We start from the raw sequence: 114650 nt of genomic DNA, 5'->3' as shown, positions 1-114650 counted from the left end.
CTTTGCGGCCGGCCCTGCGCAGTACCATGCTGCAAGCGCAAGGCAGCGGCCAGGCGGTGACCTCGCGCAGTGTCGCGGTCAACCTCGACGAACAGCCCACTACCGTGCAAATCCTGATCCAGCCGCACCAGGATGACCCCAGTGGTACCGATTGCCTGCTGGTGGTGTTCCAGACAATCGAAGTCGATAGCAGCGCCAGCACCAACGCAGCCGCCGAGCAGACCGAAGGCATGGTGCTGAGCAACCTGGAGCGCGAACTGCACCGCACGCGGCTGCAACTGCAGGAAACCATCGAGCAATCGGAGTTTTCCAGCCAGGAGTTGACCGCCTCCAACGAGGAAATGCAGGCGATCAACGAGGAACTGCGCTCGGCCAGCGAGGAACTGGAAACCAGCAAGGAGGAGCTGCAGTCGATCAACGAAGAGCTGCTGACGGTCAACTACGAGCTCAAGACCAAGGTCGAGGAGACCGACAAGGTCAACGACTACCTGAGCAACCTGATCGCCTCGACCGACATCGCCACGGTCTTCGTCGACCGTAACCTGTGCATCCGCTGGTTCACCCCACGGGCCACCGACATTTTCAGCATGCTGCCGGTGGACACCGGGCGCTCGCTACTCGATATCACCCATCGTCTCGACTACCCCGGCCTGGCCGACGACGCCCGTGCGGTGGTCGAGCGCGAGACCACCATCGAACGCGAGGTCGTCGGCCACAACCAGCACTGGTACCTGGCCCGCTTGCTGCCCTACCGGGCCAGCGAGCGCAACGTCGATGGCACCGTGCTGACCTTCATCGACATCAGCCAGAGCCGCGCCGCGGAAGAACGCTTGCGCCAGGGCGAGGAACGCATGCGCCTGGTGGCCGAAAGCACCCATGACTTCGCCATCATCCTGCTTGACGAGCAAGGTCTGATCACCGACTGGAACACCGGCGCCGCGCTGATTTTCGGTTATGGCAAGGACGAGGTCCTCGGCCAGCACTATCAGCTGATCTTCACCGAACAGGATCAGGCCAGCGGTGTGCCGGAACACGAGCTGCGCAGCGCCCGCCTCCATGGCCGCGGCCAGGACGAGCGCTGGCACGTGCGCAAGGATGGCAGTCGCTTCTATTGCAGCGGCGAGGTCTCCCGCCTCAAGGGCAGCAGCCTGCGCGGCTACGTGAAGATCGCCCGCGACCTCACCGGCCACAAGCGCCTGCACGACGAGCAGAGCAAGCAACTGGCCGAGTCGCAGAGCAGCAGCCACATGAAGGACGAGTTCTTCGCCGTCATGTCCCACGAGCTCAAGCATCCGCTGAACCTGATCCAACTCAACGCCGAGATCCTGCGTCGCTCGCCGGCGGTGAAGTCTGCCAGCGCCGCCAGCAAGGCTGTCGGGATCATCTGTGACGCAGTATCCAGTCAGGCGCGGATCATCGACGACCTGCTCGACGTCGCCCGCATCCGCACCGGCAAGCTCAAGCTCAAGACCCAGTTGATCGACCTGTGCGCAGTGCTACAGGGCATCCATGCGGTCGTGCTCAACGAGCAGCATCCTTGCACCGTGCGCCTGGCGTTGCCGGCCGATGGCGCGCCGGTCTACGTCGAAGCCGATGGCACGCGGCTCGAACAGATCATCTGGAATCTGCTGAACAACGCCTTGAAATTCAGCCCCGCAGGCAGCGAGATTCGCGTGGCGCTCGCCAGGCGAGACACACGAGCCCATCTGGAAGTGATCGACCAGGGCGTGGGCCTGACCGCGGATAGCCTCGAGAGCGTTTTCGACCTGTTCACCCAGGCTGCCCCGCAGTCGTCCGGCAACCACCGCGACGGGCTGGGCATCGGCCTGTCGCTGGTGCGCCAGTTGGTCGAGGCCCATGGCGGGACGGTGGCGGCCTATTCTCCGGGGCTTGGTTGCGGTAGCACCTTCACGGTCTCCCTGCCATTGTCCGCCCCCGTGCACCAGGCCCCGCCAGATGCGCCCGAGCAGGCCAGCGACGGCCGTCTGGACGGTATCAAGGTGCTGCTGGTAGACGACTCGAAGGAAATCCTTGAGGTCATGCAGCAGTTGCTGGAAATGGAAGGTGCGAACGTCGAGGCCTACAGCGACCCGCAAGCAGCGCTCGAGGCCGCCGCCGACGGACGCTACGAGATCATCCTGTCCGATATCGGCATGCCGATAATGGACGGCCATGCCCTGATCAAGGCGCTACGGGGCCTGGAGCACCTGCGCTACACACCGGCCATTGCCCTGACCGGCTACGGCGCCAGCGCCGACCAGTACCGCTCACGCCAGTCGGGCTTCGACCGCCACCTGAACAAGCCGGTGGGCTATGACGAACTGGTCGAGGCCATAGAGACACTGTGCGGTTCGGTGCCCTATTGAACGGGCTCAGCACCGCTGAAGGTCACTCCCTGCACTGCTGTTGTTCACCCGCTAAATGTTTGTCCCGCGGTCCTTCAGACAACTGGTCTGGGAATCCGAGAATCCTTGCAATGCGACGACTCGCGCCCTGGTCACAACTGAACACAGGCCTTCCTGTGTTCGACCAGAGGTACACCCTCATGGCTGACAATAGCAACTGACCTACTTGCCCCAGGAGACCGACCATGAGCAACCCCCATCATCCAGATCCTTATGTCGATGAAATCCCACACGATCCCGGCGAGAAGATACCCGCGCCCGACCCGCAACAAGAGGCACCCGACTGGCCGGAAGGCCAGGTACCTCCAGAAGAGCAATCCGACGGCTGAAGGCCCGGCGCTTTCCAGGTAGCGCCACTCGTCAATCCTGCTGAACCCTCTCGATCCGCCACGGGTCGCTACTGATGAGTACATCAATCCAGGGGGCTGTGGTGAGCGAGATCCGCATTGGCATTTCCGGTTGGCGCTATGGCCCATGGCGCAAGGACTTCTACCCCAAGGGGCTGCGTCAGGACGACGAACTGGCGTTCGCCTCGCGGGCAGTCAACAGTATCGAGATCAATGGCTCGTTCTACGCGCTGCAGACCCCTGAACGCTACGAGCGCTGGCGTGACGATACGCCCGAAGATTTCGTGTTTTCGGTCAAGGCGCCGCGCTATATCACCCATGTGCGCAGGCTTCGCGAGATCGACGAAGCGCTGGCCAACTTCTTCGCCTCGGGCCCCTTGCTGTTGGGTGACAAGCTTGGGCCTTTTCTCTGGCAGTTTCCCCCAAACCTGAAATTCGACGTGCAGCGCTTCAGCGACTTTCTGGCCAAGCTTCCACATGACCGCTCGGCTGCCCGCCGCCTTGCCCGCGACGCCGCCGAGCGCCTGCAAGGCAGCGGTGGGACTGCCATCAAGGGCAACGCACGCCTGCGCCACGCCGTGGAAATTCGCCATCCCAGCTTCCTTTGCGACACCTTCATCAACCTGTTGCGCAAACACAAGGTCGCCTTGGTGGTCGCCGACAGCGCGGGCAAATGGCCCTATGTCGAGGAGGTCACGGCCGACTTCATGTACCTGCGCCTGCATGGCGATGTCGAGCTCTACAGCAGCGGCTATACCGCCACCGCGCTGCGCCGCTGGCGCATGCGCATCCAGGCCTGGGCTGCAGGCGGCCAGCCGGAGGATGCCCAGCGCGTCGTGCGCCGCGCGCCGGCCAAGCGCGCCTCCCGTGACGTGTACTGCTACTTCGACAACGACCAGAAAGTGCATGCCCCTTACGATGCCCGCCGCCTGCTGGGCAAGCTCGGCCTTGACGGCGAGCTGGTGACCGAGCCCGGCGTCGAACCGCAGGAGCTGCTATGAACGGAACCTTGCCTGCCCCCCGCTGCATCATCGACAAGGTGACCGCCGTGCACCGCCTGACGGTGCTGACCCTCAACGTGCACAAGGGTTTTACCCTGTTCAACCGCCGTTTCATCCTGCCGGAGTTGCGCGAGGCGGTACGCGCTACCGGCGCCGATCTGGTGTTCCTGCAGGAGGTGCACGGCAGCCATCAGCAGCATGCCGAGCGCCACCCGACCTGGCCGACAGCACCTCAATACGAATTCCTCGCCGACAGCATGTGGCCGCAGTTCGCCTACGGACGCAACGCGGTCTATCCCCATGGCGACCATGGCAATGCCCTGCTGTCCAAGTTTCCGATCCGAGTCCACGACAACCTTGACGTCACGATCCACGGCAACGAAGAGCGCGGCCTGCTGCATTGCCAGCTCGAAGTGCCAGGTCACGAGCAGGTGCACGCGATCTGCGTGCACCTGGGGCTGCGCGAGGAGCACCGCCAGCAGCAGGTCGACCTGCTGCTGGCCTTGCTCGACAGCCTGCCGTCGGACGAGCCGGTCATCGTCGCAGGCGATTTCAACGACTGGCGCCTGAAAGCGGATGTGCGGCTCTCGGGGCATCTGGTCGAAGCCTTCGGCAAGCCGGCGCGCAGCTTTCCCGCGCGCTTGCCGCTGCTGCGCCTGGACCGCATCTACCTGCGCAACGCACAAGCCAGCGACGCCCGGGTACTGTCCAGATACCCGTGGTCACACCTCTCCGACCATGCCCCGCTGGTGGCGCAGGTGACGCTATGAAGCTGCCCTGGAGCGAAGGCAATCACGTCCAGTTGCTGGTCAACGGCGAGCAGTACTATCCGCGCGTGCTCGAGGCCATGGCTCAGGCTCGCGAGGAAATACTCCTGGAGACCTTCATCATCTACGACGACAAGGTCGGCCAGGCCTTGCGCCAGGCCTTGATCGACGCCGCTCGGCGCGGGGTAAGGGTCGAAGTCGCCGTGGACGGTTACGGCACCGCCGACCTGCCCGACGAATTCATCGCCTCGATGACCGAGGCCGGGGTCCGTTTCCATTCGTTCGATCCGCAACCACGATTGGCCGGCATGCGCACCAACCTGTTCCGTCGCCTGCACCGCAAGATCCTGGTGATCGACGGACAACGCGCGTTCATCGGCGGTATCAACTACAGCGCCGACCACCTCGGAGACTTCGGCCCACAGGCCAAGCAGGACTACGCCGTGGAGGTCGTCGGCCCGGTAGTGGGCCAGGTGCATGCGTCCTCCTGCCGAATGCTCGCCCCCGTGCTGGATGCCGCCAGCCGAGTCCAGCCGAACAACATCGCCGCAGGCCCGGCCAGCGCCGTGCTGGTGGAGCGCGACAACCGGCGCCACCGCACCGATATCGAGGTCTGTTATCTGCAGGCCCTGCGCGAAGCCAGGCAACGTATCGTCGTGGCCAACGCCTACTTCTTCCCCGGCTACCGCCTGCTGCGCGAACTGCGCAACGCCGCTCGGCGCGGGGTCGAGGTGACCCTGATCCTTCAGGGGCAACCGGACATGCGCTGGGTCCGCGCACTCTCCCGGCTGCTCTACAACTACCTGTTGCGCGACGAGGTGCGCATCTACGAATACTGCCAGCGCCCGCTGCACGGCAAGGTAGCGTTGGTGGACGACGAGTGGACCACGGTGGGCTCGAGCAACCTCGACCCACTAAGCCTGTCGTTCAACCTCGAAGCCAACCTGCTGATCCGCGACCGGGCGTTCAACGCTGTGCTCTACCAACACTTGAGCGAACTGACCCGCGAACACTGCAAGGCCGTGACGCTCGAGCGCATGGTGCGCGGTTACTGGTGGCGTGCCCCCTTGATCTTCCTGTGCTTCCATATCACCCGCTATTTCCCGCGGATCGCCGGCTGGTTCCCGGCACACCGGCAACGCCTGCAGTCGCTGCAAAGCGAAAGCGAGGCTCCGGTCGACTACCAAGAGGGCAAGACTTGATGGCCACGCCACGCTGGAAGACCTGGGGCAAACGCCTGCTGACCGTGCTGTTCCTGGTATTGATCCCGGTGCTGCTGTTCACCCTGGCGCGCAACCTGGACTGGAACGAAGTCAGCCAGTCGCTGCGGGCCTACCGGCACTCGACGTTGATCCTGGGGTTGCTGCTGGCCCTGTGCAGCTACCTGGTGTTCGCCAGCTACGACCTGCTCGCCCGCGCCTATACCGGCCACCGCCTGCCGGCCCGCCAGGTGCTGCCGGTGGCATTCGTCTGCTATGCGTTCAACCTCAACTTCACCACCTGGGTCGGTGGCGTGGCCCTGCGCTATCGGCTGTACGGCAGGCTGGGCCTGGATACCCCGACCATCACCCGCATCCTCACCCTGGGCCTGTTGACCAACTGGATGGGCTACCTGCTGTTGGCCGGCACCGTATTCGCCTTGGGCCTGGTCAAGCTGCCGGAGAACTGGACGGTAGGGGCCGGTGGCCTGCGGCTGATCGGCGTGTTGATGGTCGTGGTCGCGTTGGCCTACCTGTTCGCCTGCGCCTTCGCCAAGCGGCGCACGTGGGACCTGCGCGGGCATGAAGTCACCCTGCCGAGCCTGCGCCTGGCGTTGTGCCAGGTGGCCTTGGGTGCAAGCAACTGGGCGTTGATGGCGGCGTTGATCCATCTGCTGCTGCCACCGGAGCTGTTCTATCCCTCGGTACTGGGTGTGTTGCTGATCAGTTGCGTGGCGGGCGTGGTCGCCCATATTCCCGCCGGGCTTGGCGTGCTGGAGGCCGTGTTCCTGGCCCTGCTCCATGGCCAGCTCGGCCAGGGCACGCTGGTGGCCGCGTTGCTGGGTTATCGAACCTTGTACTACCTGATCCCGCTGCTGTTGGCGGTGGTCACCTACCTGATCCTCGAGAAACGCGCCAAGGCCTTGCGCCGGCAGGTCGAGCCAGCCCTCGACAAGCGCTGATGGGCCGTGGGGCCCGGGAGGTACATCATGCGGATCGTTCCATGTATTGCACTGCTGGCCACCCTGGCCAGCGGCCAGGCAATGGCCGAAGGCTGCGACGTAGCCACGCGCTCATCCAGCGAGGCGGTCAAACCGGTGCAGCAGCACACCTGCTACAGCTACGCCAACATGCCGGCCGAAGCGATTGCCTGGTCGTGCAGCAACGAAAGCAAGGAGATGCTCAACAGCCAGAAACGCCGGGTCGAGCGTTGCGCCGACGGCAGCGTCGGCAGCTGCATCGCACCGCTGACCCAGGAAACCCTGGCCAACCCCGATGCCGCGGGGCGCAACGAGCCTTCCACCCGCCCCACCGTGCCCAAGGACGCGCGGATCATCACCTACTACTACGACACCCCCAGCCTGGGCCAGGCGCGTAGCGATTGCGAGCGCAGCAACGGTGTCTGGCAGACCCACTGACGTAGAGGAGAACGACCATGCCACGTGGAGACAAAGACAAGTACACCGATAAACAGAAACGCAAGGCCGAGCATATCGAAGAGAGCTACGAGGCCAAGGGCGTGTCCAAGGACGAAGCCGAAGCCCGCGCCTGGGCCACGGTCAACAAGCAGTCCGGAGGCGGTGAGCGCAACGGCGGTTCGGGGCAACGGAAAAGCCCGACGGCCAAGGCCAAGGCACGGGAGTCCTCGGCCCGGCGTGCTGTCGCGACGAAGCATGGCGTGCCCCGTTCCGGACAACAGCTGGAGGACATGACCAAGGCCGAGTTGATGGACCGTGCGCGTAAACAGCACATCGCCGGTCGCTCGACCATGCGCAAGGGAGAGTTGATCGAGGCTTTGCGCAAAGTGGCTTGAGCCGCACTGGCGTCCTTACAGGGCAATCTCAGTGCTGTTGCTGATCAAGAATCCAGCGTCATACCCCACTAGCGACAGCTGCGTCAGCCCAGGCACCACCCGTACCTCCGCGACTTCAGGAGGCCGAGCGCAGGACTTGCGGAGGGAGGTGACGGGCATGGATGCCCGTCAAGCGCTGGGGCCCAGGATGGGCCCTGCAGCGCGGTCCTCCCGGGAGCAAGGCCGGAGTGAGGGAACCCGGAGCGAAGCGCAGGGCCGGATGAATGGAGCGCAGCGTTTTTTGGTTACTTTTTGTCGCGTCTGACAAAAAGTGACTCGCCGTAAGGGCGAAAAGGTGACTAAGCGTCACCCTGGCAAATGAATACACTCACAGGTGTAAAAACCAACCCCTCTAGCATTTGACTTTCAGAGCGTGTGTTTTGAAAGTTATAAGCACATGCATTTACGAGGTCGCGATTGGCGGCGCCTGATCCATCGCGCGCTTAGAAGCAAGATCAAGAGCATCCAGCCTCATACCCCACGAGCGACAGCTACGCCAGCCCAGGCACCACCCGTACCTCCGCGACTTCAGGAGGCCGAGCGCAGGACTTGCGGAGGGAGGTGACGGGCATGGATGCCCGTCAAGCGCTGGGGCCCAGGATGGGCCCTGCAGCGCGGTCCTCCCGGGAGCAAGGCCGGAGTAAGGGAACCCGGAGCGAAGCGCAGGGCCGGATGAATGGAGCGCAGCGTTTTTTGGTTACTTTTTGTCGCGTCTGACAAAAAGTGACTCGCCGTAAGGGCGAAAAGGTGACTAAGCATCACCCTCGCAAACGGATATGCTCACACCTGTAAAAACCCACCCCGCTCGCAAAGCGATCCTATGGCGAAATAGGATCACTCGCCGGAAACGTTTCATCCAGCGCATTATCGACCGAGCTATCCTTCGGCTGAGTCAGCTCACCACAATTACAGTCCGCCATACGACAAGGCTCCCCATTGCGATGCCCCGTAGCACAGGCCTCGCAGCAATAAGCCTTGCCATCCTGGACCACGGTATTGGCATCCACGGTGCAAGAACAGTGGTTGCAGGAACATCGTTGCTCGTTCATCAGGGTTCTCTCCTGTCATCTTCAGAGCTCACCTCGTCGGTCCACGGCTCACCGTCCAACGGCGCCGAGCGAGCCAGCTCCGCCTCGTCCAGCCCGATGCCGCCTCCGATCTCATGAGCGTCCACATGCCGCAGGGTCTGGTCAGCAGGTTTGCTACCGCTGCCAGGCTCATCGGGGTCGCGAGCACCGGTTTCATCGAACAACGTGTCCGGGCTCAGGTCGTCCAGGGTGACGTTGTCCTCGTGCAGGCTGTCGCTCAAGGCCTCGCCACCGGTCATGCCGCTTTCGGCAACACGTCGGGGTGGATAGTCCTCGGCGATCTCGCGCGCCGGACGCTCGTCACCGACACGCCCTTGGCGTTCATCACGACGCTCACTGAAATCCAGCTCGTGGACGCTTCCCATGCGGTCCTCGGTGTCGTCGATCTCGACCTGCGGTCTTGGGTCATCAGGTATGGGCATGAGCGTTCTCCGTTTGTGGGCTTCACTCGGTCGACTCCGCGCACACACAAATGATTCAGAGTTTCTTGCCGCGCCCTACCCCGCGCTTTTTTTGAACTCCGCGCCGCCTCGCCGCCTCCCAATCTTGAGACCCGCGAACCCTCCCGGAGCCCGCCATGGCCAAGCCCCTGCAGGAGTACCATCGCAAGCGCGACTTCAACGCCACATCCGAACCGGTGGGCACACACGCCAGAACACGGTCGGGCCACGCGCTGCAGTACTGCATTCAGAAACACGACGCCAGCCACTTGCACTACGACTTCCGCCTGGAACTCGACGGCACCTTGAAAAGCTGGGCGATCCCCAAGGGACCCTCCCTTGACCCGAAGGTCCGGCGCCTGGCGGTGCATGTCGAGGACCACCCGCTGGACTATGCCAACTTCGAAGGGCACATCCCGGAGGGTCACTACGGCGCTGGCGATGTGATCGTCTGGGACCGGGGTATCTGGGAGCCCGAAGGCGATCCGCATCAAGCCTATGCCAAAGGCAAGCTGCGCTTTCGCCTGCAGGGCGAGAAGCTGTCGGGGGTCTGGAACCTGTTCCGCACCCAGCTGGCCGGCAAGAAGGAACAATGGATGCTGGTCAAGTCAAATGACGGGCAAGCGCGCAGCGAGGTCGACTACAGCATCGTCGAAGCCCTGCCCGACAGCGTCCTCAGCGAGCGCAGCCTGCCGCCAAAGCGTCCGGCCAAGACAACCTCCGCTACCCCGCGCAAGCACAAGGCCCGCGCCAAAGCCCTGCCCGACAAGCTCCAGCCGCAACTGGCCACCTTGGTCGACTCCCCGCCCAGCGGCGACTGGCGCTATGAAGTCAAGTTCGATGGCTACCGCATCCTGGCGCGCATCGACGGTGACGACGTACGTCTGTTCACCCGCAATGGCCACGACTGGAGTGCGAAGATGCCCCGTCAGGTCGAGGCGCTCAAGGCGCTTGGGCTCGACGCCGCGTGGCTGGATGGCGAAATGGTGGTGGTCGATGACAACGGTGTCGCCGATTTCCAGGCGTTGCAGAATGCCTTCGACACCGAGCACGACGAACGCATCACCTATTACCTGTTCGACCTGCCCTGGCTGGGGCGCGAAGACCTGCGCGAACTACCGCTGAAGGCGCGTCGGGACACCTTGGCCCGGCTGCTGGAAGATAATGCATCGCCGATGCTCAGGTACTCCGCAGACTTCGAGGAACCGGTCGACTCGCTGCTCGACAGCGCCTGCCGGCTGGAGCTGGAGGGCCTGATCGGCAAGCGCGCCGACAGCCCCTACGTGGGGCGACGCAGCAGCGACTGGATCAAGCTCAAGTGCAAGCAGCGCCAGGAATTCGTGATCGTCGGCTACACCGACCCCAAAGGCAGCCGCCAGGGTTTCGGCGCCCTGCTGCTGGCCCTGCATGACCACGATAGCGGTCAGCTGCGCTACGCCGGCAAAGTCGGCACCGGCTTCAGCGCCGCCACCCTGGACAGCATCCTCGCCCGCCTGAAGCCGCTGCGGGTCGCCAAAGCGCCGTTACCCAGCCCCCCCTCCGGCGCCGAAGCCCGCGGGGTGCACTGGCTCAAGCCGCACCTGCTGGCAGAAGTGGCCTATGCCCAGATGACCCGCGAAGGCATCGTGCGCCACGCGGTGTTCCGCGGCCTGCGCGACGACAAGCCCGCCACCGCCATCGATCTGGAGAAAGCGATGCCCGCCAAGCGCGCAGCACAGCCACAACCCGAGGGCCTGGACAACCTGCGCCTGACCCACCCAGACCGCGTGGTCGACGCAACCATCGGTGCAACCAAGCGACAGGTCGCCGAGTACTACGCGCAGGTCGCCGACTGGCTGCTGCCACAGCTCAAGGATCGGCCCGTCGCCCTGGTCCGGGCACCGGATGGCCTGGCTGGCGAGCTGTTCTTCCAGAAGAATGCCGGCCAGCTGCATATTCCCAAGGTGCTCAGCTACAGCAAGGCCCAGGCCGGCCAGGCGGCCATGGTGCTCAACCGCGCCGACAGCCTGCTCGGCGCGGTACAGATGAACACCCTCGAACTGCACACCTGGAACGCCACCAACAAGGACTTCGACAAGCCCGACCGCTTCGTGCTCGACCTGGACCCTGATCCCACGCTGCCCTGGAAAGCCATGCTCGAAGCCACCCAACTGACCCTGACCCTGCTCGATGAACTGGGCCTGAAGGTCTTTCTCAAGACCAGCGGCGGCAAGGGGATGCACCTGGTCGTGCCGCTGACCCGGCGTGCTGGCTGGGACGAGGTGAAGGACTTCAGCCATGCGTTGGTCGAGCACATGGCCAGGCTCTTCCCTGATCGCCTCAGCGCGGTTTCCGGCCCGAAGAACCGCGTCGGGCGGATCTTCATCGACTACCTGCGCAACGGCAAGGGCGCGACCACCGTGGCGGCCTATTCGCTGCGCGCTCGTGAAGGTCTGCCGGTTTCGGTGCCGATCTGGCGCGAAGAGCTGAGCCAGCTCAAAGGCGCCGATCAATGGAACATCGGCAACCTGCACGAGCGCCTTGCGCAGGTCGAGGACCCTTGGTCCGAGATGGCCAGCACCCGCCAGTCGATTACCGCGCGCATGCGCAAGCAACTGGGGATCGACTGATGGAGCGAATGCTGGATCTGCTGCAATGGCCCGCCATGCTGCTGACCATCGCGGCGGCATGGTGCATCGGCTCGCGCCGCCCGCGACGCAGACGCATCGGCTTCTGCTGCTTCATCGCCAGCAATGTGCTGTGGGTGGTCTGGGGCTGGCAGGTACAAGCCTGGGCACTGATCGTCCTGCAGTTCTGCCTATGCGTCATGAACCTGCGTGGCTGGAAGAAGAACACCCAAGGAGCGCCAAGCCCATGAGCATCGCCCATGACTTCGACCTGGAGCGCCTCGATCACCTGTTACGCCCTTTCAGCGCGCGAGCGCAGGCCATCGACCTCGACGCCCAGTTGCCAAAGCTGCTGCACCTGCTGCAGGCCGATCATCTCGACCGACTGCCACGGCCTGGCCAGGGGCGCACCCTGGAGCGCTGGAGGACCCTGGCGCGGGTCGCCGGTTGCGACCTGACCCTGGCCAAGCTCTACGAGGGCCACACGGACGCCTTGGCAATCCTCAGCGAATGCGCCGCCGAGCACCACGCCGGCGACGGGATCTGGGGCGTGTGGGCCGCCGAGCCACCGGGTGCCCGCACGCGCATCGTTGCCCGCGACGGCGATCAAGTCCGGCTGCAAGGCTGCAAAGCCTGGTGTTCGGGTGCGTTGCAGATTGATCGCGCGCTGGTGACCGCCTGGGAAGGCGAGCAACCACAGTTGGTGGCCATCGAGCTGTCCCATCCCAGCCAGCGCATTCAGGCCGAGCACTGGCAGGCGGTGGGCATGGCCACCACCGCCAGTGTCACCCTCGCATTCGATGATTCGCCGGGCCTGGCGATCGGCGCGCCCGGCCAATATCTGTCCCGCCCAGGATTCTGGCAAGGCGGCGCTGGCATCGCCGCCTGCTGGTATGGCGCGGCCGAAGCCCTCGCGGATTACCTGCGCGAACACTGCGCTAAACCTCGGCCCGACCCGCACGCCGACGCCCACCTGGGCGCGGTGGATGCCGCCTTGCTCGGGGCCCGCGCCGCCCTGCGCGAATGCGCCGCCTGGATCGACCGGCACCCTCAGGACGATGCCAGTTTCCAGGTGCGCCGCACCCGCGCTCATGTCGAGCACGCGGTCGAGCAGGTCATTCGGCATGTCGGCCGAGCGCTGGGCGCCACGCCGTTCTGCCGCAGCAGCCATTTCGCCCGGCTCAGCGCCGACCTGCCGGTATACCTGCGCCAAAGTCACGCGGAGCGCGACCTCGCCGAATTGGGCCAGCAACTGACCGGCATGCCGGCAGGGGCATGGCAACTTTGACCAGCATCTGCCTCAGCCGACCACCGGCTGCAACCTTTGGAACCGGTCTTGCCCTCAACGGAGTCACCATGAGCCTCGATGCGCAGTATTTCGCCGACCTGTATGCCGGCAACGATGACCCATGGGCCTTTCGTACCCGCTGGTACGAACGGCGCAAACGCGAGCTGACCCTGGCCAGCCTGCCCCGCCAGTGCTACGAACGCGTGTTCGAGCCGGCGTGTGCCAACGGCGAGCTCAGTGTGCTGCTGGCCGAGCGCTGCGCCGACCTGCTATGCCAGGACATCGACGCCACCGCCGTGGCGCTGGCCCGCCAGCGACTGGCGGGCGTAAGCCACGCCCGCGTCGAGCAAGGGCACCTGCCGGGCGACTGGCCCGGCGGACAGTTCGACTTGATCGTGCTCAGCGAAATTGGCTACTACCTCGATCCCACCGACTGGCTGCAGGTGATCGAACAATCGGTGGCCAGCCTGACCTACGACGGCGGCCTGCTGGTGTGCCACTGGCGCCATCCCATCGCCGGTTGCCCCCAGGATGGCCGTGAGGTCCACGCCCTGCTTGCCCGGCATCTGCCGCTGTACCCGCTGTTACGCCACGAGGAGGCGGATTTCCTGCTCGAATACTGGTCGTGCCAACCCAGCGTCGTGGACCTGGACGAGACCTGCCTATGATCGCCGTCATCATTCCCGCCCACAACGAAGCCCGCCGCCTCGGGCACTGCCTGCGCGCCGTCAAGCGGGCGGTGGCACGGGCCGAGGCGGCGGGCCTGGTGGTCGAGGTGCTGGTGGTGCTCGATCGCTGCATCGACGCCAGCGCACGCATCGCCCGCCGCCATGGCGTGCACACTCTGGAGCTGCAGGCCGGCAACGTCGGCATTGCCCGGCGCCTGGGCGCAGAGTGGATGATCGAGCGCGGTGCGCAGTGGCTGGCCTTTACCGACGCCGACAGTCGCGTGCCGGAGCACTGGCTGGTGTCGCAGTTGCAATGGCACGCCGACGCAGTCTGCGGCACCGTGCACATCGAGCGCTGGCAGCCTTGGCAGAACGCCGCGCTGCGTCAGCTATACCGCAGCCGTTACCAGGCTCGGGACGGGCACCGGCACATCCATGGCGCGAACCTCGGCGTGTGTGCCAAGGCCTATGAGCGCGCCGGCGGATTCCAACCATTGCCAGCCGATGAAGACGTGCAACTGGTGCTGGCCTTGGAAGCCAGTGGCGCGCATATCGTCTGGACCGCAGCGCACAGCGTGGCCACCAGCAGTCGGCGGGACAGCCGCGCCCGCCAAGGCTTCGGCGATTATCTGAGCGCGTTGGAGGGACTGGTGCAGTAGCGTTCGCAACACCCAACTACGACGCTTTGCGCGGTCGCTTGCTCGCCGGCTTCTTCGCCTTGGTCTTGCCGCCAAGGCTGCGCTTGAGCAGCTCGGTGAGGTCGATGATGTCGGCGCCCTTCTCCGCCGTTGTCCCCTCACCTTTGTCCACCGTCGCGATCTTGCCTTTGCTGGCCTTCTCTTCAACCAGGTCGAGGATGGTCTGGCGGAACGCGTCGTGGTACTCGTCTGGCTTCCATGGCCCACTCATGTCCTCCACCAGTTTCTTGGCCATGTCCAGTTCGCGCTTGTCGATCTTGGTGTCGGTCACGCTCTTGTCCAGCTCCAGCGACTCCAAGCCACGGACTTCCTCGGGCCAGCGCAGGGTAATCAGCACCAGCGCATCCTCCAGCGGGCGCAACAGCGCCAGGTGCTGGCGGGTGTGCAGCACCACGGTGGCCAAGGCCACCTTGCCGGTGCTGTGCAAGGTCTCGCGCAACAAGGCATAGACCTTGCCGCCACGACGGTCGGGGCTCAGGTAGTAAGGCGTGTCGAACTGTTGCAGCGGGATCTCACCGGCGTCGACGAAGGAAAAAATATCGATGGTCTGGGTCGCCTCGGGCCGCGCCTTGCGAATCTCCTCTTCGCTGATCACCACATAGCGGCCCTTCTCGTACTCCACACCTTTGACGATGTGTTCCTTGTCGATCTCCTTGCCAGTCACCTTGTTCACCCGCTTGTAGCCCACCGGCTCCATGCTGCGCTTGTCGAGCCAGTCGAAATCCACGCGCTCGGTGCGAACGGCGGTATTGAGAGAGACAGGGATATGCACGAGGCCGAAGCTGATCGCGCCTTTCCAGATTGCCCGGGCCATGGTCGGTTCCTACGCATCGAATGGTTGGCCGGGCTGGCTGTAGCGCAGCGCGCCGCAGCGTTCGCAGCACTGGCAGTCAAGCCCGGCGATTTCACGGATCAACAGGCTGCGCCACTGGCAGCCACGCAGCAGGCAGACGAGTTTCATCAGCCACCTCCCTGGCCCGCATGAAGGGCCTCTTACAATGACTGACTGCGCGGCGCGGCCAAGGTTTACTCGACTTTGCCCTATGGGAGTGGATCGCCGCCGGTGACGCCGAACACCTCACCGGTGATATAGCTCGACTCCTGGCTGGCAAGCAGTACGTACAAAGGCGCGCACTCGGCGGGCTGGCCCGGGCGTTTCATCGGGGTATGCCCACCGAAGTCGGGGATCTTTTCCGGTGGTTGGCCGCCACTGGGCTGCAGCACGGTCCAGATCGGGCCCGGGGCCACCGCGTTGACGCGGATGCCGCGCTCGATCACCTGCTTGGCCAGCGCCTTGGTGAAGGCCACGATGGCCGCCTTGGTGGTGGCGTAGTCCAGCAGCGTCGCCGAGGGCTGGTAGGACTGGATCGAGGCGGTGTTGATGATGGTCGCTCCGGCCGGCATCAGCGGCACTGCTGCCTGGCACAGCCAGAACAAGGCGTAGACGTTGGTCTTGAGGGTGTGATCGAACTGCTCATGGGTGATCTGGCCAATGTCCTTGCGCGCCTCCTGCTTGCCGGCCACGTTGACCAGGATATCCAGGCCGCCGAGCTGTTCGTGGGCCTGGTCCACCAACTGGCTACAGAAGCGCGGGTCCTTGAGATCACCGGGAAGCGCCACGGCCTTGCGGCCTTCGCGCTCGATCAGCTGGACCACTTCACGGGCATCTCGCTCCTCCGTGGGCAGGTAGTTGAGCGCAATGTCGGCACCCTCGCGGGCGAAGGCGATGGCCACGGCGCGTCCGATACCCGAGTCGGCGCCAGTGATCAGGGCGCGACGTCCGGCCAGGCGCCCGAAACCCTTGTAAGTGGTTTCACCGTGGTCGGGCTTGGGCTGCATGTGCGCATCCAGGCCCGGAGCGGCTTGGCCCTGGGCCGGAAAAGGCGGATGGGGGTATTGGGTCAAGGGGTTTTGCAGGGTGAACTGATCCTGGGGCTTGCTGGGCATGGGTTAGACTCCTTCTGGTTTGGCTGGGTGTTGCCTGATCGCGAATCACACTGCGTTCGAGGCAAACGATCTGCGGATGGTTTACTCAACCCATCCCGGGCACCGACAACTGGTGCTCCATCACCTGTTTCACCACGTTGCGCATCGCCTGTCGGTCATTCAGGCCCTGCTCGCGGGCCAGCGCATAGGTGTCACGCTGGTGGTCGGCACTGGTGCCGTCGCGCAGGATGCGCCGGGCGTGCATGAAGGCACGGTCAGCGTCGGCGGTGTCGGGCGGACATTGCATCTGCAGTTGCGTCAGCCAGCCTTCGGCGCTCACCGCCTGTTGGTCGTGCACGCCGATGAAAGTGCCCCGGCGGCCCTCACGCAGGGCGCGCCAATAGTTTTCGTGGGTGATCCAGCGCATTTCACGGCTGGCGATAGCGTCGTTGCGCTCCACTGCATGCTCGACGAGATGGCGAAACAGCGCGGCGATGGCCAAGGCATCGTCCAGCCGGGGGCAGCCATCGCAGATGCGCAGCTCGACTGTCGGAAACCGCCGCGAGGGCCTGATCGCCCACCAGAAGTCACCATCCTCGGCCAGGCTGCCAGTGCGTTGCAGCAGCGCCCGGTAACGCTCGTAGGCGCGCCAGTCCGGTAGCGGTTCGGGCAGCCCCATGTGCGGCCACTCCCCGCACACCACGCGTCGGTAGCTCATGTAGCCGGTGTCCTGTCCGCCCCAGTACGCAGAGGAGGTGCTGAGTGTCAGCAGCAGGGGTAACCAGTACAGCACCCGGTTGATCACCTGCATGCGATCGACGCCCTGCGGCACGCCGACATGCACGTGCAGGCCGTTCAACAGGCTGCGTCGGGCCACCAGCCGGTAATCGTCGAACAGCTGGCGGTAGTGGGGGGTTTCCCGCGGGAGCTGGCGCAGCCATTGGGCACTGGGGTGGCTCCCCGCGCCGTAGAAGCCGACGCCCTCGCCCGCCAATGCCTGACTCAGGCGCTGGCGCTGCTCGGTGAAAAAATCACGGGCCTGGTGCAGCGTATCGAACACCGGCGAGGCGATCTCCACCTGGCTGCGAAACATCTCCTCGGCGAACCATGGCCCCAGCGCATCGCGGCAACAGCGGGCCACGGCCGAGGGCGGCGCGGCCATGACCCGCCCCGTGGCCAGAGCCACCAACAGGTATTCCTCCTCGATGCCGAACGTGCAAGGCCGCGCCATGGGCATCAGCCTCGGCGGGTGACGGTCAGGGCCACGGCGGCGATGCGTTCGACCTGCTCGTATCCTGGCTCGAGCAGCTGCTCGCCGAACACGTCGGGGTCCAATTCCCGGTAGGACCAGCCGAACGCAGGCCCGGCCAGGCGCAGGCGAACGGCTTCGAGCAGCGCGTCGCGCCCCTCGACGATGGCGACACCGGTGTACAGCAGCAACGTGCCGCCGACCGACAGCCGCTCACAGGCCTGCTCGACAATCCGTAGCGACAGTTCGGCGCCCAGCGCGCCACCCCCGTGGCGGTAGGCGCGCTCGCCGACGTCGAGCATATAGGGTGGGTTGGCGACGATCAGGTCGAACGTCCCGGCGATGCCGTCGAGCAAATCGCTGAGCTCTACCGAGACATTGGCCACCCCGGCCAGCGCGGCATTGACAGCGGTGTGACGCAAGGCCACAGGGTTGATGTCCACCGCAGTGACCTGCGCATGCTGCGCGGCTCGGGCGATCAGCAACGCGCCGACGCCACTGCCGCAACCAATGTCGACGGCATGCTGCACACGCTGGGGGCTGTGCTGCAGATGATCCTGGATCACCTGGGCGAAGCGGTAGCTGTCCGGGCCGAAGAACACCGCGTCGCGGCTGTCGGTCGGCCAGGCGGAGTGCACCAGCAGCAGGTCGTCCAGGTTCGACCAGCGCACCCTGCTGCGCCACAGCGTACCCTGTGACTCCAGCACGCCGGCGATACGCAACTGCTCCAGTTCGTCGGCGCTGAGCAGCGACGCTTCGAACGGTCGACTCCAGCCAAACACATCGCGCAGGGTTCGAGCCTGGTGCGCTTCGCTACGCGCATTGACCCTGGCCTGGGTCGCCGGGGTCACGCAGGTGAAACGATAGCCGTCGGCGCGCAGCCGACGTCCCAGCTGGAGCAATGCCTCGTCGGCACGCTTCTGGTCTTGGTCGAGCAGCATCAGTTCGGCCCTCCGCTCATCAACCCGGTAGCCTGGATGAATGCGCGGGTGGCGCGCAGGCCCTGGGGCGTGGAATGTCGATTGCCGGCCATCGCTTCGATCAGCGCAGCCATGTCCGCCGCCTGCGCTTGGCCGGGCGCCTCTTCCTCCAGTTGCAACGCCTGCTCCCACTGCCCCGGCGGCACTCGACGCATCGCAGCACCCTGCCAGGTGCCGGCGATCCAGTCGTGCCAGAGCTGCTTTTCATAGGCATCGAACACACCGAACATGGCCGCCACCGGACCGTCGATCAGCGCCCAGAAGCGGCTCTGCCTGGGGTCGCTGTGACGCTTGATCCAACCCTGGGCTTGCAGTGCATCCAGAAAACCGGGCATCGCACCGGGTTCGGCGAGCCACTGATTGATGGTGCGCCCTTGCAGGCGGCATCTGTCCGAATGCATGCACTGCCCGTAGACACGTTTGCGTTCCAACGCGCCGAGCAACTCGGCCTGCAGGTCGAACGAAGCGATCAGCGACGGTGTGTCGATACCCAGGTCATTGAGCCGATAGCCATGCCGGACACGCTCGTAGAACGCCGGCCCCTGGTCCTGGCCGAGTTCGGTGAAGCACTCCAGGGCGCGCCGCGCATGACCGCTCGCAGCATTGTCGATGGTCACATGCAACTGGAAGTAATGAGCGTCGATGCCCAGCTCGGCCAACTCATGGGTGGTGATCAGCAGGTGTAGCGGGGGCTGCTCATACCCCAGGTTGTAACCGATCACTTCCGGCAGGAAGCGCTCGCAGTGCTGCCCCAGGGCCAGTTGCAGCGTGCCCTGCAGGTAACGTTCAGCGGCCAGCGGTGCGCTCTGCAGGCAGCCAAGACGGCTGAGCAGGCGCTGGTAGATCAGCACGTGGTTGCGGCGCAGGTCGCCATCACCCAGCTCTTCGAGGAAGGTGCGAATCAACCCATGGAACCGTGGGTCGCGCCAGTGCCACAGGGTGCCGTGCAGCCATGCACCATCGACCGCCTTGGTCGGGGCGACCTGCTGCAGAAACCACAAGGCCTGCGCCCGGTTGTGGAAGTACCGGCGTGGGGCCCCTTGACGCCGTTGTTCAAGATAGGCCGCGTGTTCACTGGCGACCCGCTGCGCATGGGCAGCGGCCCAGTCCGGCAGTTGCCGAGGATCATCCGGCAAGTCGTCCGCCAAGGTGCGGACATGGCTCAACTGCTCGCTCAGCCAGGCCTCGGTTGTCGGGTCACTGCCCTCGAGCAGTGCCCGATAGCGATGTTCAAGGTCATCGGTCACCTTGCTGGTTGCCGCCCTACCCTTTGTCAGCTCCACCATGCCCGCTACCTCGCTCATTGATTTTGCGGTTTGGTCTCGGGGGACGGATTGGTCGTGGGTGTATCGGGCTGCTGCATCTGCAGCGAAGGTTTGCTTGGATCGGCGTCTTTGGCCGGGTGGTCGTTATCGCGGTCGAAACAGCCACCGAGCAAGGTAAAGCAGGCAGTTAGCAGCGCTGTGGCCAGTAGATTGGTTTTCATGGGGGTTCTCGCTTTTTTGTGAGGGCCTACATAAGCGAGTTCGACACACCCTGATGGATTCGTTTTAATTGCGCCGCAACGGATGAGCGGTGCTACGGACGCCAGGCACCCTTTCGCCGCGCAGGCTCAAAACGCGCTCTGTGCGGCGAGATTGCAATATTGCCCCTTGAAATACAGCAAAGGCGTTGCAGCGGCTGCTTCCTGGAGGTTCACCGCTTTCACTTCACCGATCACGATCAGGTGATCGCCCGCAGGATGCTCGGCGTGAATTTCGCAGTCCAGCCAGTGCAGGCTGTCGCGGATGATCGGGTTCCCCAAGGGTGAAATCTGCCATTGCACGCCGTGCCACTTGTCCGTGCCCCGTCGAGCGAACTGGTTGGAGAGGTCGTGCTGCCCACACGCCAGGATATTCACCGCAAAGCGGCCGGCCTGGCGGATCTTGGGGTAGCTGGCCGAATTGGACATGACGCTGAATGACACCAGCGGCGGGCTCATCGACACGCTATAGAACGATTGGCAAGTGAACCCAACCGGCTCGTCATCGAGCCGAGAGGTGATCACCGTGATGCCGGAGGCGTAGTGCCCGAGCGCTTGGCGAAAGCGCGATGGCTCGACAGCCGTACAGGGAAGTGACATGCGTAGATCCTGGATAAGGGGCCGTTCGCAACGGTCAGGGGAGGCCTGAAAGCGTCCGCCTTCGGCCTCCCGAGTTCATCACGCGTTCAACAGTTCTCGCCGAACGATGTCTGCACCCGCCGTCAGTGCCCTCAACTTTCCACTGGCAACCTGACGTGGCAAAGGCGCCATGCCGCAGTTGGTGCAGGGGTAGAGTTTGTCGGCGTCCACGAACTGCAGGGCTTTGCGCAGGGTGTCGGCGACTTCCTCAGGCGTTTCGATGGTCGAGGTGGCCACATCGATGGCCCCGACCATTACTTTCTTGCCGCGAATCAGCTCGATCAGGTCCATGGGCACACGCGAGTTGTGGCATTCCAGCGAAACGATATCGATGCTGGATTTCTGCAACTTGGGGAACGCTTCCTCATATTGCCGCCACTCCGAACCCAAGGTCTTTTTCCAATCGGTGTTGGCCTTGATGCCGTAGCCGTAGCAAATGTGCACCGCGGTTTCACATTTCAGCCCTTCGATGGCCCTCTCCAGGGTGGCCACGCCCCAGTCGTTCACCTCATCGAAGAACACATTGAATGCCGGCTCGTCGAACTGAATGATATCGACGCCTGCAGCTTCCAGTTCCCGGGCTTCCTGGTTGAGAATCCTGGCAAATTCCCATGCCAGTTTTTCGCGGCTTTTATAGTGGCTGTCATACAGCGTGTCGATCATCGTCATGGGCCCCGGCAGCGCCCACTTGATCGGCTGCTGGGTTTGCTGGCGCAGGAACTTGGCGTCCTCGACAAACACAGGCTTCTGCCGAGCCACGGCACCCACGACCGTCGGCACGCTCGCGTCGTAGCGATCACGAATCCTGACCGTTTCCCGCTTCTCGAAATCCACACCGCTCAGGTGCTCGATAAAGGTCGTGACAAAGTGCTGACGGGTTTGCTCGCCATCGCTGACGATATCGATACCGGCGTGCTGCTGCTCTTGCAGCGACAAACGCAAGGCATCTTGCTTGCCCTCGATCAACTCCGCGTCCTGCAACTTCCAGGGGGACCAAAGGGTTTCAGGCTGGGCCAACCAAGAAGGCTTGGGCAGGCTGCCTGCGGTTGAAGTGGGTAACAGCTTTTTCATGACAGATAAACCTTATGCATTTTGTTCAATCAGAGCGCGCACTGGGACGACCACTGTTCAAGCACCGCCTGGTACGGCTTGATGAAGTGTTCTTCGGCGAACTTGCCCTGCTCGATCGCCAGCCGACTGCGCTCTTCACGGTCGTAGACGATGCGCGTCAGTGAGTAATCCTGATGTTCGAGGCTTGGCCGGTAGGCTTTGCCTGCCGAAGAGTTCGCGTTGTAGATCTCCGGCCGATAGATCTTCTGGAAGGTGTCCATCGTGCTGATGGTGCTGATCAGCTCGAGCGGGCTGTAGTCCTCCAGCAGGTCGCCGGCAAAGTAGAAAGCCAAGGGCGCGACGCTGTCAGGCGGCATGAAGTAGCGGACCGTCAGGCCCATTTTCTTGAAGTATTCATCGGTCAAGGAATAGGCGTCCTGCTGGTACTCGACGCCCAATACCGGATGCTGGTTGTCCGTGCGGCGATAGGTCCTGCTGCTCGACACGCTCAGGCAGATCACCGGTGCCTTGGCGAAATGCGTTTTATAAGCACTGGAGTTCACGAACGCCTTGAACAACTTGCCGTGCAAATCGCCGAAGTGCTCGGGAATGCTGAAGTCGGGCTGGCCCTTGTTATGCCCCAGCAACAGCACGCTGAAATCATAATCGCGCACGTAGGACGAGAAGTTGTTGCCAACAATGCCCTCGATACGCGCGTTGGTTTTCTGGTCGACGATCGTCGTCTTCAGCAACTCGATCAGCGGAAGGCTGTGATCGGCCTGCTGGCCTTCCATCGTCATCTCGACAGAAATGATTTCAAGTTCAAGCCTGTAGCGGTCGCCCTCGGGATTGTCCCAGTGCGCCAAGGCATTGAACCGGTTGTCGATCATGCTCAAGGTGTTGCGCAGGTTTTCCTGGCGATTGCGCCCACGGGCCAGGTTGGCAAAGTTTGTCGTGGTACGCGTGTTTTCCGCGGGGCAATAGTCTTCATCGAAACGCGTGCGTTTGATGGCAAAGGTAAATTCGTTGTTCATCGGTCTCTGACATCCTGTTGGGCGGTGATGGCCTGCATCACCTCACCGGGGCAGCGAACGGCTGCCTACCCTGGGGGAAAATTCGATGGGGGGATTGTCAGGATCATCGCACCTTGAGACAAACTCATTTTTTTCGAGATGATCTGCAATTTTATTCATGATCGTTCTGAGCGCTTGCTAAATGGGGTCTGGACGGCGGCCAGCCTTCCCCGACGCCATGACACGGGTGTTACCGGCATGACCCTTGAGGTTATGCTGCGTACCCCCGCCCTTTGCCACGAGACTGTCATGTCGTCCGCTGCCGTACCGGCGCAAACCCTGCGCGCCGACCGAGATTCGCGCAACGCCGCCCAGGTACTCGGCCTGTGCCTGCCCAGTGACGTACTGCTCTATCTGCTACTGCCCATGTACGCTTCGGACTTCGGCGTGACCCTGGTCGAGGCGGGTGTATTGCTGGCGGCCAATCGCCTGGTACGGATCATCGGCTATGGCTGGGTGGTGCGGTTCTATGCACGCCATGGCGATCGTGCGGCGTGCAGCCTGGCGGCCTTTGCCGCAGCGGTGTGTGCACTGGGTAACGCCACCCTTGGCGGATTCGCCGCACTGCTGGTGCTGCGCCTGGTCTGGGGGCTGTGCTTTGCGACCTTCAACCTCAGTACCCAGACGCTCGCCACTGCCGAAGCACAAGGTGCAGCCCGCCGCGCCGGGCGCTCGCGGGCGACCCTGGCCATCGGCCCCATGCTGGCCTTGCCGCTGGGTGCGCTGATGGCCCAGGCCTACGGCCCGCGCGCTGTGTTCTACGTACTGTGCGTCAGTGCCCTGTGCGGCCTGTGGCGTGCCCGCGCCTTGCCTTGCGGCGGCCATGACATTGCCGCGCGCAGCGGTCGGCGTCTGCGCCTGCCAGACAGCATCGCCACCTGGTCCTTCATCGAGGGGGTGACGCTGGACGGCCTGTTCATCTTCGGCCTCTCGCTGTATGCGCAAGTCCATATGGGCGAGTCGGGGGTACTGGTGGCCGGTGTATTGATGGCGGTGCGCTATCTGAGCGAGATGCTCTTCAGCCCCTTTGGCGGACGCCTGGCAGACCGCTTCGGCGCACTGCGCATGTTGGTGGTGCTGTCGCTGGCCACGTCACTGGCGCTGCTGGTATTCGCCAGCCATTGGCTGTTCATCGGCGCCTTCTTCGTGTTGGTGCTGCGCGCCTTGCAGTTGCCGCTGGTGATGACCCTCGTCGCGCTGCGCAATCCACACGCGCGCATTCAGGCGCTGGCCAGCAATGCCGTGTGGCGCGACATCGGCGCCGGGCTCGGGCCGATGCTGGCCGGTGTGCTGCTACCGCAGGTGCCAGCGATCTGGGCTTACGCCGGGGCGGCGCTGGCGGTCGCCGTGGCGGCACTGAACTGTGCCAGGCCGCCACGGCATTGAACGCTGCGCCCGAGATCAGCGCAGCTGGATCCAGGTGGTCTTCAACTGGGTGTACTTGTCGAACGCATGCAGTGACAGGTCACGCCCAAAGCCCGACTGTTTGTAGCCGCCGAACGGGGCGACCACATCGAGCGCATCGACGGTGTTGACCGAAACACTGCCGACCCTGAGCTGTCTGGCAACCCGATGCACGCGGTTGAGGTCGTCGCTCCAGACCGAGGCTGCCAACCCATAGACGCTGTCGTTGGCCAGGCGGATAGCCTCCTCTTCAGTGTCGAAGGCCGTCACTGCGAGCACCGGGCCGAAGACCTCGTCACGCGAAAGCGACGACTGCGGGTCGACATGGGTGAAAATCGTCGGCTCGATGAAGTTGCTGGAGCCGTTGAAGCTGAGTTGACGCCCACCGGCCACCAGAGAGGCCCCCTCCTCGTGTGCACGGCCGATTGCGGCCATGATCTGCGAAGTCTGCTGCGCATCGACGATGGCGCCGGTGCGGCTGCCCGGATCGAGCGGATCACCGGGTTGCCACTCGCGCGCCTTGGCGATCAGACGCGCGATGAACGCGTCATGGATCGAGCGCTGCACGTAAAGTCGCGAGTTGGCCGAGCAGACCTCACCCTGGTTGAAGAAGATGCCGAATGCGGCTTTCTCTGCGGCCAGGTCCAGGTCCTTGCAGTCATCGAACACCAGGTTCGGGCTTTTCCCACCGCACTCCAACCACACCTGTTTCAGGTTCGACTGCGCCGAGTACTGCATGAAGTACTTGCCCACCTGGGTGGAGCCGGTGAATACCAGGCAATCGACATCGGGGTGCAGGCCCAATGCCTTGCCGGCGATCTCGCCCAGCCCCGGCACGACGTTCAACACCCCGTCGGGAATGCCCGCCTCCAGTGCAAGCTCGGCCAGGCGCAGCGCCGAAAGCGGCGACTGTTCGGCAGGCTTGAGCACGACGCTGTTGCCGGCTGCCAAGGCCGGGGCCAGTTTCCAGGCCGCCATGTCCAGCGGGAAGTTCCACGGCACCACGGCTGCGACCACACCGATCGGTTCACGGGTGATGGTGACCACGGCCTCGGCCGCAGTGGGCGCAACCTGGTCGTAGAGTTTGTCGAGCGACTCGCCATACCAGGCGAAGACATGCGCGGCGCCCGGCACATCGATGTTGTAGGCGTCGAGCACCGGCTTGCCCATGTTCAGCGACTCGAGCAGCGCCAGTTCCTCGCGGTGAACAAGCATCAGCTCGGCCAGACGCAGCATCACACGCTTGCGATGGGTCGGCGCCATCCGGGCCCACGGGCCTTGCTCGAACGCCTGCCGAGCACTGGCCACGGCACGGTCTACGTCCTCATCGGAACAGGCGGCGACCCGCGCCAGCAGCTGGTTGGTGGCAGGGTTGATCGCATCGAACGTTGCGCCACCTGTGGCGGCCACGAAGCGGCCGCCGATCATGGCTTGATCGCGAAAAGTCAGGTTGGCGGCTTGATGCCGCCAGTAGGTTGAATCGTGCACGTTGTGCTCCAGGAACCGTGGGTAGGAAAGGTAGCGCAGCCGCTTCAGAGCTTGCCCAGGGCCTGCGCGGTGCGGTCGACCGCTTTGCGGGTCTTCTCCACCAGCTCGTCCAGCTCGCTGTGGTTGGCCACCAGCGCAGGCGCCATGATCATCCGCCCCAAGGTCGAACGAATGATCACCCCCTCTTCGAAGCCGAAAGTCCGACACTGCCAGGCCAGCTCGTTCTCATTGGCGTAGCGCTTGCGGCTGGCCTTGTCTTCGGCGAACTGCAGTGCCGCCACCAGCCCGGCGCCCTGTACCTGGCCAATCAGGGGATGGTTGGCGAACACCTCGCGCAGGATGCGCTGCAGGTAGGGCCCGGTGTCGTCTTTCACCTGGCGGACGATGCCTTCGTCACGCAGGGCCTTGAGGTTGGCAATCGCCACCGCAGCGGCCACCGGGTGCCCGGAATAGGTCAGGCCGTGAGCGAATACCCCGCCGCGCTCGACCAGTGCTTCGGCGATGCGCTTGCTCAGCACCAGCCCGCCCATCGGCACGTAGCCCGAGGTGAGGCCCTTGGCGATCGACAGGGTGTCGGGCTCGAAACCGAAGTATTCGTGGGCGAACCATTCGCCGGTACGACCGAACCCGCCGATCACCTCGTCGGCGCACAGCAGCACGTCGTACTGGCGGCAGATGCGCTGGATTTCCGGCCAGTAGCTTTCTGGCGGGAAGATCATGCCGCCGGCGCCCTGGAACGGCTCGGCGATGAAGCCGGCGACATTCTCGGCCCCAAGCTCAAGGATTTTTTCTTCCAGCTGCAAGGCGCAGCGGCGACCGAACTCGGCCGGACTCAGCTCGCCACCGGCGGCATACCAGTAGGGCTCATCGATGTGCGCCACATCCGGAATCAGCCCGCCCATCTCGTGCATGAACTTCATTCCGCCCAGCGCCGTGGCCGCCAGGGTCGAGCCGTGGTAGCCGTTCCAGCGGCCGATCATGACCTTCTTGTTCGGCTGGCCTAGCACCTGCCAGTAGCGGCGCACGGTACGGATCAGCACCTCGTTGGCCTCGGAGCCGGAGTTGGTGTAGATCGCGTGGCTGTAGTGCCCCGGCAGCAGGCTGAACAGCAGCTCGGACAACTCGATCACCGCCGGATGGGTGGTGTGGAAGAACATGTTGTAGTACGCCAGCTGGTCCATCTGCGCCGCCGCGGCGGCCGTCAGGTCCTTGCGCCCGTAGCCGAGCTGGGTGCACCACAGGCCCGACATACCGTCCAGGTAACGCTTGCCATCGCTGTCCCACAGATGCAGCCGCTCACCGCCGACGATTACCCGTGGGCCTTCGGCGTTGAGCGCCTTCTGGTCGAGGAAGGCATGGATATGGTGTGCAGCATCGGCGGCCTGGTATTCACGGGTCTGGCGTTGGGGTACGAAAGGCGCGTTCATGGGCGGTTTTCCTTGTTGGTATGGAGACGCCACTGAAGCTTGCAGCAGCCAGCAGCGGTGTGAAATCACCCGTTGGGGTGAGGTCTCCAGCCCAGTCAGCGGCTCACCCCAACGGGTGATTTCGAAGACGAATCGGCTATGGGAGCATGCGCCAAGGCCCCCAGATGCGGCCTTACCTTTCGTGCCAGGTCAATAAAGAGAACAACGCCATGAACGCACGCTTCATCACCTCACGTCGCACCCGCTCCCGCCCTCGAGATAGCCACAGCGCCTGAACGAAGGGCCCTCGCCCCGCCTTCAGCCCAATCGCCCTCTCCCTCGACAGTATCGAGCTCGCTCGCATACTGCGGCGTCCTGCATCCGGAGTCAGCCATGCATACAACAACCACAACCGCTGCGCATTCCACGGCACATACGAGCGCTGCCAGTACCCGCTTTCGCAAATCCATGGGCATGACCGCCCTGGTGCTCTTCGGCCTCGCCTACATGGTGCCGCTGGCAGTTTTCTCCGCCTACGGGCTGGTCGCCCAGATCACCAAGGGCCACCTGCCAACCGCCTACCTGCTGACCCTGGGCGCCATGCTCTTCACCGCCTACAGCTACGGCCGCATGGTCCAGGCGCATCCCTACTCGGGCTCGGTCTATACCTACACGCGCAAAGCCTTCGGCGCCCACGCAGGGTTCATGGCGGGGTGGACGCTGCTGCTCGACTACATTTTCCTGCCACTGCTCAGCTACCTGCTGATCGGCATCTACATGTCGGAATACTTCCCGACGGTCCACGCCTGGGTGTGGGTACTGGGCGCCATCGGCGCGGTGACCTTCCTCAACCTGATCGGCATCGAGTCGGTGACCCGGGTCAACGGCATTCTGGTAGTCGCGCAACTGGTATTCATCGTGGTGTTCGTGGCCTTGTCCATCAACAGCCTGTCTACCCAAGTGCAGCCGATATCGCTGACCGCGCCCTTCTACCATGAAGGTTTCAGCGCCTCGGCGATCATGGCCGGCGCTGCCGTGCTGTGCCTGTCGTTCGTGGGCTTCGACGCAGTCTCGACCATGGCCGAGGAAACCAGCGACCCGACCCGGCGCATCCCGCGGGCAATCATGGCGGTGTCGCTGATCGGCGGCCTGCTGTTTCTGGTGGTGTCCTACTTCGCGCAACTGGTGCACCCGGACTGGAGCAGCTTCGCCAACCCGGACTCCGCCCCGGTAGAGGTGATGAACAGCGCAGGCGGGCGCCTGCTGGCCAGCGCCTTTACCGCCACCTATGTGGCAGGCTGCTTCGCCTCGGCAATGGCCTCCCAGGCCAGTGTGTCGCGGGTGCTGTTCGCCATGGGCCGTGACGGCGCCCTGCCCCGTGCCTTCGGCCAACTGGTGACGAAAAAACGCGTCCCGGCCTTCGCAATCCTGGTGGTTGGCCTGGTCTCGCTGAGTGCGCTGTTCATCAGCCTGGACACCGTCGCCAACATGATCAGCTTCGGCGCGCTGTTCGCCTTCTCGGCGGTCAACCTGGCGGTGGTCAAGCACTACCTGGCCGACCAGAAACTGCGCGGTACGGCAAACTGCATGCGTTACGGCCTGATCCCGGGGTTGGGTTTTCTCAGCACGCTGTGGCTGTGGACCAGCCTGTCGAGCATGTCCTTCACCATCGGCCTGTGCTGGATGGCGCTGGGCCTGGTGTTGCTGATCGGCCTTACTCGCGCGTTCCGGGTGAAGCTGCCTGAGTTGCAGATGGCCGATTGACCAGCGTCAGGCTGACCTTGAATGACAACGCCGACGATGACTCGTCGGCGTTTTCGCGTCAGCGCGGCTTGCTCATGTAGCTTTCCAGCGGATCACGCTCCAGCACCCCATGGGCATTGGCCAGCGCATCGATGAACAGGGAAAACAGCTCGGACTGCGTGCCGATGTCGAGCTTGGCGTAGACATGCTTGCGGTGGGACTTGATGGTGTCTTCGGAAACCTTGAGACGCTCGGCCAGCGACTTCGTCGAATGCCCGCGCAGGATGAGCTGGGCAATCCGGCACTCGCGCTCGGTCAGCAAGGACGAACCGAAATTGCTCAAGGCTGCATGTACACGCTGCTCCCAGACCTTCTCCTCGCGCCCGCCACGGCCCTGGTACCCCTCGAAATGCTTGGTCAGCACCGCCAGCACCCACGGGCTGATGCACTTGAAACGCGACTTTGCCGCCTCGTCGAGCTCGTCGGTGAAGGCCAACGACACCGCCAGGCTCAGGCTCTCGTCCAGCTGCAGGAGGTAGTTGATCTCGTCCTCCAGGTGCGAGTGCCGGTAGAACGCCAGGTAGTACTCGCTGAGCTTGAAGTGATCAGGTGCAACATCGGCCAGCGTATAGCAGCCTGAGTCGGACCTTTCCATGCACTGGTCGTAGAACGGATCGAGCAGGTAGAAACCGGACAGGTATCGCCGTACGTTCCCTTCCGGCCGCCATGGGCCGGGTCCATCGCATTCCGACCAGGCCGATGGCAAGCCCTCGCGCGGATAGAGGTAGACCGTGCTGGCCTTGACCGGGCCGACCAAGGCCAGCGCGTCGAACAGCGCCGTGGCGAAACCCTGGGCGCCGATGGCGGCGGTGACTTTCGCCATCGCCTCGAACCACTGGACTGATGAAAGCTGATCGATTTGCACGTCTGTGACCCCTGGAATTCCGCTGATCGGATGGTGCCATGGGCTTGTGCGCCGGGGAATCACCCGTTGGGGTGAGCGGGTCGGGATCGCCGGCCAGACGCTGGCGCACTGTCAGGACAATAGGGCCTCGGAGGATGACTGGACTGGCGCCTGGTGCCTGAGCGGCTGCTGCCAGGCCAGCTTTGCCTGGACATCGACCGCAGCGTCCATGACCTTCTGCGCCCAGTTCTTATCCTTGGGGCAGACCACGACAACACGAAAACCATGGTCGTCGCCTTCGATGCGCACGCCTTCGGAATCATCGACATGCAGGTCGATATCGAATGCCGGCGGGAATTTCGAGGGAGGGTTTTCAAGACCGTTGACGTTCAGCACGTGCTGGTGCCGATCGCTGTTGACCACGCCATCGACGCGGATGCCGTAGAGCAACAGCCAACGACGGATGTAGGAAGGTGTGCGGCCGGACGAGGTATAGATCCAGACGCTATAGCCCTGGCGGCGCAGATCGCGAATCAGCGCGCGGGTGCCGATGCGCAGCGGCTCGCCCAGCCAACGATGAACGAAGCCCGGCAGCTTGCTGTGCTCTTCGGGGCTGTGGTGCGGCAGGCAAGCCAGCGTGTCGTCGATGTCGAACGAGATACGCACCCGCGGGCGCCTGAAGGCCCGGGTAACGCCCTGCCAGGCCTGGCGGCTGCCGGCGCGCCATTGCTTGAGCATCGGATAGCGCCCCATCAGCGAACCTCCCGGCAGGCAGGCGTTGCTGCTTCGCCCAGGAAGAATTTTTCCGGATCGGGCGACTGCGCTTCCAGGAACGCCGCATACTTTTTCTTGATCTTGGGCAATTCGTACAAGGCCTTTACACCATGCTTGGCAGAGTTGCGTATGACCGAGGACGGGTTGAAATAGCCCTCGGCGTTGTCCAGCGTCAGCACGAACGGCGGTAGCCCTGCGCGCATCAGCAGATAACTGACGATGAGCGACCCCGTGCGGTTGTTGCCTTCAATGAACAGCTGCGGCTTGCTCAGGATGCGAACATACACGCCTGCTGCGCGTTTCCACACCGAATCGCTGCCATACGAGCAATACCAGTTGTACAGGTCCTTGATGCCGCCTTCGACGTTGTTGAAGAAGTGTTCTTCGGTGGCGATCAGGTGCTGGGCGAACTCCACTCGACGTTCAGGATCGCTACCACACAGCACCGTGGCGTTGATCTCCAGCATCAGGTTCAACTGCTGCAGGTCGAACAGGTCGATACCCCGCGCGACATAGTCGTCAATCAGGGCATAGCCTTCAAGCACATTTTGCAGCACCTCATCGGTAAACGGGTCACGCGGTTCGGTAAAGTGCTTGCTGAGCTCGGTGAAACGCCGCTGCACATCCCGCAGTGCACGTTCTACCGCTGACAGGTCAAGACGACGCGTCGCACGCATAAGTAATCTCTGGAAACACTAAAAAAGTAAAAGCGGTCGGACTGTCGCAGCGGCCATCCTGGCCTGCGACATCCAACCGCTTCGGTCGAGTGAACGATCAGCTGAACTTGCCGCTGATGTAGTCACTGGTCAGTTGTTCGCGCGGGTTCTGGAAGATCTGGGTGGTTGGACCCATCTCGACCAGGTAGCCGGTACGCGAGCCTTGCGAGATGTCCACCGAGAAGAACGCGGTGGTGTCGGCAACACGGATCGCCTGCTGCATGTTGTGGGTCACCAGGGCGATGGTGTAGTCCTTCTTGAGCTCCACCATCAGCTCTTCGACGCGCCGGGTCGCGATCGGGTCGAGTGCCGAGCAGGGTTCGTCGAGCAGCAGCACTTCCGGCTCGGTGGCAATGGCACGGGCGATGCACAGGCGCTGCTGCTGCCCGCCGGACAGCGACAGGCCGCTGACCTTGAGCTTGTCCTTCACCTCATCCCACAGCGCTGCACCTTGCAGGGCATGCTTGACGCGGTCGCCCAGGTCGCCCTTGTAGCGGTTCAGGCGCAGGCCGAACGCGACGTTGTCGAAGATGCTCATCGAGAACGGGTTCGGTTGCTGGAACACCATGCCGATGTAGCGGCGCACGACCACAGGGTCCACACCCTTGCCATAGACATCCTGGCCGAGGAAGTGCACGTGGCCTTCGAAACGAAACCCCTTCACCAGGTCGTTCATGCGGTTGAGGCTACGCAGCACGGTACTCTTGCCGCAGCCGGACGGGCCGATGAAACCGGTGATCTTGTTCTTTTCGATCGGTACATGGCTGTCGCGGACCGCCATGAAGTTGCCGTAGAAAATCTTGTCCAGTTTGCAGTCCATGACCACTGGTGCCTGGTTGACCAACGGAGCGGCTCTTTGCGCAGTCGATACGTTCAAGTTGGATGCTCCCGTTCTCAATACTTAGGCTTGCCGAAAACACGGCTGAGAATATTCACGACCAGCACGATCATCACCAGTACCAGCGAGGCCGCCCAGGCGAGCTCCAGCTGGTTGTCGAAAGGCATGCCGGAGAAGTTGTAGATCAGTACCGCCAGCGAGGCCGTGGGGTTCATCACCGCCAGGCTGCCATCGTGGTAGATCCAGTAGTTGCTGAACAATGCGGTGAACAGCAGCGGCGCGGGCCACGGCCAGCATGACGCCCGTAAGGATGGCCGGCATGCCGGTCGGCAGGATGATCTTCCAGATCACCTGGGCGCGGGTACAGCCCATGCCGTAGGCGGCGTCCTTCATGATCTTGGGCACCATCTTCATCGCCTCTTCGGCGGTCAGCACGACGATCGGCAGCATCAGTACTGCCAGCGCCACACCACCGGCCGGTGCGGAATAAGTGCCGGTGGTCATGACCACCAGGGCATAGGCGAACACGCCAGCCAGGATCGACGGCAGGCCGGTCAGCATCTTGGCGGCGAAGCGCGATGCGTTGGCAAGCTTGCTGTCCGGACCGAGCTCAGCGAGGAAGATCGCCGCCAGGATGCCGACCGGCACCGCGATGGCAGCGGCGATACCGACCATGACGAAGGTACCGGCCATGGCGTTGCCGAAACCACCGCCCATCTCGAAGCCGGTGGGCGGCAGCTCGGTGAACACCTCCAGGCTCAGGCGGGCACCGCCGCGGGTGATCAGCATGTAGAGCACGGAAATCAGCGGCACGCTGGCCAGCAGGGCCACGCACCACACCATCGTGGTCAGGGTCAGGCTGCGCAGGGCGCGGCCTTCGAACCGGCGCTGCAGGCTGGGCAATGCAGTTGCAGGGGTCGTGAGGTCGGTCATTATTTATTACCCCGCTGGGCGTAGAGCATGATCAGCGATCCGATGACGTTCACCAGCAGGGTGATGAACATCAGTACCAGCGCCGCGTACATCAGCACCTCGACCTCGTTCGGCCCGGCTTCAGGGAAGTTCAGGGCCAGCAAGGCCGCCAGCGTGTTGGCCGGGGCGAACAGGGAAAGCGTGATGGTGTTGGCGTTGCCCACCAGCATGGCCAGCGCCATGGTCTCGCCAAGGGCACGGCCCAGGCCGAGCACCAGGGAGCCGAAGATGCCAGTGGCGGCAGACGGCACCATCACCTTGAGGATGGCTTCCCAGTGGGTGGTGCCCATGCCGTAGGCTGCCTGCTTGGTCTTCATTGGCACGCTGGTCAGCGCATCCTGGGACACGGCGGCCACGGTGGGCAGAATCATGATGGCGAGCACCAGCGCTGCAGGCAGCAGCCCGGGCCCGCTCAAGGAGGAACCGAAGAACGGAATCCAGCCCAGTTCGCTGTTCAACCATGCGGTCAGCGGACGGATTGCCGGGATCACCACGTAGATGCCCCACAGGCCGTAGACGACGCTGGGGATGGCGGCGAGCAGCTCGACGATGGTGCGGAACACCGCAGCGAGTTTTGCGGGCAGGAAATCCTGGGTGAGGAAAATCGCCATGCTGACACCGAAGAAACCGGCGATCAGCAATGCAATCAGGGCGCTGTAGAGCGTGCCCCAGATCGCCGGCAGAATGCCGTATTTGCCTTGGTTAACGTCCCACACGCTGCCGAAGAGCACATCGAATCCGTGCTTTTCCATACCCGGCAGCGCCTTGCGCCCTACTTCGTAGACCAGCGCAAAGACCAGTGCCAGCACCAGCACCACGCCGATACGTGCAAGTGCACGGAACGTACGGTCGACCAGGAAATCCTTGGTTGACGGCGGCTGGCATGCAGAGTCGGGGTTATCCGGAATGGCAAAAGGTGTGTTCATGGATTATTTCCGGGACAGGGGCAGAGGCGCCCGGCATGCCTGCAAGGCAGGCCGGGCGCAACCTGGCAGTCTTACTGGATGTTCTGAGCCGCTTTGCGCACCTGGTCGACAACCGACTGCGGCAGCGGGATGTAGCCCATCGAGTCGGCGATCTTCTGACCTTCGGTCAGGCTGTACTCGATCATGTCGCGCATGGCCTTGGCCTTGGCGGGGTTGCCGTTGTCCTTGCGGAAGATCATCCAGGTGTAGGAGGTGATCGGGTAGGACTTGGCACCGTCCGGATCAGGCAGCCAGGCCACCAGGTTTTCCGGCATCTTCACCGCAGCCAGTGCTTCGGCACCGCTTTCGGCGTTCGGTACGACATACTGGCCAGCCTTGTTCTGCAGGGCAGCGAAGTCGACCTTGGCCAGCTTGGCGAAGCCGTATTCGATGTAGCCGATGGCGCCCGGGGTCTGGCGTACGGTGGCGGTCACGCCATCGTTCTTCGGCGACTTGATGAACTTGTCGGTCGCCGGCCAGTTCACGGTGTTGCCCTCGCCCAGCGCTTCCTTGAAGGCAGGGTTGATGGCCGACAGGTGCTTGGTGAAGACGGCGGTGGTACCGCTGGAGTCTGCACGCACGACCACGGTGATCGGGGTGGCAGGCAGCTTCAGCTCAGGGTTGGCGGCGGCGATCTTCGGATCGTTCCACTGGGTGATCTTGCCCAGGAAGATGTCGGAGTAGACGTCGCGCGGCAGCTTCAGACCCTTGGGGTTGCCTGGCAGGTTGTAGGCCAGGACGATCTCGCCCGCGGTCATCGGCAGCAACTGAACGCCCTCGCCGACCTTGGCAATTTCTTCGTCTTTCATGGCCGAGTCGCTGGCGGCGAAATCGACGGTCTTGTTCAGGAAGTCCTGGACACCGGCGCCACTGCCCTTGGACTGGTAATCGACGGTGACCCCATCGGTCTTCTTGCTGAAATCCTTGAACCAGGTCAGGTAGATCGGTGCAGGGAAGCTCGCGCCGGAACCGGTCAGGCGGACGTTTTCTGCGGCGAAGGCCGAAGTGGCGCTAAGCGAAACGGCAACGGCGAGTGCAGCAGACTTCATCAGGCGTATCATGGAAAAGCGCTCCGTGTGATGGCCGGAACACTTTGCAGCAGCTGTATTACAACTTTGTGACCATTGGGTGGCAAACCACCTGCTCAGCCCCCATGAATCGGGCCGACAAGGCAATTTGATGCCATTTCGTAGTAACTAAATGTGACTAGTCCCAGCGGCAGTCACGAGCAACTGAAAATCAAATGACCTTCACCGAACGGCCGATGAACTTCACAGGGCCAGTCGGCCGGCCCGTGGGTGAGCCGCCCGCCTTCTCCAGCGTCAGTTCGAACAGCTGATTGGGTTCAAGAGGCGGCAGGTCGCGCAGCGGAACGCGATACTGCTCGCCAGGCTTGACCAAGCCCAGGGAGACTGGCGCCTGCCATTGCTCACCCTTGGTCCAGAATTGCAGGGTCATCCCTTCGGGCACCTGATCCCGACCCAGCGGAATCAACGCGATGGTCTGCGCATCGCTGGCCTGCACGACCCAGCCGGGCACCTGATCGGTCGGCGCGACCAGCACCACCAGGTAATGGGTCGTCGCAGGACGGGTAGTCAGCAGGGCCAGGCTCAGCAGCACAGTCGCGGCCAGACCGGCGACGCTCACGCCTTGCCATAGGGCCAGACGACTCCACCATCGGTTTGTCGGACGCACCTGCCGGGCCTGCTCCGAAATACTGCGGTCGATCCGTCGCCACAGACGCGTGCTTGGCTTTTGCGGCTCAGCCAGCGTGGTCAACTCGAGCAGGCGCGCTTCCCAACGGTCGACAGCCGCCCGCAAGTCCGGCTCGCGGTCCAGTCGCGCAAGCACCGCAATGCGCTGTTCGGCAGACAGCGTCCCCAACACATACTCGCCCGCCAGCACATCGAGCAGCTGCGTAGGGTCATCGGTTGAACCCGGCGTCATGTCATGCACTCCCGCAGCGCCTCGAGGCTTCGCTTGATCCACGCCTTGACCGTACCCAGCGGCGCCCCCATCAGGCTGGCGATTTCCGCGTGGCTGCAGCCGTCTACATAGGCATGCAGGACACACCGCTGCGGTGCAGGCTGCAGTTGCTCAAGGCAGCGATAGATCTTCGCGGAGCCTGACCAGATGGCGCCCTCGTCGAATTCCCCAACCAAGGTCGCGATGTCCGCGTCGTCCAACGCCGTCTCCGGTCGGCTGTCGCGCACGGCATTCAAGGCCAGGTGGCGGTTGATGCTGTAGATCCAGCCCCGGGCCGAACCTCGCGTCGCATCGAAGCTGGTCGCCCGCGTCCAGATGCGAATGAACGCGTCGTGGACGATATCCTCGGCCATGGCGTCATCGCGCACGATGCGCCGCACCACCCCGAGCAAACGCGAACCTTCATGGTCGTAGAGCGCCTGCAAGGCGCTGCGGTCACCCCGCGCGCAAGCGGCAAGGCAATCCTGGAAATCGAAAGGCGTAACGGATGAATTCACTCTCGGCACGGTCCTGTGTCGGCGCTGAGACCCGGCCTTGCGGCCGGGGCTTGTAGAGCAGCGTAGATGATCCACTGCCAAGCGTCAGTTCAACCGCCCATCATTTGGCAGACCAGAAGATGTAGTCGGCCTGGTACTTGATGATCTGCTGCGCCCCCTTGTTCTGCGCTGTACAGGCCATTGCCGGCGCCACACCGCCCTGGGTGGCGAGGCGCTGGATGTAGCTGACCCCGTGCATTGCCCCTTTACCCTCGGCCGGATTCGCCTTGACCAGTTGGTAAGGCAGATCGCCTTTGCCTGCAGGGGCCACGGCAAGCTGGGTGCCGGTGACCTTCGAGCCGTCCTTGGCCTGCCAGGTGGCGGGCGGGCCAAAGTAGTCGCCGACAGCCTTGCCACTGCGGTCGCTGAGGGTCGCCTTGGGACCGACGAAGAACCACTCGGTCTCGCCCGGCGCATTGCTCTTGTCACGGCACTCGTAGGTGATTTCACCGACGCCGACGGTTTCGAGCATGACCGTGTGGCCAGCGGGCACCTTGACGGCATCGGGCACCGCGGCATGGGCAGCCTGTTGCGCGAGCGTGAAGCTCGATACGAGCAGGATCGAGGCAAACGGGATTTTCATGGGATGGACTCCTGGTGGGCACTCGGTTGGACAGTCGATGACTGTTGTCTTCCTGTACCCGCCAGCAGCCGTTGTGGATGCAGGCGAGGCTTTCCTGGCGACGAACGGTCGCAGGACGCCTATTCGGTGGACTCCACCACGCCCTGATCCTCGCCCAGGAAGCCACCGCTCTGATGCTGCCACAACCGCGCATAGGTGCCGTTTCTGGCCAGCAGTTCAGCGTGGGTGCCCTGCTCGATGATGCGCCCTTCATCCATCACGATGAGCCTGTCCATCGCCGCGATGGTGGACAACCGGTGAGCGATGGCGATCACCGTCTTGCCCTGCATCATGTCATCGAGGCTTTCCTGGATGGCGACCTCGACCTCCGAGTCCAACGCACTGGTGGCCTCGTCGAGCAGCAGGATCGGGGCATTCTTCAGCATCACCCGCGCAATCGCGATGCGCTGGCGCTGGCCCCCGGACAGCTTGATGCCACGCTCGCCGACCAAGGTGTCGTAGCCGGTGTTCCCTTGGCGGTCGCTCAACTGGCTGATGAAGCCATCGGCCTGGGCACTGGCGGCAGCACGACGGATCTGCGCCTCGCTCGCCTCGGGGCGACCGTAGGCGATGTTGTCGCGAATCGAACGGTGCAACAGCGAGGTGTCCTGGGTGACCATGCCGATCGCGCTGCGCAGGCTGTCCTGGGTGACCTGGGCAATGTTCTGCCCATCGATGCGGATCTCGCCACTGTCCACGTCATAGAAACGCAGCAGCAGGTTGATCAGCGTCGACTTGCCCGCACCGGAGCGGCCGACCAGGCCGATCTTCTCGCCGGGGCGAATCTCAAGGCTCAGGCCATCGAGCACCTGGCGCTCGCCGTTATAGTTGAAACGCACATTATCGAAGCTCACCGCCCCGCCGTGGGTCACCAGCTCTCCCGCGTTCGGCACATCCTGGACCTTGGGACCGGTGGTCAGGGTCACCATCCCGTCCTGCACGGTGCCGATGTTCTCGAACAGCGAGGTCATCTGCCACATGATCCAGTGCGACATACCATTGACGCGCAGTGCCATGGCAGTGATCGCCGCCACTGCGCCGGCGCCCACTTCGCCCTGGTGCCACAGCCACAGGGCGTAACCTCCCGCGCCCATGATCAGGCCGACCACCAGCGCCTGGTTGGCGATCTCGAACAGGCTGACCAGGCGCATCTGGCGAAAGCCGGTCTGCTTGAAATCTTCCATCGCTGCACGGGCGAAGTGTGCCTCGCGCCGGGAGTGGGAAAACAGTTTCACCGTGGTGATGTTGGTGTAGGCATCCGAAACCCGCCCTGTCATCGACGAGCGGGCATGGGCCTGCTCCTGGCCAACCTTTCCCAGGCGCGGGACGAAATACACCATGGTCAGGCCGAACAGCACCACCCAGGCAATGAACGGCAACATCAGCTTGAGCGCGAAACCGCCAGCCAGGGCAATGATCGCCACGAAGTACACGCCGATACCCGGCAGGATCTCGATCAGGGTGAACAGCACCTCACGCACCGCCAGCGCCGTCTGCATCACCTTGGTGGTGACCCGGCCAGAGAACTCGTCGGAGAAGAACGACAGGCTCTGGCGCAGCATCAGGCGATGAAAATCCCAACGCAGGCGCAGTGGCAGGTTGATCGCCAGCACCTGATGCTGCACCAGCGTGCGCCCCGCCACCAGGGCGATACTGACCAGCAGCACGGCACCCGCGCCCCACAGCACCCTCGCCTCCTCTGCGGTCACCGCATCGCCCACTTTCCAGGTCGAAAGCAGGTCCACCACCTGGCCGAGGAAGGCGAACAGCCAGGCCTCGTAGATCGACACTGCCGCGCTGAGCAGCGCCAGCGCCACGATATAGCCGCGGGCACCGCGCGTGCAGGCCCACATGAACCGTGCCAGGCCCATGGGCGGTGGTGGGGCTTCGTCGGGTGGGAAGGGGTCTAGCCAACGCTCGAATATGCGCAGCATGGAAGTCTCCGAATAAGCCAAACAAGGGATTGTGCCAGTTCATGACGACAGGTGGCGGAAATTGACATCGACAGTGGTGCGCAGCCGGCGACCGGGCGCCAGCGGTCAGATGAAGGAATTTTCATCTTCCACGCCAGCGCGCTGCTACCGGGGTGGGCGGCACGTCACGCTGTTCGCTGGCCGTGACCGACCTTGAGCCGACCGCCGAGCTTGCGTAGCATCCCCGGCCCTTGGGGCCGCAGACGGCCCACTGCGGGCCAGCCCTCGCCTTCACTCGTCATCACTTCACCGAGCCCCCATGCCACAGCCGATTCCCCTCAAGGACCACGAAAAGGAAAAGCACCTGGTCAACCGCCGGCTGCTGGTCTGCGCCGCGCTGACCCTGGGCCTGGTTGCCGTGCTGATCGGCAGGCTGTACGTCTTGCAGGTGCTGCAGCACGACCAGCAATCGGCGGTCTCGGAGAACAACCGCGTGCACGTGCTGCCCATCGCCCCCGAACGCGGGCTGATCTACGACCGTAACGGCGTGGTGCTGGCCGACAACAAGCCCAGCTTCAACCTCACCATGACCCGCGAGCGCACCAACGGCCAGACCACCGCCGTGCTCGATGCCCTGGCCAAGATCCTGAACCTCTCCGACGACGACCGCGCCCAGTTCGACAAAGACCTGCGCCGTGGCCGCAAGCCGTTCGAACCGGTCACCCTGATGTTCGGCCTGAGCGAAGAGCAGATCGCGCTGATCGCGGTCAATCAGTTCCGCCTGCCCGGCCTGGACGTCGAGCCGCAGTTCATTCGCGAATACCCGCTGGCCGAGCACTTCGCCCATTCGGTCGGCTACGTCGGACGGATCAACGAAAAGGAAGCCAAGACCCTCGACAGCACCGAGTACCGCGGCACCCAGTCGATCGGCAAGACCGGCGTCGAGCGCTTCTACGAAAACGAACTGCACGGCCATGTGGGGTATGAGGAAGTCGAGACCAATGCCCAGGGACGGGTCATGCGCGTGCTGCGCCATCACGATCCGGTGCCGGGCAAGGATATTGTCCTGAGCCTGGACGCCAAACTGCAGCAAGCCGCCGAAAAGGCTCTGGGCGATCGCCGCGGCGCGGTGGTGGCGCTGGATCCAGCCACGGGCGACGTGCTGGCGATGGTCAGCAACCCCAGCTTCGACCCCAACCTGTTCGTCAAGGGCATCAGCTTCAAGCAATACGCCGCGCTGCGCGACTCGATCGACCGTCCGCTGTTCAACCGCGTGCTGCGCGGGCTGTATGCGCCAGGCTCGACGGTCAAGCCGGAAGTGGCCATCGCCGGCCTGGACAGCGGCGTGATCAACCCAGGTAGCCGCGTGTTCGACCCCGGCTACTACGAGCTACCCAACTACGACCACAAGTACCGCAACTGGAACCGCAGCGGCGATGGCTGGGTGGACATGTACACCGCCATCATGCGTTCCAACGACACCTACTTCTACGACCTGGCGCACAAGCTGGGCATCGACCGCCTGCACGACTACATGGCCGAGTTCGGCCTGGGCCAGAAGGTCTCGCTGGACATGTTCGAGGAAGCGCCCGGCCTGATGCCGTCTGCACAATGGAAGCGCGCCACCCGCCGCCAGGCCTGGTTCCCCGGCGAAACCTTGATCCTCGGCATTGGCCAAGGCTACATGCAGGTCACCCCGCTGCAACTGGCGCAGGCCACCAGCCTGCTGGCCAGCAAGGGGGTGTGGCACCGTCCGCACCTGGCAATGACCGTGGGTGGCGAGCACCCGGTCGACCCGAACCCGATGCCCGACATCGTGCTGCATGACAAACGCGCCTGGGACCAGGTCAGCCAGGGCATGCAGATGGTCATGCACGATCCGCGCGGCATCGCCCGTGCGGCCGCCGCTGGCGCGCAGTACCGGATTGCCGGCAAGAGCGGCACCGCGCAGGTCGTGGCGATCCGCCAGGGCGAGCGCTACAACCGCGACAAGACCCTCGAGCGGCACCGCGACAACGCCCTGTTCGTGGGTTTCGCGCCCGCCGAGCATCCGTCCATCGTGGTGGCGGTGATGATCGAGAACGGCGAGGCTGGCGGCCGCGTGGCCGGGCCTGTGGTGCGCGAGATCATGGATGCCTGGTTGCTGGATGACCAGGGGCACCTGAAGGAGCAGTACGCCGGGAGCGCGGGCAAGGGCGCGGTACCGCACGGCTGACGCCAGGTTGCCCGCCTCCTGTGGACGCGGGTTCCCCCATCACCGCAACGGATACAGTGCCTCGTCGAACTGCTCCAGACGCGGGAACACCAGTGGCTGGTCATCCGAAAGCTGTTCCAGACGCTGACGATACTGCACCAGGAACTCACCCCGCGCCTCGTCGCTGATATAGGGCACGTGCCAAGCCACGAACGGCGCCAGCACCTCGAAACCGACATAGGCCAGGGTGCCGCGCAGGATCGGCCGCAGCATGTCCTCCAGCGGCCCGTGGATCGCCCCTTCGCCGAACATGTGCTCACGCCCGCCCAGGGTCACGGTCACCAGCGCCTTCTTGCCCGCCAGGCCACCCTGGTCGTAGAAACGCTTGCCGCCATAGCACACCCCCGACACCAGTACCCGGTCGATCCAGCCCTTGAGCATGGCCGGGGCGGAGAACCAGAAGATCGGGAAGTTCAGCACCAGCAGATCGGCCCACAGCAGCTTGTCCAGCTCCTGCTGGATATCCGCGGCGATGGAGCCGCTCTTGACGCCCAGGCGTTGTTCCAGCGCATAGACCAGATACTCCGGGTTTTCACGGGTGCTGAAATCCTCGGCGCTGGCCACCGGATTCCAGCCCATGGCGTACAGGTCGCTGACCTGCACCTGGTGTCCCTGGGCCTTGAAAGTCTCCACCGCCTGGTCGCGCAGGGCGGCGGTGAAGGAATGCGGTTCAGGGTGGGCGTGGACGATCAGTACGTTCATGGAAGCTGTCCTTCGGCAATTGGCTGGGTAGTGGCAGCGGCGCGACCGGCCAGCAGGCGGTCGAGCCAGTCCGGGTCCATCTGCGGTTCGGAAGAGAACAGCAGCCCGGTGTAATCCTGATACGGGGGGGTGAAGATCGACTCGCGCCGCCCCTGGTCCACCACCCTGCCCCGCTGCATCACCATCACCTCGTCGGCGATGGCGCGCACGGTGGCCACATCGTGGGTGATGAACAGGTAGGCCACGCCCAGCTGGCGCTGGATGCGGTCGAGCAGCTTGAGCACGCCTTCGGCCACCAGCTGATCGAGGGCCGAGGTCACCTCGTCGCAGATGATCAGTTGCGGCTCGGCGGCCAGGGCGCGGGCGATGCACACTCGCTGTTTCTGCCCGCCGGACAGTTCGCGGGGCTGGCGCTCCATGAACCTGGCAGGGTCCAGCTCGATCATCTCCAGCAGCTCGGCGACCCGCTCGCGCAGCGCCCTGCCCTTGAGCCCCAGGTAGAACGCCAGTGGGCGACCGATGATGTCGACGATGCGCTGGCGTGGATTGAGCGCGGTGTCGGGGATCTGGTAGATCATCTGGATGCGTCGCAACTGTTCCTTGCTGCGCCGCCGGTAGTCGGCCGGCAAGGCTTCACCGTCGTACAGCACCTGACCACTGCTCGGTTGCAGGAGCCCGGTAATCAGCCGCGCAGTGGTGCTCTTGCCGCTGCCGGACTCGCCAATCACCGCCAGCGTCTGGCCGCGCTGCAGCTTGAGCGACACATCGTGCAGCACCGGCTGGGCGCCGTAGCTGGCCGAGGCATTGCGCACCTCGAGCAGTGGCCGGGCCTGCACCTGGCTGGGCTTGGGTTCGGTATGGAAGCTGCGCACCGCCCACAGCGAACGGGTGTAGTTCTGGCTCGGGGCGCCGAGCATGGTGCGGGTGGCAGCCTCCTCGACCAGGCTGCCGTGGCGCAGCACCATGATGCGGTCGGCGATCTGCGCCACTAGGGCCAGGTCGTGGCTGATGTACAACGCTGCGCTGCCGAAGCGCTTGACCGCATCGCGAATGGCGGCGATCACCTCGATCTGGGTGGTCACGTCGAGCGCAGTGGTCGGCTCGTCGAACACGATCAAGTCCGGGTGGCAGGCCATGGCCATGGCGGTCATCACCCGCTGCAGTTGGCCGCCAGACACCTGGTGTGGGTAGCGTCGACCGATGTTCTCCGGGTCCGGCAGGCGCAGCACGCGGTACAGCTCGACCGCCTCGGCCTCGGCAGTGGCGCGGTCGATACCGCCGTTGACCACGGCGGTTTCCACATGCTGGTCGATCAACCGATGCGCCGGGTTGAACGACGCTGCGGCACTCTGCGCCACGTAGGCCACCCGCAGGCCGCGCAGCTTGCGCAGTACTTCGGGGGCCGCGCCGACCAGTTCCTGGCCGTCGAAGCGCACCGAGCCACGGGCGATGCGGCAGCCGTCGCGCACGTACCCCATCGCAGCGAGGCCAAGGGTCGACTTTCCGGCCCCCGACTCACCGATCAAGCCCAGTACCTCGCCGCGCTGCAGGGTCAGATCGATGCCCTTGACCAGCGGGTGCCAGGCGTCGTCGGAGTGACCTTCGATATGCAGGTCGCGGATTTCCAGTAGCGGTTTCATGCTCAGCACTCCTTCAGGCCGCTGGACTTGTGCAGCACCCAGTCGACGACGAAATTCACGCTCACGGTGATCAGCGCCACCGCCAGCGCCGGCAGCAGCGGGCTGACATCGCCGAAGGTGATCAGCACGGCGTTGTCGCGCACCATGCTGCCCCAGTCGGCGGTGGGCGGCTGGATGCCCAGGCCGAGGAACGACAGTGCACTGATGAACAGGAAGACAAAGCAGAAGCGCAGGCCGAACTCGGCGATCAGCGGCGCTGCGGCATTGGGCAGCACCTCGCGGGTGACCAGCCACCACAGCCCTTCCCCGCGCAGCCGCGCAGCCTCGACGAAGTCCTGCACCACCACGCTCATCGCCACCGCCCGCGACAGGCGGAACACCCGGGTGGCATCGAGCAGCGCGATCACCAGCACCAACGAAGTGGTGGTGGTGCCGACCACGCTGAGGATCAGCAAGGCGAAGATCAGTTGCGGGATGGCCATGAGGATATCCACCACCCGCGACATGCCCTGGTCGATCCAGCCGCCGCGAATCGCCGCCACCAGCCCGCAGAAGCCGCCCAGGGCGAAGGCCAGCACGGTGGTCAGGAAAGCGATGCCCAGGGTGTTGCGTGCGCCGTAGACCAGGCGGCTGAACATGTCGCGGCCCAGGTTGTCGGTGCCGAGCAGGAACTGCCCGCCCCAGGGTGCAAAGCCCTCGCCGACCACTTCGGTTTCGCCGAACGGCGCCACCAGCGGCGCGAACAGCGCCACCAGCACATACAGCAGGATCACCAGCAGGCCGAACTTGGCGCTCAGCGGCGCACGGCGCAATTGCGTGTACAGGCTCATGGGCTACCCCTTTGGATGCATCAGGCGCGGGTTGCTGGCGATCGACAGCACATCGGCACTGGTGTTGAGCAGGATGTAGGTGGCGGCGAAGATCAGGCTGCAGGCCTGCACCACCGGGATGTCGCGCTTGGCCACCGAGTCGACCAGCAACTGGCCCAGGCCCGGATACACGAACACCACCTCGACCACCACCACGCCAACCACCAGGTACGCCAGGTTCAGCGCCACCACGTTGACGATCGGCGCCAGGGCGTTGGGCAAGGCATGGCGGAAGATGATCCGCGCCTGGCCGATACCCTTGAGCCGGGCCATCTCGATGTAGGGGCTGGCGAGCAGGTTGATCAGCGAGGCGCGGGTCATGCGCATCATCTGCGCCACCACCACCAGGCTCAGGGTCAGCACCGGCAGCAGCGAGCGCTCCAGCACCTCGCCCAGGGAGGCATCCGGGGAGAGGTTGGAGATGCTTGGCAGCCAGGCCAGCTTCACCGCAAACACCAGGATCAGGATGTAGGCGACGAAGAATTCCGGGAACGACACCGCACTCAGGGCGCTGGTGTTGAGCAGCCGGTCGAACCAGCTGTTGCGGTACAGCGCCGCCAGCATGCCCAGCAGCAGCGCCAGTGGCACCGACACCAGGGCCGCCAGCAGCGCCAGGCTGAAGGTGTTGCCCAGGCGTGCGCCGATCAGCTCGGCGATCGGCCGCTGGTTGGCCAGCGACACGCCGAGATCGCCTTGCAGCAGTTGCCAGCCCCAGTGGAAGAAGCGCGTCAGCGCTGGTTGGTCCAGGCCCAGTTGGCTGCGCAGAGCAGCCACGGTTTCCGGGGTGGCGGCCTGGCCGAGCATGGCCTGGGCCACGTCGCCCGGGAGCATGCCCACCGCCAGGAAGATGATCACCGACACCGCCAGCAGCGACAGCAGGCCCAGGGCCAGGCGCTGGGCGAGCAGTTTGCAGAGACTATTCACCGTACGGTCCTCGCGACGAAAGGGGGATTCAGGCCTGCCACCAGCGCTCGATCAGGCGCAGGCCGTCCAGCTCGCCGTAAGGAGCGGTGACACCGCCGTGCATCACCCGCCGGGAGCGCGCCGCGACGGAGCTTGCGAACAGCGGCACGATGGCGCCGCCATCGTCGCGGCACAGCGCCTGCATTTCGTTGTACATCTCCTGGCGCAGCGGAGCGTTCATCTCGCCACGGGCAGCGTTGAGCAACTGGTTGAAGCGCGGGTTGTCCCAGTGCGTCTCGTTCCACGCCGCGCCCTTGGCATAGCCGATGCTGAACATGCGGTCGGCGGTCAGGCTCGAGTACCAGAACGAGGTGGTGAACGGCTGCTTCATCCACACGTTGGTGAAGAAGCCGTCGGCCGGCTCGCGCACCACGTCGATGTCGATACCGGCCTTGCGCGCCTGCTCCTTGAACAGCACCGAGGCGTCGACCGCACCGGTATAGGCGGCGTCGGAGGCCTGCAGGCGCACCTTGAGGCTGTCCATGCCGGCCTGCTTGAGGTAAAAGCGCGCCTTGTCGGCGTCATATACCCGCTGCTCCAGGGCCGTGTTGATGAAGCGGCTGCCAGGCTGGATCGGGTGGTCGTTGCCGATCTGGCCGTATCCGTACAGCACCGAGGTCAGCAGGGCCTGGCGGTCGATGGCGTGCTTGAGCGCCAGGCGCACGTTGTTGTCCTGGAACTGCGCGGTGTCGCAGAGCATGGGGAAGGTGTAGTGCTGGGCGCCTTTGGTTTCCTCGATCACCAGTTGCGGGTTGCGCTTGAGCAGCGCCACGGTCTTGAGGTCGACCTTGTTGATCACATCCACCTGGCCTGTGACCAGGGCATTGACCCGCGCCGCGCCGTCGGCGATCGACAGCAACTCGGCCGTGGCGAAATGCGCCCTGCCCGGCTTCCAGTAATCGGGGCTGCGCACCAGGTCCATGCGCACGCCCGGCTCGAAGTGCTTGAGGCGATAGCCGCCGGTGCCGATACCGGCCTGCCAGTCGGCGGCGCCGTCCTTGGCGGGCATGATCACCAGGTGGTAGTCGGCGACCACATAGGGGAAGTCGGCGTTGCCCGAGTGCAGCTCGAACACCACGGTGGCGGCGTCCTGGGCACGCACCACGGCAACATCGCCGAGGACGGTCTTGGCCGCCGAGGTGGATTTCTCGCCCAGGTGATGCTGGATGGAGGCGACCACATCGCCGGCATCGAGGCTCTTGCCGTCGTGGAAGGTCACGCCCTGGCGCAGGAAGAAGGTCCAGACCTTGGCATCGGGGCTGGACTCCCAGCGCTCGGCCAGCTCCGGAATGGCGGTGCCGTCGACGCTGATTTCGCTGAGGGTGTTGTAGACCGCCGAGAAGCCGACGAAGGTGAAGGTGTCGGCCCAGGTGCCGGGGTCACGCGAGTCAGTGGTGCTGCCCCCGGCCAGCCCCATGCGCAGGGTACCACCAGCCTTGGGGGTAACCTCCTCGGCCCAGCCCGTCAGGGGCAGGCCCAGGGAGAAGGCGCCGGCGAAGGTCGCCGCTGCCGCGCTGTACTTGAGGAACTCCCGACGTGGCAGGCCGCCGCCGGGCATCGCTTGAGTGATCTTGTTGTTCTTATCGCTCATGGCATTGCCCCTGTTGAACCGCTGAAAGAAGGATCGCAGGCATCGATGACCGAATATTTGTAATTGTCATCGTGACAAATACATTAGACTCATTGGCATGCCCCTGCCAAGATGGATTTTCACAGGGACACCGACTTTGCGATTCACCAGGGATTTTTACCGATGAGCCAATCGACCCGCCTGATCACCGCCTCGTACATCCTCTCGTTCGTGGCCGCCAACGCGCCGCAGAAACTGCGCACCGAGACCATCGCCAAGTGGGTCAAGGTGCACCCCACACGGGTGCGCAGCCTGGCTTCGCAGATGGTCAAGGCCAACATTCTCAAGTCCTGGCGCGGCGCCCAGGGCGGCCTCACCCTCGCCCGCCCGGCCAGCGAAATCACCCTGCGCGAGGTGTACGACGCAGTGCAGGAGAGCTCGCTGATCGCCGAGAAGATCGACAACCCGTTTTCGGGGATGGAGGATCACTGCAAGGTGTTCGAGGTGTTCACCCGGCTGTTTGCGATGCTGGAGGCGAACATGCGCCTGGACCTGGGGGCGATCACGGCGGACCAGTTGTTCGTTGCGTTTGATCGACCGGTTGAGGGGGCTGTGGAAGGTTGATTGGCAGGGCCGGCCCTTTCGCGGGCAAGTCGCAGCGGCGAACCGCCGCTCCCACTGGCTCGCCACATTTCTTGATGACCTGTGGGAGCGGGCTTGCCCGCGAAAGGGCCCTTCGCCTCACCCCTTGACCACCCGGCCCTCCAGCACCTGCGCCGCACAGCGGGCAATCCGCCGGCAAGCCTCGCTCAACGCCTCGGCACCCAGCACCAGCCCCAGGCGAATATGCCCCGCCGCACTCGGCCCGAACGCCTCGCCCGCCAGTACCGACACGCCATGTTCCTCCAGCAGCAGGCTGGAAAACGCCTGGGCGCTGAGGCCGGTCTCGCGGATATCGACCATCACGAACATCCCGCCATCGGGCTTGAGCGCCTTCACCCCTGGGCAATCGGCCAGGCGTTCGCAGACCAGGTCGCGCCGCTGTCGATAGGCCTGGCGCATCGCTTCGAGCTCCGGCAGGCGCTGCTCCAGCGCCACCACCGCGGCATCCTGGATGAAGTCCGGCGAGCCATACAGCATGCACAGCGCCAGGTTCTCCAGATGGCTGGCCAGCGCGGGCGAGCCGACCACCCAGCCAACCCGCCAGCCGGTCATGGCGTGCGACTTGGACAGACTGTTCAGGGTCGCGGTCCTGTCGGCCATGCCCGGCAGGCTGCCAGGGCTGATGTGCTCGCCGTCGTACAACAGCTCGCTGTACACCTCATCGCTGATCAGCCACAGGTCACGGGCCACGCACAGCTCGGCCAGCGCCTCCCAGGTACTGCGCGGCAGGCTGGCTCCAGAGGGGTTGTGCGGGCTGTTCAGCGCCAGCGCACGGGTACGTGGGGTGATGCGCGCGGCAACATCCTCGGCCTGCACGCGAAAGCCATGCTCGGGCTTGACCGGCACCGGCACCACCGTGGCGCCACAGGCGCCGAACACGGCCTCGTAGGTGACGTACATCGGCTCGGCGACGATCACCTCGTCACCCGGATCGAGCACGCACTGGGCCACGCAGAACAACGCGCACTGGGCACCGGCCAGCACCGTCACCTGGTCGGCATCGACGGCTTGGCCGCTGCGCTGCTGGTGGCGCCGGGCGATGACCTGGCGCAGGGCGCGCTTGCCGCGTATATCGGAGTAATGGGTGTGGCCGTCCTGCAGGCTGTCGATGGCGGCCTGGACGATCGGCGCCGGGGTGTCGAAGTCCGGGTCGCCCACCGACAGCAGCAGGATGTCGCGGCCCTGAGCCTGCAGCTCAAGGGCGCGGTAATGAATCTCCCAGGCCGCAGCGCCGTCACCGGCGATGCGCTGGGTCAGCTTGGAAAAACGCATGAAAAGCCTCCATCAATGGGCGCAGGCATGCCTGAATTCGATCAGGGTGACGCCATTGCGCGCGAATCCGTTCCTGAGTTCCTGCTCCAGTTCATCGAGGCTGCCGGGCTGCGCCACGGCGCAACCGAAGGCGCGGCCCAGGCCGATGAAGTCGGGGTTGCGCGGCAGCACGCCGATGGGCTCGATATCCAGGCCCAGCATATCGTCGCGGATCTGCCCGAGCGCATCGTTGTTCCACAGCAATACCACCAGCGGCCGGTCCAGCTCCTCGACCGCCGTGGCCAGTTCCTGCGCGGTGTACAGGAAGCCGCCGTCACCCACCAGCACCAGGCCCGGACGCTCGCCACCGGCGAACATGCCGCCGATGCCTGCGGGTAGACCATACCCCAGGGTTCCGTACCCTGTGGGATGCAGCCAACTGCGCGGCGCCTTGCTGGGGAAGGCGTAGTTGCCGGTATAGGCCAACTGCGTCATGTCGGTACTGATGAAGGCATTGTCCGGCAATGCCCGGCCCACACGATCGAGAATGCCTTGGTGCAGCCGCTGCAACGGACCATGCCCTGCCCTCACCGCCTCGCGCAGGCCGGCAACCGCCTGGATGACCGCCGTGGCGTCGCGACGAACCTGGGGAAGATGCTCCAGCACCCCGGCCAGGGTGAGGCGCGCATCACCCTGCAGAGCCAGCGCGCAAGGGTAGAAATCGTTGAACTTGCGCGGGTCGATGTCGATGCGGATCAGTTCGCCGTTGATCGGCAGGCGCTCGCGCCAGAAATCGGTGTCGGCCATCTCGGTCCCCACCGCCAGCACCACGTCAGCCTCGGCGATCATCTGCCAGCCAGGCTCCACACACAGGCTCGCGCCGGCACTGAGCGGCGCCTCAGGCGGCAGCAGCCCCTTGCCTGCCACGCTGGTGAACACCGGTGCAGCCAGGCGCTCGCTCAGCGCGGCCAGTTCAGCACCCGCCTGCAATGCCCCACCGCCAGCGATGATCATCGGGCGCTTGGCAGCAGCCAGCCTGGCCGCCGCCTGATCCAGCACAGTGCGGTCCGGCACGCTGCGGCCAGGGCGGCGTACCACCTCGGCGCTCCAGTCACGCGCCACCGCTGCCGACAGCACATCCAGCGGCACCGAGATATGCACCGGCCGCGGTCGCTCGCTGTCGAACACCGCCCAGGCGCGGGCGATCAGCTCAGGCAGGTCTTCCGGGCTCAGGGCCAGCGCCGAGAAGGCAGTGATCGGCGCGGTCATCGCGCGTTGGTCCTGGGTCTCGTGCAGGCAACCCCAGCCCTTGCCCAGGCTGGCGCTGTGGTTGACGCTGGAAATCACCAGCAACGGAATCGAGTCGGCGTGGGCCTGGCCGATGGCGGTGGCGGCATTGGTCACACCGGGGCCGGTGATGACGAAGCACACGCCCGGCTTGCCACTGATGCGCGCATAGCCGTCGGCCATGAAGCCAGCGCCCTGTTCATGGCGGGTCAGCACATGGCGGATGCCACTGCCAGGCAGGCCGCGATACAGCTCCAACGTGTGCACGCCGGGGATGCCGAACACGGTGTCGACGCCATAGTTGGCCAGCAATCGGACCAGGGCCTGGCCGCCGGTCAAGGGTTTGTCATGCATGTTCATCTCCTCAGGCCTGGCCCAGGCGGATCAGCGCATCGACCGCCGTGGTGGCGTTGGCGCCGACCATCAGTGGATTTACGTCCAGCTCCAGCAACTGGCTGGCGTTCTCGCAGGCGTAGTCGGCCACCGCGCGTATCGCGGCCACCAAGGCATCCAGGTCGGCCGCCGGACGCCCGCGGAAGCCCTGCAGCAATCCAGCGCTGCGCAGCCCGAGCAAGGCGGCGCGGATGGCGCCATCGGTGGTGGGCAGCAGCAGGCTGGCGCTGTCCTTGAGCAGCTCGACCAGCACCCCGCCCGCACCGATGACCAGTGCCAGGGCAAAACCGTTCTCGCGCTTGATGCCGACGATCAGCTCGGCCAACGCTGGCTCGGCCATCGGTTCGAGCAGTACTCGATCAAACGGCACCTGCGGCGCATGGGCGTGGATACGTTCGCGCATCTGGTGCAGCGCTGCCTCGAGCGCCCGGCCATCACGCAGGTTCAGCGCCACCGCGCCGGCTTCGGTCTTGTGCGGCAACTGCGCGCTGACGGCCTTGAGCACCAGCGGAAAACCGACAGTGGCCGAATCGGCCAGCGCCGAACCGGGCGAGCTCAGCCGACCGTCCGGGACCGGCAAACCAAAGGGCCGCAGGGCCTGCTTGGACTGCCACTCGTCCAGCAAGCGCGCCTTGCCAGTCAGCGCCTGCGGGCACAACGGCACCAGTGCGGACTCGCCCAACGCCAGCAGGCGCTGTCGATTGGCCTGGTACGCCACGATCCGCCCCCAGGCCGCCAGGCCATCTTCCACGCCCTGTAACGCCACAATGCCATGGGCATGCAGATACTCACGGGCGCTGGCCGGCAGCAGCTCGGGGAAGGCCGAGGTGACGAAGCCGATCTTGCCGTGACGCGCCAGGGCCTGGCAGTACAGCGCCAGCAGCAGGTCGCACTCCTTGCGCTCGCCGGTGAACTCGGCCGGATAGTCGAGCACCAGCATCGCCGCATCGGCATCGCTGCGCAGGGCGCTGTCGAGCATACGCTGCAGCGCCTCGCCGTCGCCCCAGATGGCCGTGGTGAAGTCCAGCGGGTTGACCAGGTTGGCGTAGCTGGGCAGCACCTGGGCCAGTTCATCGACCTGGCCCTGCTCAAGTTTGGGCAGGCTCAGCTGATTGCGCTCGGCATAGTCGGCGATCAGCCCGGCATCACCGCCCGAGCAGGCCAGGGCGATCAGCCGCCCGCCTTGGGGCAACTGCCCGCAGGCGGCGGCCTTGAGGGTCTCGACGAAGCTTACCGGGCCGCTTACGCGAATCACGCCCAGGCGCTTGAACAAGGCGTCGTACAGCGCATCGGAGCCGGACAACGAACTGGTGTGGCTGAGCGCAAGTTCGGCACCGATCTGCGACACGCCGGTCTTCAGCGCGATGATCGGCGTGCCGCGCTCCAGCGCCTTGTGCGCGGCGCGGGCAAAGCCAGGCACATTCTTCAAGCCTTCCAGGTGCAGACCGATGGCGGTGACGCGCGGGTCGTCCAGCAGCACGTCCATCAACTCGGCCACGCCCAGTTGCGCCTGGTTGCCGACCGACGCCATGTAGGCCACCGGCAGCGAGCGGTCGCTCATCGACAGGTTGTAGGCGAAGTTGCCGCTCTGGGTGAGGATCGCCACGCCCTTCTCGACCGTCTTGCCGCCATGGGCGACCGGCCACAGCGCGGCGCTGTGCAGGTAGTCGAGCAGGCCATAGCAGTTGGGCCCGAGCAGGGCCATGTGGCCGGCCGCCTGCAGCAGGCGCTGCTGCAAGGCCTCGCCCTCGGCGCCGCTTTCGGCAAAGCCAGAGGCGTAGCAGATAGCCCCACCGGCACCGAGCGCGGCGAGTTGTTCGACGCAGCTCAGGGTCAGCTCGCGGTTGGTGGCGATGAACACGGCATCCGGGCCGCACGGCAGCTCGGCGACGGTGGCCACGCACGGGATGCCATCGATGCTGGGGTGCTGCGGGTTGACCAGCCACATCGGGCCCTGGAACCCGCCTTCGGCGCAGCGCTTGAGGGCGCGGGCCATGCTGCGGCCACCGACGAAGGCCAGGTGCCGCGGCGCCAGCAGGCGCTTGAGGTTGTCACGAATCGACTGCGACATGAGTGTTCTCCAGCCCGATCAGCGCAGCAGAGGGCGCAGCAGTTCGCGGGAAATGATGTGCCGCTGGATCTCCGACGTGCCCTCCCAGATCCGTTCGATCCGCGCGTTGCGCCAGATGCGCTCCACCGGTCCCTCGTCCATCAGGCCCATGCCGCCAAAGATCTGTACCGCTTCATCGGCGACTTTGCCCAGCACTTCGCTGGCGAACAGCTTGGCCATGCCGGCCTCGCCATCGGTCATGCTGCCCTGGTCCATTTTCCAGGCGGTGTGCAGGGTCAGCAGCTCGGCCGCGCGGATCTGGGTGGCCATGTCGGCAAGCTTGAACGACACGCCCTGGTAACTGCCGATCGGTTGGCCGAACTGCTTGCGATCCGCCGACCACTGCAGCGACAGGTCCAGTGCACGCTGGGCCTGGCCGACGCAGTTGGCGGCGACCATCACACGCCCGGCGGTCAGCCAGGCGTTGGCCACTTCCCAGCCCTTGCCGACCTCGCCCAGCACCTTGCTGGCGGGCACCTTGCAGTCGTCGAAGAACAGCTCATAGGTGTGGTAGCCGCGATTGCTCACGCACTTGGGCCCACGGCGGATGGTCATGCCCGGGGTGCCGCGATCGACCAGGAAAGCGGTCACGGCATTGCGCTTGCGGCCGTTGTGCTCGTAGGTATCGGTGACCGCGAAGACGATGGCGAAGTCGGCATGCCCGGCATGGCTGATGAAATGCTTGCTGCCGTTGATCACGAAGTCGTCGCCCTGGCGCACGGCGCGGGTCTTGATCGCGTTGGCATCGGAGCCGGCGCCAGGCTCGGTGAGGGCGAAGCAATCGATCTTCTCGCCTTGCACGCTGGGCAGCAGGTAGTCGTTGATCTGCTCGTCCTTGCAGGCCATGAGAATTTTCGAAGGGCGTGCGACGAACACGTGCACGGCCCAGGACACCTTCGACAACTCACGCTCGATCAGCGCCTGGGACAGGTAATCAAGCCCGCCACCGCCGACCTCTTCGGGCATGTTGAAGGCATAGAAGCCTGCGGCGATGGCCTTGCCGCGGATCTGCGCCGCCAGCTCGGGTGACACCGCGTCGGCGCGGTCGACCTCTTCCTCGTGGGGCAGCAGCTCCTTGGCAACGAAACTGCGTACCGCTTCCACCAACATTTCTTGTTCTTGGGTCAGTTGGAAATTCATCTGGCATGGTCCTGGAGAAGGTACTGAGGGAGGTGTTGGAAGGTCATTTGCCGACGAAGCGCGCGGGCCTGCGCTCGACGGAGGCGCGCAGTGCCTCGGCACCGTCCTCGCTGCGCCCGCACAGCAGCCCGGCGGCCAGTTCTGCAGACAATTGCTCGGCCAGGGTGCGCTGGGCACCGTCGCGGATCAGGCGCTTGGTCTGGGCGAAGGCGAAGGTCGGGCCCTGGGCCAGGCGTGAGGCGAGTTCGGCTGTAACGGTCAGCAGTTGATCGTCGGCACAGACTTCGCCCACCAGGCCTGCGGCGAGCGCCCGTTCGGCGCCCCACAGCTCGTCGAGGAACAGCAGGCGCTTGGCCTGCTCGCTGCCGATCAACCGCGGCAGGTGCCAACTGGCGCCCGCGTCAGGGCTGTAGGCCATGCTGGTGTAGCCAGCCTTGAAGCGCGCCGAAGCGGCGGCGATGCGCAGGTCGCAGCACAGGGTCAGGTCCATGCCGGCGCCGACGGCGGTGCCGTTGATCGCGGCGAGGGTGGGTTTGTCGAGGGTGTGCAGGCGCTGCATCAAGGCATGGGCGGTTTCGGTCCAGCCGTAGCTTTCCAAGGCGCCGCGAGCCTCGGCCTCGGCCCATTCGGCAAGGTCGGCGCCAGCGCAGAAGCTGCGCCCACTGCCAGTCAGTACCACCACGCGCACGGCGGGGTCGGCGTTGAAGTCTTCGAGCAGGCTGTGCAGGTGCTTGAGGGTGGGGATGTCCAGGGCATTGCGCTGGTCGGGGCGGTTGAGCGTGATCCAGGCGACACCGGCTTCGAGGGTGGTCAACAGGCTGGTCATGGGAAGCCTCGAGTTGTTGTGGTTGGGGTGGGCTTGGAGAAGATACTAAACGAGTGTTCAACAAGGCGGCAATTGGCGCATATGGGGCTGTTACAACTTCGAACAATCGGGGTTTGGGGGTGTTGCGGAGGGCCTCATCGCGGGACAAGCCCGCTCCTACAGAGATCGCATCTGTAGGAGCGGGCCGCGCGATAGGGCCAGTGGTTTCAGCGAAGATTCAAACCCCAGGCGCCGTCGGCACGAAGGTCTGCGAGCGCTTGCGGTTCATCACGAAGTACGCCAGGTAGCACAAGGCAATGAAGCCAAAGCCCCAGTACAGCGACGGCCTCTGTGTTTCATCCAGCGCCAGGAACACGAACAGCGAGCTGCACAGGGTGATGCACAGCAGCGGGATCAGCGGGTACAACGGCGCGCGGTACTTGATGTCCTCGAGCTTGCCGCCCTCGCGCAGGAACGCACGGCGGAAGCGGTACTGCGCCAGGGCGATGACGATCCAGGTCACGGTCCCGGACATTCCGCTCACCGCCATCAGCACCATGAACAAGGTGTCGGCGGCAATGAAGCTGGTCATCAGCGACACCAGGGCAAAGCACAGGGTGATGCTCAGCGCCCGCAGCGGCACGCCGCGCGAGCTCAGGGGCGACAGGCTTTTCGGGGCCATGCCGCTCTTGGACATGGCCCAGAGGATGCGCGTGGAGGCGTACAACCCCGAGTTGCCCACCGAGAGAATGGCGGTAAGGATGACGAAGTTCATCAGGTCGGCCGCGTACGGGATACCGACCATGTCGAACACCTGCACGAACGGGCTCTCCATCAGCCCGGCCTGCTGCCACGGCACGATGGCCGACAGCACCGCGATGGCCAGCACATAGAAGATCAGTACGCGGAACACCACGTTGCGCACCGCCCGCGGAATGCTCTTTTCCGGCTGGTCTGTCTCGCCGGCGGCCACACCCATGATCTCGCAGCCCTGGAAGGCGTAGACCACGGTCATCATCACTGCGAACACCGCAGGCAGCCCGTTGGGGAACAGCGAATCGCCGATCAGGTTGTCGAGCATCGGTGCCGGTGCGCCGCTGGTCAGCGGGATGGCGCCGAAGATGACCAGGATACCGACGATGATGAAGCCCAGGATCGCCGCGACCTTGATCCCCGAGAACCAGTACTCGGCCTCGCCGAAGGCGCGGGTCGCCAGCGCGTTGAGGCCGAACAGCACGGCAACGAACAGCGCCGACCAGTACCAGATCGGCACCTCGGGGAACCAGCGGGTCATCAGCATGCCGGCGGCGGTGAACTCCAGGCCCACGGTGGTGGCCCAGCTCATCCAGTACACCCAGCCAATCATGAAGCCCGTGGCCGGGCCGATGTATTTTGTCGCGTGGGCCTGGAACGAGCCCGATACCGGCATCTGCACCGAGAGCTCACCCAGGCAGACCATCACCAGGTACATCAGGAAGCCTGCCACCAGGTAGGCCAGGATCGCCCCCATCGGGCCACCCTGGTTGATGGTCACCCCCGAGCCCATGAACAGGCCGGTGCCGATGACGCCGCCCAGCGACAGCATGAAGATGTGCCGGCTCTTGAGCGCGCGAGTGAGGTGGATGCCTTTGCGTTCGGAGGGCTCAGACATGACGCACCTCCACAATGGCGTTGGGCTGAGCTTTGGGACCTTTCATTATTGTTATCTCCAATAAGCCTGACGGACCGCGAACCACACGGTTGTCAGGGATTATTGGAAAGCGATGTAAGCGGACGTTGAAGCTTGGGATCGAAGATGTAAAAAGTCGTAAGAATTATGTACGAGCGCTCTGGATCAACTGTTCCAGCAGGATGAACGCGGCATCCAGGGCGCTTCGCGTGCTGTCTGCCAGCGCCTGCAGCGCCTGGCTGTCCAGAGCCACTGCTGCTTGCTCGACCTGCCTCAACGCCGTCGCCAACTCGCTCAGCCCCAACGAATCGCTGCTGCCCGCCAGGCGATGGGCCAAGTCTGCGGCCTGGGTACAGTCACCCAGGTACAAGGCATCGAGCAAAGCCTCGCGCTGCGCCTCGAGGCCCTGGCGCAGGGTTGCCAGCAGGCCCTGCACCTTCTGCTCGCCGAGCAACTGGCGATGGGTCTGCAGCAGGGCCAGATCCAGGGCGGCGTGTGCATCGGGCTCGAGCACCAGTGGCTCGGCCTGGGCCAGTGCACGGCGCAGTCGATCCAGGCGCAACGGCTTGGCCAGCACCCCCTGCATCCCGGCTTCCAGGTAGCCGCGTACCACGGCCGGTTGCACGCCCGCCGTCAGGGCCAGGATTCGCGTCTGGCGATTCGGCCCTTTACCAGCGCGCAGTTGCCGGCACAGCTCGACACCGCTCATACCTGGCAGGTGCACATCCAGCAGCAGCAGGTCGAAGCGTCGTTGCGCGCAGACCGCCAGCGCCTGCGTCGCATCCTCGGCGAAGCTGACCCGGTGCCCGTCACGCTCGAGCAAGCCGCCCGCCACCTCGCGGTTGAGCGCCACATCCTCGACCACCAGGACCTCGAGGGCAGGCGAAAGCCCCTGGCTGGCGGACTCGGCGGCAACGTCGTGGCCCGCGGGCAGCTCCACCTCGAACCAGAAGCAACTGCCCTGCCCTTCGCGGCTGTCCACGTCGATCCGACCGCCCAGGCGTTCGATCAGGTGCTTGCAGATTGCAAGCCCCAAGCCCGTGCCGCCGTAACGCCGAGCCACGGTTTCACTGGCCTGGGTGAAACGCTCGAAGATCCGCGCCTGCATTGCCGGGGCGATGCCGATGCCGTCATCGCTGACCTGCACCCGCAACCACTGCCCCTGCAGCACGCGCACCTCGAGGCTGACCCGGCCGCCTTCGGTGAACTTGATCGCATTGGCCAGCAGGTTGCTCAGCACCTGGCGCAGGTACTGCTCGGCGCCGAACTGATGGGGCGCCAGCCGGGCATCGATATGGCAGTCCAGCTCGGTGCCATTGGCGGTGGCGCGCGGCTCGAGCAGGGTCAGCACCTCGTTGCACAGCTGGCGCAGGGCAAAATTCACGGGCTCCGGGTGGCTTTCACCCTCTTCCAGACGGGCGAAGAACAGCACCTCGTTGAGGATGCTCGACAGCCCTTCGCCGGCCTTGTACAGCGCCTCCAGACGCTTGCGGCCCAACGTGTCAAAGCTGCTGCTGCGCAGCAGTTCGGCCATGCCGAGAATGCCGTTGAGTGGAGTGCGCAACTCGTGGCTCATGGTCGCCAGGAAGCGCGACTTGGCCAGGTTCGCCGCCTCGGCTTCGTCCTTGGCCCGGGCCAGGCTTTCGGTGCGCCGCTCGACCATGGCCTGCAGTTCGTCACGCTTGTCCTGCAGGGCCAGGCGATCCTGCTCGCGGCGCTCGATATCGCTGAGGATCGCCTGGCGCATGTCGTCCAGGGCGTGGGCCACGGTGTCGATCTCATCGGCGCGTGGCGAACGCCGCTTGTCCAGGCGTAGCGGCTCCTGCCACTGGCCTGCCGCCACGCGCCGGGCAAACTCGGCCATCACCTGCAAGTGGCGGGTGACCAGGCGGTAGAACAGCCCGGACAGCGCCACCGCCAGCCCGCAGAGAAACACGCTCATCCATAGCAGGCTGGTCAGCCCGGTGGCGAACAGGCGCTGGTGCACCGCGCCCAAGTCGATGCTCACCTCGAGTTCCCCCAAGTGCCTCGGCGGCCCGGAGGGCGGCTGGAAATCCAGGGCGAACCGCTCGACGCGCAGTGGCCCGGCAGGTTCGGCCTGGCCTTGCAGCAACTGAAAGTCGCTGCTGTCCAGCCGCACCCGAGCCACATCGGAGAAGTCCACCAGCCCGCGCAACTGAACGTTGAGCTGCTCCTGGTCAAGGTCCCACAGGCTGCGCTCCAGGCTCGCCAGGTAACCGGCGCGGATCAGTTCCATGCGCGCGTCGATATCGCGCATTTCGCGGCGGTACTCGAAATACAGCTGCACCGCGCTGGCCAGCACGGTGAAGCACAGGCTGAACAGCAGGATGAACAGCAGCAGGCGGCGCAGCAGGCCGTCGGCGCGTAGACGAATCATCGCGCACCTGCCGATTGCCCGATCATGTCGCGGTAGGTCACTTCGCTCTGATGCAGCCAGTTGTCGATTTCGCCGCGCTCGCTCATCTGCTGCAACTGCGCGTCGATCTCATCCATGCGCTGGCTCAAGGGGCTATGGCGTGAAACGGCGACTCGCAGATAGTCGACACTCAGCGCCACGGGCAGCGCCTGGATATCGCCTGCGCCGGGCAGGTGCTCGACGAACAACTCGCCAGTGCGCCGCTCCTGGATCACGAAGTCGATGCGCCCGCGAATCAACTTGCCGAAATTCTGCTGGCTGGACGACACCCATTCGATGTTCTGGTGGCGGGCAACGAAACGGTCGAAGGCCGGGCCGTAGCTTTCGCCGAACAGCAGCCCGCCGCGATAGCTGGCAAGATCGTCGAGCTGTTCGAAACGTACCGGTCGCTTGCGGTTGACGAATACCGCGACCTCCTCGCGCAGTACCGGCACTCGGGAGAAGCGCATGCCTTGATCACGTTGGTCGCTGCTGTAGGCCAGCACCACATCCACCCGCCCTTCGGCTGCATCCAGCAGGCAGCGCTTCCAGTTGCCCAGCACCACGATCTCGACCTCCAGCCCGAGCCGAGCGAACAACTCGCGCACCACGGTCGGCGCCAGGCCGCGCACCTGCTTGCCATCGCTCCACGACACCGGCGGGTACACCGGGTAGTCGCAGTAACGCACCGGCGCTGCGGCCAGCGCCTGCACGCTCAGCAGCAACAGCCAGGCGAGGCCCAGGCCGCGCATGGCCTCAGGCCGCCACGCTGGCGGTGAACAGGTAGCCGGTGCCGTGGATGGTGATGATCAGTTGCGGCTCGGCCGGGTCGTCGTGCAACTTGCGCCGCAGACGGCCAACGAGCACGTCGATGGAACGGTCGTTGGGCACCCACTCGCGGTTGCGGATCTGGTCCATCAACTGGTCGCGGCTGAGGGTGTGGCCACTGTTGCGCAAAAACACGCTAAGCAGCTGGAACTCGCCATGGGTCAGCAGGGTTTCACCGCCCTGCGGGTCGATCAACCGGCGTCGGTCGCTGTCCAGCGCCCAGTCGGCGAACTGCTTGAGGCAAGGGCTGGCGATGGCGCCAGGGCGGGTTGTCTGGGCGTGGCGCACGCGGCGGATCAGGTTCTTGGCCCGCGACACGAGTTCACGCGGGTTGAGGGGCTTGATCACATAGTCGTCGGCGCCGCATTCAAGGCCGACAATGCGGTCGATATCATCGTTGCGGCCAGTGATCAGGATGATGCCGACCTCCGAGCGCACGCGCAGCTCGCGGGTCAGGGTCAGGCCGTCCTTGCCCGGCAGGCGGATGTCGAGCATGACCAGGTCCACCGGCTGGCTGGCCAGGTAGCGCTCGGCCTCTTCGGCGGTGTCGGCGCAGCGTACGTCGTAGCCTTCTCGCGCGAGATAGGCCTGCAACAGGTCACGAATGAGCGGATCGTCGTCGACGACCAGTACCCGAGGTGTCATTGCGTGTGGTCTCTTATTTGATGTTGTTCTGAAACCCGCGCCAGCAGCCTACCCGGTACTGAACGACCGATCAACAGCCTCCCGGCAGGCTGAAGCGCCGACGCCCGCCGGCCTGCAGGCCATCGACCCAGGCCTCGCAGATCTGCACGCCCTGTTCCGGGGTGAAGGTGTTGGGATTGAGCCCCGATTCGAGCCACAGGCCATCGAGCAAGGCGCTCAGGCTGATCGCGGCAAGGTCCGCGTCGAAGGCCTGCCAGCCCTCCTCGCCGGCCAGCGCCGCCAGCAGTGCGGCCAGTTCGTTGCGGTATTCGGAGTAGGAGTGGTCGTGCGCCTGATTGATCGCCTCGGCGGTTTTCACCGCGCCCCAGAAGGCCAGCCAGGCGTCGAGCAACTGCGGGTCGAGCAACTCGGCGCAGAACGATCCGCGAAAGAACGCCGACAGGCGCTCGCGGGCATTGGGTGCGGCCTGCGCCATGGCCTCGCGCAGCAGGCCCATGACCCGCCCGGTCACAGCGCGGTAGGCCTCGGCGACCAGTTCGTCCTTACCCGAATAATGGTGACTGATCAGCCCTACCGACACCCCTGCCTCGGCGGAGATCTTGCGGATCGACGCGCCCTGGAAGCCATCGCGCTTGAGACAGGCCAGGGTCGCCTGGACCAGGATGGCCTTGCGTTCTTCGGGCGCCATGCGGTTGTAGCGGGCTTCCTGGGTCATGCGGATTCTCGTCGCGGCGGGTTGGACTGAACGACTGTACAACAAGGCACAGCGCGTGATAAACCCTGTGCTCCGGCCAATAACAAGAATTCCAGCCATGTCCGACCTGATCACCTGCAGCCTCGACCAGGGTTTACTGACCCTGACCTTCAACCGCCCCGACAAGCTCAACGCGCTCAGCAGCGCGATGTACAGCGAGCTGGACCGCCATCTGCAGGCGGCCAGCGAAGACCCGGCCGTCGAGGTGATACTGCTGACCGGCGGCACGGCGTGCTTCAGCGCCGGCAATGACCTGCGCGACTTTCTCGACACCCCCCCACGTGATCTGGACAGCCCGGTGTTTCGCATGATGCGCACCGTGCTGGCACTGGACAAGCCGCTGCTCGCCGCCGTCAACGGCCCCGCCATCGGCATCGGCTGCACCCTGTTGCTGCACTGCGACCAGGTGCTGGTCAGTCGCTCGGCGAAACTGCGCATGCCCTTCGCGCCCTTGGGCGTGTGCCCGGAATTCGGCTCGAGCCTGCTGCTGCCACGCCTGCTCGGACATCAGCGGGCGGCGCGACTGCTGCTGGCCAACGAGTTGCTCAGCGGCGAACAGGCACTGGCCTGGGGCCTGGCCAATGAGCTGCATGACGACGGCGAACAGTGCCTGGCGGCCGCGGTAGCGCTTGCCCGACGCTTGCAGGCCATGCCGCAGCAGGCCTTGCGCATCAGCAAACGCCTGCTCAAGGATGGACAGCGACGGGAGCTGGAAGAGACCGTTCGGCGCGAGGGCGAACTGTTTATTCAGTGCCTGGCCAGCGATGAAGCCCGGGCGGCGTTGCAGGCGTTGGTCAACCAGTAGCAGAGCACACCGATCTCGGTGTAGGAGCGGCCTTGTGCCGCGATCGGGCGCGAAGCGGCCGCAAACTCGGCAACCGAGGTTTTCCTGATAGATCTCGGCGCCTGGTTTTACGGCCGCTTCGCGCCCGATCGCGGCACAAGGCCGCTCCTACAGGGGTTGGACTGGCCTCTAGATTTTGAACAAGACGCTTGCTCCTGCACACAAAGGAGCAGGCCGCGCCCAATAGAAGCATTTCGCCACCAGTCATTCCTCTGTCATCTTGCTGTCTTATTTTGGCTGCACCACAGGGCTCGGGAACAACACAACGTGAACCGCCGCTCCCCCTCGCCTGCAGGCTTGTTGCCCCTGCTGCTGCTGATGCTGTGCACCGTCACCCTGGCCTTTCTCTGGGGGCTGCATTTCACGCAAAAGGCCGCCGCCCGTCATGATGCCCTGGCGGCCAAGGCCGCCGAGCACCTGAACCTGGCCAGCATCGTCGGCGAAAGCCTGCGCCAACTGGTCGATCGGGCCCAGGCCGTAGGGCGTGTCACTCAGGATGACCTGCTCAGCATGCGCCAGGGCAACCTCAGCCTGGCGCGGCTGTTGGCCGAAGACCCCGTGTTCAAGCGCATGAGCCTGTACGACCAGCAGGGGCGGCTGGTCTCCGCTAGCCATATCGACGAAGCCCAGCAACTGCCGGAAGACTGGCTCAAGCAGCTCAAGCAACACGTCGCGCGCCATGGTTTCAAGCCCTTCATGCCCCAGATCGCCCCCGACAACGCCCCCAACGCCTTGCCAAAATGGCGCCTGCCCTTCCTGCTGCCGCTGACCGACCCGAGCGGCCGCGAGATCGACAACATTCTCGTGGTACAACTGGACATCGGCTACCTGGCGGTACTCTTCCAGCACATCGACCTGGGTCACAGCGGCCTGATGCGCCTGCTCCAGGCGGACGGCCAGGAGCGCGTACGCATCGACAGTAGCGGCGTGGTGGTGGCCGCCGAGTCGCTGGAACCGGAACTGCCCAGCGGCAACAGCGATGCGGGGCAGTTCACCCAGTACACCTACGCCAGTACCTACCAGAGCCTCTACCGCCGGGTCGCCGACCGCGGCTTCAGCGTGGCGGTCAGCCAGCGTCATGACGAGATTCTCGCGCCCACCACCCTCGCCTACGACCGCCAGTTCTGGCTGAACCTGTGCATGACCTTGCTGATCCTCGGCGGCCTGTTCTGGAGCCTGCGCCTGCTGCGCAAGCGTCAGGAAGCCTTCAGCGAGCTGGAGCAGACGCAACAGGTCAACCAGCAGTTGATCGGGCGCCTGGAGGATGAACACCGACGCAGCAGCCACGCCGCCGCCACCGACCACCTCAGCGGCCTGCACAACCGCCGCCAGTTCGTCGAAGTCGCCGCCCAGGCCCTCGCGCGCCAGCGCGCCCGGCGTCGCCTGACGGCGATCCTGTTCATCGACATGGACCGTTTCAAGTCGATCAACGACTCACTCGGCCACAAGATCGGCGACCTGTTGCTGCAAGCCGTCGCCGGGCGCATCCAGCGCATGCTCGAACCCGAAGACGAAGCCTCGCGCTTCGGCGGCGATGAATTCGTGGTGCTGCTGGCCGGCAACCGCAGCGAGGAACAGATCGACGCCTGGGTCCGCGCGCTGGTGGTGAAGCTGTCCGCGACCTACGCCCTGGACGGCAAGGAAGTCAACACCAGCCCCAGTGTCGGGGTGAGCATCGCCCCGCGCGATGACCAGGAAATCGACAGCCTGATCCGCTGTGCGGACGCGGCGATGTACTCGGCCAAGCAGGCAGGGCGTGCGCAGTACCGCTTCTTCGACCCTTCGCTGAACCTGCCCGACATCCAGGCCTTCACCCTCGAACAGGCCTTCGGCAGCGCCCTGGCCGAGCACCAGCTCGTGCTTCACTTCCAGCCGCAGATTCGTCTCGACACCCTGCAGGTACTGGGCTACGAGGCACTGGTGCGCTGGGAGCACCCCGAGTTCGGCCTGCTCTACCCGGACCGTTTCATCGGCATGGCCGAGCGCAGCGGCTTCATCGTCGAGCTGGGCTGGGAAGTGCTGCGTCTGGCCTGCGAGGCGTTGGCGAGTTGGCAGGCCCAGGGCCGTGATACGCGCCTGGCGGTGAATGTCTCGGCGCTGCAACTGCGCCAGGCCGACTTCAGCGAGCGCTTGCTGGAAAACCTGGCGCAGCATGCCATCGACGCACGGCACCTGGAGCTGGAGATCACCGAAACCACCGTGCTCGACCCCGAAGGCACAGCCCTTGAGCACCTGCACCGGCTGCGCGCGGCCGGTATCGGCATCAGCCTCGACGACTTCGGTCGTGGCTACGCGGGCTTCGCCCACCTGCAGGCGCTGCCGCTGTCGAAGCTGAAGATCGACCGCGCCCTGATCGCGCCGCTGTGCAACAGCCATGACGACAGCCCGATCGTCTCCTCGACCATCATCCTGGCCAAGCGCCTGGGCCTGGAGGTGGTGGCCGAGGGCGTGGAGACCCGCGAGCAGTTGGTGTGCCTGAAGCTCGCCGGTTGCGACATTGCCCAGGGCTATCACTTCAGCCGTCCGCTGTCGCCGGCACAACTGCGCGACTACCCGCCCTTCAATGCCCTTGAGGAGAAATCATGCGTGCATTGAAAGCACTGACACTGCTGGCCCTGATGCTGCCAGCGGTCGCCGCGCGGGCCGACTGTGCGCCCCGCAGCCTGCGCCTGGCGGTGATCCCGCTCAAGGGCGCCGAGGCGATGCTGCGCGAGAACCAGCCACTGTTGCAGCGCCTGAGCGAGGCCACGGGCGTGCCGGTGGAGCTGGTGGTCGCGCCCTCCTACGAGGGCGTGGTGGATGCCATCGTCTCCGGCGGCGCCGACATCGCCCGGCTGGGGCCGGCCTCCTATGTACTGGCGCACCGTCGCGACCCGCAGGTCGAGGCCTTCGCCACCTTCACCCTGAGCGCCGGGCCCTATACCCCGGCCGGCAACCACTACCAGGCATTACTGCTCACCCGCAGCCCAGGGCCTGCGGACCTGACGGCACTGCGCGGCAAGCGCGTGGCACTGAGCGACCCGGCCAGCACCTCCGGCAGCCTGGTACCGAGCGTCGAGTTCGCAGCGCAGGTGACCACGCCCTTGCAGCGCTACTTCGGTGCGCTAGTGTACGCCGGCACCCATGACAAGGCGCTGCAGGCCCTGCTGGAAGGGCGCGTCGATGCCGCCTTCGTCGCCAGCGAGCGCGCCGACGCCTACCTTGCCAGCCACGCCATCGACCCCGCAGGGCTCCAGGTGCTGTGGCGTTCGGCGCCGATCTACTACGACCCCTACGTGTTCCGCGCCAACCTGTGCCCGGCGCTCAAGGCGCGCATTCGCCAGGCCATGCTCGACGACCCCGAAGCCCTCGCCGCCTTCGCCCACTCCCAGGACGCCAGCGGCCTGGTTGCGGTCAGCCATGCCGAGTATGCAGGCCTGGAACAGATGATGGACGCAGCGCTGGATCGGTAGTTTCTAATGAGAAATACCTGTCAACTCTGTCAGTAGACGAGGTTTTACCGTTCTTTCATTCTGCACGCAGAATCCAGGAGGGCTTGCCCATGTACAAAGTATGTATCGTGGTGCTGATGCTGGCGCTAGTCACGCTCGAAGCCAATGCTGATTTTGTGTTCAAGCATCCAGGTGCACTGGTCTCTCAACAGCAGTTGCGCTTTGTCGCGGCCCACCTGAACGAAGAGCCTTGGAAGGCGTCCTATGAGGCCGCCATGAAGTCCCCGTTGGCCGCGCTCGACTATGAGCCGCGCCCTCACGCAACCGTCGAATGTGGTCCGTATTCGCAGCCGGATATTGGCTGCACCGACGAAATCCAGGATGCGCAAGCCGCTTATCTGCAAGCTCTGCTATGGAGCTACAACGGAAACACCCAACACGCGGAAAATGTGCGCAAAATCCTCATGGCCTGGAGCGGCCAGTTGAGGGAGCACACGAACAGCAATGCACGCTTGCAAGCCTCATGGGTCGCTCAGTTATTCACGCGAGCAGCGGAGATTCTCAAATACAGCTATGCACCGTGGCCCCAGGATGAGAAGTATGCTGTCGGCCACATGTTCAAGACGCAATACCAGCCTTATGCCTATGCCATGTTTCAGCCGGGCGCTGGACACAACTACAGAAGCAACACCAACTGGCATGCCAGTGCAATAGAGGCCCTCGTCAACATTGCGGTGTACAACAAGGATGAAAAACTTTTTTTCGAGGCCATCAGCCGTTGGAAGTCAGTGCTCACGGCTTACGTGTATATCTCCACGGACGGCACGCGCCCACACGATACCCCCTGGTGGTCACGCGATCCACAGGACGTAAATACCGCCTGGCATAATCCGACGCGCTACATTGATGGGATGCCGACAGAGTTCTGTCGCGATCTTCCCCATAGTGGTTATGGCGTATCAGCCCTGATCAACGTTGCCGAAACCGCACGCCTTCAAGGTATCGACCTGTATCAGGAACATGCTCAGCGCTTGACCAAGGTCATGGAGACTTTGTCCAAATACAGTCTCGATCTCTACGAGCAGAAAAGTGACTATTCCGAAATCTGCGGCAAAAAAGTCAGCGGCTGGCCACGTGGCACACTGTTCATCGGCTACAACCATTACGCTAATCGCTTGGGCATGGAATTGCCCTACACCAAGGCATTCATCGAGCAGCACCCCACCTATAGTGGCCAAGTTCATTACCAATGGGAGCGGTTGACGCATTTCATGGTGACGCCGTGAAGGTCCATACCGTGTATTCGGATTCAACTTTTGCGATCTCTGGCCATCGAACAAACATGATCCTAATGATGACGGAGGTGCTTCATGGCGATTCGCGCCACCTTGCTGGTTTCCTGCCTGGCCCTGGCGCTGGGCGGTTGTGTCGGCTCCTCGGCGGACAAGCCGCCACCCAAGACCATGCCGGTCAATCTCGAGCAGTACCAGGGCAAATGGTACGAACTGGCACGCCTGCCGATGTTCTTCCAGCGTGACTGCGTGCAGTCCGAGGCTAATTACCAGTTGCGCGAAGATGGCCAGGTCGATGTCACCAACCGCTGCCGAGACGAAGACGGCGAGTGGCAGGAGGCGACCGGCATCGCTCAGCTGCAGCAACCCGGCCAGACCGACAAGCTGTGGGTGAGGTTCGACAACTGGTTCAGCAAACTGGCGCCGGACACCGCCAAGGGCGAATACTGGGTGCTGTACCACGATCCGGACTACCGCGTGGCCGTGGTTGGCCATCCGAACCGCGAGTACCTGTGGCTGCTGTCGCGCACGCCTACGGTGAGCGAACGCACGCGCAACCAGCTGCTCGAAGTGGCCCGCCAGCGCGGCTACGATACTCGCGAGCTGATCTGGCGCCAGCCCGACTGATATCTGCGGCTCAACGCAGGTCCTGGGTCACCTGCCCGACCGCCTGCACCACGCGGCGTGCGCCTTCCTGAATATCGGTGATGGCGCTGCCCGCCTGGCCTGCCAGGGTCAGCCCGACCCCCGCCTGCTCCCGGCTGTGTTCGATCTCCACCACCGCTTGATCGGCCAATTGCTGGTTACGCGCCACCACCGCGACGATCTCTTCGGTCGCCGCGCTGGTGCGCGCTGCAAGCTGGCGCACCTCATCGGCGACCACGGCAAACCCGCGCCCCTGCTCGCCCGCACGGGCTGCTTCGATGGCAGCGTTGAGCGCCAGCAAGTTGGTCTGCGAGGCGATGCTGCCGATGGTCTGAACGATCGAGCTGATGACCAGCGACTGCTTGCCCAGGGCCTCGATGGTGGTCGATGCGCTGTGCATCTGATCGGCCACCGCCTGCATGGTCTGCACCGCTTCCTGCACCACGCTCGCCCCCTCGCGGGCACTGATGTCGGTGTTGCGCGACACCTCCAGGGCCATTTGCGCAGCGCGGCGGATATCGTCCTCCTTGCGCACCTGGTCGGTGATCACCGAGGCGAACTTGATCACCCGGCTGATCTTGCCCTCGGCGTCGTAGACCGGGTTGTAGCTGGCCTCCAGCCAGACTTCCTGCCCCCGGCTGTCCAATCGGCGGAAGCGCCCGGCGACATAGCGCCCGCTGTTGAGGGTCTTCCAGAACTCCTGGTAGGCGGGAGCTGCAGCCTCTTCCTTCGGGCAAAACAGGCGATGGTGCTGGCCGACCAGTTGCGTGAGCGAATAGCCCATGGCGCCGAGGAACTGTTCGTTGGCCGTGAGGATATTGCCTGCCAGGTCGAACTGGATCACCGCAGTGGAACGCAAGAGCGCATCGACGAATGCACCGTTCTCACGGCTCTTGTCGATCTGTGCCGTGACCTCGCTGCCGTAGCCCTGTACGTAATCCAGACGGCCATCGTCGCCGCGCACCGGTAACCAGGTCAGGTGCAGCCAGATCAATCGGCCTTCGCGGGTGAGGAAGCGGTAATCGTCACGAATCGGCTCGAACCGTGACAGCGCCTCGTTGAAGCGCCGATAGCACGGCAGAGCGGTCACGTACCCCGGCACCACATCAGCCAGGGCCTGGCCGATCAAGGCGCCATGCGGATGCCCCAGCGCAGCCGAACAGGCTTCGTTACAGGCGCTGATCCGGCGCTCGGCGTCCAGGCGCAGCGCCAGGTTGCCTCGTTCCATTGGGTCGAGCAGCGCGCGCAGGCGTTTGACCTCGGCTTCGCTTGCCGCGAGCCGAGCTTTGATTTTGCGATCGAACATGGGACACCTTGCAAACAGTTGTGTGGTAGAGCACGCACGCATCCTGCAAGCCAGCTTCCCTGGTGGCCGTCAGGCCCCGACTTCCGGGGGCCCGTCACTTTCAAAGGAGAATGTGATGCAGCATCTCAGGAAAGACCGAGCGCCGCTATCAAAGTGCTATTAGCCGTTACAAAATAACGTTTTGATCCGATGAACGGTCGTGCGCTATTGGGGGGATGGGGGCTAGAGGAGGTTGGCTGGAAGGGGGGTTGGGGCTGGAAGGTGCTCGCCGGGAGATTTTTAATGGCCATGAGATCGAGCGCCGCCCGCGCGGCGCTCGATCTCATGGCCATTAAAAATCTCCCGGCGAGCACCTGCCAGCCCCCACACAAAACCCTTGAAAAAGATGGCTGCTACACCCCGCGCGCCAACCGCCACAACCGTGCGATATCCCCCGCCCGCCCCTCGAGCAGCGCCCCGGCCTCGGCACAAGCGCGCTCGAGTGTCATCGGCCCGCTGGTCACGGCGAACGCGGCATCGATGCCATGGGCATACAACGCCTCGTAGCCCTCCCCCAAGGTCCCGGCAATCACCACCACCGGCACACCGTGACGCTTGGCCACGCGGGCCACGCCCATCGGGGTCTTGCCGCGCAGGGTCTGGGCATCGAAACGGCCTTCGCCGGTGATCACCAGGTCCGCGCCCTGCACCAGCCCGTCCAACCCGGCGAGCTCCGCCACCACTTCGACCCCAGGACGAAAACGCGCGCCCATGAAGGCCTTGGCCGCAAAGCCCATGCCGCCCGCCGCACCGCAACCGGGAGATTCACGCAGGTCTTCACCCAGCAACTGCGCGCAATGATCAGCGAAATGCCCCAGTGCCTGGTCCAGCTGCAATACCTGCTCGGGCGTTGCGCCCTTCTGCGGACCGAAGATCGCCGAGGCACCATTGACCCCGCACAAGGGGTTGTCGACATCCGCCGCCACCTCGAACTGCACCTCGGCCAGGCGCGGATCGAGGTCGCTGGCGTCGATGCGTGCCAGTTGCGCCAGGGCCAGGCCGCCCTCGGCCAGTGCCTGGCCTTCGCGGTCCAGCAAGCGCAGGCCCAAGGCCCGCAGCATGCCGCTGCCAGCGTCGTTGGTGGCGCTGCCGCCGATGGCCAGCACGATGCGCTGCGCACCTGCCGCCAGGGCTGCGGCAATCAGCTCGCCGGTGCCCCAGGTACTGCTGCGACAGGCATCGCGCTGTGCGCTGGGCAGCAACTGGATGCCACTGGCCTGGGCCATCTCGATCACCGCGGTGCGGCTTTGCGCCAACCAGCCCCAGCTCGCCTCCACTGACGCCCCCAGCGGCCCGCGCACCACCTGGCGGCGCTGCTCGCCCTCGGTGGCCGCGACGATCGCCTCCATGGTGCCCTCACCGCCATCGGCCATCGGGCATTCGATTCGCTCCGCCTCGGGCCAGACCTTGGCCAGCCCGGCGCTGATCGCCCGGGCGACACCGGCGGCATCGAGGCTGTCCTTGAACGAATCGGGGGCGATGACGACTTTCATGGGGAATCTCCTGGTCCTGTTAGCCCGCATGCTGACAGCTGCGTGCCAGAGCGGCCTCGGTCGGATGCACAAAACACCCGGCTGGTTGTTTGGGCAAATGCCACTGCCCGGATCCCGGACTCACTCGGCGGGTAGCAGTTGCAAGCCCAGGTACAGGCTCAGCATCCCTTCCAGACGCAGCGGATCCACCTCGCCCAGTTCAGCGATTCGCTCCAGTCGATAACGCAGGCTGTTGCGATGTATCCCCAAGGCATCGGCGCATGCCTGGCTTTGTCCGTCATGGGCGCACCAGGCACGCAAGGTGGCGAGCAATTGGCCGCTGGCATCCTTGGCGCGGATGCGTTGCAGCGGTTCGAGCAACTCGTCCAGGGCATCATCGTTGCGGTGGCGCCAGAGCAACGCCGGCAAGCGATAGCGCGACAAACTCAACACGCGCTCGCCGGGCACTACCTCGCGGCCATACGCCAACAGGTCGCGGACCCGACGGTAACCTCGTCGCAGTTGTTCCAGGCTCTGCGCCACACTGCCCAGGGCCAGGCGCTGGACCTGCCAGCCATGGCGCTGCAAGCGTTCGATCAGGCGCACCTCATCCAGTGCCACGCTTGCCGGACGGCACCAGAGCAACGATTGACGCGCCGGGCTTACGCACCAGCTGTCGGGGTAGCGGCTGGTCAGCCAGGCCGACAGCGCTTCGCCCGGTGGCCCAGCCTCCAGTTCGAACAGGCAAGGCACCCTAGGCAGTTGCGGCTTGAGCCCCAGTTGCCGGGCTTCGTCCACCAGCCGGGGGGACTCGCCACTGCCACCGAGCAGCAGCGCCAGCAGATCGTCGCAGCGCTGCCGGCGCCACTGTTGCTCGATCTGCAGGTGACGCTGGGCCAGGAGCATCTCGGCGGTCATGCGCACCAACTCGCCGTAGGTGCGCAGTTGCTGCGGATCGCCGGTCAGGCCGAGCACGCCGATCAATCGGTCGTCGAGCATCAACGGCAGGTTCACCCCTGGCTGCACGCCTTTGAGACATTTGGCCGCCTCGCTGTCGAGTTCGACGATGCGCCCATTGGCCAGGACCAGTTGCGCCCCCTCATGGCGGGTATTGATGCGCTCTGGCTCGCCGCTGCCCAGGATCAGGCCCTGGCTGTCCATGACGTTGACGTTGCACGGCAGGATCGCCATCGCCCGGTCGACGATATCCTGGGCCAGGTCGTGGTCAAGCTCGAACATGTGGGTTCCTTGCAGTGGCAGACTTTGTTCCGCAGCACAGCCGTGCGTGCCCTACGCTGTGCAAAAGCACAAAGACAGCGGCGCCCTGCTCGCCGAGACTCGTTTCAGGCGAGCGCCGGAACAGGCGCCGCGTGACAACCATAACAACAGAGAATTTCATCATGGCACACAGCCCTGCCCCTGACCAAGGCCAAGACCCCAGCCGCAATGCGCTGTACCGGCGCATCACCCTGCGGTTGATCCCCTTCATTTTCATCTGCTACCTGTTCAACTACCTGGACCGCGTCAACGTCGGCTTCGCCAAGTTGCAGATGCTCGACGCGCTGAAGTTCAGCGAGACCATCTACGGCCTGGGCGCCGGGATCTTCTTCATCGGCTACGTGCTCTGCGGCCTGCCCAGCAACCTGGCGCTCAACCGCTTCGGCCCACGGCGCTGGATCGCGGTGATGATGATCGCCTGGGGCACGCTCTCGACCTGCCTGCTGTTCGTCACCACGCCGATGGAGTTCTACGTGCTGCGCCTGTTCACCGGCGCCGCCGAAGCCGGCTTCTTCCCCGGCGTGGTCCTGTACCTCTCGCGCTGGTTCCCGGCTGACCGCCGCGGCCGCATCATGGCCCTGTTCATGTCGGCGATACCGGTCTCGGGCCTGCTCGGCGGGCCGTTCTCCGGCTGGATTCTCGACCACTTCGCCGCCGGCCAGCACGGTCTGGCGGGCTGGCAGTGGATGTTCCTGATCCAGGGCTTGCCGACCGTGGTGCTGGGCATCCTCGCGGTGTTCCTGCTCAGCGATGGCTACCAGAAGGCCGCCTGGTTGTCGGACAGCGAGCGCCAACTGATCGCCAGGGACCTCGCCGCCGATGCCGCGAGCAAGCCGAGCACCACCGGCGACAGCGTGTGGGCCGTGCTGACCAACCCGCTGATCTGGACCTTCGGCTTCGTCTATTTCTGCATCCAGAGCGGCGTCTATGCGATCAACTTCTGGCTGCCATCGATCATCAAGAACCTGGGCTTCGACAGCCCGCTGCTGATCGGCTGGCTGAGTGCGATCCCCTACCTGCTGGCCGGTGTGTTCATGATCATCGTCGGTCGCTCGGCAGACCTGCGCAACGAACGCCGCTGGCACTTGGTAGTGCCGATGCTGATGGGCGCCATCGGCCTGCTGATCGCGGTCAACTTCGCCAGCAACCCAACCGTGGCCATCCTGGGCCTGTCCATCGCCACCATGGGCGCCCTGACCGGCCTGCCGATGTTCTGGCCGATGCCGACCGCGCTGCTCAGCGCCAGTGCGGCCGTCGCGGGCCTGGCGATCATCAACTCGGTGGGCCAGATGGCTGGCTTCCTGAGCCCGTACCTGGTTGGTTTCATCAAGGACCAGACCGGCTCGACCGACGCTGCGCTGTACTCGTTGGCCGGAGTGATCGTGCTGGGCAGCCTGGTGGCCCTGCGCGTGTCGCGCGCCGGGGCACTGAACGCCGCACGGGCCAAGTGACGCCTGGAGGCGCGGGCTTGCCCCGCGCCTGCCGCAACGGCATGTGCGCTCAGGGCGCTACAGTCACCGCGACACCCTTGGCCTGGTCAGGGGTCACCACCTGGCTGAGGTCGATGTGACGAAAGTCCGGCTTGGCGCCCAGCCGTGCGTTGAAGCGCACGTTGAAGGTGAACGGGTCGTCGGTCGGCACATCCAGCGCCTGGCCGTAGATACGGGTCACGGCTGCGGCGTCATAGCCCAGCAGCTTGAGCAGCGTCGGATAGATGTTGTAGTGGCTGGAGGCGTTGCGGTTCTGTGCCAGGTGAGCCTGCCAGTCCAGGGCCTTGACGCCCGTGCCCTGGATCACCACCAGCGGTACCAGCCCCTCCTCCATCACCGGGTCGCTGTCGCAGTGGGTGTTAAGGCCCGGATTGCCGCGCTCATGCAGGTCCTGGCCATGGTCGGAGGTGTAGATCAGCACCGCCTGGCTCAGGTCGGCCTCGGCGAACAGGCGGCGAAAGAACTCGCCCACGTTCCAGCCCAGCGTATTGCGGTACGCGTTGCGATACAGCACCCAGTCTTCGGGGCGGCCATCGAAGCCGTCGCGGGTGCCGGTGTCGGCCACATCGGTGAAATGCCCACGCGGCAATGCTGGCTGGTAGGTCAGGAAGGCGTCGGGGTACTTGTCGTGCACCGGGAAATGCGCGCCAACCTTGTTGATCACGATCAGTTGCGGCTGGCCATCCTTGAGCAGGCTGACCAGTTGCTCCAGCGCCGCCATGTCGCGCTGCACCACGGGGGTGTCGTCGAACTGGACGAAGCGGTCGATGTTTTGCTTCTCGGTTTCGTCCATCAGGTTCTGCAGATTGCCGCCGGTGCGCTGGGCATCGATGTACACCGTGCCCAGCCCTGCTCGCTTGGCGTATTGCCAGATCGACGGCTGGGTCGAATTGATGCGCAGGTAATCGCTGCGGGTACCGCCGTAGCGCAAGGTGACGTTGGTGTCGGCGCTGCAGTTGGCCACCGAGGCCGCGTAGCCGTAGTTGACGATACTCACCCCTGGGTGCGGCTGCAGCAGGTGAGTCGCCACGCCGGCAGGGGTGTTGAGGTCCAGGTAGTTGCCCGAAATGCTCTCGTCGATGATCAGCACGATATCGCGCGCCATCGGCTTGCCGGACTGCGCCAGGCTCACCGGCTCGCGTGGGCCGACACGGTCATGCAGCGCCTCGTAGCCGAACAGGCTCACATAAGCCAAGGGTGTGTACATCACCGGAAGGCCGCGGGCACCCTCGCCAGCGCGGATGAACAGCACGCCGATCAGCAATGCCAGCGCCAGAAATGGCGCGACAACGGGCACCAGGCGCGGCAGACGCAGCACAGCGCCCGGGCGCAAGCCCACACCCAACAGCACCAGCAGCGCGTTGAACGCCGCCAAGGTGATCGCATAGTGGTACTGCTGTAGCGCTTCCTGGATGAAGCCACCGGCATACACCATGGACACGAACGCACTGTAGGTGAGGTAGGAATCGGTGATTCGCATATAAGCATCGAAGAACAGCGCACTCACCGCAAAAGCCAACGCCAGCACCCAGCGCAGCCAGCCTGGGCGAATCCACGCCGCCAGCAGCAACCCCACCACCAGCACCCCCGCCACGCCCAGGTAAAGCAGCAAAGGCAGGCCAACACCCAACGCTTCTATCCGCTCCCGGTAATAGCCATGAAAGCTCGCCAGGTAGAGGAACAACAGGGCCAGCTTGATCCATCCGCGCATGATTCGACCACTCCGGTCATGGGTTTTCATTCAAACCGTAGCAGTCTTGAAACAAATCACAAGCCGGAAAAGTCAATTTTCCGACGGTACCTCAACGCCATATTCTGGCGCAAAAAACGTATCGCGGTTGAGACGCTCTATCGTCACGACCCCGCATTATTCGTGGCCTTCAACCGTTCATCGGTTCATCGAACGGCCAAATGCCAGTAGCTTTCAACGCTAAACCCCGGATTGGCAAAGGGTTGGTGGCCAATGGCCGTTTTGTTTAGCGTCTGTAAATGCGACGAAACATGCCATTGGTTTGACGCATTTCCCGCGAGCTGAGCTATACAGAAATCACACCACTGTTTCATACCCCTTACTCATCCATACGAGGCACGCCGACATGGACGTGAGCGTTTTTGGCACTGGCTACGTAGGACTGGTACAAGCGGCGGCACTTGCCGACGTCGGCCACCGGGTCCTGTGCGTGGACGTGGATGCCCACAAGATCAACCAACTGCGTCAGGGCGTCCCACCGATCAGCGAGCCGGGCCTGTCGGGCCTGCTGGAAGACAACATCAAGGAAGGTCGCCTGCTGTTCAGCACCCAGGCCAGCGACGCGGTCAGCCATGCCGAGCTGATCTTCATCGCCGTCGGCACCCCACCTGACGAGGACGGCTCGGCCGACCTGAGCCATGTGCTCAACGTCACCCGGCAGATTGCCGAGCTGATGGAGGCCGACCGCACCCTGATCGTCAAATCCACGGTACCGGTCGGCACCGCCGACCAGGTCGTGACCCTGGCCCGCGATGAACTGCAGCGCCTGGGCAAGGGCCATTTGCAGGTGCGTGTGGTGTCCAACCCCGAATTTCTCAAGGAAGGCAGCGCCCTGGCCGACTGCATGCGCCCCGACCGGATCATCGTCGGCACCCATGACGAGGTCGCCCATGACCAGCTTGCCGAGCTTTACGCGCCCTTCTGCCGCAACCACGAAAAGCTGATGTTCATGGACAACCGCAGTGCCGAGCTGACCAAGTACGCCGCCAACGCCATGCTCGCCACGCGCATCAGTTTCATGAACGAACTGGCCAACCTCAGCGAACACCTGGGGGCCGACATCGAAGCGGTGCGCCGCGGCATCGGGTCGGACCCACGCATCGGCTACCACTTCATCTACCCCGGCTGCGGTTTCGGTGGTTCGTGCTTCCCCAAGGACATCAAGGCGCTGCTGCACACCGCCGAGCACAGCGGCATGCCCCTGCGCCTGTTGCAGAGCGTCAACGAAGTCAACGACCAGCAGCGGCGCATCCTGTTCGCCAAGCTCAAGCAGCGCCTGGGCGGGCTGCGCGGCAAGTCCATCGCCCTGTGGGGCCTGGCCTTCAAGCCCAATACCGACGACATGCGCGAAGCACCGAGCCGCTACCTGATGGAAGCGCTGTGGGACGAAGGCGCCACGGTGCGAGCCTATGATCCCGAAGCGATGGACGAATGCCGACGCCTGTACGGCTACCGCGACGACCTGCAACTGTGCGCCACCCGTGACGACACCTTGCAGGACGCCGATGCCCTGGTGATCTGCACCGAATGGAAGAACTTTCGCGTGGTGGATTTCTCGCTGCTGGCCAGCAAGCTGCGCGCACGGGTGATCATCGACGGCCGCAACCTGTACAACCCCGAGCAGGTCGCCGCCCACGGCCTGCACTACAGCGGCATCGGCCTGCGCCAGGTCGCGCCCGACCAGAGCGCCCCGCAGGTCGGCGCGCCATGAAAGTGCTGGTCACCGGCGCGGCCGGTTTCATCGGTGCCCACACCTGCCTGCGCCTGCTGCGCGACGGTCATGAGGTGCTGGGCCTGGACAACTTCAACGACTATTACGATCCGTCGCTCAAACATGCTCGCGTGCACTGGGTGCGTCAGAACGTCGGTGACTTCCCCCTGCACTGCCTGGACCTTGCCGACCGCGACGCAATGGCCCGGCTGTTCGCCGAGGAGCGCCCCGAGGTGGTGGTGCACCTGGCTGCGCAAGCCGGTGTGCGCTACTCGCTGCAGAATCCCCAGGCTTACCTGGACAGCAACCTGGCGGGCTTCCTGAACATTCTCGAAGGCTGCCGGCGCCACCCGGTGCAGCACCTGCTGTACGCCTCGTCCAGCTCGGTGTATGGCGCCAACCAGCGCACCCCGTACCGGGTGCAGGATGCAGTCGATCATCCGCTGTCGCTGTACGCCGCCACCAAGAAAGCCAACGAGGCCATGGCGCACAGCTACAGCCATCTGTTCGGCATCCCTTGCAGCGGCCTGCGCTTCTTTACCGTCTATGGCCCCTGGGGCCGCCCGGACATGTCGCCGATGCAGTTCGCCCGTGCCATCAGCGAAGGCCGGCCGATCCAGCTGTTCAACCATGGTCGGCACCAGCGCGACTTCACCTACATCGACGACATCGTCGAAAGCCTGGCGCGGCTGCTGCCCTACCCGCCCCGCGCCGATGCGCAGTGGGATGCCTTCAGCCCCGACGCGGCCAGCAGCGCAGCGCCCTGGCGCCTGTTCAACATCGGCGGCCAACGCCCGGTGGAACTGCTCGACTACCTGGCCCTGCTGGAAAAACACCTGGGGCGCGATGCGGTGATCGAGTTGCTGCCGCTGCAACCGGGCGATGTGCTGGCCACCTGTGCCGATGCCAGCGCCCTGGCCCGGGTCACCGGCTTTACCCCAACGATTTCCCTTGATGAAGGGCTCGGGCGATTCGTCGCCTGGTTCAAGCACTACTACTCGCACGGTGCCACAGATGGCGAACCTGCAGGCGAGCAGCCGAAACAACGGAGGGTGATATGACAGGACAACCGAAAAGCGCCCAGCTGCAGGCGCTGTACCAGGATAAACGCATGGATCCGGCGCACCGCCAGCGCATCGATGCCGCCATCCACATGCAAGGCCGTGGCTGGATGACCGGGCGGGTCGGCGGGCGCCCTTGGACGCTGTCGCGGACCAACCGCGTGCTGTCATGCCTGGCGGCGCTGAACCTGCTGCTGTTGCTGTCGCCGGTATTCCTGGCATTGGCGGTGATGATCAAGAAGTCCAGCCCAGGCCCGGTGTTCTTCGTGCAGAAACGCACCGGCTACCGCGGCCGCCTGTTCGGCATGTTCAAGTTCCGCACCATGGTCGCCAACGCCGAGGCGCTGAAAGACTCGGTACGCCACCTGAACAAGCACGGCGCCGACTCCATCGATTTCAAGATCGACAAGGACCCGCGCATCACCTCGGTGGGCAGTTGGCTGCGGCGCAGCAGCCTGGACGAGCTGCCCAACCTGATCAACGTGGTCACCGGCGACATGCGCCTGGTCGGCCCGCGCCCTACCTCGTTCAACGCCTACCGCTACAAGGATAACCACCTGGCACGGTTGTCGATCTACCCCGGCATGACCGGCCTCTGGCAGATCTCCGGACGCAGCAACATCGATTTCGACCAACGCGTAGAGCTTGACCTCAGCTACATCAACGAACAGAGCCTGCTGCTGGATCTGAAAATCCTGCTCAAGACCCCGTTCAAGGTTTTCACTGGCCACGGAGCAAGTTGAGATGGACGGTTCCACTTCTAGAAGCCTGAGTATCGCCAACCCGAGCGAGACCAACCTGACCGCCACTGTCCTCGACCTCGACCAGCGCACCCTGCTGCTGACCGCGGCCAACACCGGCACCGGCACCAGCACCAGTGCCCTGGCCTTCGCCAGCCAGCTGGCGCTGATGAGCGCGGGTGCGGTGCTGCTGATCGACGGCAGTTCCAGCAGCAATGGCCTGAGCCAGCAACTGGGGCTGAACAAGCTGCGCGGCTACACCGACCTGTTGTTCGACGAGGACACTCCACCCTTGGCGCAGGACTGCGTGGTGCACCTGTCCGACCAACCATTCGACGTGCTCCCGGCGGGCACCTGGAAGCGCGGACGCGACCGCCTCGACCCGGAGCGCCTGCGCATCCTGTTGCGCCAGTTCGCCGCCCACTACCGCTTTGTGGTGATCGACGGCGAAGCCATCTATGCCAGCGCCGACAGCCTGGTGATCGGCACCCTGGTCGATGGCGTGATCCTGGTGGTGTGCGCCGAGGAAACCCGCTGGGAAGTGGCCCAGGCTGCCGCCCAACGGCTGACGCAAGCTGGCGCGCGGCTGATCGGCAGCGTGTTCAACAAGCGCAAGTACTACATGCCCAAGTGGCTGTACGACAACCTGTGAGAGGACGCACGCCATGATCGCCATGAGATACCCCTCGATTGCCCTGTGCGTGCTCGCCCTGGCCGGTTGCGCCAGCCAGGAAAGCCGCGAAATGCCGGTACAGATCCTCACCGCACCAGCGGCCGAGAGCCAGGCCACCGAAGTCGCCCGCCGCGAACAGGTGCTGCGGCCACAGGACGTGCTGGAAGTGATCTTCCACGTCAGCAACCGCTCTGCCGGGGTGTACCGCATCCAGTCCGGTGACACCCTGGACCTCAACTTCATGGCCGCCAGCGGCCTGAACGGCCAGCAGCTGGTGCAGCCCGACGGCAGCATCACCCTGCCATCCACCAACGCGTCGGTGCGCGTCGAGGGCCTGACCCCGAGCGAAGCGGAGAGCGCCATTCGTCAGGCCTACAACGACAAGCGCGTGTTCAAGCCCAACCGCGACCAGGTAACGGTGCGCGTGCTCAGCCCCATGACCGACGAGGTCAACCTGAAGAACGCCCTGAGCCACCCCGGCACCGGCATGAGCCGCGACATCACCGTGGGCAACGACGGCCGCGCGACCTTCCCGGAAATCGGCTCGGTGCCGCTGCAGGGCATGACCGTCAACCAGTTGCGTGACTACCTCAACGAGCGTTACGCCAGCCTGCCGGGGCGCATGAGCGTGGATGTGCTGCTCAAGTCTACTGCCGCCAACGAGATCTACGTGCTCGGCGAAGTCGGCCAGCCGGGCGCCTTCCAGATCCGTCGTCCGGTGTCGGTGCTCGAGGCCCTGACCCTGGCCCGCGGCCCGACCCTGAAGGCCAAGCTCGGCTCGGTGGTGATCATGCGCCGCGAAGGCAACACCGTGCATGCGGTCAACTACGACGTCGACCAGGCCCTCTCCGGCGGTAGCCAGAAGCTCGCCTATCTGCAGCCCGAAGACATGCTCTATGTACCCAAGACCAAGCTTGCCAGCGCTGCCGAGCTGTCCCGGCAACTGGCTGACGTGGTGCTGTTCCAGGGCTTTGGCTTCAGCTTCAGCTACCGCGTCGACAACAAAGAAAGCAACGACTGACCAGGGGACGGACCATGACCACGCAACCGAAAGAAAACTATGTGCATGAGTTCTTCCGCATCTTCTTCGCCAACCGCCAATTGGTGAAACGGGTGTTCCTGATCTTCGCGGTGATCGCGGTGATTCTACCGCTGGTGCTCAAGCAGAGCTTCGACATCACCGCCGAAGTCATCGTGCAATCGAAGAAGCTCTCGCAAAGTGATACCAGCTCCTCGCTGGCTCAGCAGGCGGACCAGTTCATCCCGCCGTCGCTGGCCGACATGGAGACCGAGAGCAACATCCTGCGCTCGCCCACGCTGATCCGCCAGACCATCAGCCAACTGCGCCAGGAAGGCCAGTACCAGGCCGAACCCGGTCTACTGCGACGCACCGTGATCGACCCGCTGCGCCATGGCATCGTCGACCCGCTGCATCGCCTGCTGGGCAAGTCGGTCGCCGACGAGCGCGATACCCAGCTCGACGAGCTCACCGATCAGGCGGTCAAGGACCTCAAGATCGAGACCCTGCCCGGCTCCAACGTCATCTCGGTCACCTACAGCGCCGATGACGCCCGGCTCGGCACCCTGTTCGTCGCCCGCCTGCTGGACAACTTCCTGAAGAACCGCCAGGACCTGCAGTCCAACGAGCTGCCCGAGACCTTCTACGAGCAGAAGAAACTGCACTACCAGGCGCGCCTGGGCGACCTCGAGGGCCAACGCCTGGCCCTGCTGACGGCGATCGGCTCGTCCGATCCGAAAGAAGAGATCACCTTCCGCCTCAATGCGATCAACACCGAGGAACAGGCACTCAACCTGCAGCGCGACCGCAAGCTGGAAAACCAGCAGTGGCTCGACTACCTGCAGAGCAGCCTGGCCGCGGCGAGCAAGGCGAAGATGGCCGACTATGCCTTCCCCTACACCTTCACCACCACGGTCGACAACGTCGCCTTCGAAGACCGCGAGATCAAGCAACTGGGCGAGCAGCTGACCACCCAGTTGGCCCGCTACAACGGCGATGCCACGGTGTTCCAGCCCGGGGCCGAGCAGATGGTCATGGCACGCCAGCAGATCGCCCAGCTGCGCGGCCAATTCCTCAAGATCGTCGAGAACCGTATCCGCGAACGCCAGCAGGACCTGGCCGTGACCCAGCAGGTGATCGACCAGAAGACCCAACGCATCGGTGAATACAAGAACCGCATCACCGAGCTGCGCGAGACCCAGAGCAAGACCCGCCAGCTCGACACCGAGATCGATGCCCTGCACAAGGCCTTCTCCACCTACGCCCAGCGCTATGAGGAAAGCCGCGGCCAGGGCCTGCTCGATGGTAGCCAGTCCAACGCGCGTATTCTCAGCGCACCCTATGAACCGGCCACTGCGTCGTTCCCCAAACCTGGCCTGATCATCCCGTTCGGCCTGGTCACCGGCCTGCTGCTGGCCATCGCGCTGGTCTACGTCAAGGAGTTCTTCGACCACCGCTTCAAGCACCCTGCACAAATCAGCCACGAGCTGGGCCTGCCGGTGCTGCTGGTGATCAACGACCAGACCCCGGCGCTGCCCAACCCGCACAAGTCGTGGTCGCTGCCTCGCCTGATGCACTGGGTGCGCAATTGAACGCTGCCGTGCCCGCTACCGGCCAGTTGATCCTGCACCTGCTCAGCAGCGGCGGATTCTACGGCGCCGAGCGCATGCTCCTGGACCACTGCCAGGCAACCCCTGGCAGGCACCGGGTGCTGTTCCTCGACGCGCCGCAGGATCTGGTGATGCGCTTTCGCGAAGCCGGCATCGACTGCCAGAGCTGCCATGGCCTGGGCGCACTGCTCAGGCAAGTGGCGGCCGTGCGTGGCGAGCGGCCGTTGATCAACACCCACAACTTCAAGGGTATGGTCTTCGGCTGGCTGGCCGCGACACTGTGGCGCCTGCCACTGGTGACCACCCAGCACGGCTTCACGCCGCGCAGCACCAAGCAGCGCTTCTACACCTGGCTGAGCCTGCAACTGTGCCGCACACCCACGGTGGCGACTGTGGTGTGCGTGGCCGAGAGCATTGCCCGCATCCACCGCCAGGCGGGTGTTCCAGCCAGCAAGTTGCAGGTAATCCCCAACGGCCTGCCGGAGCCTGTGGCATCTGTGCAATCTGCCCCTGTGGGAGCGGGCTCGTCCCGCGATGGCAGCACCGCATTACAGGGCACCGGCTGCGCCGGTGATCGCGGCACAAGGCCGCTCCCACAGGGTTCGCTGGAGGCCGCGACACCTGTGCATTGCGCTACCCCCGCAGCCCCTGTGGGAGCGGGCTCGTCCCGCGATGGTAGCGCTGCGGTGCAGAGCCACGGATCGCGCCAAGCCCCTTGGCTGGCAGGCTATGTCGGGCGGCTGTCCAGCGAAAAAGGCCCCGACCTGTTCCTCGATACCCTGATCCCGCTGTGCCAGCGCCACCCGCACCTGCACGCGGTGATGCTCGGCGACGGCCCCGAACGCGCCACGCTGCAGGCGCGCATCGATGCCGCTGGGTTGTCCGAACGCATCACGCTGCCGGGTTTCCAGCGCGACATGCAAGCCTGGATGACCCGACTGGATGCCCTGGTGATCAGCTCGCGCACCGAAGGCACGCCAATGATCCTGCTCGAAGCCATGCAGGACGGCGTACCGGTGGTGGCCTTCGGTGTCGGCGGCATTCCCGATGTGATCGAACACGGCCGCAGCGGGCTGCTTGCCGCACCGCTGGCGGTCGATGAACTCGCTGCCCACCTGCAGGCGCTGCTGGACGATCCGCAACAGGCTGAAGAACTGGTGGCCCGCGCCCGCCAGACCCAGCGCGAACGCTACCACCTGCCGACCCTGGCACAACGCTGGGCCCTGGTGTACCAGGGCACGGCCATGGAGGTTGTCGCATGATCATCCCCCTGTCGCTGGTGGGCCTGGTGGCCCTGCTGTCGCTGGGGCTGCTGGCCAGCCCCTACCCTTACCTGGCCCCTGGCGCCGTGGTCGGCCTGGCCGGTGCCTTGGTGCTGTACCGCAAGCCAGCCTGGGGCCTGCTGGCGATCGCCGCGCTGGTGCCGCTCGAAGGGCTGCTCAAGGACAGCATGGTCTCCGGCGCCAAGCTGATCGGCCTGGGCCTGGTGCTGATCCTCACGCTGCAACTGGCCGTGCGTCAGTTGCCGGCCGAGCGCCTGCGCAGCAACCAGTGGCGGTTGCTGATCCCATTCATGGCCCTGTACCTGCTGAGCCTGTGGACCAGCGACAGCGTCGAGCTGTCGGTGCTGCACCTGCGTGAACTGCTGGTGGGGCTGGTGGTGTTCGTCATCACCCTGCTGGTGGGGCGCGACCTCAATCTGCGGATGCTGGCGCGGCTGATCACCGTCAGTGTCTGCGTGACCTGCCTGTTCGCCATCTTCTCCACCAAGTACCAGGAACAGGGCCGCGCCTCGGCCATGCTCGACCCCAACGCCTTCGCCCTGCTGATCACCATCGCCATGCCGCTGGGGTTGTGGCTGGCGATCAAGACCCGACAGATTCCGCTCAAGCTGTTCTGGGCCGGCTGCTGTCTGTTGCTGTTGGTGGGCATGACCAAGACCGAGTCGCGCTCAGGCCTGGTGGTGTTGCTGATCAGCCTGGGCATCGTGCTGTACAACTACCGCGAGCAACTGACACGGATCCGCCCGCGTCACCTGGGCTTCGCCATGCTCGGCCTGGCCATTGTCCTGCCGCTGGGCGCGGCCCTGATGCCGGCCGGCTACGCCGATCGCATCCAGTCGCTGATGCTGCTCAAGTCCGGGGTCAATGCGCACCAGGACGAATCCCTGGGCCGACGCGCCTCGTACCTGGTGGTGGGCAAGGAGATGATCAGCCACAGCCCGATGCTCGGCACCGGCCCCGGCACTTTCCCGCTGCACTACGCCGACACCGGTTTCTCCAAGGCCTTCGCCCCGGTCAACAGCAAGACCACCGACCTCTATCGTCGCGCCCACAACACCTACCTCGAGCTGTTCAGCGAAACCGGCCTGCCGGCGGGGCTGGCCTTCGTCGGCATGATCGCCCTGGCCCTGCGCAACTTCTGGCAGGCCCGTGCGGCGTGGCGTGCCACCGGCGAGCACGATAACGCCGACCTGATGACCCACCTGACCATGAGCATGCTGGCCATCGGGCTGTTCCTGATGTTCCTCAGTGCCCCCAGCCACAAGTACCTGTGGCTGATGCTGGCGCTGTCCAGCGTGCTGCTGCGCCAGGCCACCGCGTCGCGAGACGTGGAGGCGCAGCGATGAATCAGGTAAGCATCGTCATCCCGATGTTCAACGAAGCCCGGCATATCGGCCGCACCCTCGATGCCGCGCGCAAGGCCGCCCACTGCGCGGGGCTCGGCTGTGAGCTGATCGTGGTCGACAACGGCTCCAGCGACAACGGCCCTGCCATTGCCCGCCAGCACGGTGCCCAGGTGCTGAGCCTGCCTGGCGTGGCCATCGGCGCCCTGCGCAACCAGGGCGCGCAGGTCAGCCACGGTGAGTGGCTGGCATTTCTGGATGCCGACATCGAAGTACCGGACAACTGGCTCGACCTGCTGCTGGGCCTGCAGCGCCGCGGTGAAGGCGACGTCTTCGCCCTCGATTGCGATACCCCGCGCCAGGCGCCGTGGTTCGCCCACGCCTGGCAACGCCGCACCCTGCGCGCCGGGCAGACGGTACAGGACTGCACCTGGCTGCCTACGCCCAACCTGCTGATGCGCCGCACCTGGTTCGACCAGGTCGGCGGCTTCGACGAGCGCCTGCGCACCGGCGAAGACAAGGACTTCACCCTGCGCCTGCACGAAGCCGGCGCGCGCCTGCGCGTGCTGCGCCAGCCGGTGGTGCTGCACTGGGGCTTCGAGGGCAGCTGGGGCGAATGGCTGGGCAAGGAGATGTGGCGTCAGGGTAGCCACTTGCAACTGCTGCGCAGCCATGGCGTGAGCCTGCGCCTGCTGCGTTTCCCGCTGCTGTCGGTGGGCGCCTGGGTCCTCGACGCCATGGCGCTGTCGGCCCTGCTCGACGGTTTCCCCCATGTGGCCCTGGTGCTGCTGCTGATCAGCGCCCTGCCTGCCCTGGCGCTGAGTCTGCGCCAGAGCCTCAGGCACCACGACACGTTGCTGACCCTGCAGCTCTGGGGCCTGCACTGGCTGCGCCTGCACCTGGCCGGCGCTGCGTTCATCCTCAGCCTGTTCAACCGCACCGCAAGGAGGCCCGCCCGTGGCTGAGATCATCTTCTGGTTGTGCCTGCTGTTGCCGCTGTACGCCTGGGTCGGCTATCCCGTGCTGCTGACCCTGGCGGCGCCGTTCTTTCCTGTGCGCACACCCGGCCCGCTAGCGCCGCAGCGGGTCAGCGTGGTGATCGCCGCGCACAACGAGGAGCGGCATATCGAAGCCAAGCTCGCCAGCGTGCTCGCCCAGGACTACCAGGCCGCCGAACTGCAGGTGGTGGTGGCCAGCGACGGCTCCAGCGACCGCACCGTGGCGCTGGCCCGCGCCGTGAACGATCCACGGGTACAGGTGCTGGACCTGCCGCGCCTGGGCAAGACCGGCGCGCTGAACACTGCGGTGAGCGTCTGCCGCGGCGATATCCTGGTGTTCACCGACGCTGACAACCAGTGGGCCGGCAACACCCTCGGCCTGCTGCTGGCGCCCTTCGCCGACGCAGATGTCGGCGGGACTGCCGGGCACATGATCATCCCCGACCCAGGCAAGGGCCTGAGCCTGGGCGACAGCCTGTATCGCCATTACGAAGCCTGGGTGCGCAAGGTCGAGAACCGCACCGGCTGCATGGTCTCGGCAGACGGCGCCCTGCTCGCCCTGCGCCGCCCGCTGTACCAGGCGATTCCCAAACAGGTCAACGATGACTTCTATATCAGCACCTGCGCCCCGGCCGCCGGCCAGCGCATCGTCTACGTGCCCGAGGCGATCGTCCTCGACCAGGGCGTGGACGAGGCCGACAAGCAGTTCCGCCGTCGCCAACGCGTCACCGTCGGCGGCCTGCAGAGCCTGGCCGCGCGCAGCGAACTGCTCAACCCGATGCGTCACGGCCTGTACGCCATCGCCCTGATCAGCCACAAGCTGATCCGCCGCCTGGCGCCGGTGCTGTTGCTGCCGCTGCTGTTGGCCAACCTGTGGCTGGTGGGTGAATCGCACTTCTACCACCTGACCCTGGCCGCGCAACTGCTCGGCTATGCCGCTGCGATCGCCGGCCTGCTCGATGCTGGCCACCGCCTGCCCAGGCCATTCCGCCTGGCCGCCTTCGTGCTGGTGACGCTGGCGGGCATGAGTGTCGGCCTGTGGCAATTCCTGCGCGGGCACAGCTACAGCCAATGGAATCCCGACCAGAATCGATGAGCGATGGACATGCCGATCAAGACGACGATCAAACAGGCCAGTGGCTGGCTGTATTTCAAGTCGCCCAAGGGCCGCGCCGAATTGCGCGGCGCCGGGGTGATCCTCATGCTGCATCGGGTACTGGCCGATGATGCCAGCGCCGCCTTGCCGCACCGCAACGAGCTGTGCGTCGGGCCACGCGCCTTCGAAGGGCTGCTGCGCTGGCTGCCTCGGCACTTCGACTGCGTCAGCCTCATGGACCTGCTCAAGGACCATGAGACCCCCCGCAGCAACCAGCGCCCCAAGGTTGCCCTGACCTTCGACGACGGCTGGCGCGACAATGCCAGCAACGCCTTCCCGCTGCTGCGCAAGCACCAGGTGCCGGCGAGCATCTTCCTGTCCACCGACTACATCGGCAGCCGCCAGCGCTTCTGGTGGGAAAGCGTCGGCGAGACCCTGTGGGGCAGCCACGGCGAACCTGCGCGGCACAACCTCATCGAGTACCTGCGCAAGCTCGGCCGACCGCTGCCGGCGGCCTACTTCATGAACGACCGCTCGCAAGCGCGCAGCCAGGTGCTGGCGCACTACCTGCAAAGCCTCAAGAGCCTCAGCCCGCAGGCCCTGCAGCAACTGACCGACGCCTGCCCGGCCGAATCGCTGCCCCAGGCCATGGACTGGCAGCAAGTGCGCGAGCTCGAGGATTCGGGCCTGGTGCGCTTCGGCCCGCACGGCGCCAGCCACGCCTTGTTGCCCTATCTCGACGACCGGCGCCTGGACGAGGAACTGCAACGCAGTCACGCCGCCCTGGAGCACGGTTGCCAACAACCCCTGCCGGTGTACTGCTACCCCAATGGCGATCATGACGATCGCGTGCGCGCCCGCGTGGCGGCGCACCGCTACCCCTTCGCCCTGAGCACGCGCGCCGGCATCTGCCAGGGGCATGACGATCCGCTGGCCCTGCCACGCATCGGCGTCAGCCAGCGCAATGCCAGCCGCCCATCGCTGCTGGCCTGGCGCATCAGCCGCGGGGGCCGCTCATGAGCCGCAACCATTACCTGCGCCATCTGGCGCTGAGCATGGGCACCAAGCTGGCGATGATCGGCCTGCGCCTGCTGCGCAACGTGCTGCTGGCGCGCATCCTCGGCCCCAGCGAGCGGGGCTTGTTCGCCCTGCTCAGCACCCTGCCCGACCTGATCAGCGCCGCCACCAGCGGCGGGCTGAACAGCGCCGTTGGCTACCAGGCGGCCAAGCAGCGCGACATGGGCCTGCTGCTGACCCAGGTGCTGGTCTACGGTTGCCTGTTGGCGGGGCTGTTGACGCTGGTCTGCGTGCTGCTGGTGCGCGAGTTCGGTGCCGACCTGGACATCACCCTGCAGTTGGGCCTGCTGGCCTGGCTGTTGCTGCTGGCGGTGCCGATGACCGTGCTCAAGAGCGGCCTGCTGACACTGCACAACGCCAGCGGTGGCGTCGGCGCGTTCAACGTGCTGCGCCTGACCGAATCGGCCGCACCGCTGCTGCTGTTTCTTGCGTTGTTCTGGATGTGGCGTGAAGAGGCGCTGGAGGCGGCGCTGATCAGCTGGCTGGTGGGCATCGCCCTGGTGCTGGTGCTGGGCCTGTGGTGGCTGCGCCGCCAGCATCCGCTGGCCCTGCGCTGGGACCGCGGCGGCCAGCGCGAACTGCTCAGCTACAGCGCCAAGAGCCACCCCGACCTGTTGTTCCAGCAAGTCATCCTGCGCTCGGACTACCTGTTCATCGGCGCCATGCTCGGCAGTACTGCACTGGGCCACTACGCCATGGCCAGTGCCGCCGCCGAACTGCTGCTGATCGTCCCGGAAGCGGTGACCACACCGCTGATGAAGCGCCTGCTGCAGCAGGACGCCGGCATGGAAAAACTCACCCCCCTGGCACTGCGCCTGACCGCCACGGTGATGCTCGGTGCCTGCCTGTGCATGGCGGTGATCGGCGACTGGCTGATCGTCACCCTGTTCGGCATGGCCTACCAACCGGCCTACCCGGCCCTGCTGGCCTTGCTCCCAGGGCTGCTGGGGCTGTGCTACGCCAGCATCCTGCGCCTGGACCTGCTGGGCAAGAACCGCCCCGGCACGGTATCGCTGATGATGGGTGCAGGCGCCGCGCTGAACCTGGTGCTCAATGTGCTGCTGATTCCGACCTGGGGCATCGTCGGCGCCGCCGCGGCGTCATCGATCGCCTACCTGGCGGTGACCGTGGCCATGCTGGTGCTGTACTGCCGCCTGAGTGGCGTGCCGGTACTGCACACCCTGATCATCCTGCCCAGCGACTTCGCGCCGCTGCGCCAGATGTTGCAGCGCAGGCCAGCATGAAACGCTGGCTGCTGCTCTGTGCCCTGTGGGTGCCGCTGGCACCTGCGGCCCCCCTGCAATGGGGCGATATCCGCGATGGCAGCCTGTACCTGCAACCAGGACGCAACGATGAACTGCGCCTGCGCTGGCACCCGGCCTGGCAGGCCGACGCCAATGCCGAGCGCATCTTCCTGCTCGACGGCCGTGGCCAGCTGCGCGGCGAGCGGGCGATCAAGGCCGAGGAATTGCGCGGCGAGCAGCGCTGGCCGCTGAGCGCCGACGCCGGCCCCTATCGCCTGGAAGTCCCTGGGTACAGCTTCCGTGGCTACCAGATCGAGCACAGCGACACCACGCGCGCCCTGTTCGCCCCCGCCAAGGTGCACTTCAGCGCCGAAGTCGGACCACGGGTCGAGCTGTATTTCCGGGTCAAGGCCGGTGAGCAGGCGACGCTGGCCGGCAAGTTCCACGGCGGCGTGCGCGGGCTTTCGGCACAACGCCTGAGCGACGGCCAGCAGGTCGAGGTGGCGCTCAAGCCCTACCCGGCCTACTGGCGCTTCGACCAGCAGACGCTGCCAGTCAGCCCCCGCGACGAAACCTGGCGGCTACGCTTGCAGGGGCGCGGCAAGGCGGCATTCTGGCTCGACGGCAGCGCCAACCTGTTCGCCCAGCGCGCCGATCATCTGGGCGACGTCGCCAACCTTGCCGGGCAGGTGCGGCTCAAGCTCCAGGCCAAGGTGCTCGGCCCTACGCCGCTGCTGGGGGTCAACCTGCCCTACGTACTGCCGCCACCGTCGAGTTTCGCCGCCCTCGACGCCCTGCGCCCGCAGTCGGCCGGCTACTACAGCTTCATGGACGTGCTCGCCCGCCAACCCGGCTATGAAGACGCCTGGCGACGCCTGTACCAGCAGCGCTTCGGCATCACCCAGGACATCACCCTGCTCGCCGGCACCGGTAGGCGCGCCGACCTGGCCGCCGATCGCACCAGCCACGACGGCCTCGATGCCTGGCTGGCCGGCACCGCGCGCCTGGGCGGCAAGGGCCTGCACTACCTGGCCTTCGCCGACGAGCCGAACCTCAATTACCGCGACTATGAAAGCTACCGCGACTTCTTCACCGGCATGGCCCAGCGCGTACGCGCCTGGCCGGGCGCTCGGGAGGCAGGCGTGCGCATCGCCATGCCCGCCTCGTCACGCCTGCTCGGCGGCCCCTTCACCCAGGGCAGCAAGGACCTGCGCGGCATCGACTGGGCCCGGCGCCTGCTCCGGGAGCACGGCGCGCAGATCGATGCTCTGGCCTGGCACGAATGGATGGTCCGCGACCTGCTCGCCACCCGCAGCTACCGCGACAGCGTGCGCCAGGCCGCGGCCTTGGTCGGCCTCGACAACCAGGGCCGCCCGCGCAAGGCGCTGCTGCTCGACCAGACCAACCTGTCCAGCGGCTCCAGCCTCAGCCCCTATGACCAGAACACCCACTACGCTGGCCTGTGGTGGGCGTCGGTGGTGATCAACGCCTCCGCCGACGGCCTGTTGGACATGCTCAACTGGTTCCATGTCGCCGACGAGCCCGAATGGCCGAAGGGCATGATCCGCGTGCTGGGCGATGAGCGTTTCGAGCTCAAGCCGGTGGGCCTTGCCCAGCAGTTCATCCAGCGCCACTGGCTGCGCCAGGTGCTGGCCCTGGACAACGACGCCTTCGAGGTCGACGTCCTGGCAATGGCCGACGGCCGTCAGCGCAGCCTGCTGGGGGTCAACAAGGCCGAGCGCGTGCAGCAGGTCGAGCTGGCACTCGGCGACTGCCCGGCCGCCCGGCTCGAGCTGTTCGGCCCCGATAATCACCCGCGCCCTGCCCGCGTCAGCTGCCAGCAGGGACAGATCCGTTTTCAACTGCCAGGGCAGACCTTGTTTGCCCTGACCTGGAGTGCGTCATGAAACGCACCTCGATCTGCCATGAACAGGAGGCACCATGCGTGCATTGAGCAAGATCCAGGATCGCATCAAGCGCAAGGGACTGCGCAACACCTTGAGCAGCGCCTGGCGACACTACGTCTTCTATCATTGGGAGCTGGTGTGGATGGAACGCGACCTGGAAACCCCGGTGCCCCCGCACCGTCTCAAACCCTATGCGCGACTGCGCCTCGAAAACATCACCGTGAACAACGTCAAGGCCTTCACCCGGCATTTCGGCGACCGCGTCGAGACCATGCGCGAGCTGGCCGCCGAGGGCTACACAGGCTTGATGTTCGTAGATGACGAAGGCGACACCGTGGCCTTCATCTGGGGCAGCGCGCGCAACTACCATGACCGCCACTACTACGGGTGCTGGTTCCCGGTCGGTCCGGGCGAATTCTTCGAGTTCGGCGGCGAGTTGATCCGCAAGTACTGGGGCAGCGAGCTATCGGTGGACTTGCAAGTGGCGTTGTGGAAGGCCATGGCCGCGCAGGGTTGCACCAAGGTGGTGGACGTCTGCGAACAACACAACATCCCGGCGCTCAAGCTGCACCTGCGCATGGGCTACCAGGAGCAAGGGCGCATCATGAATGTCTACTGCCTGTTCGGGCGCTGGAAGTTCTTCCGTGAGAGCCGCTACAGCGAGTCGCGCCTGGAAACCTTGCGTAAACCGGCGTCCGAAAGCGCCACGGCCACGGCGTCCTGACCCATGGCCCTGCAACTGAGCTGGTGCGCCTCGCTGCGCACCCCCAGCTTCCCCGCCGCCGGCTATGAGGCGCTGCGCCAGCGCGTGGCCGGCAGCACCCCGTTCAATCACCTGGGCTGGCTGTGCGCCGCCGAGGCCGCACTGCAACCAGGCCAGCAACTGCAGATCCTGCTCGGCCACCTCGATGGCCGCCTGTGCCTGTGCCTGCCGCTGGTGCGCGAGCGCCAGGCGGTCGGGCCACTGAATGTCCCGGTGGTGCGTCACCTGGGCCATCCGCTGAGCGACCGCATCGCGTTGTTGCTCGACCTGCCCGCGCACCACGCCACACAAGTGCTCCAAGCCATCCGCAAGCACCTGCCCCATGCGCTGCTGCAATTGAGTGAAGTGGTGCAAGGTGGCGATGAGGACTGGCTGCGCCAATGGGCTGCGGCCTGTTCGACCTTCGAGCGCCGCCTGACCTGCCGTGTACCGGTGCACCGCATCAGTGAAGCCGACCGCCAGGAGGTCAGTGGCGACCCACGCTACAAGCTGCGCCGTGCACGCAAGCGCATTGCAGCCTGCGGCGCGCAGGTGCGCCGGGTGGTCGCCGACCGCCACAACATCACCGCCCTGCTCGATGCGATCAGCGCCGTGGAGGCGGCGAGCTGGAAAGGCGACGACGATGTCGGCATCTTCTCGGGCAGCCAGCGCCGCGAGTGGATGTACCAGGCCTTCACTGAACTGGCTGGCGAAGGGTTGGTGTGCCTGGTGTTGCTGGAGCTGGACGGGCGCTGCATCAGCTACCGCCTGGGCCTGCTTGAACACGGCCGCATCTACGACTACAACCTGGCGTTCGTGCCCGAACAGCGCGAGCTGGGCAGTGGCCGAGTGCTGCTCGAAGAGTGGATCCACTGGGGCCTCGACGAGGGCTGGAGCTGGGTCGACGCCTCGCGGGTAAGCCTTGAAAACTCCAGCCACCAATTGCATGAACGCCAGACCGGCCAGGTCGAGCAATGGCGCCTGAGCGGCTACAGCTGGCGCCCCGACGGCATCGCCCTGGGCCTGGCCCTGCGTTGCTGGCGCTGGCTCAAGCCGCGCCTGCGCAAGGCCGACGGCCCAGCCAACGTCACCCCGAACCCCACACAGGAGCGAACGGATGCCATCCCAGGTCATAGTCAACGCTGACGATTTCGGCCTCAGTGCCCCCATCAACGCGGTGATCCTGCACGCGTTCCAGGCCGGGCTGATCAGCTCGGCAACACTGATGGCCAACATGCCGGCGTTCCAGGCCGCGTGCGTACTGGCCCAGCAGCCGGCGTTGAAGGGCCGCATCGGCCTGCATTTCAACCTGACCTACGGCCGCCCCCTGAGCCAGGCGATCCTCGCCGAACCGCGCTTCTGCGCCGCCCAGGGCGAGTTCGACCTCGGGCTGCGCCAGCGCACCCTGCGCCTCTCACGCAGTGAGCGCGAGGCGGTGCGCGAGGAGCTCGAGACCCAATGGCAACGTTGTGTGGCCCATGGCGTCATACCCAGCCACCTGGACTCGCACCAGCACGTGCACAACATCTGGCCGGTCGGTGAGGTGGTCGCACGGTTTGCCCGCGAACACGCCATACCGGTGCGTCTGGCGCGCAATGTCGGGGCCAATATCGGGCCACTGAAGCGGGTCTTCAAGACCCTGCTCAACCGCCGCCTGAAACAGCTCTGCGGCGTGACCGCCGACTATGTCTGCACCCCGCTGGATCTCAAGGCCGGACTGGCGCCGGCGCAGGGCGTACTGGAGGTGGTGGCCCATCCCAGCGCCCTGGGCGGCCACGACTTCGGTGATGCCTACCTGGCAACCGGGGAATCCCTCAAGAGCCTGGTCGACCGCCAGTTGCAGGGGGTTGAACGGGTGGGTTATACCGAGTTGAACATGTCCTGACGCCTGCGCACTGGCATGCCCGGTGCGCGTGTGCGTGGTGTGCTTTCGCGGGCAGTCCAAAGAAAACAGCACCACAGTCTGCATCTATCTACCACCCGAATCAGCCATCGATGGCGCCTGCTGTTGCGTTCCATAACAGGAGCGACAGCCATGCCTTCAACTCTCCCCTCCACCCACCAGCACCTCATCACCCAGCGCTTGCCTTCATGGGCGTCAAGACTCAGTGAAGAACAATGGCAAACCTTGCGCGCCAGCGCCCTGCCTCTGCAGGGCCTGCCAGGGCAGCACGCCGACGGTTTCGAAAACGCCTTGCCGGAACTGCGCGAGGCCGTGCTGGCCAGCCAGGCGCAGTTGGCCACGGCGCAGCAGCGCCTGGCCCGGACGCTCAAGGGCCTCCAGCAGATCGACGAATTCGCCGAGCCACTGCTCGCCGCGCAATTGAAAGCCGAGCACGGGTTCCAGGCCCCGCTGCGCACAGCGGAGCTGATCCATGTGCATGACCGTTACACCCATGAGGTCTACGTGAGCACCTACGAGCGTCGCACCTTGCTTGAGGCTGCCCTGCACAACTTCGCCGATGGCATCAGTTTCAACATCAAGAGCGCACTGGCCCTGAAGGGTGATACCGAGATCACCGACATCACGGTGACCGGCACCACCACCCTCGGTGACAGCGAAACCCGAGTGCCCTACCCCCTGGCCTCCAAAGCCTTCAGCATCAAAGCATTGCCGCTTTCACCCGAAGCCTTCGCCAGCACCTGCCGCAATCTCGACCTGGGCCAGCGCTACCAGGAACACCTGCAAGCCAGGTTCAGCCCGCCCGATGTCCGCCCCGCCGCGATCAGGCTCTACCAAAGCAACCTGCAACTGGCGGCAGACCTGGCGCGACTGCAGCATCGGATCAGCGGCAACGCACGAGATTGCATCCAGCAACTGCTCGATGACGGATCGGCCCTGCCTTGCCAACAGTTGCAACTGTTCGGCGTGACGCTGCACGAGGCGCTGCTGATCGATGCCGGTGAGGTCGGTCGACTGCTGTATCTCCCAGGTCAGGAAGCCGCCGTCCGTGTCTTCAGCAGTGACCTGGCGCTGGCCGCGCAATTGCAGACCGACCTTTGCGACCCCGCCTTTCGCAAACGCTGCCTGGCGCTGATCGCCAGCGAAGAACGCCTGCAGTTCCTCGATCGTGCCCGGCAGAACCTCAGCAGCGATGCGCACGCGGGCTATGATCAGGCCTGGGCACTGCCTGATGGCGCCGATCTGCACCTGGAGCGGCACGATATCGAAGGGCCGCTGTTCGACTTCCTGTACACCGACCATCTCGCCTGGCTCAAGGCCGAGGCAATGCTGTTCGCCGTGCCCACGGCCCAAGCCGACGAGCAGGCGCGCAAGAAGCGCCTGCAGATGTGGGAGAGCCTGGGCTTGAATGCCCTGATGACCATCGGCATGTTCATCCCCGCAGTGGGTGTACTGATGGTCGCGGTAACGGCCTGCCAACTACTGCATGAAGTCTACGAAGGCTACGAGGCCTGGGAGGTCGGTGATCGCGACGAGGCGTTCCAGCACCTGAAAGTGGTAGGCCTCAATCTGGCAGTGATCGCCGGGCTGTATGTCGGCGGGCAGGTGGTACGCACGCTTACCCGCACACCGTTGCTCGAGAGCCTCGATCCGATCACCCGCGCCGATGGCACCCAACGCCTCTGGCGCGGCGACCTGACGCCCTACCGTATCCAGGCCTCCGAGACCACGCCGGAGTCCTTGCACATGGACGGCCACCGATATCTGCGGCGCTTCGACGCACAGCTGCAGCGCTGGCGGCTCGTTCATCCTGATGATCCTGACGCCTACCAGCCGCTGCTGGAGCACAATGACGAAGGCGCCTGGCGCGCCGAGCACGAACAACCACGCGACTGGTCACTGGCGACACTGGTGAGGCGCCTGGACAGCCGCCTTGAAACCTTCACCCCGGCGCAACTGGAGCAGGCAGCACGCATCAGCGGCATGGACGAAGCACAACTGCGCCAGGTACACCTGACCCACGCCAAGACCCCATCGCTGCTGGCCGACACCTTGGCACGCCTGCGCGTGCAACGTCAGGTCGCGCAAAACTATCCGACAGCGAGCGCCGCCGAGCGTGACAGGCTGTTCGCCGAAGGCTACGAGGCCAGTGTGCCGGCCCATGTCGACGAAGCGCGGATGCTGCAGGACTACCCCAGACTCGGTGCGCCATTGTGCAGGCGCCTGCTCGACTCGATGACCACGACCGAACAAGTGGCCTGGAGCACAGGGCAAGCCCTCCCCGCACGCCTGGCCAGACTTGCGCAGGGCCTTGAGGCGCAGCTGCCGGTTGTCCGCGGCCTCGAAGGCCTGTACCTGCCCGAGCTGGCCAGCGCGCACAGCGAACGCCTTGCTCTCAAAGCCATGACCGCGCTGAAAGGCTGGCCACAGGATGTGCGCATCGAGCTGCGCGCAGACAGCCCCCATGGGCCTACCCTTGCCGTAGCTGGCAGCCGCTACGCTACGCGCTTGCGGGTCATCATCAAGTCTGCTCAAGGGTACGAGCCCTATCTGGGCGAGCGCCCCGCCCCCACACCCGCCACTGCCGATCTGTGCCAGGCTGCGGTGAAAATACTGTCAGCCAATGAGCGTGCGGTGATGGCGCTTGAGGCCAGCACCGGCGACAGCCTGCGAGCGCGCCTGACAGCCCTGATCGACGCCGACCGCCAGGCCTGGGCCCGGCAACTGCGCCCATTCGGCGACTTCGCCTGGTTACGGCAACAGGGGCTTCGTGGAGGAACGCCGGTGGATCCGAACCCTGCACCCGGGATCGAGCCTGAGCCGGCAGTCGTCCCTGCGCCACCTCCCGAACCGATCGACCGGGCGCTTTACCGCCAGGTGCAGCAGATCTACCCCGCCATGAACGACGAAGGCGTCGAAGCCTTCTTTGCCGCGAGTCGCGAGCAAGGAGTGAGCCCGGATCAGGCCGTGGCGTCCCTGAACGCGCGGTATCAAGTAGTGACGGCCAACTTCGCTGCCTGGGCCGAGGGCTCACCTGCCCGAACCCAGGCCATGACGCGACTGCTGAACAGCTGGCGCGGCATGAGTCGACAAGCGCTGGGCGAACAGTGGCTGTTTTCACTGGAGCTGGCCGACCTCGATCTCACCGACGCCGACCTCGCCAGCCTGGAACTACCCCACCACTTCCCGCATGTCCAGCTTCTTGACCTGGCCCGCAATCCGCAAATCAGCACCCTTCCCGCTTCGTTGCTCGAACGCCTGCCCAATCTGCATGCGCTGAGCCTGGAAGCGTGCTCGCTGCAACACTTTCCGCAACTGCGCAACCCGCAAACGCTACGCCTGCTCGACCTGGAGGGAAACAACCTGATCTGGAACGAACAGGCACAGCAAAGGTTGAACGGGATGGTCAACCTCTTGACCCTCGACCTCACCAACAATCCGCTGCAGGCAAGCCCCAACCTGCAGGCTCTGCCCAACCTGGAATCGCTGCTGCTCGGCAATTGCGAACTGACCGAAATGCCCGCTGGCCTGGCGAACATGCGCAACCCGTACATCGTCAATCTGGGCGAAAACCGCTTCACCGAACTGCCGCAGCCACAACCTCTGCCGCGTCCGCTCGCGCAAGTGATGCGGCTGGAAAGCCAATACATGGACGACGGCATGATTGCGCAGCTCAATGCCTACTACGTGCGTTTCGGCGTAGACCTGATGGTCGCCGAGCATGAATACGAAGCCTTGCTGTCCACGGCCAGCGACGAAGACTTCAGCGTCTGGAATCGCCTGCCCCTCCAGTACCGCAGGGACCTGAGGACGCTGATCGAGGATGATCAGTTCAATGCGGCCCCCGAGGCAAACCTCACGGAAATCTGGCGACGCCTTCACCTGATGGATCAAGACGCGGTATTGGGCGAGCAAGCGATTGCCGCAGGGGCCGAGCATTTGCTGGAACTGCCTTTCCCACCGGCGCCCGAAGCCGAGCTCGCCGAGTCGCCTGAGCCGCCGTCACCGGAAGAGTAAACACCGTGGCCACCCGTCGGCGCCTGTCGGGCGCCAACGGCTTGGCGATGGCGAATCGTCGCACTTCAACCAGACTGGAATATTTCCGACAGCAGGTGCATGCTCGGCTGAAGCGTTTCACCTGATCAGCTAAAAGTGAGGTGCAGTACCCATGGACCGTCTGCTCGATTCGCTGTTTCCCACCCCAGAAGACATCCCCGAGGCCTGGCGCCTGGGCGAGCCACTGGAGCAACGCGACTATCTGGTGGCAGGGCAGCTCAGGCGCTGGGACGGGCCGCTGGCCACGGTGCGCAGCCCGGTGTGGCTCAAGGAGGGCGATCAGGAACGCCAAGTCATCCTCGGCAGCGCGCCGCTGCTCGACGCCGACACCGCCCTCACCGCCCTCGATGCCGCGGTGCAAGCCTACGACAAGGGCCGCGGCGTGTGGCCGAACATGCGTGTGGCCGAACGTATCCAGCATGTCGAAGCCTTCCTGGCGCGCATGCGCGAACAACGCAGCGCCGTGGTCAAGCTGCTGATGTGGGAGATCGGCAAGAACCTCAAAGACTCGGAAAAGGAGTTCGACCGCACCTGCGACTACATCGTCGATACCATCAACGCCCTCAAGGACCTGGATCGACGTTCCAGCCGCTTCGAGCTGGAACAGGGCACACTCGGCCAGATCCGCCGCGCACCACTGGGCGTGGCGCTGTGCATGGGGCCGTACAACTATCCGCTCAACGAGACCTTCACCACGCTGATCCCGGCGCTGATCATGGGCAACACCGTGGTGTTCAAGCCGGCCAAGTTCGGTGTGCTGCTGATCCGCCCCCTGCTCGAAGCCTTCCGCGACAGCTTCCCGCCAGGAGTGATCAACGTCATCTATGGTCGCGGCCGCGAGACGGTCAGCGCTCTGATGGCCAGCGGCAAGGTCGATGTGTTCGCCTTCATCGGCACGCACAAGGCCGCCAGCGACCTGAAAAAGCTCCATCCGCGCCCACACCGCCTGCGTGCGGCGCTGGGCCTGGATGCCAAGAATCCGGGGATCGTGCTGCCCGAGGTGGACCTGGACAACGCAGTCGATGAAGCCTTGACCGGCGCCCTGTCGTTCAACGGCCAGCGCTGCACGGCACTGAAGATCCTGTTCGTGCACGAGGATGTGGTCGAGCCGTTCCTCGAGAAATTCCAGCGCAAGCTGGCGGCACTCAAGCCAGGCATGCCCTGGGAACCCGGCGTTGCACTGACGCCGCTGCCGGAGCCGGGCAAGGTCGACTACCTCGACGGCCTGGTCGCCGACGCGCAGGCGCACGGCGCGAAAATCCTCAACCCGGGCGGCGGCCAGAGCCGGGGGTCGTTCTTCTACCCCGCCCTGCTGTACCCGGTAGCGCCGTCGATGCGCGTCTATCACGAAGAGCAGTTCGGCCCGCTGGTGCCGGTGGTGCCCTACCGCGACCTGCAGACGGTGATCGACTATGTGCTCGACTCCGACTACGGCCAGCAACTGAGCCTGTTCGGCAACGACCCGCAGACCGTCGGTGCGTTGGTCGACACCTTCGCCAACCAGGTCGGGCGCATCAACCTCAACGCCCAGTGCCAGCGCGGCCCGGACACCTATCCGTTCAACGGCCGCAAGAACAGCGCCGAAGGGACCTTGTCGGTGCATGACGCGCTGCGGGTATTCTCGATCCGTACCCTGGTGGCCACCAAGTTCCAGGAATCCAACAAGACGCTGATCAGCGAGATCATCCGCAATCGCCAGTCCAGCTTCCTGACCACCGACTACATCTTCTAGCCAGCGGCCGCTTAATCGGAAAACGGCATTTGCGCATTCGTCGAAACTGTACAAATATACAGTTTCGACGAATGACCACCTTCCACAGGAGGTATGCGCAATGCCAGCCAAACCCATCCCCGAAGGCCAGCACAGCATCACGCCCTATCTGGGTATCAAGGATGCCGCCAAGGCCATCGCCTTCTACAAGCAAGCCTTTGGCGCCGTCGAGATGTTTCGCCTCGACGGCCCCGACGGTCGCGTCGGTCATGCCGAGCTGAAAATCGGTGACTCCTCGCTGATGCTCGCCGACCCCTGCGACATGGACGGTGGCCTCACCGCCAGCCAGTCGCTGCCAGGGGCTGCCATCGGCTTGCACCTGTATGTCGAGGACTGCGACAAGGTCTATGCACAGGCCGTCGCTGCCGGCGCCACGCCACTGCGAGAGGTGCAGGACCAGTTCTATGGTGATCGCAGCGGCACCTTGAAAGACCCCTTCGGCAACCTCTGGTTCGTGTCCACCCACAAGGAAGACCTGAGCCCCGAAGAGATCCACGCCCGCGCAGCCAAGCTGTTCGGCGGCAACTGAGCGGGCGACGAGTCGCAAGCCGCACGCTTGAAGTTGAAAGCGCCGCGGCTTTGCTTGAAGCTTGAGGCTTGTAGCTCGGAGCTGCTATTGAATGCGAATCATCGAAAAGAACGGCGCGCAGGTGCGCACCCTCACCCCGGCCGAAGAAGAACTGCTGGCCGGGTTTGCCAGTGCCACGCTGGTTGGCCCGCGCCTGCTGCAAGCCAACCAGTGGCTGATGAAGGTGCGCAGTGCCAACCAATGGCTGGCCTGCGATTGCCGCAAGGATGCCCTGCCGGTGCTCAATGTCAGCCTCAACGGCAACACTGGCACCTTGTTCCTGCGCAATAACCCCGACACCCCGGAGCATGCTCCCGGCTGCCCTTTCACCAAGGACGAGCGCGAAGCCATGGAGCGCAGCGAGGACGTACCGCCGCCCGCCGCCTGGCTGCCACCAGACACGCCGCTGCGTCTGCTCGGCGACTTCCACCGCGCCACCACGGGTAACGGAATCGGCGGTGAGGCCGGGGAGCGCCGCGAGCAACAGCGCCTGCTGTCGCTGCTGCTGACCTGGATCGAGGCCAGCGGCCTGAACGTCTACGCCACGCACCTGAAAAAGGACCTGACCGCGCAGTTCGCCGAACTGCGCGGCGTCGCTGGCCGCTATCCGCTGCTCGAGCGGGTCCCGGCGAGCAACTACCTGGAAACACGCCTGGACATGAAGCACATGATGATGCTCAAGGCGCGCCTGCGTGAATCCACCGTATTCGGCAACCACCGCCGCCACGGTCTGTTGCTGGACTGCGTCGAGCAGATCAAGGGGCGCAAGCTGCTCAATGCCCGCAGCGAGGACGGTTTCGACTTCCAGGGCCATCACTTGCTCTGGGGCGGCAGCAAGACCGGCGGCCCGCTGCTGGCCCTGGCGCTGTACTCGCCCGCCACTGCCGGCAGCCACTACTACGAACTGATCCATGTCGCCAGCGTACCGGTGCTGTCACGCGTGCACTTGTTCCCGGTATACCGTGACGAGGAGCGCGAACCGCTGAAAGCCCTGGTCTCGCTGATCGACTGGATGGCGGGCAAGGGGGTCAAAGTGCTGATGCGCCGCCCGGTGATCGGCGGCGAGGTGATGGACGAGCTGGTACTGACTTCCGACCAGGACCGCGTGCTGTCGGTGTCGCTGCTGGAAAAGCCGCTCGGCCCGGAGCCCGACACGGAAAACTTCAAGCGCTACGCAGACTTCAAGAGCCCGGAAACCTTCCGCAAGTACGTGGCGGGGTTCTTCATGCGTGAGCGCTGAAGCGCGGCCTTGTGCTGCTTGCCAAGGCCGTCTATTCCTTGAGTCAACTAGAACGCCGCCTCGAAAATCGCTTCGATCTCCCCCTGGCTGGCAGTGCGCGGATTGGTCAGCCCACAGGCATCCTTCAACGCATTGGCCGCCAACACCGGCACATCTTCGCGCTTGGCCCCCAGCTCTGCCAGGCCGGAAGGGATCCCTACCGCCACGGCCAGATGCTCGATCGCCGAAATCGCCGCCCCCGCGCCCTGCTCTGCCGTCAGCCCACACACCTTCACACCCATGGCCTTGGCCACATCGCGCAGACGCGCGGCGCTGACCTGGGCATTGAAGCGTTGCACATGCGGCAGCAACACCGCGTTGCAGACCCCATGCGGCAGGTCGTAGTAGCCACCGAGCTGATGCGCCATGGCATGTACATAACCCAGCGAAGCATTGTTGAAGGCCATGCCGGCGAGGAACTGGGCGTACGCCATGTTCTCCCGGGCTTGCAAGTCCTGGCCGTCGGCAACCGCCTGGCGCAGGTTGTCGTTGATCAACGTGATGGCCTTGAGTGCGCAGGCGTCGGTGATCGGGTTGGCGGCCGTGGAGACATACGCCTCGATGGCGTGGGTCAGCGCATCCATGCCGGTGGCGGCGGTCAGGCCCTTGGGCATGCCGACCATCAGTGCCGGGTCGTTGACAGACAGGATCGGCGTGACATTGCGGTCGACGATGGCCATTTTCACGTGGCGCGATTCGTCGGTGATGATGCAGAAACGCGTCATCTCGCTGGCCGTACCGGCCGTGGTGTTGATGGCGATCAGTGGCAATTGCGGCTTGGCCGAACGGTCCACGCCTTCGTAGTCGCGAATATGCCCGCCGTTGGTTGCGCACAGAGCGATGCCCTTGGCGCAGTCATGGGGCGAGCCGCCACCGAGCGAGATCACACAGTCGCAGCGTTCGCGCTGCAACAGTGCCAGGCCCGCCTCGACGTTGGCGATGCTCGGGTTGGGCTTGGCGCCGTCGAAGATCGCCGAGTCGATGTCGCGCTCGGCCAGTAGCCCGGCGATACGCTTGGCGACCCCGGCCCTGGACAGGCCTTCGTCAGTCACGATCAACGCCTTGCGCAAGCCGTAGCCGGCAATCGCCGCCATGGCTTCGTCCAGGCAATCGAGGCCCATGATGTTGACGGGTGGAATGAAGAAGGTGCTGCTCATGGCCGAGATCCTCTCAGGTTGTTGTCTGTCTACCCTCGAGGATCTGCCCTAACTGCTGGACGAACGTTGATCCAGGACAAGCCGCCGTGACTGAACGGTCGACATCGCAGGCATTCCGCGATGAGCGGCACTCGTTTACCCCAGAAACAACCGATACGCCGGATTGTCCGTCTCATCCCAGTAGCGATAGCCCATGGCCTGCAGCGCGTGGGGCATGAGGGCCTGTTCGTCGGCTGGCACCTCCAGCGCAGCGAATACCCGTGCCTCGGCAGCGCCATGGTTACGGTAGTGGAACAGGCTGATGTTCCAGTTCTGGCCCAGGCGCTCGAGAAAGCCCAGCAACGCACCTGGGCGTTCGGGGAACTCGAAGCGCAGCACCCGCTCGTCGGCGCTCGGCGCAGCATGGCCGCCGACGGTGTGGCGCACATGCAGCTTGGCCAGTTCGTTGTCGGTCAGGTCGAGTACCTCATAGCCCTGGGCCCGCAAGCTGTCCAGCAGGCCCTCGCGCGGGTCGTGCTGCGGATGGGTTTGCACGCCGACGAACAGCCGGGCTTCCTTGCCAGGGTGGTAGCGGTAGTTGAACTCGGTCACCTGGCGCTTGCCCAGGGCCTGGCAGAACGCGCGAAAGCTCCCCGGCCGCTCAGGGATGGTGACCGCGATCACCGCCTCACGCTGCTCACCGAGTTCGGCACGTTCGGCCACATGGCGCAGGCGGTCGAAATTGATGTTGGCCCCGGAGTCGATGGCGACCAGGGTCTGCCCACGGACGGCGTCTCGCGCCACGTACTTCTTGATGCCGGCCACGGCCAGCGCGCCGGAAGGCTCGGTGATCGAGCGGGTATCGTCGTAGATGTCCTTGATCGCCGCGCACAGCTCATCGCTGCTGACGGTGATCACTTCATCGACGAAATGCCGGCACAACTCGAAGCAATGGGCACCGACCTGGGCCACCGCCACGCCGTCGGCAAAGGTGCCGACCTGCGCCAGTACCACCCGCTCGCCAGCGGCCAGCGCGGCCTGCAGGCAGTTGGAGTCCTCGGGCTCGACACCGATCACCTTGACCTGCGGACGCAAGTACTTCACGTAGGCGGCGATCCCCGCGATCAAACCTCCGCCACCGACCGGGACGAAGATCGCATCCAGGGCGCCCGGGTGCTGGCGCAGGATCTCCATGGCCACGGTGCCCTGCCCGGCGATCACGTCGGGATCGTCGAACGGCGGCACGAACGTCGCGCCCTGGCGGTCGGCCAGTTGCAGCGCATGGGCCAAGGCATGGGGGAAGCTTTCGCCATGCAGCACCACGTTGCCGCCGCGCGAGCGCACACCGGCGATCTTCAGTTCAGGGGTGGTGGTGGGCATGACGATGGTCGCCGTCATGCCCAGGTGCGCTGCGGCCAGCGCCACGCCCTGGGCATGGTTGCCGGCGGAAGCGGTGATCACGCCACGCTCGCGCTGGACCTGGGACAGGCGCGACAGCCGGGTATAGGCACCGCGGATCTTGAACGAGAAGGTCGGTTGCAGGTCTTCGCGCTTGAGCAACACCTGGTTGCCGAGGCTGGTGGACAGCGCCGGGGCCGCCTGCAGCGGGGTTTCGATGGCCAGGTCGTACACGGGCGCTGCAAGAATGCGCCGCACCTGCTCCGACAGCAGTTGCTGGGGCGTGACGGGGGAACGGGGGCTGACGCTCAGATTGCTCATCGATGACTCCTGGGGTTTGCAGATGCCCAGGAGTCGAGAAGAAAAAACCCGCCTCCAGGGCGGGTTTCGGTGCCAGTGCGCGCTAGCCCGCCAATCCGATAATGGCGGTAATAATAATCAGGCCGAAGGTGCGCACAGGCGAGTAGGTATTCATGGAGTAGGAACTTATCCCGCCAAACCGTAGGAAGTCAACATTCAGCAACGCGCCTGTTGCTGTGCCGACAGCGGCACGTCGAAGACCTTGTCAAAGCCCCACTGGAAGACGAAGGCATAGACGAAGAAGAACACGAACAGGGCCAGGTTGGTGAGCAACGCGCTCCACAGGCTGATATCCAGCCAGAACGCCACCAGCGGCAGCAGGATCAGCACCAGCCCACCCTCGAAGCCCAGCGCATGCAGCAAGCGGCGGAACCAGGTACGGGTACGCTGCGCCTGGCGTGCTTCCCAGCGCTCGAAGGCCCAGTTGTAGCCCATGTTCCAGCTCATGGCGATGCCCGACATCAGGATCGAGAGTATCGTCGAATGGGCCATGCCGGCGTCGAACATCAGCGACAGCGCAGGCGCCACGCACGCCACGGCGATGACTTCGTAGAGAATGGCCTGGACGACCTTGCGGGCCTTGCCTTGCATGGGGCACTCCTTGGCGGAAACGGAAGGAGACGGTACGCCGGTTCAGGCACCGGTTCAAGCACAGGAATCGTGTGGAAAAATCGTTAGGCTGCTTTCTTTTATCCCTCCAGCCAGCCATGATTGCTGCACCGCCCGCCCGCGAACACCGCCATGACCGCCCCAGCCCCAACGCCTGTCAGCACCACCGCCCTGACCCTGCAGATCCTTTCGATCGTCTTCTACACCTTCGTCGCCTTCCTGTGCATCGGCCTGCCCATCGCGGTGCTGCCCGGCCATGTACACGACCAGTTGGGCATGGGTGCGGTGATCGCCGGCCTGACCATCGGCTTGCAATACCTCGCCACCTTGCTCAGCAGGCCCTTCGCCGGTCGCGTGGCCGATAGCCTGGGCGGCAAGCAGGCGATTCGCTATGGGCTGTATGGCATTGCCGGTTGCGGCGTGCTGACCCTGCTGTCGGCCTGGTCCCTCGCCCTGCCCTCGCTGAGCCTGGCGTTGCTGCTGGCCGGGCGTGTGCTGCTGGGGGTCGCCCAAGGCCTGATCGGCGTCGCCACGCTGAGCTGGGGCATCGGCCAGGTCGGTGCCGAGCACACCGCCCGGGTGATCTCCTGGAACGGCATCGCCTCCTATGGCGCCATCGCCATCGGCGCGCCCGCCGGGGTGGTGATGGTCGGCCAACTGAGCTTCGTTGCCCTCGGTCCGGCCTTGCTGGTGATGGCGCTGCTGGCCCTGTGGGTGCTGCGCGGCCGCCCGGACGTAGTAGTGGTGCGCGGTGAGCGCCTGCCCTTCTGGTCCGCCTTTGGCCGCGTTGCACCCTACGGCATGGGGCTGACACTGGCGTCGATCGGCTACGGCACCCTGACCACCTTCGTCACCCTCTACTACCTGGAGCAAGGCTGGGTCGGCGCGGCCTGGTGCCTGAGCGCCTTCGGCCTGTGCTTCATCGTCTCGCGGCTGTTGTTCGTCAACGCGGTCAACCGCTTCGGCGGCTATAACGTGGCGATCGCGTGCATGGCCACCGAAGTGCTGGGGCTGACCCTGCTGTGGCTGGCGCCTGCACCGGGATGGGCTTTGGTTGGGGCGGGGCTCACCGGCTTTGGCTTGTCGCTGGTGTATCCAGCGCTGGGCGTGGAGGCGATCAGGCAGGTGCCCAGCGCCAGCCGGGGCGCGGGGCTCGGGGCCTACGCGGTGTTCTTCGACCTGGCATTGGGCCTGGCCGGCCCGGTAATGGGCGCGGTAGCCGTGCACCTGGGGTACGCGTCGATCTTCTGCGTGGCAGCGCTGCTGGCGCTGTCAGGGGTGGGTCTGGTCCTGCTGCTGGCCCGCCGCGCCGACCGCCGCTGAACGCTCGGCGGGCTCCGGGGCTCCCAGCGCCTGGCTGAAGAACGCCGCAGCCTCGCTCTGCAGGCCCCGGTGCACCTGGCGACGGTCGATGCCGTCGGCATCCTTGCACAGCACCGCCATGCGCTGGCGCTGTTCGTCGTCGCAGGGTGCCATGAACACGAAATGCCCAGCGCCAGACAACAGACGGTAGTCGGGCGTGACCGGCAACTTGCGCGCCAGGGCGCTGGCGTTGCGGTCGACTGCAAGCAACTGGTCCTGGTCGCCGCTGTAGATCAGTGCGGGCACATGCACGCCAGCCAGGGCATGGCGGCCAAACATCAGGCTCAACGGCGCCATCAGCATCACCGCACCGACACGCGGGTCGGACTGCGGGGTCAACTCGCTGCGGTCGGCGATCAACACGCCATGGGTCTTGCAGGCATCGGCATCCATCGGCCGTTCCAGGCAATAGTTGCGCAGTCGCTCAAGGTCTGGCTGGGCGCCCGACAGGATCAATGCGGTCTCCCCGCCTGCCGAGTAGCCGATCACGCCAACCTTGCCCTGGCTGAGGTAGGGGCTGAGCAGGTGATCCGCACGCGCAGCGGTGATCGCGGCGCTGACCTGCAAGGGGCGGCCGTAGAGGTTGCTGAGCTTGCCCAGCCGACTGTGATCACGAAGGTTGTCGCCCGGGTGGGTGACGGCCACCACCACGAAGCCCTGGCGGGCCAGCGAGGTCGCCAGGTCGTGCAACGCCACCGGGGTGCCGGTATTGCCATGGGAGACTACCAGCAGCGGGAACTGGCCCATGGCGACCGGCGCCTCTTCGGCCACCCGCAGGGTGTAGCCTTCGATGCGCGTAGGCCGCGCCGGGCTGCTGCTGGGATAGAACACCAGGGCCTGCATGGGCTGGGCATCCACCGGGTCGGCAAGCGTGAGGCGATGCAGGCCGGCCACCCAAGGTGAAGCCTCGGCACGGGCCAGCAGGCCGCCGAGCAGGAGCAACGTCAACAGGGCACGGGTTTTCATCGCGAGCGTCTCTCCCCTCGAGGCGGACGAGTAGCATAAGCATAGAAGCTACGCGATGGACGACAGATGAAACATCCATGAAAAAGCCGGCTGTCGCACAAGGCGACAGCCGGCTTTTTCGGGGTTCGGATCAGGCTGCGGCGAACAGCTCGTTGGCAATCTGCGCCTGGGCAGCGTCGATGGCCTTGCTGCGATGCTCAGGGCCATACGCCAGGCCGTGGGCGCGGACGATTTCCAGGTCGGTGATGCCGATGAAGCCCAGGAACACCTTGAGGAAGTCTTCATGGCCGACGCCGCTTGGCTGGCCCTGGTGCAGGCCACCGGCAGTGGACACCAGCACGACTTTCTTGTCGCCGCACAGGCCTTCCGGGCCCGCTTCGGTGTAGCGGAAGGTCTGACCGGCGACGGCCACGCGATCGATCCAGGCCTTGAGCTGGGTCGGCACGGTGAAATTGTACATCGGAGCACCGATCACCACGGCGTCGGCGGCGAGGAACTCGGCCAGGGTTTCGGCACTCAGGCGGGCTTCGTGGGCCAGGGCGGCGTCACGGGCTTCTTCGGGGGTGCCGGCGGCAACCAGGGTCGCGGCCGAGAAGTGGCTGATGGCATCGGCAGCGAGGTCGCGGTAGATGACTTCGACGCCAGGATCGGCGGCCTTCCAGGCATCGACCACTTCGCGGCTCAACTGGCGGGAGGCGGAATTGTCGCCCAGGATGCTCGAATCGATGTGCAACAGTTTCATGGGACTCTCCTGTGAATGAAGACCGCGGCGGTGGGCGATCACGATGGAGAGAATCCTACACAGACGACGAATAGCTGATTAGTCGGCAAAAATGCGTTAGTTTGTTCCACTGATGGAACAGTGAGATATCCATATGCAAGACCTCAACGACCTCTTCTACTTCGCCCGAGTGGTCGAGGCCGGTGGCTTCGCCGCCGCCGGACGCCAGTTGGGCATCCCCAAGTCGCGCCTGTCGCGGCGTATCGCCGAACTCGAGGAGCGCCTGGGCACGCGCCTGCTGCAGCGCACGACCCGGCAACTGAAGCTGACCGCCGTCGGTGAACGTTACCTGCACCACTGCCAGGCCATGCTGCTGGAGGCCGAGATGGCCGACGAAGCCGTCGCCAGCATGACCAGCGAGCCGCGTGGACGCCTGCGGGTGTCTAGCCCGGTAGCCCTGGCACATGCCTTTTTACCCGACATCATCAGCCGTTTTCTCGCCCAGTACCCGCTGGTCCAACTGGAGATGGTGCTGCTCAATCGCCGTGTCGACCTGATCGCCGAGGGTATCGATGTGGCGCTGCGGGTGCGCGACCTGGGGGACGAGGACCCGGCCCTGGCCACCCGCCGCCTGCGCCAGGCGCAGATGTACCTGGTGGCAGCACCTGGATTCGCCGACGGGCTCGAGCACCCGTCGCAATTGGTGGGGCTGCCGGTGCTGGGAGCGGCGGATGCCGATCGCCTGGTGCACTTTCGCCTCATCGGGCCTGGCGGTGAGGAGCAGGAGATCGCCCTGGAACCGCGCCTGACCATCGATGACTTCGTTGTGCGCAAGGCCTCGGCCCGTGCAGGCCTGGGCTTCACCGCCCTGCCAAGCAACTATTGCGAAGAAGAACTGCAAAGCGGTGAACTGGTGCACCTGCTGCCGGAGTGGTCACTGCCAGGGGGTTACCTGCAGGCAGTGTATCCGCACCGACGTGGTGTGTTGCCTGCGGTGCGGGTATGGATCGATCACCTGGCGGCCTCGTTCGAGGCCTGTGGAGAGCGTTATGTCTGAACGACGCATGAGCCCCGAGCAGGTGGCAGCGTTCTGCCTGAGCCTGCCCGGCGCGCGGGAGGATTACAAATGGGGCGGAATCCGGGTGTTCTCGGTGGCCGGCAACAAGATGTTCGCCGTGCTTGACCTGCCGGGAGCAGGCTTGATGTTCAAGGTCGCCGACGAGCTGTTTCTCGGTTATTGCGACCGTCCCGGCGTACGGCCGGCGCCTTATCTGGCGAGGGCGCGCTGGATCAGCATGCTGCCTCCCTACCCCATGGGCCGGGAGGAACTGACCGATCTGCTGCAGCGTTCGCACCAGCTGGTGGTGCGACGCTTGCCCAAGCGCTTGCAGGTGGGCTTGTTGGCGGATTGAGGATTGCGCAGCGCTCGCTCAGCCCATCAATCCCAGCCAGCGCCCACCCAGCACCAGGCGATCCAGCCAGAACACCTGGTGCAACGCGACGATTGCCCAGAACACCATCTGGTACGACAGCTTGCGGGTCTTGTGCCGGAACAGTTGCTGCGCCAGCAAGGCCCCCGGCCAACCACCGAGCAACTCACTGGCGTGGAGGATTTTCTCGGGCGTACGCCAGGCCTGGGTGCGGGCTTGCCGCTTGTCCTGCCAGTACAACACCAGGCAGATCAGACTGGCCGCCGGATACAGCGCCAGGGGCAGCCAGGACTGGCCGCTCCAGGCCATCTGCGCCACCCCCACGCCCGGTAGCAGGCACAAGACCAGCAGCACCAGCAACTTCAGGCGCAGGTTGCGCACGCCCTCGCCTGCCTGGCCAGCGTCGCGCCGCCCGGCACTTTGCCCGCGTGCCATCAGCCGTGCGCCGTGGCCCAGTCAACCCAGCCGAACTGCCAGGTCGCCAGGATCAGCAAGCCGAAGGCAATGCGGTACCAGGCAAAGACCGCGTAGCTGTGGTTGGCGATGAACTTGAGCAACGCACGCACCGCGATCATGGCGAAGATGAACGACACCACGAAGCCGATGGCGAACACCGGCAGGTCGGCCGGCTGGAACAGGTCGCGGTACTTGTAGCCCGAATACACCGCGGCACCGACCATGGTCGGCATCGCCAGGAAGAACGAGAACTCGGTCGCGGCCTTGCGCGACAGGCCGAACAGCAGGCCGCCGATGATGGTCGAGCCCGAACGCGAGGTCCCCGGGATCATCGCCAGGCACTGCACCAGGCCAACCTTCAGTGCATGGGACCAACGCATGTCATCGACATGGTCGACCTCGATACGGTGATCGCGGCGCTCGGCCCAGAGCATGATGAAGCCACCCACCACCAACGCCACCGCCACGGTGATCGGGTTGAACAGGTACTCATGGATCAGGTCGGCGAACAGTACGCCAAGCACTACCGCCGGCATGAAGGCGATCAGCAGATTGGCCGTGAAGCGCCGGGCCCTGGGCTGGCTCGACAGGCCGAATACCACTTCGAAAATCTTGCTGCGAAACTCCCACACCACCGCCAGGATCGCGCCCAGCTGAATGATGATGTTGAACGCCATCGCGCGCTCACCGCCAAAATCGATCAGGTCGGCCACGATGATCTGGTGGCCGGTACTGGAAATCGGCAGGAACTCGGTCAAGCCCTCGACGATACCCAGGATGATTGCCTGGAAGGCACTCCAAAAATCCATCAACTCCCCCAATGGACACTGCTCCTGGCAGCACCCTAGTTCTTTTCGATTACAAATATTCACCGCACGCGCGGCGACGCGTGTTTTACAGCCTTCGTTAGTCACAACACCAGCGAAAAAGTGCGCGGCGGCTAAAGGTTTCATCTTGCGCGGCCGAAATCCTATCAGAGGCCCCGCACGAAGGCTTGCGCGGGATGCAACATGGATTGTCGAGCCCGGCACTTAGCCGTTGGTCGACTGGGTTGCCGGCATCCGGTCATGGTTGGATGCTGCTCATATAAAAAGAACAAGACATGGAGTGACCTTTTGATGAAGACCTTGAGATCGATGTCGATCAGCCGTCGTCTGTGGCTGATCCTGCTCGTGGCCGTCGCCATGCTGTTGGTCCTGGGGCTGCTGATGCTGCGCCAGATCCATGGCGACCTGTACCAGGCCAAGGCGCAGAAGACCCAGCACGTGGTCGAGACTGCCGTGGGCGTGCTCGCCTACTACCAGGGGCTGGAGGCCGCCGGCAGCCTCGATCGGCAAAGCGCCCAGCAGCAGGCGCTACAGGTGGTGCGCAGCCTGCGCTACGACAAGGATGACTATTTCTGGATCAACGACCTGCAACCGAAGATGGTCATGCATCCGGTCAACGCCAAGCTCGATGGCCAGGACCTGTCGGCGATCCGCGATCCTGACGGCTTTGCCGTGTTCAACGAGATGGTGACCCTGGCCAAGGCCCAGGGCGCAGGTCCGGTCAACTACCGCTGGCCCAAGCCCGGCGCCAGCGAGCCGGTGGCCAAGACCTCCTATATAGAACTGTTCAAACCCTGGGGCTGGATCATCGGCTCGGGGGTCTACGTCGACGACGTCCAGGACGAATTCGCCCGCCAGGTCCGCGAGGCCTCGCTGGTCGGGCTGGTCATTGCCCTGGTGATGGGGCTGGTGGTGTGGCTGATCGCCCGCAGCATCGCCCGTCCGCTGCACGAGGCGGTGCAGGCCATGGGCAACATCGCCAGTGGCGAGAGCGACCTGACCCGCCGCCTGGACACCCACGGACGCGACGAAATCACCCACCTGGGCGAGTACTTCAACCGCTTCAACGGCAAGCTGCAGGGCGTGGTCGGCCAGTTGCAGGGCACAGCCCATGCCTTGGCCCAGTCTGCCGGGCACGTCGGCGACAACGCCGGCAGCGCCCAGCAGCGCAGTGCCCAGCAATCATTGCAGATGGACCAGGTGGCCACGGCGGTCAACGAGGTCACCTACGCGGTGCAGGATGTGGCGAAGAACGCCGAGCAGGCGGCCGTGGAAATGCGCGCCGCGCAGCAGCAGGTCGGTCAGGGCCAGCAGGCGATCCATGGCAGCCTGCAGCAGATCGACCGGTTGTCGGCGACCATCGATCAGGCTCAGGGCGTGATCCGCGACCTGGCCGGGCACAGCACCAAGATTGGTGGCGTACTGGAAGTGATCCGCTCGATCGCCGAGCAGACCAACCTGCTGGCCCTCAACGCCGCCATCGAGGCCGCCCGCGCTGGCGAGCAGGGCCGCGGCTTTGCCGTAGTCGCCGACGAGGTACGCCTGCTGGCCCAGCGCACGGCGCAGTCCACTGCCGAGATCCAGACCATGATCGAGCATCTGCAGGGCCAGTCGGATGCCGCCGTCCGGGCCATCGACACCAGTAGCGAAGCATCGCGCCAGACCGTCGAACAGGCCCGCGACGCCGGCACCAGCCTTGCAGCCATCGAACAGGCACTGCATACCCTGGCAGCGCTGAACACCTCGATCGCCAGCGCCACCCTGCAGCAGTCCCATGTGGTCGAGGAAATCAACCGCAACGTGCTCGACACCGCGGGCCTTTCGCAACAGACCGCCGAGGCGGCGCGCCAATCCAGCGATGCCGGTGTTGCCCTGGCCCGCCTGAGCGAGGAGCTCGAGCAGTTGCTGCGTCAATTCAGAGTCTGACCTCCAGGGGGCGCTACGGCGCCCCTTGTTGCAGAGATTCACCTTCCCCTGCCCTCAAGCTACAATCGCGCCCTTTCCCTTCCGAAGGATCGCCGATGTCCGGCCTCGAACTCTTCGCCGCCGCGCTCGGCGTCATCGCCGTCTGGCTCACGGTCAGGCAGAACATCTGGTGCTGGCCGATCGGCCTGGTGATGGTGCTGCTCTACAGCTGGATCTTCTACGACGTGAAGCTGTATTCGGACATGCTCCTGCAAGTGGTCTATGCCGTGCTCAACCTCTATGGCTGGTGGCAATGGACGCGGCCGGACCGCGTCGAGGACGCGCGCCGGGTATCACGCCTGGACACTGCCACGGTGCTGCGCGGACTGGGCTTGGGCCTGCTGGCGAGCGCCGCCCTGGGGGCCGCCATGGCCCACTGGACCGACGCCGCCCAACCCTGGCTGGATGCAGCGCTGACCGGGTTCAGTCTGGTCGCGCAGGTGTGGATGGCACAAAAACGCCTGCAATGCTGGGCGTTGTGGTTCGTGGTCGATGTGATCTTCGTCGGACTGTTCCTGTACAAGGGCTTGTACCTGACCGCCGCGTTGTACGCCCTGTTCACCCTGATCGCCGTGCGCGGTTGGCTGGAGTGGCGGCGCGATCCGGCGCTGGCCGGCGCATGAAGGTCCTGGTCCTGTGCGGCCCTGAATCCAGTGGCAAGAGCTGGCTCAGTGGCGAGATCCAGCACCGTTTCGGTGGCATCACCGTCGGCGAATACGTACGCCATTTCATCGACACCGAGCAGCGCGATACCTGCTACGCCGATATCCCGGCCATCGCCCGCGGGCAGTTGGCCTGGGAAGACCAGGCGCGGGCAGCCTTGCCTTCGCTGCTGATCCTCGATACCCACCTGCTGAGCAACATGTTGTGGAGCCGCGTGTTGTTCGGCGACTGCCCTGCGTGGCTGGAACAAGCGCTGCTGGCCAGGCACTACGACCTGCACCTGCTGCTCAGTCCCGAGGGCGTGGAGTGGATCGGCGATGGCCAGCGCTGCCAGCCGCGGCTTGAGGAGCGCCAGGCGTTCTTCGATGACAGCCTGCACTGGCTACAACAGCATCGCCAGCCACTGCGGGTGATTGACGGGGACTGGCAGCAGCGCCGGGATGACGCGCTGGCGGCGGTGGCCGAACTCCTGGGGTGAGCCCAGCCAGGCCCCTCAGCATGGCCGGACTGTTAACTCACTGATACACCCAATCGCCATCAAACCCCTATTGCCGGGGCCTTCCCCACACTTTCGGGTGAACTGTCACAGCACTGATACACCCCCTCCGCACCCCGCCAGATCGCCCGTGCTTCGGCCCTTGACGGGCGGCGACCCGGCACCTTGTATCAACGCTGATACAGCAGAAAACCGGCACTGCCCCCACCCTCGCACAACCCACTGATAAATCGGCAAAAAGCAAAACCGGCACGGCTTTCGCTCTCTGTTCTGGCAACGCTCAAAGGCCAGCGCACAGAAAGGGAGCACCGCCGTGGGGAACCAGCACAACACACTGCCTGCACTGCTCGTTCTGGCTTGCCTTGCCGCCACATCGATTGCACCGCCGGTCTTCGCTGGCGGCAACGGGGTGATCGTCCTCAACCGCGATGTCCAGCCGCGTCAGGCTGATCGTCGAACCGGCACGCCAGACCCCTACCCGACCACCGCCAACACCAACGAGTCGGCACGCATCCAGGCCCAGACCAACAACGAACTGACCGATGGCGACTTCGCCAGCGTCGCCAGCGGTTCGACCGTCAGCCGCATCTTCCAGCCCGACAACTCCGGCAATCTGCGCGGCATGGGCACCGCCCAGTCGCAATTGCCCGGCATGCCCGGCGGTTCCGGTGCAGGGGCGTCCGGCGCCAACAGCATCTCCAACACGGTCAACCAGAACGTTCAGCGCGGCATGGCGCCGCTGCAGATCCTGACCCGGGGCCAATGATCATGCAGACCCTCAACCTCTCCCTGCTGTGCCTGGCCCTGGGCTGCAGCGCCAGCGCTTTCGCCGGCTCCCCTGTGGTCGACAACGCCACCCTCGACGCCAGTGGCCGCGCCTACCAGGGCAACCTCAACATCAACCAGGCCGCGGGTGACGCCCTGCAACAGGCCAACGTGAAAGCCATCGCCATCGGCACCGAAGGCAAGGCCAGCACGCAGATCCGCCAACGCAGCGACTTTCGCGCCAACAGTGCGCTCGACGCCCACGCCAGCATCAATGGCAATGCTTTCAGCAACGGCAACGGCATGCTGGGCATCAACCAATCGGCGGGCGCCGCCACGCAGCAGGCCAACGCGGTGCGCATCAGCATCAGCGCAATTGCACAGAGCATCGACGACAGCATTCTCAGCCAGCAGAACGTCTCGCTGGCCAACAGCTCCGACGCAACTGATCACACACCCGGCAGTCGCCAGGTCACGACCAGTGACCAGGCCTTCACCGGCAGCCGTGGCGTGATCCAGTTGAATCAGAGCGCCGGGGTGGGCAACCGAATGGCCAACACCCTGAGCGTCCGGGTCGCGGATTGACCCGATCAGCAACACAACACTTAACAACGAAAATATAAGCGGAGAAACACCATGAAACCAAAAATGGCACTCAAGCCTCTGGTATTCGCCCTCGCTGCGGTCATGGCAGTTGCTGCACAAGCCGGCGGCCGTGGCAACGACAACCACGGCGGCCACAACAACGGCCATAACAACAACGAAAGCCTGCTGCTGTCCCTGCTGGTGAACGCCGGTTCTGCCGCCACCGTTCTGGACACCCAGAGCAACTCCGGCAACCGCGT

At 64.9% G+C, this 114650-nt stretch carries 101 protein-coding genes and 4 pseudogenes (2 of these 105 only partly in view); 53 read left to right on the top strand and 52 right to left on the bottom strand.

Annotation, left to right across the window (positions count from 1 at the left end; translation table 11 throughout):
• The 8 genes from ACTYOL_RS11315 to ACTYOL_RS11280 all read left to right on the top strand — a co-directional run.
• Window positions 1–2366, top strand: the 3' portion of a protein-coding gene (locus ACTYOL_RS11315; RefSeq protein WP_444757940.1) for a CheR family methyltransferase. Its footprint begins 1762 nt before the window's first position; 2366 of the gene's 4128 nt are visible here — the last part of the coding sequence; the start codon falls outside the window, past its left edge; the stop codon is at window positions 2364–2366.
• A gap of 224 nt (window positions 2367–2590) precedes the next feature.
• Window positions 2591–2734 carry a hypothetical protein gene (locus ACTYOL_RS11310; protein WP_444757939.1) on the top strand — a complete coding sequence of 48 codons (144 nt, stop codon included), beginning with the start codon at window positions 2591–2593 and terminating at the stop codon, window positions 2732–2734.
• A 74-nt stretch (window positions 2735–2808) separates the two neighbouring features.
• Window positions 2809–3753, top strand: a complete 945-nt coding sequence (locus ACTYOL_RS11305; protein ID WP_444757938.1) for a DUF72 domain-containing protein — start codon at window positions 2809–2811, stop codon at window positions 3751–3753.
• Window positions 3750–4523: an endonuclease/exonuclease/phosphatase family protein gene (locus ACTYOL_RS11300; RefSeq protein ID WP_444757937.1), complete on the top strand. Its 774-nt coding sequence runs from the start codon at window positions 3750–3752 to the stop codon at window positions 4521–4523. Before ACTYOL_RS11305 ends, ACTYOL_RS11300 begins: the two co-directional genes overlap by 4 nt.
• Window positions 4520–5722, top strand: a complete 1203-nt coding sequence (gene clsB, locus ACTYOL_RS11295; RefSeq protein ID WP_197889566.1) for a cardiolipin synthase ClsB — start codon at window positions 4520–4522, stop codon at window positions 5720–5722. Before ACTYOL_RS11300 ends, clsB begins: the two co-directional genes overlap by 4 nt.
• Window positions 5722–6681 carry a lysylphosphatidylglycerol synthase domain-containing protein gene (locus ACTYOL_RS11290; RefSeq protein ID WP_444757936.1) on the top strand — a complete coding sequence of 320 codons (960 nt, stop codon included), beginning with the start codon at window positions 5722–5724 and terminating at the stop codon, window positions 6679–6681. Before clsB ends, ACTYOL_RS11290 begins: the two co-directional genes overlap by 1 nt.
• A gap of 27 nt (window positions 6682–6708) precedes the next feature.
• Window positions 6709–7137, top strand: a complete 429-nt coding sequence (locus tag ACTYOL_RS11285; protein WP_197889565.1) for a hypothetical protein — start codon at window positions 6709–6711, stop codon at window positions 7135–7137.
• A gap of 17 nt (window positions 7138–7154) precedes the next feature.
• Window positions 7155–7532, top strand: coding sequence for a Rho termination factor N-terminal domain-containing protein (locus tag ACTYOL_RS11280; RefSeq protein ID WP_444757935.1), 378 nt, complete (start codon window positions 7155–7157; stop codon window positions 7530–7532).
• An 857-nt stretch (window positions 7533–8389) separates the two neighbouring features.
• On the opposite strand, the gene ACTYOL_RS11275 is transcribed toward ACTYOL_RS11280, so the two are convergent.
• Entirely contained in the window at window positions 8390–8620 is a 231-nt protein-coding gene (locus ACTYOL_RS11275; RefSeq protein ID WP_081255230.1) for a metallothionein, read from the bottom strand.
• Complete coding sequence (locus tag ACTYOL_RS11270; protein ID WP_444757934.1) at window positions 8620–9081, bottom strand: phosphotransferase system, HPr-related protein; 462 nt, start codon at window positions 9079–9081, stop codon at window positions 8620–8622. The genes ACTYOL_RS11275 and ACTYOL_RS11270 overlap by 1 nt, the downstream gene beginning before the upstream one ends.
• 155 nt (window positions 9082–9236) lie before the next feature.
• Between ACTYOL_RS11270 and ligD the strand changes: the two genes are divergently transcribed.
• The 5 genes from ligD (at window position 9237) to ACTYOL_RS11245 (ending at window position 14320) form a co-directional block, all read left to right on the top strand.
• Window positions 9237–11708, top strand: coding sequence for a DNA ligase D (ligD, locus tag ACTYOL_RS11265; protein WP_444757933.1), 2472 nt, complete (start codon window positions 9237–9239; stop codon window positions 11706–11708).
• A complete protein-coding gene (locus ACTYOL_RS11260; RefSeq protein WP_153773909.1) occupies window positions 11708–11956 on the top strand; it encodes a hypothetical protein in 249 nt (82 codons plus the stop codon). Before ligD ends, ACTYOL_RS11260 begins: the two co-directional genes overlap by 1 nt.
• Window positions 11953–12993 (top strand): acyl-CoA dehydrogenase, encoded by a 1041-nt coding sequence (locus ACTYOL_RS11255; RefSeq protein ID WP_444757932.1) that lies wholly within the window; start codon window positions 11953–11955, stop codon window positions 12991–12993. The genes ACTYOL_RS11260 and ACTYOL_RS11255 overlap by 4 nt, the downstream gene beginning before the upstream one ends.
• A gap of 68 nt (window positions 12994–13061) precedes the next feature.
• Window positions 13062–13661 (top strand): class I SAM-dependent methyltransferase, encoded by a 600-nt coding sequence (locus tag ACTYOL_RS11250; RefSeq protein WP_197889561.1) that lies wholly within the window; start codon window positions 13062–13064, stop codon window positions 13659–13661.
• The gene (locus ACTYOL_RS11245; protein WP_153773911.1) at window positions 13658–14320 is read left to right on the top strand and encodes a glycosyltransferase; all 663 of its coding nucleotides are present in this window, start codon (window positions 13658–13660) and stop codon (window positions 14318–14320) included. Before ACTYOL_RS11250 ends, ACTYOL_RS11245 begins: the two co-directional genes overlap by 4 nt.
• A gap of 16 nt (window positions 14321–14336) precedes the next feature.
• Here the strand turns inward: ACTYOL_RS11245 and ku are convergent, their stop codons facing one another.
• From ku to ACTYOL_RS11195, 10 genes are all read right to left on the bottom strand, one after another.
• Complete coding sequence (gene ku, locus ACTYOL_RS11240; RefSeq protein WP_063544596.1) at window positions 14337–15173, bottom strand: non-homologous end joining protein Ku; 837 nt, start codon at window positions 15171–15173, stop codon at window positions 14337–14339.
• Between the two features lie 9 nt (window positions 15174–15182).
• Window positions 15183–15320 (bottom strand): PSPA7_2676 family Cys-rich small protein, encoded by a 138-nt coding sequence (locus ACTYOL_RS11235; RefSeq protein WP_172964775.1) that lies wholly within the window; start codon window positions 15318–15320, stop codon window positions 15183–15185.
• 80 nt (window positions 15321–15400) lie between these two features.
• Window positions 15401–16306, bottom strand: coding sequence for an SDR family oxidoreductase (locus ACTYOL_RS11230; protein ID WP_054894170.1), 906 nt, complete (start codon window positions 16304–16306; stop codon window positions 15401–15403).
• Window positions 16307–16391: 85 nt separating this feature from the next.
• Window positions 16392–17516, bottom strand: a complete 1125-nt coding sequence (locus tag ACTYOL_RS11225) for a carboxylate-amine ligase (RefSeq protein WP_444757931.1) — start codon at window positions 17514–17516, stop codon at window positions 16392–16394.
• A 5-nt stretch (window positions 17517–17521) separates the two neighbouring features.
• Entirely contained in the window at window positions 17522–18475 is a 954-nt protein-coding gene (locus tag ACTYOL_RS11220) for a methyltransferase (protein ID WP_444757930.1), read from the bottom strand.
• On the bottom strand, window positions 18475–19800 hold the full coding sequence (locus ACTYOL_RS11215) for an iron-containing redox enzyme family protein (RefSeq protein WP_444758145.1): 1326 nt from the start codon (window positions 19798–19800) through the stop codon (window positions 18475–18477). The genes ACTYOL_RS11220 and ACTYOL_RS11215 overlap by 1 nt, the downstream gene beginning before the upstream one ends.
• Window positions 19801–19814: 14 nt before the next feature.
• Window positions 19815–20000 (bottom strand): hypothetical protein, encoded by a 186-nt coding sequence (locus ACTYOL_RS11210; RefSeq protein WP_054894166.1) that lies wholly within the window; start codon window positions 19998–20000, stop codon window positions 19815–19817.
• 126 nt (window positions 20001–20126) lie between these two features.
• A complete protein-coding gene (locus ACTYOL_RS11205) occupies window positions 20127–20636 on the bottom strand; it encodes a flavin reductase family protein (protein ID WP_444757929.1) in 510 nt (169 codons plus the stop codon).
• Window positions 20637–20714: 78 nt separating this feature from the next.
• Window positions 20715–21746, bottom strand: a complete 1032-nt coding sequence (locus tag ACTYOL_RS11200) for a methionine synthase (RefSeq protein ID WP_197889556.1) — start codon at window positions 21744–21746, stop codon at window positions 20715–20717.
• A 29-nt stretch (window positions 21747–21775) separates the two neighbouring features.
• The gene (locus tag ACTYOL_RS11195) at window positions 21776–22759 is read right to left on the bottom strand and encodes a DUF1852 domain-containing protein (protein ID WP_153773917.1); all 984 of its coding nucleotides are present in this window, start codon (window positions 22757–22759) and stop codon (window positions 21776–21778) included.
• A gap of 288 nt (window positions 22760–23047) precedes the next feature.
• Here ACTYOL_RS11195 and ACTYOL_RS11190 point away from each other — a divergent pair, with 288 nt between their 5' ends.
• On the top strand, window positions 23048–24184 hold the full coding sequence (locus tag ACTYOL_RS11190) for an MFS transporter (RefSeq protein WP_153773918.1): 1137 nt from the start codon (window positions 23048–23050) through the stop codon (window positions 24182–24184).
• 15 nt (window positions 24185–24199) lie between these two features.
• On the opposite strand, the gene ACTYOL_RS11185 is transcribed toward ACTYOL_RS11190, so the two are convergent.
• On the bottom strand, window positions 24200–25630 hold the full coding sequence (locus ACTYOL_RS11185; protein WP_444758144.1) for an aldehyde dehydrogenase: 1431 nt from the start codon (window positions 25628–25630) through the stop codon (window positions 24200–24202).
• 104 nt (window positions 25631–25734) lie between these two features.
• Window positions 25735–27117 (bottom strand): aspartate aminotransferase family protein, encoded by a 1383-nt coding sequence (locus ACTYOL_RS11180; RefSeq protein ID WP_153773920.1) that lies wholly within the window; start codon window positions 27115–27117, stop codon window positions 25735–25737.
• Window positions 27118–27489: 372 nt separating this feature from the next.
• Between ACTYOL_RS11180 and ACTYOL_RS11175 the strand changes: the two genes are divergently transcribed.
• A complete protein-coding gene (locus ACTYOL_RS11175; RefSeq protein WP_153773921.1) occupies window positions 27490–28860 on the top strand; it encodes an APC family permease in 1371 nt (456 codons plus the stop codon).
• Between the two features lie 58 nt (window positions 28861–28918).
• Here ACTYOL_RS11175 and ACTYOL_RS11170 read toward each other — a convergent pair whose 3' ends face one another.
• The 11 genes and pseudogenes from ACTYOL_RS11170 to ACTYOL_RS11120 form a co-directional block, all read right to left on the bottom strand.
• Window positions 28919–29722, bottom strand: coding sequence for a helix-turn-helix domain-containing protein (locus tag ACTYOL_RS11170; protein ID WP_112898045.1), 804 nt, complete (start codon window positions 29720–29722; stop codon window positions 28919–28921).
• A gap of 153 nt (window positions 29723–29875) precedes the next feature.
• Window positions 29876–30496: a hypothetical protein gene (locus ACTYOL_RS11165; protein WP_371926302.1), complete on the bottom strand. Its 621-nt coding sequence runs from the start codon at window positions 30494–30496 to the stop codon at window positions 29876–29878.
• Window positions 30496–31194 carry a hypothetical protein gene (locus ACTYOL_RS11160; RefSeq protein WP_153773923.1) on the bottom strand — a complete coding sequence of 233 codons (699 nt, stop codon included), beginning with the start codon at window positions 31192–31194 and terminating at the stop codon, window positions 30496–30498. Before ACTYOL_RS11160 ends, ACTYOL_RS11165 begins: the two co-directional genes overlap by 1 nt.
• 97 nt (window positions 31195–31291) lie before the next feature.
• Complete coding sequence (gene pstB / locus ACTYOL_RS11155; RefSeq protein WP_054894178.1) at window positions 31292–32053, bottom strand: phosphate ABC transporter ATP-binding protein PstB; 762 nt, start codon at window positions 32051–32053, stop codon at window positions 31292–31294.
• Window positions 32054–32127: 74 nt separating this feature from the next.
• A pseudogene (gene pstA, locus ACTYOL_RS11150) lies at window positions 32128–33004 on the bottom strand (phosphate ABC transporter permease PstA).
• Window positions 33004–33969 (bottom strand): phosphate ABC transporter permease subunit PstC, encoded by a 966-nt coding sequence (gene pstC / locus ACTYOL_RS11145; protein WP_054894154.1) that lies wholly within the window; start codon window positions 33967–33969, stop codon window positions 33004–33006. Before pstC ends, pstA begins: the two are co-directional and overlap by 1 nt.
• Before the next feature lie 71 nt (window positions 33970–34040).
• Entirely contained in the window at window positions 34041–35069 is a 1029-nt protein-coding gene (gene pstS / locus ACTYOL_RS11140) for a phosphate ABC transporter substrate-binding protein PstS (RefSeq protein ID WP_444757928.1), read from the bottom strand.
• Between the two features lie 178 nt (window positions 35070–35247).
• Entirely contained in the window at window positions 35248–35955 is a 708-nt protein-coding gene (locus ACTYOL_RS11135) for an anti-sigma factor (RefSeq protein WP_444757927.1), read from the bottom strand.
• Window positions 35952–36491: a sigma-70 family RNA polymerase sigma factor gene (locus ACTYOL_RS11130; RefSeq protein ID WP_153773925.1), complete on the bottom strand. Its 540-nt coding sequence runs from the start codon at window positions 36489–36491 to the stop codon at window positions 35952–35954. Before ACTYOL_RS11130 ends, ACTYOL_RS11135 begins: the two co-directional genes overlap by 4 nt.
• 100 nt (window positions 36492–36591) lie before the next feature.
• Window positions 36592–37113 (bottom strand): DUF3455 domain-containing protein, encoded by a 522-nt coding sequence (locus tag ACTYOL_RS11125; protein ID WP_444757926.1) that lies wholly within the window; start codon window positions 37111–37113, stop codon window positions 36592–36594.
• 119 nt (window positions 37114–37232) lie between these two features.
• A complete protein-coding gene (locus ACTYOL_RS11120) occupies window positions 37233–39086 on the bottom strand; it encodes an ABC transporter ATP-binding protein (RefSeq protein WP_153773927.1) in 1854 nt (617 codons plus the stop codon).
• Between the two features lie 298 nt (window positions 39087–39384).
• On the opposite strand from ACTYOL_RS11120, the gene mrdA reads away from it, so the two are divergent.
• Window positions 39385–41280: a penicillin-binding protein 2 gene (gene mrdA, locus ACTYOL_RS11115; protein ID WP_197889550.1), complete on the top strand. Its 1896-nt coding sequence runs from the start codon at window positions 39385–39387 to the stop codon at window positions 41278–41280.
• A 39-nt stretch (window positions 41281–41319) separates the two neighbouring features.
• On the opposite strand, the gene ACTYOL_RS11110 is transcribed toward mrdA, so the two are convergent.
• The 5 genes from ACTYOL_RS11110 to ACTYOL_RS11090 are packed head-to-tail and all read right to left on the bottom strand — an operon-like array spanning window position 41320 to window position 47084.
• Window positions 41320–42021, bottom strand: a complete 702-nt coding sequence (locus ACTYOL_RS11110) for an NAD(P)H-dependent oxidoreductase (RefSeq protein WP_063544558.1) — start codon at window positions 42019–42021, stop codon at window positions 41320–41322.
• A complete protein-coding gene (locus ACTYOL_RS11105; protein ID WP_444757925.1) occupies window positions 42018–43661 on the bottom strand; it encodes an ABC transporter ATP-binding protein in 1644 nt (547 codons plus the stop codon). The genes ACTYOL_RS11110 and ACTYOL_RS11105 overlap by 4 nt, the downstream gene beginning before the upstream one ends.
• A 2-nt stretch (window positions 43662–43663) precedes the next feature.
• Entirely contained in the window at window positions 43664–44491 is an 828-nt protein-coding gene (locus tag ACTYOL_RS11100) for an ABC transporter permease (protein WP_054894145.1), read from the bottom strand.
• Between the two features lie 3 nt (window positions 44492–44494).
• The gene (locus ACTYOL_RS11095; protein ID WP_054894144.1) at window positions 44495–45454 is read right to left on the bottom strand and encodes an ABC transporter permease; all 960 of its coding nucleotides are present in this window, start codon (window positions 45452–45454) and stop codon (window positions 44495–44497) included.
• A gap of 28 nt (window positions 45455–45482) precedes the next feature.
• A complete protein-coding gene (locus tag ACTYOL_RS11090) occupies window positions 45483–47084 on the bottom strand; it encodes an ABC transporter substrate-binding protein (RefSeq protein WP_153773933.1) in 1602 nt (533 codons plus the stop codon).
• A gap of 162 nt (window positions 47085–47246) precedes the next feature.
• Between ACTYOL_RS11090 and ACTYOL_RS11085 the strand changes: the two genes are divergently transcribed.
• A complete protein-coding gene (locus tag ACTYOL_RS11085) occupies window positions 47247–47687 on the top strand; it encodes an RrF2 family transcriptional regulator (RefSeq protein ID WP_063544552.1) in 441 nt (146 codons plus the stop codon).
• Between the two features lie 117 nt (window positions 47688–47804).
• Here the strand turns inward: ACTYOL_RS11085 and ACTYOL_RS11080 are convergent, their stop codons facing one another.
• The 10 genes from ACTYOL_RS11080 to ACTYOL_RS11035 form a co-directional block, all read right to left on the bottom strand.
• A complete protein-coding gene (locus tag ACTYOL_RS11080; RefSeq protein ID WP_444757924.1) occupies window positions 47805–48998 on the bottom strand; it encodes a pyridoxal phosphate-dependent aminotransferase in 1194 nt (397 codons plus the stop codon).
• Window positions 48999–49010: 12 nt separating this feature from the next.
• Complete coding sequence (locus ACTYOL_RS11075) at window positions 49011–50618, bottom strand: 5-guanidino-2-oxopentanoate decarboxylase (RefSeq protein ID WP_444757923.1); 1608 nt, start codon at window positions 50616–50618, stop codon at window positions 49011–49013.
• A gap of 10 nt (window positions 50619–50628) precedes the next feature.
• On the bottom strand, window positions 50629–52728 hold the full coding sequence (locus tag ACTYOL_RS11070; RefSeq protein ID WP_444757922.1) for an acetate--CoA ligase family protein: 2100 nt from the start codon (window positions 52726–52728) through the stop codon (window positions 50629–50631).
• 18 nt (window positions 52729–52746) lie between these two features.
• Window positions 52747–53907 (bottom strand): acyl-CoA dehydrogenase family protein, encoded by a 1161-nt coding sequence (locus tag ACTYOL_RS11065; RefSeq protein ID WP_065863505.1) that lies wholly within the window; start codon window positions 53905–53907, stop codon window positions 52747–52749.
• Window positions 53908–53950: 43 nt separating this feature from the next.
• A complete protein-coding gene (locus tag ACTYOL_RS11060) occupies window positions 53951–54733 on the bottom strand; it encodes an enoyl-CoA hydratase/isomerase family protein (RefSeq protein ID WP_153774932.1) in 783 nt (260 codons plus the stop codon).
• 217 nt (window positions 54734–54950) lie between these two features.
• Entirely contained in the window at window positions 54951–56363 is a 1413-nt protein-coding gene (locus ACTYOL_RS11055) for an amino acid permease (protein WP_200602624.1), read from the bottom strand.
• A gap of 163 nt (window positions 56364–56526) precedes the next feature.
• Window positions 56527–58779, bottom strand: coding sequence for an ATP-binding protein (locus tag ACTYOL_RS11050; protein WP_444757921.1), 2253 nt, complete (start codon window positions 58777–58779; stop codon window positions 56527–56529).
• Window positions 58776–59549, bottom strand: a complete 774-nt coding sequence (locus ACTYOL_RS11045; RefSeq protein ID WP_153774930.1) for a substrate-binding periplasmic protein — start codon at window positions 59547–59549, stop codon at window positions 58776–58778. The genes ACTYOL_RS11050 and ACTYOL_RS11045 overlap by 4 nt, the downstream gene beginning before the upstream one ends.
• 4 nt (window positions 59550–59553) lie before the next feature.
• Window positions 59554–60270, bottom strand: coding sequence for a response regulator (locus ACTYOL_RS11040; protein ID WP_054894133.1), 717 nt, complete (start codon window positions 60268–60270; stop codon window positions 59554–59556).
• A 70-nt stretch (window positions 60271–60340) separates the two neighbouring features.
• Entirely contained in the window at window positions 60341–60985 is a 645-nt protein-coding gene (locus ACTYOL_RS11035) for a TetR family transcriptional regulator C-terminal domain-containing protein (protein ID WP_063544536.1), read from the bottom strand.
• A 97-nt stretch (window positions 60986–61082) separates the two neighbouring features.
• Between ACTYOL_RS11035 and ACTYOL_RS11030 the strand changes: the two genes are divergently transcribed.
• The 5 genes from ACTYOL_RS11030 (at window position 61083) to ACTYOL_RS11010 (ending at window position 67218) form a co-directional block, all read left to right on the top strand.
• Window positions 61083–61829: an enoyl-CoA hydratase gene (locus ACTYOL_RS11030; protein ID WP_444757920.1), complete on the top strand. Its 747-nt coding sequence runs from the start codon at window positions 61083–61085 to the stop codon at window positions 61827–61829.
• A 306-nt stretch (window positions 61830–62135) separates the two neighbouring features.
• Window positions 62136–64463: a bifunctional diguanylate cyclase/phosphodiesterase gene (locus ACTYOL_RS11025; protein WP_444757919.1), complete on the top strand. Its 2328-nt coding sequence runs from the start codon at window positions 62136–62138 to the stop codon at window positions 64461–64463.
• Window positions 64451–65320: a phosphate/phosphite/phosphonate ABC transporter substrate-binding protein gene (locus ACTYOL_RS11020; RefSeq protein WP_444757918.1), complete on the top strand. Its 870-nt coding sequence runs from the start codon at window positions 64451–64453 to the stop codon at window positions 65318–65320. Before ACTYOL_RS11025 ends, ACTYOL_RS11020 begins: the two co-directional genes overlap by 13 nt.
• A gap of 89 nt (window positions 65321–65409) precedes the next feature.
• Entirely contained in the window at window positions 65410–66585 is a 1176-nt protein-coding gene (locus ACTYOL_RS11015; protein WP_444757917.1) for an alginate lyase family protein, read from the top strand.
• Window positions 66586–66669: 84 nt separating this feature from the next.
• A complete protein-coding gene (locus ACTYOL_RS11010; RefSeq protein WP_054894128.1) occupies window positions 66670–67218 on the top strand; it encodes a lipocalin family protein in 549 nt (182 codons plus the stop codon).
• A 10-nt stretch (window positions 67219–67228) separates the two neighbouring features.
• Here ACTYOL_RS11010 and ACTYOL_RS11005 read toward each other — a convergent pair.
• The 4 genes and pseudogenes from ACTYOL_RS11005 to ACTYOL_RS10990 form a co-directional block, all read right to left on the bottom strand.
• A pseudogene (locus ACTYOL_RS11005) lies at window positions 67229–67663 on the bottom strand (methyl-accepting chemotaxis protein); the annotation flags it as partial.
• Window positions 67664–67771: 108 nt separating this feature from the next.
• Window positions 67772–68464 (bottom strand): annotated as a pseudogene (locus tag ACTYOL_RS11000) (PAS domain-containing protein); the annotation flags it as partial.
• A gap of 470 nt (window positions 68465–68934) precedes the next feature.
• Entirely contained in the window at window positions 68935–70074 is a 1140-nt protein-coding gene (locus tag ACTYOL_RS10995; protein WP_444757916.1) for a glycerate kinase, read from the bottom strand.
• A 120-nt stretch (window positions 70075–70194) separates the two neighbouring features.
• Window positions 70195–71292 carry a sugar diacid recognition domain-containing protein gene (locus ACTYOL_RS10990; RefSeq protein ID WP_054893964.1) on the bottom strand — a complete coding sequence of 366 codons (1098 nt, stop codon included), beginning with the start codon at window positions 71290–71292 and terminating at the stop codon, window positions 70195–70197.
• A gap of 161 nt (window positions 71293–71453) precedes the next feature.
• Here ACTYOL_RS10990 and ACTYOL_RS10985 point away from each other — a divergent pair, with 161 nt between their 5' ends.
• Window positions 71454–72782, top strand: a complete 1329-nt coding sequence (locus ACTYOL_RS10985; protein ID WP_444757915.1) for an MFS transporter — start codon at window positions 71454–71456, stop codon at window positions 72780–72782.
• 49 nt (window positions 72783–72831) lie between these two features.
• On the opposite strand, the gene ACTYOL_RS10980 is transcribed toward ACTYOL_RS10985, so the two are convergent.
• Complete coding sequence (locus ACTYOL_RS10980; RefSeq protein WP_444757914.1) at window positions 72832–74532, bottom strand: sulfatase-like hydrolase/transferase; 1701 nt, start codon at window positions 74530–74532, stop codon at window positions 72832–72834.
• Window positions 74533–74917: 385 nt separating this feature from the next.
• On the opposite strand from ACTYOL_RS10980, the gene ACTYOL_RS10975 reads away from it, so the two are divergent.
• From ACTYOL_RS10975 to ACTYOL_RS10880, 20 genes are all read left to right on the top strand, one after another.
• Window positions 74918–76282: a UDP-glucose dehydrogenase family protein gene (locus ACTYOL_RS10975; RefSeq protein ID WP_063544520.1), complete on the top strand. Its 1365-nt coding sequence runs from the start codon at window positions 74918–74920 to the stop codon at window positions 76280–76282.
• The gene (locus ACTYOL_RS10970; protein WP_112898025.1) at window positions 76279–77343 is read left to right on the top strand and encodes an NAD-dependent epimerase; all 1065 of its coding nucleotides are present in this window, start codon (window positions 76279–76281) and stop codon (window positions 77341–77343) included. The genes ACTYOL_RS10975 and ACTYOL_RS10970 overlap by 4 nt, the downstream gene beginning before the upstream one ends.
• Complete coding sequence (locus ACTYOL_RS10965; RefSeq protein ID WP_054893959.1) at window positions 77340–78086, top strand: sugar transferase; 747 nt, start codon at window positions 77340–77342, stop codon at window positions 78084–78086. The genes ACTYOL_RS10970 and ACTYOL_RS10965 overlap by 4 nt, the downstream gene beginning before the upstream one ends.
• A 1-nt stretch (window position 78087) precedes the next feature.
• Window positions 78088–78735, top strand: a complete 648-nt coding sequence (locus ACTYOL_RS10960; RefSeq protein ID WP_054893958.1) for a CpsD/CapB family tyrosine-protein kinase — start codon at window positions 78088–78090, stop codon at window positions 78733–78735.
• A gap of 22 nt (window positions 78736–78757) precedes the next feature.
• Entirely contained in the window at window positions 78758–79777 is a 1020-nt protein-coding gene (locus tag ACTYOL_RS10955) for a polysaccharide biosynthesis/export family protein (protein WP_054893969.1), read from the top strand.
• 14 nt (window positions 79778–79791) lie between these two features.
• A complete protein-coding gene (locus ACTYOL_RS10950) occupies window positions 79792–81366 on the top strand; it encodes a GumC family protein (protein ID WP_153774919.1) in 1575 nt (524 codons plus the stop codon).
• The gene (locus ACTYOL_RS10945; protein WP_444757913.1) at window positions 81363–82646 is read left to right on the top strand and encodes a glycosyltransferase family 4 protein; all 1284 of its coding nucleotides are present in this window, start codon (window positions 81363–81365) and stop codon (window positions 82644–82646) included. Before ACTYOL_RS10950 ends, ACTYOL_RS10945 begins: the two co-directional genes overlap by 4 nt.
• Window positions 82643–84013, top strand: coding sequence for an O-antigen ligase family protein (locus ACTYOL_RS10940; protein ID WP_197889534.1), 1371 nt, complete (start codon window positions 82643–82645; stop codon window positions 84011–84013). Before ACTYOL_RS10945 ends, ACTYOL_RS10940 begins: the two co-directional genes overlap by 4 nt.
• Window positions 84010–84975, top strand: coding sequence for a glycosyltransferase (locus ACTYOL_RS10935; protein ID WP_153774917.1), 966 nt, complete (start codon window positions 84010–84012; stop codon window positions 84973–84975). The genes ACTYOL_RS10940 and ACTYOL_RS10935 overlap by 4 nt, the downstream gene beginning before the upstream one ends.
• The gene (locus ACTYOL_RS10930; protein ID WP_153774916.1) at window positions 84968–86104 is read left to right on the top strand and encodes a glycosyltransferase; all 1137 of its coding nucleotides are present in this window, start codon (window positions 84968–84970) and stop codon (window positions 86102–86104) included. The genes ACTYOL_RS10935 and ACTYOL_RS10930 overlap by 8 nt, the downstream gene beginning before the upstream one ends.
• Before the next feature lie 9 nt (window positions 86105–86113).
• Entirely contained in the window at window positions 86114–87124 is a 1011-nt protein-coding gene (locus tag ACTYOL_RS10925) for a polysaccharide deacetylase family protein (RefSeq protein WP_112899558.1), read from the top strand.
• Entirely contained in the window at window positions 87121–88425 is a 1305-nt protein-coding gene (locus ACTYOL_RS10920; RefSeq protein ID WP_414155317.1) for a lipopolysaccharide biosynthesis protein, read from the top strand. Before ACTYOL_RS10925 ends, ACTYOL_RS10920 begins: the two co-directional genes overlap by 4 nt.
• Window positions 88422–90332 (top strand): hypothetical protein, encoded by a 1911-nt coding sequence (locus ACTYOL_RS10915; RefSeq protein WP_444757912.1) that lies wholly within the window; start codon window positions 88422–88424, stop codon window positions 90330–90332. Before ACTYOL_RS10920 ends, ACTYOL_RS10915 begins: the two co-directional genes overlap by 4 nt.
• A gap of 34 nt (window positions 90333–90366) precedes the next feature.
• A complete protein-coding gene (locus ACTYOL_RS10910; RefSeq protein WP_054893951.1) occupies window positions 90367–91056 on the top strand; it encodes a GNAT family N-acetyltransferase in 690 nt (229 codons plus the stop codon).
• 3 nt (window positions 91057–91059) lie between these two features.
• Entirely contained in the window at window positions 91060–92220 is a 1161-nt protein-coding gene (locus ACTYOL_RS10905; RefSeq protein ID WP_444757911.1) for a GNAT family N-acetyltransferase, read from the top strand.
• A complete protein-coding gene (locus ACTYOL_RS10900) occupies window positions 92192–92959 on the top strand; it encodes a carbohydrate deacetylase (protein ID WP_444757910.1) in 768 nt (255 codons plus the stop codon). Before ACTYOL_RS10905 ends, ACTYOL_RS10900 begins: the two co-directional genes overlap by 29 nt.
• Before the next feature lie 150 nt (window positions 92960–93109).
• Window positions 93110–96994 (top strand): dermonecrotic toxin domain-containing protein, encoded by a 3885-nt coding sequence (locus tag ACTYOL_RS10895; RefSeq protein ID WP_444757909.1) that lies wholly within the window; start codon window positions 93110–93112, stop codon window positions 96992–96994.
• A gap of 151 nt (window positions 96995–97145) precedes the next feature.
• Window positions 97146–98765 (top strand): NADP-dependent glyceraldehyde-3-phosphate dehydrogenase, encoded by a 1620-nt coding sequence (locus tag ACTYOL_RS10890; RefSeq protein WP_054893947.1) that lies wholly within the window; start codon window positions 97146–97148, stop codon window positions 98763–98765.
• Window positions 98766–98865: 100 nt separating this feature from the next.
• The gene (locus ACTYOL_RS10885) at window positions 98866–99333 is read left to right on the top strand and encodes a VOC family protein (protein WP_063544492.1); all 468 of its coding nucleotides are present in this window, start codon (window positions 98866–98868) and stop codon (window positions 99331–99333) included.
• Window positions 99334–99424: 91 nt separating this feature from the next.
• Window positions 99425–100612, top strand: coding sequence for a hypothetical protein (locus tag ACTYOL_RS10880; RefSeq protein WP_054893945.1), 1188 nt, complete (start codon window positions 99425–99427; stop codon window positions 100610–100612).
• Between the two features lie 47 nt (window positions 100613–100659).
• Here the strand turns inward: ACTYOL_RS10880 and yiaY are convergent, their stop codons facing one another.
• The 3 genes from yiaY to ACTYOL_RS10865 all read right to left on the bottom strand — a co-directional run bounded on the left by yiaY (window position 100660) and on the right by ACTYOL_RS10865 (window position 104136).
• Window positions 100660–101808, bottom strand: a complete 1149-nt coding sequence (gene yiaY, locus ACTYOL_RS10875; protein WP_063544488.1) for an L-threonine dehydrogenase — start codon at window positions 101806–101808, stop codon at window positions 100660–100662.
• Between the two features lie 135 nt (window positions 101809–101943).
• Window positions 101944–103506, bottom strand: a complete 1563-nt coding sequence (ilvA, locus tag ACTYOL_RS10870) for a threonine ammonia-lyase, biosynthetic (protein WP_416766653.1) — start codon at window positions 103504–103506, stop codon at window positions 101944–101946.
• Window positions 103507–103701: 195 nt separating this feature from the next.
• Window positions 103702–104136: a PACE efflux transporter gene (locus tag ACTYOL_RS10865; RefSeq protein WP_054893942.1), complete on the bottom strand. Its 435-nt coding sequence runs from the start codon at window positions 104134–104136 to the stop codon at window positions 103702–103704.
• A 150-nt stretch (window positions 104137–104286) separates the two neighbouring features.
• On the opposite strand from ACTYOL_RS10865, the gene ACTYOL_RS10860 reads away from it, so the two are divergent.
• Window positions 104287–105477, top strand: coding sequence for an MFS transporter (locus ACTYOL_RS10860; protein ID WP_444757908.1), 1191 nt, complete (start codon window positions 104287–104289; stop codon window positions 105475–105477).
• Here the strand turns inward: ACTYOL_RS10860 and ACTYOL_RS10855 are convergent.
• On the bottom strand, window positions 105427–106482 hold the full coding sequence (locus ACTYOL_RS10855) for an alpha/beta hydrolase family protein (RefSeq protein WP_153774936.1): 1056 nt from the start codon (window positions 106480–106482) through the stop codon (window positions 105427–105429). The genes ACTYOL_RS10860 and ACTYOL_RS10855 overlap by 51 nt on opposite strands.
• A gap of 130 nt (window positions 106483–106612) precedes the next feature.
• Window positions 106613–107224: an FMN-dependent NADH-azoreductase gene (locus tag ACTYOL_RS10850; RefSeq protein WP_197889526.1), complete on the bottom strand. Its 612-nt coding sequence runs from the start codon at window positions 107222–107224 to the stop codon at window positions 106613–106615.
• Window positions 107225–107357: 133 nt separating this feature from the next.
• On the opposite strand from ACTYOL_RS10850, the gene ACTYOL_RS10845 reads away from it, so the two are divergent.
• Entirely contained in the window at window positions 107358–108260 is a 903-nt protein-coding gene (locus ACTYOL_RS10845) for a LysR substrate-binding domain-containing protein (RefSeq protein WP_153774906.1), read from the top strand.
• On the top strand, window positions 108253–108615 hold the full coding sequence (locus ACTYOL_RS10840) for an MmcQ/YjbR family DNA-binding protein (protein WP_054893937.1): 363 nt from the start codon (window positions 108253–108255) through the stop codon (window positions 108613–108615). Before ACTYOL_RS10845 ends, ACTYOL_RS10840 begins: the two co-directional genes overlap by 8 nt.
• 18 nt (window positions 108616–108633) lie before the next feature.
• On the opposite strand, the gene ACTYOL_RS10835 is transcribed toward ACTYOL_RS10840, so the two are convergent.
• The gene (locus ACTYOL_RS10835) at window positions 108634–109068 is read right to left on the bottom strand and encodes a DUF1294 domain-containing protein (RefSeq protein WP_444757907.1); all 435 of its coding nucleotides are present in this window, start codon (window positions 109066–109068) and stop codon (window positions 108634–108636) included.
• The gene (locus ACTYOL_RS10830) at window positions 109068–109898 is read right to left on the bottom strand and encodes an undecaprenyl-diphosphate phosphatase (RefSeq protein ID WP_153774905.1); all 831 of its coding nucleotides are present in this window, start codon (window positions 109896–109898) and stop codon (window positions 109068–109070) included. The genes ACTYOL_RS10835 and ACTYOL_RS10830 overlap by 1 nt, the downstream gene beginning before the upstream one ends.
• Window positions 109899–110099: 201 nt before the next feature.
• On the opposite strand from ACTYOL_RS10830, the pseudogene ACTYOL_RS10825 reads away from it, so the two are divergent.
• The 7 genes and pseudogenes from ACTYOL_RS10825 to ACTYOL_RS10795 form a co-directional block, all read left to right on the top strand.
• A pseudogene (locus tag ACTYOL_RS10825) lies at window positions 110100–110969 on the top strand (cache domain-containing protein); the annotation flags it as partial.
• Between the two features lie 138 nt (window positions 110970–111107).
• The gene (locus ACTYOL_RS10820; RefSeq protein WP_371926329.1) at window positions 111108–111842 is read left to right on the top strand and encodes a methyl-accepting chemotaxis protein; all 735 of its coding nucleotides are present in this window, start codon (window positions 111108–111110) and stop codon (window positions 111840–111842) included.
• Window positions 111843–111937: 95 nt separating this feature from the next.
• Window positions 111938–112504 (top strand): nicotinamide riboside transporter PnuC, encoded by a 567-nt coding sequence (gene pnuC, locus ACTYOL_RS10815; RefSeq protein WP_054893933.1) that lies wholly within the window; start codon window positions 111938–111940, stop codon window positions 112502–112504.
• A complete protein-coding gene (locus ACTYOL_RS10810) occupies window positions 112501–113022 on the top strand; it encodes an AAA family ATPase (RefSeq protein ID WP_444757906.1) in 522 nt (173 codons plus the stop codon). The genes pnuC and ACTYOL_RS10810 overlap by 4 nt, the downstream gene beginning before the upstream one ends.
• 331 nt (window positions 113023–113353) lie before the next feature.
• Entirely contained in the window at window positions 113354–113806 is a 453-nt protein-coding gene (locus ACTYOL_RS10805) for a hypothetical protein (RefSeq protein ID WP_063544474.1), read from the top strand.
• A 2-nt stretch (window positions 113807–113808) separates the two neighbouring features.
• Entirely contained in the window at window positions 113809–114390 is a 582-nt protein-coding gene (locus ACTYOL_RS10800) for an adhesin (RefSeq protein WP_197889522.1), read from the top strand.
• Between the two features lie 51 nt (window positions 114391–114441).
• Window positions 114442–114650 carry the 5' portion of a heme utilization protein gene (locus tag ACTYOL_RS10795; protein ID WP_065863468.1) on the top strand. 757 nt of this gene lie beyond the right edge of the window, so 209 of the gene's 966 nt are visible here — the first part of the coding sequence; it begins with the start codon at window positions 114442–114444; its stop codon lies beyond the right edge, outside the window.

Source organism: Pseudomonas sp. A014, from assembly GCF_052378495.1.
Taxonomy (GTDB): domain Bacteria; phylum Pseudomonadota; class Gammaproteobacteria; order Pseudomonadales; family Pseudomonadaceae; genus Aquipseudomonas; species Aquipseudomonas machongensis.
The sequence above is the reverse complement of the archived record's forward strand: the minus strand, read 5'-3'. Positions and strand labels throughout refer to the sequence as shown.

Excerpts from the sequence above, each read along its gene's own strand:
- ACTYOL_RS11310 (WP_444757939.1), top strand. The coding sequence starts at position 2,591 with ATGAGCAACCCCCATCATCCAGATCCTTATGTCGATGAAATCCCACAC.
- ACTYOL_RS11305 (WP_444757938.1), top strand. The coding sequence starts at position 2,809 with ATGAGTACATCAATCCAGGGGGCTGTGGTGAGCGAGATCCGCATTGGC.
- ACTYOL_RS11300 (WP_444757937.1), top strand. The coding sequence starts at position 3,750 with ATGAACGGAACCTTGCCTGCCCCCCGCTGCATCATCGACAAGGTGACC.
- clsB (WP_197889566.1), top strand. The coding sequence starts at position 4,520 with ATGAAGCTGCCCTGGAGCGAAGGCAATCACGTCCAGTTGCTGGTCAAC.
- ACTYOL_RS11290 (WP_444757936.1), top strand. The coding sequence starts at position 5,722 with ATGGCCACGCCACGCTGGAAGACCTGGGGCAAACGCCTGCTGACCGTG.
- ACTYOL_RS11285 (WP_197889565.1), top strand. The coding sequence starts at position 6,709 with ATGCGGATCGTTCCATGTATTGCACTGCTGGCCACCCTGGCCAGCGGC.
- ACTYOL_RS11280 (WP_444757935.1), top strand. The coding sequence starts at position 7,155 with ATGCCACGTGGAGACAAAGACAAGTACACCGATAAACAGAAACGCAAG.
- ACTYOL_RS11275 (WP_081255230.1), bottom strand. The coding sequence starts at position 8,620 with ATGAACGAGCAACGATGTTCCTGCAACCACTGTTCTTGCACCGTGGAT.
- ACTYOL_RS11270 (WP_444757934.1), bottom strand. The coding sequence starts at position 9,081 with ATGCCCATACCTGATGACCCAAGACCGCAGGTCGAGATCGACGACACC.
- ligD (WP_444757933.1), top strand. The coding sequence starts at position 9,237 with ATGGCCAAGCCCCTGCAGGAGTACCATCGCAAGCGCGACTTCAACGCC.
- ACTYOL_RS11260 (WP_153773909.1), top strand. The coding sequence starts at position 11,708 with ATGGAGCGAATGCTGGATCTGCTGCAATGGCCCGCCATGCTGCTGACC.
- ACTYOL_RS11255 (WP_444757932.1), top strand. The coding sequence starts at position 11,953 with ATGAGCATCGCCCATGACTTCGACCTGGAGCGCCTCGATCACCTGTTA.
- ACTYOL_RS11250 (WP_197889561.1), top strand. The coding sequence starts at position 13,062 with ATGAGCCTCGATGCGCAGTATTTCGCCGACCTGTATGCCGGCAACGAT.
- ACTYOL_RS11245 (WP_153773911.1), top strand. The coding sequence starts at position 13,658 with ATGATCGCCGTCATCATTCCCGCCCACAACGAAGCCCGCCGCCTCGGG.
- ku (WP_063544596.1), bottom strand. The coding sequence starts at position 15,173 with ATGGCCCGGGCAATCTGGAAAGGCGCGATCAGCTTCGGCCTCGTGCAT.
- ACTYOL_RS11235 (WP_172964775.1), bottom strand. The coding sequence starts at position 15,320 with ATGAAACTCGTCTGCCTGCTGCGTGGCTGCCAGTGGCGCAGCCTGTTG.
- ACTYOL_RS11230 (WP_054894170.1), bottom strand. The coding sequence starts at position 16,306 with ATGCCCAGCAAGCCCCAGGATCAGTTCACCCTGCAAAACCCCTTGACC.
- ACTYOL_RS11225 (WP_444757931.1), bottom strand. The coding sequence starts at position 17,516 with ATGGCGCGGCCTTGCACGTTCGGCATCGAGGAGGAATACCTGTTGGTG.
- ACTYOL_RS11220 (WP_444757930.1), bottom strand. The coding sequence starts at position 18,475 with ATGCTGCTCGACCAAGACCAGAAGCGTGCCGACGAGGCATTGCTCCAG.
- ACTYOL_RS11215 (WP_444758145.1), bottom strand. The coding sequence starts at position 19,800 with ATGGTGGAGCTGACAAAGGGTAGGGCGGCAACCAGCAAGGTGACCGAT.
- ACTYOL_RS11210 (WP_054894166.1), bottom strand. The coding sequence starts at position 20,000 with ATGAAAACCAATCTACTGGCCACAGCGCTGCTAACTGCCTGCTTTACC.
- ACTYOL_RS11205 (WP_444757929.1), bottom strand. The coding sequence starts at position 20,636 with ATGTCACTTCCCTGTACGGCTGTCGAGCCATCGCGCTTTCGCCAAGCG.
- ACTYOL_RS11200 (WP_197889556.1), bottom strand. The coding sequence starts at position 21,746 with ATGAAAAAGCTGTTACCCACTTCAACCGCAGGCAGCCTGCCCAAGCCT.
- ACTYOL_RS11195 (WP_153773917.1), bottom strand. The coding sequence starts at position 22,759 with ATGAACAACGAATTTACCTTTGCCATCAAACGCACGCGTTTCGATGAA.
- ACTYOL_RS11190 (WP_153773918.1), top strand. The coding sequence starts at position 23,048 with ATGTCGTCCGCTGCCGTACCGGCGCAAACCCTGCGCGCCGACCGAGAT.
- ACTYOL_RS11185 (WP_444758144.1), bottom strand. The coding sequence starts at position 25,630 with ATGATCGGCGGCCGCTTCGTGGCCGCCACAGGTGGCGCAACGTTCGAT.
- ACTYOL_RS11180 (WP_153773920.1), bottom strand. The coding sequence starts at position 27,117 with ATGAACGCGCCTTTCGTACCCCAACGCCAGACCCGTGAATACCAGGCC.
- ACTYOL_RS11175 (WP_153773921.1), top strand. The coding sequence starts at position 27,490 with ATGCATACAACAACCACAACCGCTGCGCATTCCACGGCACATACGAGC.
- ACTYOL_RS11170 (WP_112898045.1), bottom strand. The coding sequence starts at position 29,722 with ATGGCGAAAGTCACCGCCGCCATCGGCGCCCAGGGTTTCGCCACGGCG.
- ACTYOL_RS11165 (WP_371926302.1), bottom strand. The coding sequence starts at position 30,496 with ATGGGGCGCTATCCGATGCTCAAGCAATGGCGCGCCGGCAGCCGCCAG.
- ACTYOL_RS11160 (WP_153773923.1), bottom strand. The coding sequence starts at position 31,194 with ATGCGTGCGACGCGTCGTCTTGACCTGTCAGCGGTAGAACGTGCACTG.
- pstB (WP_054894178.1), bottom strand. The coding sequence starts at position 32,053 with ATGGACTGCAAACTGGACAAGATTTTCTACGGCAACTTCATGGCGGTC.
- pstC (WP_054894154.1), bottom strand. The coding sequence starts at position 33,969 with ATGAACACACCTTTTGCCATTCCGGATAACCCCGACTCTGCATGCCAG.
- pstS (WP_444757928.1), bottom strand. The coding sequence starts at position 35,069 with ATGATACGCCTGATGAAGTCTGCTGCACTCGCCGTTGCCGTTTCGCTT.
- ACTYOL_RS11135 (WP_444757927.1), bottom strand. The coding sequence starts at position 35,955 with ATGACGCCGGGTTCAACCGATGACCCTACGCAGCTGCTCGATGTGCTG.
- ACTYOL_RS11125 (WP_444757926.1), bottom strand. The coding sequence starts at position 37,113 with ATGAAAATCCCGTTTGCCTCGATCCTGCTCGTATCGAGCTTCACGCTC.
- ACTYOL_RS11120 (WP_153773927.1), bottom strand. The coding sequence starts at position 39,086 with ATGCTGCGCATATTCGAGCGTTGGCTAGACCCCTTCCCACCCGACGAA.
- mrdA (WP_197889550.1), top strand. The coding sequence starts at position 39,385 with ATGCCACAGCCGATTCCCCTCAAGGACCACGAAAAGGAAAAGCACCTG.
- ACTYOL_RS11110 (WP_063544558.1), bottom strand. The coding sequence starts at position 42,021 with ATGAACGTACTGATCGTCCACGCCCACCCTGAACCGCATTCCTTCACC.
- ACTYOL_RS11105 (WP_444757925.1), bottom strand. The coding sequence starts at position 43,661 with ATGAAACCGCTACTGGAAATCCGCGACCTGCATATCGAAGGTCACTCC.
- ACTYOL_RS11100 (WP_054894145.1), bottom strand. The coding sequence starts at position 44,491 with ATGAGCCTGTACACGCAATTGCGCCGTGCGCCGCTGAGCGCCAAGTTC.
- ACTYOL_RS11090 (WP_153773933.1), bottom strand. The coding sequence starts at position 47,084 with ATGAGCGATAAGAACAACAAGATCACTCAAGCGATGCCCGGCGGCGGC.
- ACTYOL_RS11085 (WP_063544552.1), top strand. The coding sequence starts at position 47,247 with ATGAGCCAATCGACCCGCCTGATCACCGCCTCGTACATCCTCTCGTTC.
- ACTYOL_RS11080 (WP_444757924.1), bottom strand. The coding sequence starts at position 48,998 with ATGCGTTTTTCCAAGCTGACCCAGCGCATCGCCGGTGACGGCGCTGCG.
- ACTYOL_RS11075 (WP_444757923.1), bottom strand. The coding sequence starts at position 50,618 with ATGCATGACAAACCCTTGACCGGCGGCCAGGCCCTGGTCCGATTGCTG.
- ACTYOL_RS11070 (WP_444757922.1), bottom strand. The coding sequence starts at position 52,728 with ATGTCGCAGTCGATTCGTGACAACCTCAAGCGCCTGCTGGCGCCGCGG.
- ACTYOL_RS11065 (WP_065863505.1), bottom strand. The coding sequence starts at position 53,907 with ATGAATTTCCAACTGACCCAAGAACAAGAAATGTTGGTGGAAGCGGTA.
- ACTYOL_RS11060 (WP_153774932.1), bottom strand. The coding sequence starts at position 54,733 with ATGACCAGCCTGTTGACCACCCTCGAAGCCGGTGTCGCCTGGATCACG.
- ACTYOL_RS11055 (WP_200602624.1), bottom strand. The coding sequence starts at position 56,363 with ATGTCTGAGCCCTCCGAACGCAAAGGCATCCACCTCACTCGCGCGCTC.
- ACTYOL_RS11050 (WP_444757921.1), bottom strand. The coding sequence starts at position 58,779 with ATGATTCGTCTACGCGCCGACGGCCTGCTGCGCCGCCTGCTGCTGTTC.
- ACTYOL_RS11045 (WP_153774930.1), bottom strand. The coding sequence starts at position 59,549 with ATGCGCGGCCTGGGCCTCGCCTGGCTGTTGCTGCTGAGCGTGCAGGCG.
- ACTYOL_RS11040 (WP_054894133.1), bottom strand. The coding sequence starts at position 60,270 with ATGACACCTCGGGTACTGGTCGTCGACGACGATCCGCTCATTCGTGAC.
- ACTYOL_RS11035 (WP_063544536.1), bottom strand. The coding sequence starts at position 60,985 with ATGACCCAGGAAGCCCGCTACAACCGCATGGCGCCCGAAGAACGCAAG.
- ACTYOL_RS11030 (WP_444757920.1), top strand. The coding sequence starts at position 61,083 with ATGTCCGACCTGATCACCTGCAGCCTCGACCAGGGTTTACTGACCCTG.
- ACTYOL_RS11020 (WP_444757918.1), top strand. The coding sequence starts at position 64,451 with ATGCGTGCATTGAAAGCACTGACACTGCTGGCCCTGATGCTGCCAGCG.
- ACTYOL_RS11015 (WP_444757917.1), top strand. The coding sequence starts at position 65,410 with ATGTACAAAGTATGTATCGTGGTGCTGATGCTGGCGCTAGTCACGCTC.
- ACTYOL_RS11010 (WP_054894128.1), top strand. The coding sequence starts at position 66,670 with ATGGCGATTCGCGCCACCTTGCTGGTTTCCTGCCTGGCCCTGGCGCTG.
- ACTYOL_RS10995 (WP_444757916.1), bottom strand. The coding sequence starts at position 70,074 with ATGAAAGTCGTCATCGCCCCCGATTCGTTCAAGGACAGCCTCGATGCC.
- ACTYOL_RS10990 (WP_054893964.1), bottom strand. The coding sequence starts at position 71,292 with ATGTTCGAGCTTGACCACGACCTGGCCCAGGATATCGTCGACCGGGCG.
- ACTYOL_RS10985 (WP_444757915.1), top strand. The coding sequence starts at position 71,454 with ATGGCACACAGCCCTGCCCCTGACCAAGGCCAAGACCCCAGCCGCAAT.
- ACTYOL_RS10980 (WP_444757914.1), bottom strand. The coding sequence starts at position 74,532 with ATGCGCGGATGGATCAAGCTGGCCCTGTTGTTCCTCTACCTGGCGAGC.
- ACTYOL_RS10975 (WP_063544520.1), top strand. The coding sequence starts at position 74,918 with ATGGACGTGAGCGTTTTTGGCACTGGCTACGTAGGACTGGTACAAGCG.
- ACTYOL_RS10970 (WP_112898025.1), top strand. The coding sequence starts at position 76,279 with ATGAAAGTGCTGGTCACCGGCGCGGCCGGTTTCATCGGTGCCCACACC.
- ACTYOL_RS10965 (WP_054893959.1), top strand. The coding sequence starts at position 77,340 with ATGACAGGACAACCGAAAAGCGCCCAGCTGCAGGCGCTGTACCAGGAT.
- ACTYOL_RS10960 (WP_054893958.1), top strand. The coding sequence starts at position 78,088 with ATGGACGGTTCCACTTCTAGAAGCCTGAGTATCGCCAACCCGAGCGAG.
- ACTYOL_RS10955 (WP_054893969.1), top strand. The coding sequence starts at position 78,758 with ATGAGATACCCCTCGATTGCCCTGTGCGTGCTCGCCCTGGCCGGTTGC.
- ACTYOL_RS10950 (WP_153774919.1), top strand. The coding sequence starts at position 79,792 with ATGACCACGCAACCGAAAGAAAACTATGTGCATGAGTTCTTCCGCATC.
- ACTYOL_RS10940 (WP_197889534.1), top strand. The coding sequence starts at position 82,643 with ATGATCATCCCCCTGTCGCTGGTGGGCCTGGTGGCCCTGCTGTCGCTG.
- ACTYOL_RS10935 (WP_153774917.1), top strand. The coding sequence starts at position 84,010 with ATGAATCAGGTAAGCATCGTCATCCCGATGTTCAACGAAGCCCGGCAT.
- ACTYOL_RS10925 (WP_112899558.1), top strand. The coding sequence starts at position 86,114 with ATGCCGATCAAGACGACGATCAAACAGGCCAGTGGCTGGCTGTATTTC.
- ACTYOL_RS10920 (WP_414155317.1), top strand. The coding sequence starts at position 87,121 with ATGAGCCGCAACCATTACCTGCGCCATCTGGCGCTGAGCATGGGCACC.
- ACTYOL_RS10915 (WP_444757912.1), top strand. The coding sequence starts at position 88,422 with ATGAAACGCTGGCTGCTGCTCTGTGCCCTGTGGGTGCCGCTGGCACCT.
- ACTYOL_RS10910 (WP_054893951.1), top strand. The coding sequence starts at position 90,367 with ATGCGTGCATTGAGCAAGATCCAGGATCGCATCAAGCGCAAGGGACTG.
- ACTYOL_RS10905 (WP_444757911.1), top strand. The coding sequence starts at position 91,060 with ATGGCCCTGCAACTGAGCTGGTGCGCCTCGCTGCGCACCCCCAGCTTC.
- ACTYOL_RS10900 (WP_444757910.1), top strand. The coding sequence starts at position 92,192 with ATGCCATCCCAGGTCATAGTCAACGCTGACGATTTCGGCCTCAGTGCC.
- ACTYOL_RS10895 (WP_444757909.1), top strand. The coding sequence starts at position 93,110 with ATGCCTTCAACTCTCCCCTCCACCCACCAGCACCTCATCACCCAGCGC.
- ACTYOL_RS10890 (WP_054893947.1), top strand. The coding sequence starts at position 97,146 with ATGGACCGTCTGCTCGATTCGCTGTTTCCCACCCCAGAAGACATCCCC.
- ACTYOL_RS10885 (WP_063544492.1), top strand. The coding sequence starts at position 98,866 with ATGCCAGCCAAACCCATCCCCGAAGGCCAGCACAGCATCACGCCCTAT.
- ACTYOL_RS10880 (WP_054893945.1), top strand. The coding sequence starts at position 99,425 with ATGCGAATCATCGAAAAGAACGGCGCGCAGGTGCGCACCCTCACCCCG.
- yiaY (WP_063544488.1), bottom strand. The coding sequence starts at position 101,808 with ATGAGCAGCACCTTCTTCATTCCACCCGTCAACATCATGGGCCTCGAT.
- ilvA (WP_416766653.1), bottom strand. The coding sequence starts at position 103,506 with ATGAGCAATCTGAGCGTCAGCCCCCGTTCCCCCGTCACGCCCCAGCAA.
- ACTYOL_RS10865 (WP_054893942.1), bottom strand. The coding sequence starts at position 104,136 with ATGCAAGGCAAGGCCCGCAAGGTCGTCCAGGCCATTCTCTACGAAGTC.
- ACTYOL_RS10860 (WP_444757908.1), top strand. The coding sequence starts at position 104,287 with ATGACCGCCCCAGCCCCAACGCCTGTCAGCACCACCGCCCTGACCCTG.
- ACTYOL_RS10855 (WP_153774936.1), bottom strand. The coding sequence starts at position 106,482 with ATGAAAACCCGTGCCCTGTTGACGTTGCTCCTGCTCGGCGGCCTGCTG.
- ACTYOL_RS10850 (WP_197889526.1), bottom strand. The coding sequence starts at position 107,224 with ATGAAACTGTTGCACATCGATTCGAGCATCCTGGGCGACAATTCCGCC.
- ACTYOL_RS10845 (WP_153774906.1), top strand. The coding sequence starts at position 107,358 with ATGCAAGACCTCAACGACCTCTTCTACTTCGCCCGAGTGGTCGAGGCC.
- ACTYOL_RS10840 (WP_054893937.1), top strand. The coding sequence starts at position 108,253 with ATGTCTGAACGACGCATGAGCCCCGAGCAGGTGGCAGCGTTCTGCCTG.
- ACTYOL_RS10835 (WP_444757907.1), bottom strand. The coding sequence starts at position 109,068 with ATGGCACGCGGGCAAAGTGCCGGGCGGCGCGACGCTGGCCAGGCAGGC.
- ACTYOL_RS10830 (WP_153774905.1), bottom strand. The coding sequence starts at position 109,898 with ATGGATTTTTGGAGTGCCTTCCAGGCAATCATCCTGGGTATCGTCGAG.
- ACTYOL_RS10820 (WP_371926329.1), top strand. The coding sequence starts at position 111,108 with ATGGACCAGGTGGCCACGGCGGTCAACGAGGTCACCTACGCGGTGCAG.
- pnuC (WP_054893933.1), top strand. The coding sequence starts at position 111,938 with ATGTCCGGCCTCGAACTCTTCGCCGCCGCGCTCGGCGTCATCGCCGTC.
- ACTYOL_RS10810 (WP_444757906.1), top strand. The coding sequence starts at position 112,501 with ATGAAGGTCCTGGTCCTGTGCGGCCCTGAATCCAGTGGCAAGAGCTGG.
- ACTYOL_RS10800 (WP_197889522.1), top strand. The coding sequence starts at position 113,809 with ATGCAGACCCTCAACCTCTCCCTGCTGTGCCTGGCCCTGGGCTGCAGC.